The following is an 82,492-nucleotide window of genomic DNA, read 5'->3' as shown; positions in this document are numbered from 1 at the left end:
CGATTTGGTTAAGCGCTTTGCTCAACCGAGGCCGCGCATTCTACGCTTTCCTCTAAGTCTGTCAAGCGTTTATTTTGAAGTTTTTTCCGAGAAACCCGTTCAACTTCAACCGCTTAACTCGCTGCGATCTCTCGTAGCGGGAGGCGAATCATACAGCGTTAAAACTTGCTGTCAACTGCCTTTTTCACCGCTGCCGATCAGAAGATCGAAGCCCTTCCGATACCACCTGAAGCGTTCAACTCGTTGATTCTCAAGGAGTTTTGCGTTTCGACTGCGTCGGAAGTGGGGCGCATTATAAGGGGATTCGAAACCCCGTCAACACTTATTTTTAAGAAAACTGCATAAAGAGTCCTCTCAGCGTGTCACAACATCGCGTTCGATCACCCTGCCCCGCTCACGAACCGGTCGCGGCTGCCACCAATTCTGCCCCTCGTGCGGCGAATCCAGGCTGACCCGCTCCCCCATTTGGGGCGTGCACAATCGCACCTGCGCTTGCGAAGCCAATGCCACAATGCGATCGAATGGCTCCTGCCACCCGTGGATGGACAAATCAAAGGTGCCGTTATGGATCGGCAGCAACCAGCGCCCACGCAGGTCCAAGTGGGCCTGCAAGCTCTGCTCCGGCTGCATGTGCACATTGGGCCAGGCCAGGTTGTAGGCCCCCGTTTCGATCAAGGTCAGGTCGAATGGCCCATAGCGCTCGCCAATCTGGCGCAAGCCATCGAAGTATCCTGTGTCACCACTGAAGAACAGCCGCAACTCTTCGTCCATGACCACCCAAGATGCCCACAGCCTGCGATTGCTGTCGAACAGACCACGTCCTGAAAAGTGCTGCGCGGGGGTTGCCACCAGGCGAACCCCCTCGATCTCGGTTTCCTGCCACCAATCCAGCTGGCGCACCTTGGCTGCAGGTACCCCCCAGCTGATCAACAGCTCGCCCACCCCAAGCGGAGCCAGAAACAACCCGGTACGTGGCGCCAGCTGACGAATCGTCTGCTCGTCGAGGTGATCGAAGTGATCATGGGAAAGTATCACCGCAGTCAACGGCGGCAGCTCTTGCAGGCTCAGTGGTGGAGCATGGAAACGCAATGGTCCTGCCCATTGCACGGGCGAGGCGCGCTCGGCGAACACCGGATCGGTAATAAAGAAGCGTCCACGCAGCTTGAGCAGTACCGTCGAATGCCCCAGGCGCCAGAGGCTGTGGTCCGGCGCATCGAGCACCTGCTGACGGGTCATGGGCTGCAGGCTGATGGGCGCTGCCGGGCGCGTGCCGGGAGGCTTGCGCAGGAACAGGTACTTCAAGCCAATGCGCAGTTTTTTCAGAGCGCCATCCTGGGGCAGGATAGCCTGATTATGGAAACGCCCATCCCGATATGGCGCCGGCTCGCCAGCGGTAGAGTCCAGAGGCAGCATGAGCAGTAACACTCCGATCAAGAGCAAGGCGTTCATGTTACCCCACAGTGATTGACTCAACCGTGAATTGGCTTCCAAGGCCATTTTTCATCGATGAATTATTGTTGAACAATATTCATGCGACTTATGCGATAAACGGTGTTCCACAACAGAACAACTGCCATGAACGATAACAATAGCGGCAAAGGGCTCTCATTCGTCAGGCGTATCTACTTACCGCGAATCATCGGCCTGGGCATTGGCATGTTCAGTGTCATGGCCGCCCTCGCCCCTTTAAAGCCTGCGACCTGGCTTTGGGCATTGCTTCTGTTCAACGGACTGGCTTGGCCACATCTGGCTTATTTATGGGCCCGGCGCAGCGCCACGCCCTACATGGCCGAACAACGCAACCTGCTGCTGGATTCGCTGATGGGTGGTTTCTGGACGGCAGCGTTTCACTTCAACCCGCTGCCCAGCGTGACCATCTTGTCGATGATGACGATGAACAACGTCGCCGCCGGCGGCAAACGGCTGGTCTGGCGTGGGATGCTGGCGCAACTGGCGGGGATGCTACTGGCCGTGCTGGGGCTCGATCCTGGCCTGCAACTGCTTGCCACACCCCTTCAGGTCTACGCCTGCCTGCCGATGCTGACGCTCTACCCCTTGGCGCTGGGTTGGGTGTGCTACCGACTGGCGATCAAGCTGGCCGAACACAAGCGTCGCCTGAGCGATCTGAGCCGCACCGACAGCTTGACCAGCCTGCTCAACCACGGATCCTGGAAGGACCTGCTACAGCTCAGGTTCCAGGCTTGCCGTCAGCATCAGGCCAGCGCCGTGATTGCCCTGATCGATATCGATCACTTCAAGACCATCAACGACACCTTCGGCCATGTGGTCGGTGACTGCGTCCTGCGCCAACTGAGCCAAGAACTCAAGCGAACCCTGCGCGAGCACGACCTGGCGGGGCGCTATGGGGGCGATGAGTTCTGCGTAATCCTGCCAGACACCGACCAGGCCCAGGCCTGCCATGCCATGGAGCGCCTGCGCGAGTGCGTCGGCGCGTACCGCAACCCACAACTGCCAGCACTGCGCATCACCCTGAGCATTGGCCTGGCGCCCTTCACGGCCGACCTCAAGTCCCCCGAACGGTGGCTGGAGGAAGCAGACAAAGCCCTCTACGCCGCCAAGCGTCAAGGTCGTGATCAAGTGAATTTTGCCCAGGACGGGGCTGCCACACTCAAGCTGGCCTATCCTGACTGAACCTGCCCCAGGCCGCCGCGCACCAGGGATGCAGTTCATCAAGGAGCTCTCGCGCATGGACAGGCATGTCGACTCTTCGCCCAGCAGCCCTGCGCCACGTTTGCAGGCTCGTCGACTGATCTTTGGTTTTTCCCTGCTATTCATTCTTGCGGCGCTAGTCACCCTGGGCGCGCTGTTCAACATTGCCCGGATTCTCGATCACCAGGAGCAGGAGCGCAGCACCTTCCAGGCTACCCAGGCCTTGGAGCAACGGCTGCAGGCCTCGCGTCAGTTCCTGTCCAGCTATGCAGGATGGGATGCCGCCTACCAGCACCTGACGGGTAAGGTCGACTGGCAATGGGCCTATGAGGAAAAGAACGTCGGCGACTCGCTTTACACCGCCAGTGGTTATGAAGGCGTCTTTGTGGTCGAAGACCAGCGCACCACCTATGCCTTGTTCAAGGGCAAGCCCACCGAATCACCGGCCAGCACCTTCATCGATGTCCCCTTGGCGCGGCTCATCACCGAGGCCCGCGAGGCTGCCCCAGCTCGAGAGCAGGTCACCCACTTCGTATTGCTCAATGGCTCACCGGCCGTGCTCAGTGCCGCCGCCGTACGCCCGGACAAAGACGTCGTACCAGGCGAGGTGGCCGATGCGCCGGTGATGCTGTTCGTCGACGAACTGACCGCACCGAAGCTGGCCCAGTTCGGCAAAGGCGCAGGCCTGACTGACCTGCGCCTGGAGAAGAGCGCGACCGACGCCCGGGGGCAACCTCGCATCACCCTGGGCGACACCGGCTATAGCCTGGCCTAGAACAGCCCGCAACCAGGCCGACAATTGCTCTGGGCAGTACTTCCGCCTCTATTAGGGGCATTGCTGGTATTGGGCCTGGTGATGCTCTACCTGTTTCGCCAAGTACTGCAGGGGTCGCGCGCGGTCGAACTCAGCCTGCAACGCCTGCAGCAGAGCAACCAGGCGCTGGAGGCCAGCGAGCAGCGTTTTCGCGCCGTCGCCGAGGCGGCGTCCGACTGGATCTGGGAAACCGACTGCCAGCAGCGCCTGACCTACCTTTCTCAACGCTTCGTCCGGGTCACCGGCTACCGCGCCGAAGACTGGCTTGGCCAGCCGCTGAACCAACTGCTGGCCTGCGACACCACCCCCCTGAGCGCGTGGCTCGACAGCCAGACGCAGGTCGACCCACAGCAGTTGGCCAATCTGCGTTGCGCCTATCGGGACCCCAACGGCCAGAACCGCTATTGCCGGGTCTCGGCCCGGCCGATCCTGTTCGATGGCAAGCACTGTGGTTTTCGTGGCACCGCCAGCGACATCACCGACGAAGTAGACGCCCATGCGCGAATCCAACACCTGTCGATGCACGATGCTCTCACCGGCCTTGCCAATCGCAACAAACTCGCCCGCCATCTGGAACAGGCTCTGCTGCGTGGCAGCGACGCACCGCCACTGACCCTGCTGCTGCTGGATCTGGACAACTTCAAGCCAATCAACGACGCCCTTGGCCACGCCGCTGGCGACGCCGTGTTGCAGGAAGTCGCCGCGCGCCTGCGCGACACCACCCGCGAAGGAGACCTGGTGGCACGCCTGGGTGGAGATGAGTTCGTGCTGGTACTCAGCGGACTGGACAACCACAGTGAAGTCGATCGCTTCTGTGCCCGCCTGATCGATCTGCTGCAGCAACCCATTACCTTCGAAGACCAGCCACTGCACATCGGCGCCAGCCTCGGCATTGCCCAGAGTCGCGCCCAGGGCTTCGATGCCGGGGAGCTGATCCGCTGCGCCGACATCGCCCTGTACCAGGCCAAAGCCGAGGGCAAGCACACCTGGCGTTACTTCAGCCCACAGATGAATCAGCAGATCCAGTATCGCCGGCAATTGGAGAGCGACCTGCGCCGCGCCCTGAAGCACGAAGAGTTCGTGCTCCACTACCAACCGCGCTATCGCCTGAAGGACCTTCAGATCGTTTCGGTCGAAGCCCTGCTGCGCTGGCAGCATCCACAGGAGGGACTGCTCGGCCCGGATACCTTCATTCCCCTGGCCGAACAAAGCGACCTCATTGTCGCCCTCGGCCGATGGGTGCTGCACGAGGCCTGCCAAAGCGCACGAAACTGGCCACAGGATCTGCTGATTTCGGTCAACCTTTCTCCGGCCCAGTTTTCACGCAGCAACGTGGTCGCGGATGTGCGCGAGATCCTTTTGCAAACGGGTTTCCCGGCCCAACGCCTGGAGCTGGAAATCACCGAAAACGTCATGCTCAACGACATCGAGGGCGCCCTGGGCACCATGCTCGACCTCAAGGAACTCGGCGTGCGCCTGAACATGGACGATTTCGGCACGGGGTATTCCTCCCTGGGCTACCTGCGGACCTACCCTTTCGACAGCATCAAGATCGACAAACGTTTCATCGCGGGCCTGGGCAATCCAAGCGGCAGCGACCGCGCCGTGGTCCAGGCAATCATCAACCTGGGCAGGGCCATGGGCCTGGATGTGACCGCCGAAGGGGTCGAGACCGAGCAACAGCTCAAGTTGTTGGCCAAGGACCATTGTGACGAAGTTCAGGGCTATTACCTGAGCCGGCCGCTGGATCGTCAGCATTTCGAGGCCTTGCTCAAAGCGCGCGGCGATCAGCGCGGCGCGCTCTGAGTCTTGCATTCAACGCAAGCGGCGCTCGGCGACGATTTCCGGAAGGTCCCTGCGACGCAGGTAGATGCGCAGCGGCTCGCCGATGTTCAGACGATCATCCACATGCTGGGCCAGCAGCAGCGCCAGACGTTCGCGACACAGGGCCATGCGTGTGCCCTGCTGGTGGCGCCAGACGAATTCGCTGCAGGGGGTGATGCTTTCGTCGGCCACATCCATGCCAAAGGCGTCTTCGCTAAAGCGCACGATATGGGTGCCGCGCTTGCCATGGAACCCGACGAAGCCGGTGAGCTGGTCGGCGGCATTGCAGATATCCAGCGATGTGATGGTCATACGTACCTCGCAATTGATCTCGAAAGGACGCACGCCGGGCGGGAGCGGCCGCCTCTTCTCGGGCAACGCGCAGGGCCAGCCTAGCGCATGTGGCAGACCGTTCGCCAAGTTTTTCCATGCCTCACCGATCGGCTCGCTAGACAGACCTTCCCAGTGCCGCAAGCATCAATGCCCGTCCGCGGGTGGATCGACCTGGGACGTCAGTAGCTGGGCCAACCAGTTCATGAACGCCTGGACCCGACGGGGTACGTGGCGCTGCCGGGCGTACAGCAACGACACCGGCATGGCCTGGGCCTGAAAGCCCTCCAGCACCGAGACCAGCGCGCCACGGTGCAGGTGATCGACGACGCCTACCGCTGGCACCTGGATCAATCCCAGACCTGCCAGGCAGGCCGCCGAGTAGGCCTCGACGTTGTTGACGGTCACGACACCGGCCATGGCCTGAAGGTGTACCTGTCCGTTGCGCTCGTATTCGAACCCTGGGCTGCGCGCGCCAAGCGTGCCGACGTAATGGATCAGTCGATGCGCGGCCAGATCCTCCAGGCTGTGCGGCTCACCGTGACGCGCCAGGTACGCGGGGCTCACACAATTGCGCATGCTCAGTTGACCGACCGGCCGCGCCACCACGTCCAGGTCACTCAGCGCGCCAATCCGCAGTACGCAATCGAAGCCTTCGCGCAGCAGATCGACCCGGCGGTCGGTGCAACTGATCTCCACCTCCAGGCGTGGGTAGCGATCCAAAAATCCAGGCAATGCCGGGATGATGACCTGCCGGGCCATCATGGTCGGCAAATCGATGCGCAAGCGTCCCGCCAGATCAGCCTCATCGCTGCGAAACAGGCTCTCGATCTCCTCCATGCCCGACAGCAGATTCTTGCTGCGCTCATACAGCAGCATGCCGTCCTGGGTGGCCTGGACGCGTCGGGTGGTGCGGTTGAAGAGCCGGGTCCCCAGCAGATGCTCAAGTGCCCGGACTTGCTCTGACACCGTTGATCTCGGCAACCCCAGGCTGTCGCCGGCCAGGGTGAAACTGGACAGTTCACTGACCCTGACGAAGGTGCGCAGCAGTTCCAGCTTGTTCATGGAAAGGTCGCTCATTGTCCAGAATGTTCGAACAGTATTTCCATAAACGCCGGATTTATCACCTCTGTACAGACCAATAACCTGCCACCACAGCCATCAACGAGGTAACCGACATGACCCGCAAACTCGCTCTGATCACCGGTGCCAGCCGAGGCCTAGGCAAGAACGCCGCCGAACACTTGGCCGCACGTGGCATCGACATCATCGGCACCTATCACAGCAAAGCCGACGAAGCCCAAGCGGTCGCTCGTCAACTGGAGCAGTCCGGGGTGAAGGCCGCCATGCTGCAACTGGATGTGAGTGACAGCGCCCGTTTCGCGACCTTCGCCGAACGTGTGAGCCACACGCTGCAGCACCACTTTGGCCGGGAGCGTTTTGACTTTCTGGTGAACAATGCCGGGATCGGCCTGAACGTGCCATTCACCGAAACCAGCGAGGCCCAATTCGACCAGTTGCTGAACATCCAGCTCAAAGGGCCGTTCTTCCTGACCCAGCGTCTGCTGCCGCTGCTGGCCGATGGAGGGCGCATCGTCAATATCTCCACCGGGCTGACCCGCTTCGCCTTGCCAGGCTATGCCGCCTACGCGGCCATGAAAGGTGCGATGGAGGTGCTGACCCGTTATCAGGCCAAGGAGCTCGGTGCCCGGGGCATCCGTGTGAACATCCTGGCCCCCGGCGCGATCGAGACTGACTTTGGCGGTGGCGTGGTCCGTGACAACCAACAGGTCAATGATTTCATTGCCGGTAACACCGCCCTGGGCCGGGTCGGCCTGCCCGATGACATCGGCGCGGCGATTGCCCTGCTGCTCGAAGACGGCAATGGCTGGATCACCGGCCAGCGGCTGGAAGTGTCCGGCGGTATGTTCCTCTGAGCCGGGCGCTCAGCGCTGTGCCTGTTCTTCATGAACCTGCACGCTGGCCGTCATGCCCGCGCTCAGGTTCATGCCCTCCGGGATCTGGTCCAGACGAATGCGCACCGGGATCCGCTGGGCCAGCCTCACCCAGTTGAAAGTCGGCTCGACCTCCGGCAGCAGTTGGCTGTCAGGGTTGCTGTTGCTGTCGGTGATGCCGCGGCTGATGCTCTCCACGTGTCCGTCCATCGACTCACCCGCGCCCATCAGCCAAACCTTGACCGGGTCGCCCACACGAATGCGCGGCAGCTTGGTCTCCTCGAAATAGGCCTGGATATAAAAGGTCGAGTCGTCCACCAAGGCCATCACCGATTGCCCGGTATTGACGTAGTTGCCCTGGGCCAGGCGCAGATTGGTGATGTGCCCGCTGCGCGGCGCGCGCACCTCGCTGCGGTCCAGGTTGATCTTGGCCACCTGCAACTGCGCCTGCGCTTCGTGCAGTTCACCACGGGCGATCGCCGCGTTGATCTGGGCGTTCTCGCGCAGCTCGGCGCTGATGGCCTCCGGACCGAGCGCCGTGCGACGTGCCGCCTCGCGCTCGCGCAGGCGCAACTGCTGGGCACGGGTCTCGGCCACGGCACTGGCCTGATCGTAGGCGGCCTGGAAGCGCTCACGATCGATGCTCATGAGCATATCGCCCGCCTTGACCTGCTGATTATCGTGGACCTTCAGCTCACGCACCCAGCCGGAGACGTCCGGGGCGATGACCACCACATCGGCGCGTACCCGCGCATCCCGTGTCCAGGGGGTGAGCATGTAGTACTGCCACAGGTGGTAACCGGCAAACACCGCCAGCGCCACCACACACAAGGTGACCAGGGTACGTACGGCTGTACGCATGGACTTCACTCCTTACAAAGGTCCCAACAGGTGCACCACCAGGGACAGGATACAAACGAACAATGCGGCATCGAACAAGGCCTCGTGCCAGATCCAACGCCCCAGGGGTGTGGCCTGTACCACCAGGCGCAGCAAACCGGTCAGGGCCAGGGCCATCAGCACATAGACCAGGAACGGGCTGAGCAGCACGCCGCCCAGCGCCCACTCACGCAAGCCCATGGATTTCCTCCTGCCGGCGGCACCACTTGCCCCAGCTTCTTTGCAGTTGCAGAACCGCGCCGATGGCCAGGCGCAGCGGGTCGCTGGGCGGCTGGCGGCGCAGGGCCTCGATGAACTGTTCACTGGCCGCGTCCAGGCGCTGGCCACGGCCAGGCGCGGGGCCACTGGCGAGCACCGCCTCCAGCTGTTGCAAGTAATGACGCTCGGCAGCCTCCAGCGGGGCCTGGGCCACGGCCAGGCACATGCGCAAGTGCACCAGCTCATCGCCGATATCCAGGCCGTGCAAGCCATCGTCCCACCGCTTGCGCTCAGCTTCCGGCAGCTCGCTGGCGTGCCGCGCCAGTTGCATCAGGCGGTCGGCCATGCGCCCGCCGAACCAGCTGTCGGCGCCCCGAAGATCACGACGCGTCAGGCGTACCAGATCACCCTGGGTTGCCTTGCGCAGGCGTCGACCGAGCCAGGCCGGATGACGCAGCACCAACAGTCGGAACGCCAGGACTGCCGCGCCCACGCCGAGCAACATGGCCTGGGCACTGTTGAGCATGGCCGCCACGTCGAAATGCATGGTGTTCAGCGGCGCCACCAGCACGATGAAATGCAGGCAATAAGAGGTCGCAGTGGCGCCCGTGCGTGGGTGAGCCATGCCCAGGGCCCCGAAAAACAGCGGCACCCCCATCCCAAGGCAAAGCATCGCGAAGCTGCTCCACTGCGGCAGAAGGATCTGCCCCACCAGAAACGCCACCGGGATCGCCAGAAGAATCCCACGCAAGAAACTCAAGCCGATCTGCGCGCCATTCTCACGGCTGGCGAACAAACTACAGACCACACAGGTAAGCACCAACCCGCCCGGCGCCGCCGGCCATGCGGTGGCCAGCCAGAAACTGCTCATGGCCAGGAAGGCCAAGGCGCTACGCGATCCAAACAGCAGTGCCAACGGCAAGTCCCGGTGAGCTGCCAGGCTTTGGGACACCTCCTTCGGCGCCCTACCCTGCTCCACATCCTGCAAGGCCTGGGTCGCGGCCATGGCGAAATCCAGCAACAGGGTCAGGCGCGCCAGACAATAATGCTCAGCAGAACTGATCTGTTCGTCATGGGCTGCATCCCAGAGGCGTTGGCGCAACAGCAACAGATTCGGCAACTCGGGGGCGGCCAGTTGCGCACGAACCTCCTCCAGCCACGGCGCCAGCCGACCGGCCTCGGTCTCGTCGAGCTGGCGCCACTGGCGCCGCACCGAACGGGCGATACGCAACAACATCATCAGTTTCTGGCTCAACCCACGGATGGCCCGGGCGCGCTGACGGCCGCGGTGTCCTTCGAACCAGGCGTGTTCGCGCTGGGCATCGATGGCGACAATTCGCCCGAGGATTTCCAACAGCCCTTTACGCGCTTCGTCCTCGCCTCCAAGCATGGCGCTGCACGCCTGCAGGCCGTTCTGCCAGGCCTGGCGTGCCTGACCTGCGAGCTGCTGTTCGACCCGCAGCGGCCAGAGCAAGGCGCTGGTGGCGGTGGCGCAGACGATCCCCAGGCAGATCTCGGTGCAGCGCGCCACCGCCTGGTCGAACACTTGCAGCGGATGGCTGATCGCCGGCAGGGCGATGATCGCAACGGTATAGCCGGCGAGCACGAACGCGTAGGCCCAGGCGCTACGCAACTGGGTGGACGCTGCCGTGCACAGCGCCAGCCACAACGCCAGGGTGAGCAGAAACAACCAAGGCGCCTGGGCGAACAGGCCCATGAACACCACCGACATGAACGTGCCCACCAAGGTCCCAGCCAGCCGGGCCAGGCCCTTCTGCACTACCATGCCAGACAGCGGCTGGGCCACGATGAACGCTGTCATCAACGCCCAGGAAGGCTGCTCCAGGCCCCACCGCATCGCCAGCCACAACGCCAGGCCCCCACCCAACAACGTCTTGATGGCGAACTTGACGGCGAGGGAACTGGGCGCGAAAAGGGCCTTGAGGGTAATGGGCACGAATCGGACCTTGCGGGGCGGTAATGGAGGAAAAGATAGACAACAGCGCAAGGATAAAGCGGAACCATTTAATTAGCTAGCTAAGTATCATTCTTTGCGATGCCATCTCCATGCAGGGCACAACCACTTTTGCAAAGGTAGTGGTAACAGAGAAAGCAAAAAACGAAGGCAAAAAAATGGGCGACCGAAGTCGCCCTAAATGCCTTGCGTGCTCGTGAATCGGAAAGGATCAGCGCGACTTGCGCTTGTTCGAGTCCTTCCAGATGAAAATGCCCAGACCGGCGAAGAACACCAACATCAACCCGACCGTTACCACACCGGCGATAACCACATTGTCGAAGAACATGTCGGCCTCCCGTTCGTTTGCCGTTGTCCGATGGGTGCAAGGTAACGAATGCGGGAGGGGAAAAAATTGACGGGCGTCAATGGTGCCCAGGGGCGGGCACGCGAGGCGGGTGCAGATTTGACGTGGGTCAAATTTCAGCGTTTTTTCGGCTTGCCCTTAGGCTTCTTCTTGGGTTTGCCCAACGGCATGGCCTGCTCGAAGGCCTGGCGCACTTCGTTCAGGCGCTTTTCCTTGAGGTCATGGATGCGCTTGCTGCGCTCGGCATCGAAATCGATCAGGTTGTCTTGGCTCATGGCGGGCTCGACTGACAGCAGAGGCTTGCATGATGAAGCCTGACGCCGGTGCTGACCAGCTCAGACTTCGATATCCACCAGCAGCCCCTGGCGCGGGCGCTCGCCCAGCGGCGATACCGGCACGGTGTTGTCGGCGTTGAGCTCATCCCCCGGCACGGCGCTGAACGGCTCGTCCTGGCCTTTTTGCCGACGCTGCTGTTGGCGGCGCTGCTCTTCGCGCAGCAACAGGGCCTGCTCCTGGGGGTCGCGTTGGTGGCGCAGGTCGATGGTGCCCTCACTGGAGCTGGGCTGCGCGGGGACCACCGGCGGAATGTTCGGGGTCGGTTTGACCGGATCCTGTTGCGAGGTCACCGGCGCGGCACTGAGCGGAATGATGGGCGGCAGCATGGAAGTCGTCTCCTGTTACCTCTTTATCGGCCAGCGCTCAGCCGCCTTGAGCGACCGCACGCAACGCCCCCGTTCTTGTCCAGGTGCCCGGTGTATAGCGCACGCCCCTCACTCGACCTCGACGTCGTCCTCGGTCGGCTCGTCGGCTGGGGGGCTGGCTTCGCTCCAAGGCCGCTTGTAGACCTGCTGCCACACCGCATCCATGTGATCGCGCAACACCTGCGGCGCGTTCTTGAGCGAGGCGCTGTCCTCACGCTCGCCGCCGACCGGTTCCTCACCGGCCGGCGTGATCAGCGACTGGCCGGTAATACTGTAGACCGCCTGCCCTTCGCGCATCTCGATGGCGATGTCGTGGGGGTCGATGCCACCACCACAGAAGGCATGGCTGGCCACGGTCAGTTCGGCGACACCGTCCTTGTTCAGGTCGCTGACATCACTGACATCAGTGTAGAAGTCCACGTCCAGATCCAATCCTGGGCAACTGGTCTCCTGCTCGATCTGCCAGCGTGACTTGAACGCATCCCCGTCCGCGCTGCGCCCATAGAGGGTAGCCTTGAGCACCACCTTGTCGACTTCCTGTTCGGTTTCGGCGTCGGTGGCTTGGCCATCGGCGCGGCTGAGCACCAATAGCCCTTCGCCGTCGCGGTCACGGAAATGCACGCTCTTGATGGGGGTCTGCACGCCCAGCACTTCCAGCTGTTCGGCCGGAATCGGCGGCAAGGTCTCGAAGTTTTTCTGGTCACAGGCAGTCAGCAGCAAGCTGCCCAGGGCCAGGGAGGCATTCAACCAGCGGTGCTTGGCAAGCATGGTGGCGTGGAGCCCTCGTTGCGCAACGGTATTCGTCGATGAAGCAGCTAGACTCTTTGGTCTACTCGGCCTATCCGTTAACATAGTCGGCTTTTTCATCGCGGGAGTTCAGGCAGTATGGCGCAGCAGTATCAACCGGGGCAACGCTGGATCAGTGACAGCGAAGCCGAGCTCGGCCTGGGGACCATCCTGGCCCAGGATGGCCGCCTGCTGACCGTGCTCTACCCGGCCACTGGCGACACCCGCCAGTATTCCCTGCGCAATGCGCCGCTGACCCGCGTGCGCTTCTCGCCTGGCGACCAGATCACTCACTTCGAGGGCTGGAAGCTGACCGTGCGCGAGGTCGAGGACGCCGATGGCCTGCTGGTCTACCACGGCCTCGATGGCCAGAACCAGGCGCGTGTGCTGCCGGAGACCCAGCTGTCCAACTTCATCCAGTTCCGTCTGGCCAGCGACCGCCTGTTCGCCGGACAGATCGACCCGCTGTCGTGGTTCTCCCTGCGCTACAACACCCTGCAGCACACCAGCAAGCAGATGCTCTCGACCCTCTGGGGTCTGGGCGGCTGCCGCGCCCAACCGATCGCGCACCAGTTGCACATCGCCCGCGAAGTGGCCGACCGTATTGCACCACGGGTCCTGCTGGCCGACGAAGTGGGCTTGGGCAAGACCATCGAAGCAGGCCTGGTGATCCATCGCCAACTGCTGTGCGGGCGCGCCAGCCGCGTGCTGATCCTGGTACCGGAAAACCTGCAGCACCAATGGCTGGTGGAGATGCGTCGACGCTTCAACCTGCAGGTGGCGCTGTTCGATGCCGAGCGCTTCATCGAAAGCGACGCCAGCAACCCGTTCGAAGATGCCCAGCTCGCCTTGGTAGCACTGGAATGGCTGGTCGAGGACGAAAAGGCCCAGGACGCGCTGTTCGCCGCCGGCTGGGACCTGATGGTCGTCGACGAAGCCCACCACCTGGTCTGGCACGAAGAACAGGCAAGCCCTGAATACGCGCTGGTCGAGCAACTGGCCCAGGTCATCCCGGGCGTGCTGCTGCTCACCGCCACGCCCGAGCAATTGGGCCAGGACAGCCACTTCGCACGCCTGCGCCTGCTCGACCCCAACCGTTTCCATGACCTGGCGGCCTTCCGTGCCGAGAGCGAGCACTATCGCCCGGTAGCCGAAGCCGTTCAGGAACTGCTCGACGAAGGCCGTCTGTCGCCCAAGGCCCACGCCACCATCGAGGGTTTCCTCGGTGCCGAGGGCGAAGCCCTGCTGGCCGCCGTCACCGATGGCGACAGCCAGGCCAGCGCACGCCTGATCCGCGAGCTGCTCGACCGCCACGGCACTGGCCGCGTGCTGTTCCGTAACACCCGCGCGGCGATCCAGGGCTTCCCGGAGCGCCAACTGCACCCCTACCCGCTGGCCAACCCGGAGCAGTACCACGAACTTCCGAGCGGCGAACGCGCCGAGCTCTACCCGGAAGTGGCTTTCCAGGCCCAGGGCGAGACCAGCGACGACGAGCGCTGGTGGCGCTTCGATCCGCGGGTCGACTGGCTGATCGACACCCTGAAGATGCTCAAGCGCACCAAGGTCCTGGTGATCTGCGCCCACGCCGAAACCGCCATGGACCTGGAAGACGCCCTGCGCGTGCGCTCCGGCATCCCGGCCACGGTGTTCCATGAGGGCATGAGCATCCTGGAGCGTGACCGCGCGGCGGCCTATTTCGCTGACGAAGAGTTCGGCGCCCAAGTGCTGATCTGCTCGGAAATCGGCAGCGAAGGCCGCAACTTCCAGTTCGCCCACCATCTGGTGATGTTCGACCTGCCGGCCCATCCCGACCTGCTCGAACAGCGCATCGGCCGTCTGGACCGCATCGGCCAGAAGCACACCATCCAGCTGCACATCCCCTACCTGCAGGAAAGCCCGCAGGAGCGCCTGTTCCAGTGGTACCACCAGGGCCTGAACGCCTTCTTGGCCACCTGCCCGACCGGCAATGCCTTGCAGCACCAGTTCGGCCCACGCCTGCTGGCGCTGCTCGAAGGCGGGGACAGCAAGGCCTGGGCGGCGCTGGTCGATGAAGCCCGCGCAGAGCGTGAACGCCTGGAAGCCGAACTGCACAGCGGCCGCGACCGCCTGCTGGAGCTCAACTCCGGCGGTGCGGGTGAGGGTCAGGCGCTGGTGGAGGCCATCCTCGAGCAGGACGACCAGTTCGCCCTGCCTATCTATATGGAAACCCTGTTCGACGCCTTCGGCATCGACAGCGAAGACCACTCGGAAAACGCCCTGATCCTCAAGCCGAGCGAGAAGATGCTCGACGCCAGCTTCCCGCTGGGCGACGACGAAGGCGTGACCATCACCTACGACCGCAACCAGGCGCTGTCACGCGAGGACATGCAGTTCCTGACCTGGGAACACCCGATGGTTCAGGGCGGCATGGACCTGGTGCTCTCCGGCTCCATGGGCAACACCGCGGTGGCGCTGATCAAGAACAAGGCGCTCAAGCCCGGCACCGTGCTGCTCGAACTGCTCTATGTCAGCGAAGTGGTTGCCCCTCGCAGCCTGCAGCTGGGTCGCTACCTGCCCTCGGCGGCCCTGCGCTGCCTGCTCGATGCCAACGGCAACGACCTGAGCCCCCGCGTGGCCTTCGAAACCCTCAATGACCAGTTGGAAAGCGTGCCCAAGGCCAGCGCCAACAAGTTCGTCCAGGCCCAGCGCGATGTACTGGCCAAGCGCATCGCCGGTGGCGAAGCCAAGGTCATGCCGAACCATGTCGAGCGCGTGGCCGAGGCGCAGCGCCGCCTGGCTGCCGAAGCCGACGAGGAGCTGGCCCGTCTGACCGCGCTCAAGGCAGTCAACCCGAGCGTGCGCGACAGCGAAATCGACGCCCTGCGCAAGCAGCGCGAAGAAGGCTTGGCCATGCTGGAAAAGGCCGCTCTACGCCTGGAAGCGATCCGCGTACTGGTCGCAGGCTGAATCAGCGGCCCCTTGGTCGCCCAGGGCCGCGGCCCATCGCTAGCTTTGCCAGCCTCTACATCGTCTGACGACGTGTCGAGGCTGGCAAAGCCGAGCTTAGATCCCCCCGCTATTAAGCCAATATCCAAATGGTTGAAATCAAAGTGCCATTAATCCGGAAGGCTTAACCACTCATTTCTATACTGCAGCAGAACGGTCTCCTCCGGCTTTTTTGGGGACGAGTGCAAACTCGACGAAGAGGCATGCAATGGAGTGGTTGGGACTGCAATTGTTCGCCAAGCTGCCGACTACCGGCCAGATCTTCCTGGACTGCCGCCACGACCCTCTGCTGGTTCTGCTTGCCTATGGGGTAGCTTGCATCGCCTGTTTCGCGACGCTGGACATGGCCGAACGCCAGAGCCAGAGCGAAGACCCCATGGCCCGACGGCAATGGCGTGTGCTGGGCGCCTGCTGCCTGGCCGCCGGCATCTGGGCGCTGCACTTCATCAGCACGCTGGCCCTGCAGACACCGGTGGCTGTGGGCTATGACGTGACCATGACCGGCTTGTCGTTGCTGATCGCCCTGCTCACCGCCTGGTTCGCGATGAACAGCCTCGATCGCGCTGAAATGCATCTCGGCCATTATGTGCAGAGCGCACTGCTGACCGGGCTGGGTATCGTGCTCATGCATTTCGCGGGCATGGCCGGCCTGCAGATCAACGCAGAGCAGTTCTACCAACCCGGCCTGACGCTCCTGGCCCTCGCCGTCACCCTCGGCGCCAGCCTGTTGATTCTGTCGATGGGACGTTATTTCAGTCAGGGCAGCGGCACCCTGCACCTGGCCAGCAAGTATGCCGCCAGCGTGTTGGTAGCCGGCGGCCTGATCGCCACGCACTTCATCAACATGGCCGCCATGACGCTGGTAGTACCCGCCGACAGTGCCCTGCACCTGCCGTCGGCCGACAACAGCCTGCAGTTGGGCCTGACCGTCGCTTTCATCACCCTCCTGATCAGCGGCAGCAGCATCAGCGCCGCCCTGTCGGACAGAAAACTGCAAAGCAAGGAGCACGACCTGCGTCGGGTCAATGTTCTGCTCAGCCAGCTGGACCAGGCGCGCGCCTCCCTGCAGCAGGCCGCCCACTACGATGCCCTGACCAACCTGGTCAACCGTCGCGGCTTCAATCAAGTCTTCGCCGAGCGCCTCTGCGAACACGCCAACAACGAAAACCGGCTGGCGGTGATGTTCCTGGATATCGATCACTTCAAGCGGATCAACGACAGCCTTGGCCATGCCGCGGGCGATGAGCTGCTCAAGGTCATCGCCGGCCACATCAAGGCCGCCACCCGCAACCAGGACCTGGTGGCACGTTTTGGCGGCGACGAGTTCTGCATCGTCACCAGCCTCAACAGCCGCGACGAAGCGCGTCACCTGGCCCAGCGCATCATGCAGCGGATGAAGGACCCCATCGACCTGGGTGGCCGGCGCATGGTCATGACCACCAGCATCGGCATCAGTATTTTTCCCGATGACGGACGCACCGCCGAAGAACTGCTCAAGAACGCCGACCTGGCGCTGTACCAGTCCAAGGGCTGCGGGCGCAACAGCCTGAACTTCTTCAACAGCAGCCTCAAGACGCGCGCGACCCTGGAGTTGCAACTGGAGGAAGAACTGCGCGTGGCCCTGCTCGAAGAACGGGGGCTGTGCGTTCATTACCAGCCGATTTTCGACCTGCACAATGGTCAGGTCGCAAAGCTAGAAGCCCTGGTGCGCTGGCAGCATCCCCAACATGGCCTGCTCAGCCCGGACCGTTTCATCGGTATCGCCGAAACCAATGGTCTGATCGCCGACCTGGACCTGTGGGTGCTGCGTCGTGCCTGCCATGACCTGGCCCAGCTCAATCGTCATGGCTATCGCAACCTCAAGGTCACAGTCAATTGCTCGGCGGTGACCCTTGGCCGCGAAGAGTTGCCCAATGAAGTGGAAATGGCGCTGTTCCAGGCGGGGCTGTCTCCTGGCCAACTGGAGCTGGAGGTCACCGAGAACGCTTTGATGGGCGATATCCAGCGCGTCGTCAGCCTGCTCAAGCGCATCCGCGCCCAAGGCGTGGCTTTGTCGATCGACGACTTCGGCACCGGATACTCATCGCTGGCCTACCTGCGGCGCCTGCCGCTGGACGTGCTCAAGGTCGACCGTTCGTTCATCCAGGACGTACCGGGGAGCCAGAAGGATCGCGAGATTGTCCAGGCGATCATCATCATGGCCCACACCCTGCACCTGCAGGTGGTCACCGAGGGCGTCGAAACCATCGAGCAACACGCCTTCCTCGCCGCTCACGGCTGTGATTTCCTGCAGGGCTACCTGCTCAGCCGCCCAGTACCGCTGGCCGAACTGCGGCCGATCCTCGAGCGGCTCGACGCCCGGGAGCCGGCGCTCAGTCCTTGCTGCGATACAGCTCTACCAGTGTCGCCGGATCTTTTTGCAGATACCCCTGGCTACCGTGCAAGCGCATCAGTTGCGCAGCCAGGCCACTGATTGGCGTCGCTGAACCCTGCTCGCGTGAGAACTTCACCGCCGTGTCCAGGTCCTTGAGTAACGTGCGCACATGCCACTTGATCGGCTCGAAACGGCTCTCAGCCATCTGAGGCGCCAGGATCTGCAGTGGCTTGGAATCGGCAAAGCCCCCTGCCAGCGCCTCGGCGATCAGCCGCGCGTCGACGCCCGACTGCTCGGCCAACGCCACGACCTCGGCGATGACCAGCGCGTTGCAAGCCACGATCATCTGGTTGCAGGCCTTGGTTACCTGGCCCGCGCCCACACCGCCCATGTGCGTGACCCGCTGTCCTAGATTCAACAACACCGGGCGCACGCGCTCCAGGTCCTGCGCCTCACCTCCGACCATGATCGCCAGCGTGCCGGCCTCGGCCCCGGGGGTACCGCCGGAGACTGGCGCATCGAGCCAGGCCATACCACACAGCGCCGCCAGCTCGGCCGCCATCTCGCGGGTGGCGGTCGGCTCCAGGCTGGAGAAGTCCACCAGCAGCTGGCCGTCGCGCCCGCCCTGGGCGATGCCTTGCTCACCGAACACCACCTCACGCACCACGGCCGTGTCGGCCAGGCACAGCAGCACGATGTCCGTGTCGCGGCACAACTCGGCGGGGCTGGCAGCCTGGCGCGCCCCGGCTGCCACCAGCTCGGCGCACTTTTGCGGGTTGCGGTTCCAGACCGTCAGCGGGTAACCCGCCGCCAACAGACGCCGGCACATCGGCAGCCCCATCAAACCGATTCCGGCGAACCCCAGCGAAGGCAATGCAGTACTCATGAACAACTCCAGGCAGACGATTAAAGAAGCATGACAAACAGACGATACAGTCGCGTAATCCCACCCGTGATGGCTAGATGACATAACTGTCCGACGGCCCACCACCCAAGGCAAATGGCGCACTATGACCCCAACAAACACTTCTGCCAATGCGGTGCCCGAGTCGTCGATCCCCTCCCCTCTGCCCACGGGTGCCGCCCGGGACCTTGCGCCCGTGCGCAATGCGCCGGCGCAGCAGTACCTGTATTACACCGAGCCGGACATCCAACGCATCCTCGATAACCTCGATGGCCTGCGCGACCTGGTGTTCCCGCAGAACCTGCATGCCGAGGATGAAAACCAGCTGCGCCTGGAGCAGCAGTTCCCGTCGGTGTGTCTGATCGGCCTGGGTCGCTGCGGCTCGAACATTGCCCTGGACGTGGCCGAGCTGGTCTACAACGCCCGCACCTTCTTCCTCAATGAGTTCAACAACGAGGATCGGCACAAGGGCGAGACCGGCTACAGCCCGGCACGCTGGATCCGTCAGAACCTGCGCCTGGTGCAGAACAAGGCCATGAAACCGGTGTTTCTGGTGGAGCCGCTGGTGATGCTCGGCGACCTGGACAAGGACATTGCCGGACGCATCCGCTTCTCCCGCCAGGGCGAACGCGGTGGTTTTTTGCGCGACTACAGCAAGATGAAGATCATGGACCTGTCCGAGGTCCATGCCGGCGGGGCCGGTAACGCGCCGATCCTGGGCCAGTACCTGGCCAAGATCATCCTCAACAAGGATACCCAGCGCTTCTCCAGTGCCGACTGGAAACTGATCCACTCGTACCTGATCGACTCCTGCGGCATCAAGGCCAACCAGTCGCGCCTGTACTTCTACATCTTCAGCGCCGGTGGCGGTACCGGCTCGGGCATGGCCTCGGAGTTCGGCCTGGCCCAGCAGTACTCGTACATGAACAAGACCTTCGACACCAAGCCAGCCGACGAGAACGACGGCAAGAGCGGTCACTCGTTCGTCTTCGAGCCGATCTTCACCAGCGGCATCTGCGTGCTGCCGAACATCTCCGACCACCGCAGCGAGATGTCCGAGGCACTGCACATCAATGCCGGGCGTCTGCTGTGCAAATACCTGTCGGAAGAATGGGACTTCTCGTACAACTTCGACAACGAAGACAGCAGCGAAGCCAGCGTCATGGGGCGCATCCGCCCCTGGAACGCTATGATGCTGATCTCCAATGACATCATGCGCTATGCCGAGGAAAGCGACGACGGCACGATCCAGAACATCGACGTCAACGCCATGGAGAAGCACGCCAACCAGTACATCTCCCAGCAGATCTTCAACATCCTCACGGCCCAGGCGGTAACCACCGACTACGACCAGAATTACTTCCGTCGCGCTGGCATCGACATCGGCGAAACCATTCGCCTGGACGCCAACGACCTGTTCATGAGCCTGGCAGGCCCTGTGGCCATCGCCTATGCCGAATCGGTGGTGCCGGAACGCCCTGCGCCGGCATCGGACAAGTTCAAGGTGTTCGAGAAGGAAAGCCCGCGCCTGGACATCGATGATCTGTTTTTCCGCTCCATCGACCTGCCGCACTTCAACAAGCAGACCCAGGCGATCGAAGGCATCAGCCTGCTGCCGATCGAGTCACGTCGCTACCGTGCGGCGCTCGAGCAGTACCAGGCCTCCGGCTATGACGCCGCGGCCCTGCACGATCTGCACTTCTTCAAGAACTGCTCCTCGGTGGTGTCGATCGTGTCGCTGCCCAAGGACTACAAGCTGTCGTACATGGACCTGAACCGGCTCAAGACCCACCTCAACAGCCTGTTCCCCAACACCACCCTCAAGCGCTATGCGCTGGTCATCGGCGCCTCGGCGAACCTGTCGCTGACCACCCTGATCGCCAAGAGCCCGTGCCTGTCGGACGATTTCCTGACCCTGATCGTGGCCTTCATCAAACGTTGCTTCGCACGGACCCCGTACCGCTTCGACGACACCCTGGACAACGCCATCCTCGAATTCATCACCAGCGAGCACTTCGCCGAAGAGCGCATCGACGACTTGCTCAACGAGTTCGAAAACCCGGCCAAGATCCTCGACACCAACTGGTACGCGATCAAACCGATGTACGAGAAGAAGTACCGCGAGTTGATCAACGACAAGAGCCGCTTCGTCTCGATCAACGACATCCGCCTGTCACGCGAGTGCGTGAAGAAAGCGGTGAAATACTTGCGTGAGATCTTCCGTCACCGGATTGGCAAGACCCGGGTCATCTCCCTGAACAGCCACACCGGGCGGGTGGATTACTAACGGAACGCCTTGAGGCCGCGTCGCGGCCTCTCGCAAGCTTCGCCAGCCCTCACGGGTTTTGCAGGCGCTGGCGAAGCCGCAAAGGGGTGCCCATTACGCATACCGTAAACTGTTACCGCCACGCCGAACCGCCGCGCCGTTGTTACTTGTTTCCACCTTACGTGAGCGTCAATGCGCACCATTGCGGCGCGCTGTGCATTTTCGCGCACTAAAAACGCCTGGTCTTATTCCGGTTTCTTCACTTGGATCACGATGAATGGAGAAACCACCACCGCCCAGATCTCTGGATCGCGGCTTTGCAGGTCCAGCGCTTGCTCTGCGGAGACGGGCGCGACAGTGCCATCATTGCGCCACTTGGCGAAGATCTCGCTGCGATTCTCGGCCATCGCCTCGGCAACGGCGATCAGGTCCAGACTCGGGTCGACCCAAATCAGGTCACCCTTGGCCCAGAAACGCTCCAGCGCTTTCCACTCGATGATTGCCGTCTCGCCGAGCAATTTGGCATAGAGGGTGCTTGCTTGATCAGTCATGGGTTCCTACCGGCAAAAATGTGGCCAATTGAAAAGGTCGGCATTTTTGCAGAAAAACCCGGTTTCAAATACGTAATTTGATCGATCAGCCCCGAAGTTGTGGGGTGGGGCCGAGGATACAGGCAAAGTAATGGCGCTTTTCTGTATCTTTGTTTCGATCAGGCGACACCCTGGAAAAGTCGCGCTTTTCGCCCGCTTTTCAAGCGCTCGACGGGCGCTCTACACTGTACCGGTACAGTTCCGGGACATGTTCCGGGGGAAGGTGGGCTAGCGACATGGCGTGGCCATGCCGGAGCCGCCCGATCTGTAGCCCTGGCCGCCAGGACTATAAGAATTACAACAGAATGAGTGGAGCACTATGATCAAGATTTCCAAGCTGTTCGCCGCAATGGTCCTGGCCGGGGTTGCCAGCCATTCGTTTGCCGCCGACACCATCAAGATTGGTATCGCCGGCCCCAAGACCGGTCCGGTCACCCAGTATGGCGACATGCAGTTCATCGGCGCGAAGAAAGCCATCGAGGACATCAACGCCAAGGGCGGTATCGACGGCAAGATGCTCGAGGCCAAGGAATACGACGACGCGTGCGACCCTAAACAGGCCGTGGCAGTCGCCAACAAAGTGGTCAACGACGGCGTCAAGTTCGTGGTCGGCCACCTGTGCTCCAGCTCCACTCAGCCTGCGTCGGACATCTACGAAGACGAAGGCGTGATCATGATCACTCCAGCGGCCACCAGCCCGGAAATCACCGCCCGTGGCTACAAGCTGATCTTCCGCACCATCGGCCTGGACAGCGCCCAAGGCCCTGCCGCCGGCAACTACATCGCCGACCACGTCAAGCCGAAGGTCGTCGCGGTCCTGCACGACAAGCAGCAGTACGGCGAAGGCATCGCCACCGCGGTCAAGCAGACCCTGGAAGGCAAGAACGTCAAGGTTGCTGTCTTCGAAGGCCTGAACGCCGGTGACAAGGACTTCTCCTCGATCATCCAGAAGCTCAAGCAGAACAACGTCGACTTCGTCTACTACGGCGGCTATCACCCAGAGCTGGGCCTGATCCTGCGCCAAGCCCAGGAAAAAGGCCTCAAAGCCAAGTTCATGGGTCCAGAAGGCGTCGGCAACGATTCCATCTCGCAGATCGCCCAGAACGCCTCCGAAGGCCTGTTGGTCACCCTGCCGAAGTCCTTCGACGCCGACCCTGCGAACAAGGCCATCGTCGACGGCATCAAGGCCAAGAACCAGGATCCGAGCGGCCCGTTCGTGTTCCCGGCCTACTCCGCCGTCCAAGTGATCGCTGACGGCATCAAGGCCGCCGGCACCAGCGACGACGCCGAGAAAGTCGCGGCCGAAATCCACAAAGGCACCTTCAAGACCCCAACCGGCGACCTGTCGTTCGACGACAAGGGCGACCTGAAGGACTTCAAGTTCGTGGTCTACGAATGGCACTTCGGCAAGCCGAAGACCGAAGTCTCCCCCCAGTAACAGCGTGACTAGCTAACCGAAAGCCCACTGTGTGAGCAGTGGGCTTTGTTTTACGAGGTTCATGGGCCCGATTCCCGCGATCCGGGAGGGGGTTCACCTGAAAATCTTAAAACCGTCACCCGCGGTTCCCTGGCCGTGCCTGCCATCGTCGCCAAGCCCACGATGCAGGACGGGTTCACCACCCGCCAGCGAATGCAAATCAGGTTTTTAGGAGCGCTGTAATGCCTGAGATCTACCATTTCTTCCAACAACTGGTTAATGGATTGACCATCGGCAGCACCTATGCCTTGATCGCCATCGGCTACACGATGGTGTACGGCATCATTGGCATGATCAACTTCGCCCACGGCGAGGTGTACATGATCGGTTCCTATGTGGCCTTCATCGCCCTCGCGGGCCTGGCCATGATGGGTATCCATTCGCTGCCGATCCTGATGACCGTCGCCTTCGTCGCGACGATCTTCGTCACCAGTGCCTATGGCTACAGCATCGAACGGGTCGCCTACCGGCCGCTGCGCAACAGCAACCGCCTGATCCCGCTGATCTCCGCCATCGGTATGTCGATCTTCCTGCAAAACACTGTCCTGCTTTCGCAGGATTCCAAGGACAAATCCATCCCCAACCTGATTCCGGGCGCCTTCTCGTTCGGGCCGGGCGGCGCGGAGGAAGTCCTGGTGTCCTACATGCAGATCCTGGTGTTCGTGGTCACCCTGGTGGCCATGACCTGCCTGACCCTGTTCATCTCCCGTTCCCGCCTCGGGCGCGCCTGCCGTGCCTGTGCCGAGGACATCAAGATGGCCAACCTGCTGGGCATCAACACCAACAACATCATCGCCCTGACCTTCGTCATCGGCGCCGCGTTGGCGGCGGTGGCGGCCGTGCTGCTGAGCATGCAGTACGGGGTGATCAACCCCAACGCCGGCTTCCTGGTAGGCCTCAAAGCCTTCACCGCGGCGGTACTGGGCGGCATCGGCAGCATCCCGGGCGCCATGCTCGGCGGGCTGGTGCTGGGCGTGGCCGAAGCGTTTGGCGCCGATATCTTCGGTGACCAGTACAAGGACGTCGTGGCGTTCGGCTTGTTGGTTCTTGTCCTGCTGTTCCGGCCGACCGGCATCCTGGGCCGTCCGGAGGTTGAAAAAGTATGAACAGAAATCTCAAACAGGCGTTCTTCAGCGCCTTGCTGGTATGGGCCGTGGCCTTCCCGGTGCTGGGCCTGAAACTGAGCATCGACGGTATCAGCCTGGTCGTGCACACCCAGGGCTCATTCACCATCAGCATCATCGCCGTGTGCTCGGTGCTGATGTTCCTGCGCGTGCTGTTCGACAAGCAGTGGAGTTCGGTGATGGGTCGCCGCTCGGATCGCAAACTGATCCCACCGGCCGTCAGCAACTACCTGACCCTGCCCAAGACCCAGCGCTATGTGATCATGGGCTTGATCGTCGCGGCACTGGTGTGGCCGTTCTTCGGTTCACGCGGCGCAGTCGACATCGCCACCCTGATCCTGATCTACGTGTTGCTGGGCCTTGGCCTGAACATCGTGGTCGGCTTGGCTGGCCTGCTCGACCTGGGTTATGTCGGGTTCTACGCCGTCGGCGCCTACAGCTACGCCATGCTCTCGCACTACCTGGGCTGGAGCTTCTGGGTATGCTTGCCGATCGCCGGCTTGATGGCCGCCACGTTCGGCTTCCTGCTCGGCTTCCCGGTGCTGCGTCTACGCGGTGACTACCTGGCGATCGTGACGCTTGGCTTCGGCGAGATCATCCGCCTGTTCCTGCGTAACCTCACCGACTGGACCGGTGGCCCCAACGGCATCAGCAACATCCCCAAGCCGGAGTTCTTTGGCCTGACCTTCGAACGTCGCGCCGCCGAGGGGATGCAGACCTTCCATGAGTTCTTCGGCCTGCCGTACAACTCGATCAACAAGGTCATCTTCCTCTACCTGGTGGCTCTGCTGCTGGCCTTGCTGGCGCTGTTCGTCATCAACCGCCTGCTGCGCATGCCGATCGGCCGCGCCTGGGAAGCGTTGCGCGAGGACGAGATCGCCTGCCGTGCGCTGGGCCTGAACCCGACCGTGATCAAGCTGTCGGCCTTCACCCTCGGTGCGTGCTTCGCAGGCTTCGCCGGTAGTTTCTTCGCCGCCCGCCAGGGTCTGGTGACACCGGAGTCGTTCACCTTCATCGAGTCGGCGATCATCCTCGCCATCGTCGTGCTGGGTGGCATGGGTTCGCAGTTGGGCGTGATCCTCGCGGCCATCGTGATGATCCTGCTGCCGGAGCTGATGCGTGAGTTCAGCGAGTACCGGATGCTGATGTTCGGTGCCCTGATGGTGTTGATGATGATCTGGCGTCCGCAGGGCCTTCTGCCTATGCAACGTCCCCATATGGAGCTGCGTCGATGAGCCGCGAAATTCTGCAAGTCAGCGGCCTGAGCATGCGCTTCGGCGGCTTGTTGGCGGTCAACGGCGTGGGCCTGACCGTCAAGGAGAAACAAGTGGTGGCGCTGATCGGCCCGAACGGCGCCGGCAAGACCACTGTCTTCAACTGCCTGACCGGCTTCTACAAGCCCAGCGGCGGTACCATCCTGCTCGATGGCCAGCCGATCCAGGGCCTGGCCGGTCACCAGATCGCCCGCAAGGGCGTGGTGCGGACCTTCCAGAACGTGCGCCTGTTCAAGGAAATGACCGCGCTGGAGAACCTGCTGATCGCCCAGCACCGCCACCTGAACACCAACTTCTTCGCCGGCCTGCTCAAGACCCCGAGCTTCCGCCGCAGTGAGAAGGAGGCCATGGAACGCGCGCAGTACTGGCTGGAGAAGGTCAACCTGACCGAGTTCGCCAACCGTACCGCTGGCACCCTGGCCTACGGTCAGCAACGCCGCCTGGAAATCGCCCGCTGCATGATGACCCAGCCACGGATCATCATGCTCGACGAACCCGCCGCCGGCTTGAACCCCAAGGAGACCGAGGACCTCAAGGCCCTGATCGGCTACCTGCGCGAATCCCACAACGTGACTGTGCTGCTGATCGAGCACGACATGAAGCTGGTGATGAGCATTTCCGACCACATCGTGGTGATCAACCAGGGCACGCCCCTGGCCGATGGCACGCCGGAAGAAATTCGCGGCAACCCTGATGTGATCAAGGCCTACCTGGGGGAGGCGTAAATGCTGAAGTTCGAGAATGTTTCCACCTTCTACGGCAAGATCCAGGCACTGCACAGCGTCAACGTGGAGATCAATCAGGGCGAAATCGTCACCCTGATCGGTGCCAACGGCGCCGGCAAATCCACCCTGCTGATGACCCTCTGCGGCTCGCCGCAGGCCCACAGCGGCAGCATCAAGTACCTGGGTGAAGAGCTGGTCGGCCAGCCCTCCTCGCACATCATGCGCAAGAGCATCGCGGTGGTCCCGGAGGGCCGCCGTGTGTTCGCCCGCCTGACCGTCGAAGAGAACCTGGCCATGGGCGGTTTCTTCACCAACAAGGGCGATTACCAGGAGCAACTGGACAAGGTCCTGCAGCTGTTCCCGCGCCTGAAGGAACGCTACGTGCAGCGAGGCGGCACCATGTCCGGCGGCGAGCAGCAGATGCTGGCCATCGGCCGGGCACTGATGAGCAAGCCCAAGCTGCTGCTGCTCGACGAACCATCGCTGGGCCTGGCGCCGATCATCATCCAACAGATCTTCGACATCATCGAACAACTGCGCCGTGATGGCGTGACGGTGTTCCTGGTCGAGCAGAACGCCAACCAGGCGCTGAAGATCGCCGACCGCGCCTATGTGCTGGAGAACGGCAAAGTGGTGATGCAGGGTACCGGTGAAGCGCTGCTGGTCGACCCGAAGGTGCGCGACGCCTATCTGGGCGGTTGATCGACCTGCGATTGAAAAAGGGCCTTCGGCCCTTTTTTTCTGGCTGATGCCCGCACGCCCCAATCGCGGGACAAGCCCGCGAACCGGCCAGTACAGACAACCCGGCGCTTGTGATCGACGTCCAGCCTGAGTAACGTGGCCAGCTCTTTTGCGACGTTTTCGGAGCCCGCCCCATGCGCCTCACCCCTCCCCTGCTGCTCGCCACCCTGCTGCCGCTGTTCGCCGGTTGCCAGCTGATGGCGGACAAGCCGGTCGATCCGAACATCGGCACCACCCGCATGCAGGGTGAGTTGAGTGCCGGGGGCGGCCAGTTGCTGTTCAAGCCCTGCAACGAAGCTCGCCGCTTCGTGATCAGCGATGCCGCCAGCACCGGCATCCTGCAGGAGGCGGCCAACCTGGCTGACGACGCAGGCGACAAGCTGTTCGCGGACGTGCGCGGCAGCCTGACCGGCAGCAAGCAGGCCAACAATGACGGTCGCCTCGAAGTGCAACGCCTGTATCGCCTCGAACCTTCCACGCAGGCCTGCGAAGATCCCAACTTCAAGCAACTGACCCTGCGCGCCGACGGCCACGAGCCGGACTGGGCGATCAAGGCCAGCGGCAAGGGCATGGTACTGGAGCGTGTCGGCAAGGACCCACTGCCTCTGCCTTACCTGGAAGAGCAGATGCCTGGCGGTGGCTTGAGCCTGTCCAGCGAAGCCAACGGCCAGCGCATCGAACTGTGGGTCGCCCCGCAACGCTGCATCGATGGCGCCACCGGAGCAGTTCGCCACCTGCGCGCCGAACTGCGTATCGATGGCCAGACCCTGCAAGGCTGCGGCTATTACGGCGGAGCCCGCGACAACTGATCGCCGGGGCGCTTTTATCCTCCAGTCAGGAAGGCTAACAGCTTATACTTGGCGGTTTGTGTAAAGCCGCCGGCCGCCCATGGCCGGGATACTGGACCCTGCCATGCTACGAATCACCGAACTGAAGCTGCCCCTGGACCATTCCGATGAAGCCCTGCGCGAAGCGATCGTCGAGCGCCTGGGTATCGCCGATGAGCAACTGCTCAGCTTCACCCTGTTCAAGCGCAGCTACGATGCTCGCAAGAAGAACAGCGAAATGCTGTTCATCTACACCATCGACCTGGAGGCGAGCAACGAAGCGCAACTGCTGCGCAAGTTCGCTGACGATCGCAACATCGGCGTCTCCCCCGATGTCAGCTACACGTTCGTCGGTCATGCGCCCGCAGGCCTAGAGGAGCGCCCGATCGTGGTCGGCTTCGGCCCCTGTGGCATTTTCGCGGGCCTGTTGCTGGCGCAAATGGGCTTTCGTCCGATCATCCTGGAGCGCGGAAAGGAAGTGCGCCAGCGCACCAAGGACACCTGGGGCCTGTGGCGCAAGAGCGTGCTCAACCCCGAATCCAACGTCCAGTTCGGTGAAGGTGGCGCCGGCACGTTCTCCGACGGCAAGCTCTACAGCCAGATCAAGGACCCGAACCACCATGGCCGCAAGGTCCTGGAAGAGTTCGTCAAGGCCGGTGCGCCAGATGAGATCCTCTACATCAACAAACCGCACATCGGTACGTTCCGACTGACCGGCATGGTCGAGCAGATGCGCCAGGACATGATCGCCCTGGGCGCGGAAGTCCGCTTCGAGCAAAAGGTCACCGACCTGCTGATCGATGATGGTCAACTGACCGGCGTGGTCCTGGAGAACGGCGAACAGCTGCACTCGCGCCATGTGGTCCTGGCCTTGGGCCACAGTGCGCGCGACACCTTCCGTATGCTCCATGCCAGGGGCATCTACATGGAAGCCAAACCGTTCTCGGTCGGCTTCCGTATCGAGCACCCACAGTCGCTGATCGATAAAGCGCGCCTGGGTAAATATGCCGGACACCCCAAGCTGGGCGCAGCCGACTACAAGCTGGTACACCATGCCAAGAATGGCCGTTCGGTCTACAGCTTCTGCATGTGCCCGGGCGGCACCGTGGTCGCCGCCACCAGCGAGCCGGGCCGTGTGGTCACCAACGGCATGAGCCAGTACTCGCGCAACGAGCGCAACGCCAACTCCGGCATCGTCGTCGGCATCGACCCTGAGCGCGACTACCCGGGCGGCCCGCTGGCCGGTATCGAACTGCAGGAACGCCTGGAATCCCACGCCTATGTGATGGGCGGCAGCAACTACCAGGCGCCTGCACAGTTGGTAGGCGATTTCGTCGCCGGTCGTCCTTCTACTGAACTGGGCAGCGTCGAACCTTCCTACAAGCCAGGTGTGACCCTGGGCGACCTGGCACCGAGCCTGCCGGACTTCGCCATCGAAGCCATCCGCGAAGCACTGCCGGCGTTCGACCGTCAGATCAAGGGCTACAACCTGCACGACGCCGTGCTGACCGGCATCGAAACACGCACGTCCTCGCCTGTGCGCATTACCCGGGGCGCAGACTATCAAAGCCTTAACCTCAAAGGGTTGTTCCCGGCAGGTGAAGGCGCAGGTTATGCCGGCGGCATCCTCTCCGCGGGTGTCGATGGCATTCGTATCGCCGAAGCTGTGGCGCGGGACATGCTTGGGCTCGATACCTGACCCAGACAGCGTTGAGGGCTGGCCTACAGCCCTCAACTGAGCCATCAATATCAGAAAAAACGCTCACCCTTGCCAGAATTTTTCCGTCTCCGCGTCCGGTAAAAGCCCTTTAGGCTTCGCACATCGAGCCGTAAAAACCTATAACAAAAGCGCAGGGCGTTTTTGTTCCAATACCCAACGCCCCCACGCTAGGGTGTACGTCTTTTTCATCCGAGCCCGTTCATGGAGACCCGTCAGGCCGTGCGTACCCTTATTTCCCGTTTTCTCCAGTTGGAGGCCGCCAGCGGCCTACTGCTGATCGCCGCGGCGGTCCTCGCCCTGATCATCAACAACTCCCCCCTTTCCTACCTATATGGCGGCCTGCTCGACGTGCCGGTCGCCGTCCAGGTAGGAGCCTTGCAGATCGCCAAGCCCCTGCTGTTGTGGATCAACGACGGTCTGATGGCGCTGTTCTTTCTGCTGATCGGCCTTGAGGTCAAACGCGAGGTCATCGAGGGTCAGTTGTCCAAGCCCTCCCAGGTGATTCTGCCCGCCACGGCGGCCATCGGCGGTATGGTGGTCCCCGCGCTGATATACTGGTTCGTCAATCGGGACAACCCAGCAGCCATCGCCGGCTGGGCCATCCCCACCGCCACCGATATCGCGTTCGCCCTGGGTGTGCTGGCCCTGCTCGGCAAGCGGGTACCGGTGTCGCTGAAACTGTTCCTGATGACCCTGGCGATCATCGATGACCTCGGTGCCATCGTCATCATCGCCCTGTTCTACTCCGGCACCCTGTCGAACGTTTCGCTGATGCTGGCGGGTGCTTGCCTGCTCACCTTGATGGCCATGAACCGACTGGGCGTGATCAAGCTGACACCCTACCTGCTGGTGGGCTTGGTCCTCTGGGTCTGCGTGCTCAAGAGCGGCGTCCATGCGACCCTGGCCGGTGTGGCCCTGGCCCTGTGCATTCCGCTGCGCACCCGTCATGCGGCCTCGTCACCGCTGCTGCGCCTGGAGCATGCCCTGCATCCCTGGGTCGCCTATGCCATCCTGCCCCTGTTCGCCTTTGCCAATGCCGGTGTCTCGCTCGCAGGCATGACCCTGGACAGCTTCACCCACCCCGTGCCCATGGGAATCGCCGTCGGCCTGTTGCTGGGCAAGACGGTCGGCGTATTCGGCCTGACCTGGCTTGCGGTCAAGCTGCGCCTGGCCGCGCTGCCAGCGGGCGCAAACTGGGGGCAGGTGCTGGGCGTTGCGATCTTGTGCGGCATTGGCTTCACCATGAGCTTGTTCGTCGGCTCCCTGGCCTTCGTCCCCGGGGCCAGCGAGTTCGCAGGCATGGACCGCATGGGCATACTGACCGGTTCTCTGTTCGCGGCGCTGATCGGATATGCGATCACTGCGATGGCCAGCCGCAAGCCCGTCAACTGAATCAGTAGGGCATAAAAAAACCCCGACCGGCCTAGGCCGAGTCGGGGTTTTTCATTGCTGCAGGACGATCAGTGCGTCACACGGCTGGTGCCATCGACGGTCATGATGCGCACACGCTCACCCACACGGAAGATTTCGTTTTGCTGCACTTGCTGCACATAGGCGCGCATGCTGCCGTCGTCTTCGCGAACGGTGATTTCCACACCTTGGGTGCGGGTCAGGCCTTCTTCGGCGGCGGAGCCTGCCAGGCCACCGGCCACGGCACCAATCACGGCGGCGACGATGCTGCCGCGACCGCCACCGATGGCGCTACCGGCCACACCGCCGACCACGGCACCAGCACCACCACCGATCGGGGTCTTGGTGCCTTCGATTTTCACCGGACGCAGGGACTCGATGGTACCCATGCGCACGGTCTGTACACGGCGGGCCTCATCTCGGGAATAGCTGTCGCCGGTCAGACTGGAAGCACAACCGCCGAGCAGCAGCGACATGGTGGTGAAACTCGCCACCAGCAAAACGGATTTACGCATGGGAAACTCTCCATAAGTCAGGTGTCCATTAGACCCCGCGCGTTGATGACTGTCACGACACAGACGTTACAAATTTGCTTTTATTCAGCTTCAGTACAGCCTGCATACCCTTTGTTGCGGGCTCGATTATCGAGACCAAGGATAGCCATGGATTACTTCATCGTCGTTGTGGTGACTGTCACAGGCCTGTACTTCCATTGGTGGCTGTACGTTCGCATGCGCCGCTGGATGGACCGCGACCTGGCCTTGTCGTTGGCGGGCGAAGACCCGGCCAAGCGGGCCTACATGCTCGAATGCCTGGAGCAGGCGCGGGAGCAGAAGATCAAGCGAAAGGCACTGTCGGCCTGGCTTGAACGCCAGGCCGCGGCCTACCAGGATTAAGGTGCCAGGCGCTCACGCAGCCACTGGCCATCTACCCAGCGATAGTTCAGGCGATCGTGCAGCCGGCTGGCGCGGCCCTGCCAGAACTCGATACGCTCAGGTAGCAGGCGATAGCCCCCCCAATGCTCAGGGCAATGGGGTTGGGTATCGGAGAAGCGCACCTCAGTGGCCTTGACCAGGCCTTCGAGCTCCTCACGACCGGCAATCACTCGGCTCTGCGGCGAAGCCCAAGCCCCCAGGCGACTTCCCAGCGGGCGCACCTGGTAATAATCGTCGGACTCCTTGGGCGTCACTTTCTCCACCCGCCCTTCGATACGCACCTGGCGCTCCAGCGCCGGCCAGAAGAACGTCATGGCAGCGAACGGATTGGCCAGCAGTTGTTGGCCCTTGGCGCTGTCGTAGTTGGTGAAGAAGGTGAAACCCCACTCGTCGAGCCCCTTGAGCAACAGGACTCGACAGTGGGGACGCCCTTGCTCATCGACAGTGGCCAGGGTCATGGCATTGGCTTCAACCGGCGCCTGCTCGGTTTTCACGGCTTCGCCGAACCACTGATGGAACAGGGCGAACGGTTCACCCGGTGCCTGGGCTTCGGCCAGGCCATCACGGGTGTAGTCGCGGCGCATATCGGCCAGGGTTTGGGTCATGACTGCGTTTCCTTGACGATCAATTGGTCTTCGCAGAGGCTACTTTCTTTTCAGCCGTGGTCTTCTTGGCAACCGGCTTGGCCGGTGCGGCTTTCTTCTTCGCGGTGGCTTTGGCAGGAGCCTTGGCCTTGGCGACTGGCTTTTTGGCTGCTGGCTTGGCGGCAGTCTTCGCCGCAGGTTTGCTGGCGGCAGCCTTGGTTGCCGGAACTGGAGCATCCTGGGTGGCTACCATGGACGCCGGGGCAGGCGCTGGTGCTGCCTGCTGGTACTTGGCCAGCAGGGCAACCATGGTGTTCTGCGGGGTCAGCAGCATTTCCACCCGACGATTCAGGGCGCGGCCTTCGGCACTGTCGTTGGCGGCACGTGGCATCACCGAGCCCATGCCCTTGAGGGTCAGGCGGTCACGCTGCAAGCCGCTGAGGCGGAAAATCGCCGATACCGAGGCAGCGCGCTCCAGGCTGAGCTTCTGGTTGGCTGCAGCAGCGCCAGTGGTGTCGGCATGGCCAAGAATCAGCACGGCAGTCTTGGGGTCGGTTTCGACGGTCTTGGCCACGCGGGTGATCGGGCCTAGGGTCATCGGCAGCAGCATGTTAGGACGATCCGGGTTGTAGGAACCATCCACCGGGATGGTCACCGCGAGCACGTTGTCGCGGCGCTCCAGCTCGAACTTGCTGTCCTTGATTGCCTCACGCAGCTTAGGCTCGTACTCATCGAGCCAGGCCTGGGTGGCCTTCTGGTCGATCTTCGGTACCACTGGCCCCTTGGCCTGCTTGTCGTCACCGCCAAACGGCCACCACCAGCGGCTGCCGCTCTCGGACTTGGCATCAGCCTTGGCCACTTTCTCGGTCACGGCTTCCTTCACGTCCTGCTCGGCCACTTTGTCCGAGCCGAATGGCCACCAGCTGTGGCCTGCGTCGCTCGAGGCATTTTGCGAATGCTGGGCACAGCCGGTAACGGCAAGGCACAGAGCGAGTGCTAAGGTTTTATGTGAAGACATCAGCGATACACCATGAAATAGAAAGAAATTTTGCCAACACACATCAGGCGTTGGCATTGAGGATAGTCAAAGGGCCTGGGCAATACCCGCACTACCCGATCAAAGGCAAGTGCCAAGAACGCGTACCAGCTTCTGGGCGCGCGGGTCCATCAGCACATAGGGGCCCAGCGTATTGGTCACGAAACCGAAGGCTACGTCGTGCTCCGGATCGGCAAAACCAACCGAACCGCCAGCGCCTGGGTGACCGAAGGCCCGGGCGCCCAGGCCGAACGTGGCGTTGGCCACATCAGGTTGGTCGAGCATGCAGCCCAGGCCAAAGCGGGTCTGGGTCAGCAGGGTCCGATCCTGGCCAAGGCTGTGCTCGCGGGTCAGCTCATCGAGCAACTCCGATTCCAGCAGGCTGCCGTCGAGCAGGCCTGCGTAGAAACCCGCGAGGCTACGGGCATTGCCATGGCCATTGGCCGCTGGCTGCTGCATGCGTCGCCATTCAGGTTTGTTGGTGCTGGTGAGAATGGCCGGCGGATTGGTGAAGGCGCGAGTGGACAAGGCTTCGGGCTCACGCAGGGTCACCTGCAACAGGCGCTGGGCCGCGGCATCGCCAGGGTTGCCCTTGCCACGGGCGATATGCGCCACCCGATGGAACTCTTCGTCGGCCAGGCCGACATGGAAATCCAGGCCCAGGGGACGCGCGGTACGGGCGACGATCGACTCACCCGGGCCACGCCCGTCGACACGTCGGATCAACTCCCCGATCAGCCAGCCATAGGTGATGGCGGCATAACCGTGCTCGGTGCCCGGCGTCCACCAGGGTGCTTCGGCTGCCAGGGCATCGACCATGGCTTGCCAGTCGTAAAGCGCCTCGGCCGGCAGCAGTTCGCGAATAGCCGGCAGACCCGCCCGATGGCTGAGCAACTGACGCAAGGTCACTGACTCTTTACCGGCCTGGCCGAATTCGGGCCAGTAGCGCACCACAGGAGCGTCCAGGGCGAGCTTGCCCTCCCCGACCAGTTGCAGCGCGGTGACGGCAGTGAAGGTCTTGGTGCACGAGAACAGGTTGGCAATGGTGTCGCTGTGCCAGGCCTCGCGACCGTCCTTGTCGGCACTGCCGGCCCACAGATCGACCACGGTCTCGCCGCCAACCTGGATGCACAGCCCCGCACCACGCTCCTGGGGATCGTCGAACAACGCGGCGAAGGCTTCACGCACCGCCTCGAACTTCAGCTCATAGTGACCCTGGATCTGCACCCGACAGCTCTCCGTACGACTCATCTCAACGAAAGTCGTGCATTGTTCCAGTAGTTGGCCGATTTGCAAACTGAATGTGGCCGGATGGTCATAGGTGGCACGAGGCCGCTACGCATTCTTTGAATTGCCAAACGGCCGCCTTTGCCCTCACTGCGCAGGGCGCTCCAAGTCTTTGCGTACGTGCTCGAGTGCCTGCTGGTTGCTCTTGCGCACCGCCTCTACAAACCCCGGATACGGCACATCGGTAATAGCGACCAGGCCAAGGTGGCCGTTTTCCCCGTCGAGCAAGCGCCCGCTGGCCGGCTGATCGAGGTACTGGAACCAATGCGCCCCGACGATCATCGGCTGGGCCAAGGCCGCTTTGAGGAAATTGCCGTAGGCCGGCCCGCGATCCTCCTCCCGAGGGAGCTCCACCGGCCCTGGCCAGAACGGACCGCGATCACGCGAACCGAACTGGAATTCCGAGACCAGCACGGGTTTGTCCAGCTCCGCCAGGCGGGCGAAGTCATAGCCATCCTCGGGCTTGAGGGTATAGAAGTTGAAGCTGAGCACGTCGCAGAACTCGGCGCAGGCCTTGACCGCCTCCGGGGTGCTCACTGCATAGCGACCGCCCAGCAGCAGGTGATTGGGGGCATGCCATTTCAGCGCGTCGGAGATGGTCTTGAAGTAGGTCTCGGCAAAGACCTGCTGGAAGTACTGGTAGTCGCGCTCGATCTCAGGATGCTCGGGACTCGGCAAGGGCGCCTCGAAACCTGGGTCTTCCATCAATTCCCAGGCCTGCAGATCGATTCCCCAGGCCTTGGACAGGCCTTGCTGGTTGCGGTATTTGTCGCGCAACTGCTTGAGGAAAGCTCGCTTGGCCGGTACATCGGTGGTCAGGCGCAAGGTGCCGTAAGCCAGGCCATAGCGAGCCTTGGGGTCATCGCCGGGGGCGGCCCAGGCCAACTCGTTGTCGGCGAAGTAACCGATCAGCCAAGGGTCATCGCGGTGATCCCGGGCGGCAATGGCGACCGCACGCTCGGTCGCCATGGCAAAGCGCGGGTCGAACGGGTCGGGCATACGGCCCCACCAGTCCATGCCGGTGCTGATGCTGGTGTAGTCACCGACGATCGACAATGGCAAGGTGTAGGGCATACGCCGAGCCTGTCCCAGTGCCGGGTCGCTCCAGTTGCCCAGGGTATTGAAGCCCCACGCCTGGAGCCGGTCCAGGGTATGGATCTGCCAACGCGCCGAATCCAGGGTCGCCGGCGGACACGGCGCCGCCGGGCTTGCCGGGCAAGGCTCGCCATAGGTGCGGTGCAGGTTGGCTGCGTAGAAATCGAACCAACGGCCTTGCTTGAAGTTGCGCCCCTGCGATGAGGCATTGCCATCGTCGTTGTTGCCCTGCCCATAGAAAGCTGCCAGCGGTTCACCCTCGCCGGGCAACGCCTTGAACATGCTCTCGCGGCCCGCCACGTAGGTGCGCCCGCCATCGGCGGCCACGGCATTGACACCCAGGGAATAGAACGCGTGCCCGTCCGGGGTCACCAGATACCAACGGCCATCGCGCTTCTCGGTGCGGAAGAACCCCTTGGCTTCGAATGCGGGCCCGGCTACCAGACCGCCATAAGCATCCAGCTGTTGCTTGCCACGGGCGTCGAGCCAGCCCTTGAGCTGCTGTTGTTCACGTCCCTGGGCGGCCTTCAGTTGCTCATCAGTGGTGATTTTTTCCGGCCAACGCCCGCGGGTGGACTGTCCATAGGCGTCGAGCAGCCCTTCGTAGGCGGCGGTGAACGCCTGGTCATCGTCCTGGATGCCGATCTTCTCGATCAGCAGGCTCTGGGCCACCTTGGGATTGGGAATACTCAAGCTGACGCCAACCACCTGTGCAAGGTCCACCTCCCCTGCACTGCTGGCGAGCAGAACACGCTGCCCTTCATATACCCACGGCATGGGCGGCCCGGCACGCATGCCCTGACTCAGTGGCGAACGGGCACGCAAAGGCACCATCACCGTCTGCGCGGGGCCTGCCGGCAGATCGATACGACTGCTCAGGATACGACCGTCGCTGCCCTGCACCGTCACATCCACGGTCAACGCCCAGTCCATGGCACTCTGCAACCGCAGGGTCAGGGCCTGGCCAGTCGACCAATCCCAGGCACCGCTCTGCGGGCTCAGACGCAAGGTCGGCTGCTGCACCGGGTTGAACACCACGCGCCGCAGCACCTCGCCCTCGCTGGTCTGCTCGGCGTTGTATTGCGGCATGTGGGCATCGGTTGTGGTCACATTGACCACCGCTGCCGGACGCACGAAGCTGAACAACGTCTGTTGCCCGGCCAGCAAGGGCGAACTGAACAACAGGGCGAGAACGACAGGCAGGGTGCGGCGGATCATAGGGTTGAAGCTCTCCTTCAGGACCCAGGGCCCGTGACAGGTAATGGACAGCTGGTCGCAGCCGAAGCCGCGACCGTCAGGAAATCTCCCGCCGGAACGGCGGCAGCGCATTGAGGATAGCCTTGCCATAGCGTTGGGTGACTAGGCGTCGGTCAAGCAGGGTGATGACGCCGCGGTCCTGCTCGGTGCGCAGCAGGCGCCCACAGGCCTGGATCAGGCGCAGCGAAGCGTCTGGGACGGCGATTTCCATGAACGGGTTGCCACCGCGGGCCTCGATCCACTCGGCCAGGGCCGCTTCGACCGGATCGTCCGGCACGGCAAAGGGGATCTTGGCGATGACCACGTGCTCACAATAAGCGCCGGGCAAGTCGACGCCTTCAGCAAAGCTCGCCAAGCCGAACAGCACACTGTGCTGGCCGTCATCCACGCGTGCCTTGTGCTTGTTCAGGGTTTCCTGTTTGGACAGGTTGCCCTGGATGAGCACCAGCTTGCGCCAGTCCCGGTCCAGGCCATCGAACACGTCCTGCATCTGCTTGCGTGAAGAGAACAGCACTAACGCGCCACGGGCCTCCTCGAGCATGCCAGGCAGCTCGCGAATGATCGCTGCCGTGTGCCCCGGCACGTCACGGGGATCGGCCCCCAGGTCAGGCACCCGAAGCAATCCCGCATCGCCATGCACGAACGGGCTGGGCACGACACAGGTGACCGCATCGCGTGGCAGGCCCGAGCGCATGCGGAATCGATCGAACTTGCCCAGGGCGGTGAGGGTCGCGGAGGTCACCAGAGCGCCGTGCGCGACATTCCACAAACTACGACGCAGCATTTCGGCGGCGAGGATGGGGCTGGCGTTGACCTCGATATCGAACAGCGCGCCACTTTCGGCGAGCGTGAGCCAGCGGGCCATGGGCGGACTGTCTTCGGGGTCTTCGGCGGTAAAGGCGGTCCACAGATCCCAGTTGCCCTGGGCGCGGGTCACCAGGCTGCCGAACAGCGGATACCATTCCTCGGCCTGGTGACTGGCGATACCGATGTTGACCTCACCATCCATGCCTTCCTTGAGCAAATCGGCCAAGCGGGTGAACAGGTCATTGAGACGGGCGAAGCCTTTCTTCAACTCGATGCCGACTTCGCGGATCTGCTCCGGCACCACGCCGCCTTCGAAACGGTAGCGTGGGCGCTCCCGACCTTCCATGTCTTCGCCAGGACGGAAGTCCGCGACCTGTTCACACAGGGTGAACATGAACTGTTGCTGGGTACGGACTTCCCGCGCCAGCTCCGGGACCTGCTCGATCAACTTGCCCAGATCCCCCGGCAACGGATGTTGGGCCAATAGTTTGGTGAGGTTCTTGGCGGTCTGCTCCAGCCAGTCCGCGGTCGAGCGCAGCCGCGAGTAATGAGCGAAGTGGCCAATGGCCTTGTCCGGCAGGTGATGGCCTTCGTCGAAGACATACATGGTGTCGCGCGGATCGGGCAACACGGCGCCACCGCCCAGGGCCAGGTCGGCCAGGACCATGTCATGGTTGGTGACAATCACATCGACCTTGCCCATGCCCTCGCGGGCTTTGTAGAACACGCACTGCTGGAAGTTCGGGCAATGGCGCCCCGTGCATTGACTGTGGTCGGTGGTCAGACGGGCCCAGTCCTGATCTTCCAGTGCCTCGGGCCAGCTGTCGCGGTCGCCATCCCAGCGATTGCCGGCGAGCCGCTCGATCATGCTGTTGAACAGCTTCTGGCTCTTTTCATCGACCTCGATACGAAAGCCTTCTTCCTCGAACAACTGCGCAGTGGCCGATTGGGCATGGCCCTCCTGCAGCAGGATGTCGAGCTTGGACAGACATAGGTAGCGACCACGGCCCTTGGCCAGGGCGAAACTGAAGTTGAGCCCGCTGCTGCGCATCAGGTCGGGCAGATCCTTGAAGACGATCTGCTCTTGCAGGGCGACGGTTGCAGTGGCGATCACCAGCCGCTTGCCAGCGGCCTTGGCGGCAGGAATGGCGGCCAGGCTGTAGGCAACGGTCTTGCCGGTACCGGTACCGGCCTCGACCGCGACCACGGCGGGCTCGCCCGCACGGCGACCTTCATCGTCACAGGCGATGTCGCCGAGCACCTTGGCCACTTCGGCAATCATCAGGCGCTGGCCGTAGCGGGGCTTGAGGCTCTTGGCTTCGAGAAAACGCGAATAGGCGCCCTGGATGGTGGCTTTGAGTTCGTTGCTGATCATGGTCTGCAGGCGCCCGGAGGGCTGGATAAATTTTCAGTGTTTCGCATGGGCCGGCTATCATACCCCGCTATTGCCCTTTATGCCGCATGGAGATCCGGATGCTTGCCTTTGCCCTGCCCTACACACTGCATGTCCTTGCGGCCCTGGTTTGGGTCGGCGGGATGTTCTTCGCCTGGCTGGTACTGCGGCCGGCGGCGGTTTCAGCCCTCGAAGGGCCTGCTCGACTGAAATTGTGGGTGGAAGTTTTCCGACGCTTTTTCCGATGGGTCTGGCTGGCGATGGTCATTCTGGCGATAAGCGGTATTGGGATGGTGCACATGCGCTTCAATGGGTTCGAGACTGCGCCGCGCTATATCCAGGTGATGATTGGGGGTGGGGTCGCCATGTTTGCGTTGTTCATGCGGATTCAGGCGCTTTTGCTGCCGGAACTGCGGGCGGCGGTGGCGGCTGAGGACTGGGCGGCGGGGGCTGGGGTACTTGGGCGGATTCGTCGGATGGTTGGGGTCAATTTGCTGTTGGGGATTGTGGTTGTGGGGGTGGCCAGTTCGCGGGTTTTGGTTTGAGGTTGGGCTTGGGCTTTCAGATTGTGTGAATATCTATTAATGGTGGTGGCGCTGCCGGCGCTTTTCGCCTTTACGGCGATCTACTTTTGCTATTGGGCACAAGTAGGCAAAAGCCGCGGGCTCCCACATCCGCCCCGCCCGTGGCGGGGTACCCTCTTCATTGCTCCATCTCGCGACTTCGGCTCACGCCGAAGGGCGCTGCGCCCCTGCCCCTACAGACACCTCCACTCGGCCTTCTGAGGTCGCGATTGGTGGTGCCTGGACTACCGCGTACCCAAGGCGAAAGCCGCGCAGCGGCACCAGGTTGAATGGCTGACAGTTGCTCTGCCGTCCCGGGGGCCTGATCAGCACGCCGAATGGAGGTACTTGGGACGAAGGCGAATCAGCTTCGCCCCAAAAACCAACTCATAACCGCTGAAGGACCAACTCCCCAGCCGCTCCCGCCAACCCAGGCTGCCCTTCCACACCTGGCCGTCCATCCGCACCGGCGTCGGTTCGATAAACAAGACATCCCTTGCTGGCGCCGCCCAGGCCAGCCTTGCCCGCCGCGCCCGGTTTGCCCGGTGCACCGCCATCGAGCCGGACCTGGATATGCTCTGCGGGGAATCCATCCGGCACCGCCAGGCGAATGCGTCCACCGGAAGCGCCATCGTGCCCGTTGCCACCGTCATCGCCGTTGGCACCGCGACTCGCCTGGCCCCAGGTGCAACCGCCAGCCTTGCCGTTGGCCCCGTCGAGCCCGACATAGCCTGGTGCACCGGCACCGCCTCGGGCATCGATCGACAAGCGCTGCGCTTGCACCCCGTTCAGCCTGAGTTCCAGGTCTCGCCCTGGTCGGGCCGCGCGTTCATAGGTCCCGGCAGCGCCTGGCGCACTGATTTCGCTGCCTTCACCGAGCACGGCAATGCCGGTTTCGATACGCAAAGGTGCCTCGGCGGGTGTAATCGCAATCCGTGCATCGCGTCCCAGCACCAGACGATCCACCTTCAGCTCGGTCAGCGTCGCAGGCAGCAACAGCGTCGCCGAATCGGCAATCTGCAAGTGTTCCAGGTGAACGCTGCTTGCCTTGTTCGGCAGGCGCAGCACCGAATGGGCCGCGACGTCCAGGCTTTCGGCCTGGGCCAGGGGGCTGCTCAGCGCCAGCAACAACATCAACTTACGCATGGCGTGGCGTCTCCAGAGGTTTGGGGATGGACATGACGTGAAAAATGCCTGTCAGCAAGATCTGCAGTCGATCGAACCAACGGTGGCTACGCCCGCGCAGGCTGCCGTTGAAGAACAGCACTTCCAGACAGTGCAGGCTCAGCACAAAGATGCCCACGGCATTGAGCAACAGATTGAACGGCAGCGGCTGCGGCATGAACAGGTTCACCAGCACCACCCACCAGAACACCACCGTCAGGGCCTTGCCCAGGCCCAGGATGAACTTCATACCCGCCCCCTGAATTTGTTGTTATGACTGCAAGGCCCGTGCAAGCGAGCCGTGCAGCCAACAGTAAACCTATGCCAGGGTAGGCGCCAGAGGTGTCAATTCAGGTGCAGTTCTACCCGTCGGTTACGGGCCCGACCTTCCTCCGTGTCGTTGTCGGCCACTGGCTCGCTTTCCCCGCGGCCTTGGCTGGTCACCTTGTCCGCTGCCAGCCCCTCACCGATCAAAAACTCCGCAACGCTGCTGGCGCGCTGCTCGGACAACCCCTGGTTGTAGGCATCGGCACCGACGCTGTCGGTGAAGCCAATGACCTTGATGCTGGCCACGCGTGGGTCGCTGAGCTGGGGGAGCAAGGAGCGCAGGCGTTGCTGGGCCTCGACGGTCAACTGCGCCGAGTCGAAGGCGAACAGTACTTGTCCCTGGTCATCCAGGGTGATGACCTCAGGCACCGGCGCTTCGCCTGCCGGGGGCGTCGTCGGATACTGCGGCAACGGGCAGCCCATGTGATTGACCGGCATACCGGCCGGCGTGTCAGGGCAGCGGTCGCGACGGTCAAAGACGCCATCGCCATCCTCGTCGCCATCCTGGGCATAACAGATCAAGCCACCAGCGATTGCGCCGAGCACACCACCACCGGCAGCCCAGCTGGAATTCTCAATGGCACCCAGGCCACCGCCGACCAGCCCACCTAACAGGCTGCACAGAGGCCAGGTCCTTTGATTGAGGAGCGCGCTGCCATCGCTGTGGGTGGCACAACCGGCGAGCAGGCTTGTAACCACCACCAGCGGCAACGCCGCCTTCGAGACAACACCCATGATCAATGCTCCTGTGTCACCGGTCTCTACCGGTCACCCGAGTAAAGACGCGCCCATGCCACTGCTCAAGGCATGGGCGCACGCCGTCAGCGCTGGATCTTGATCTCGGTGCGACGGTTCATGGCACGGCCATCGGCAGTCGCGTTATCGGCGACCGGCTGGGACTCCCCGGCCCCTACCACCGCAACGAAGCTGCTACGTGGCACACCGCTTTCGACCAGGTAGTCGGTGACCGAGTGGGCACGACGCTCGGACAGCTTCTGGTTGTAGGTATCGGAACCCACACTGTCGGTATGCCCGGTGACGGTCAGGCGAGCGCTGGGCGCTTCCTGCTTCAGGCGGGTGGCGATGGTATTGAGTCGCTCCTTGTCGGAAGCAGTCAGGCGGGCGGAGTCGAATTCGAAGTGCACGTCGCGGATGACGATGACTTCTTCCTTCTGTACCACCACTTCCTCGACCGGGGCCGGTGCGGGTGGGCAACCGTTGGCATCGACCTGCACACCGCGCGGCGTGCCCGGGCACTTGTCACGGCTGTCCGGCACGCCATCGCCATCTTCGTCGCCATCGCCATGGGCCCAGCAGTAGCCCGCCGCCAGGCCACCGCCAAGCAGCGCGCCCCAACCAGCCCAGGTGGAGCTCTCGATGGCGCCAAGGGCCGCGCCACTTACACCCCCGACGGCAGCACACTTCGGCCAGTCGGTTTTTTGCAAACCTGCACAACCAGTCAACACGCTGGTGAGCAGGACCAGGGGTATCGCTGTGCGTACTATGCTCATCTTGTCGCATCTCCTAGGGGGGAATCGGCATAAGACCGATCCTTCGGAGTAAAGACCGCTCGCTTCCTCTCTGCCAGCAATAAGCCACATATGGCTCCACGCCTCTTTGCCGAGCGCTCCTGGCCCGATAGGCTAGGACGACCTGAACGAGGATTGGCAATGATCGACAGTTTCTCCCAGCGCACCCCGCAGCAGGCCCTGGCAGCCCTGCTCGAGCGCTTCACACCTGCGCGTTTGTTGCTGGTGGGCACCCGTTTCCCGGCCTTGGACGCCTTCGCCCAGGCGCATCCGCAGGTGCATATCGAAGTCGTCCCGCCGGGCCCATTGCCCGCACCGGCCGCCGCCCAGCGCTTTGACCTGGCGGTACTGGTGGATTGCCTGGAGCACCTGCCCAAGCGCACCGGCCTTCAGTTACTAGGCGGCATCCGCAACCTCAATGCCAGCCGCGTCGCGGTGCTGGCCGACCTGCAGGCCTGCGGCTGGCAGGACACGGATTTCTTCGCCCTGGCGCTGTCGGCCAGCGAGAAGTTCCGGCGAGACGAGCAGGTATTGAGCCTGTTCACCTATGATCTACATGACTACAAGCAGGTCCCGGACTGGCTCAATGCCAAGTTCTGGGCAAACCCTGAAAATTTCGGCAAGTACTGGTGGTGATTCAATGAGTGTTTCGGTCTGTCCCTGCGGCAGTGGCAACCTGCTCGATGCCTGTTGCGGGCGTTACCACGCTGGCACCCCAGCGCCCGATGCCCAGACGCTGATGCGCTCGCGCTACTGCGCCTACGTGCTCGGCCTGATCGACTACCTGGTGGACACCACCCTGCCCGCCCAGCAGGCCGGTCTGGACCGCGCCGCTATCGCCACCTGGAGTGCCCAGAGCACCTGGCTTGGCCTGGAGGTCGAGCGGGCCGAGGTACTGGGCGGGCAACCCGAGCATGCCTTCGTCAGCTTCACCGCACGCTGGCATGACCAGCACGGCGACCACCAGCACCACGAGCGTTCCGCATTCGTCCAGCACGGCGGGCGTTGGTACTTCATCGACCCAACGGTAGCGCTCAAGGCCGGGCGCAACGACCCTTGCCCCTGCGCCAGCGGCCAGAAATTCAAGAAATGCTGCGCCAGTTACATCGGTAGCTGACCATGATCACCCTGGCCCGCCTGTCCGCCCTGTCACTGCTGCTGACGCTGCTGGCCGGCTGTGCGAGCTGGGGAGGCGACGACTGGCGCGAACCCCAGGTGCACTTGGTCCGGGTCGAGACGGTCAAGGCCCGGTTGCTGCAACAAGAATTCATCCTCCACGTGCGGGTCGAGAACCCCAACGACAGCCGCTTGTTCATCCGCAGCCTGGACTACTCGGTACGCCTGAACGACCTGCTGCTGGTGCAGGATGAAGCCAGCCTGTGGCGCAGCGTCGGCGGCCATGCCCAGCGCACCTTCAAGATCACGGCCCGCACCAACCTGTGGCAACAGCTCAAGCCCTTGGCCAAGATGCTCAAGCGCGAGCAGCCCTTGCACTATCGCCTGCAGGCCGACCTGCACACCGGGCTGATCATCCATCGGGACCTGCACTTGTCGCGCAGTGGTGAGATAATCCCCGGCGATCTTCAACCGGAGTAACCCTGCAATGACCCAGCAACCCCATGTTCATGGTCCAGACTGCAACCACGGTCACGACCATCACCATGATCACGACCACGGCCACGTACACGGCCCGCACTGCAACCACGGCCACCAAGAGCCGGTGCGCAACGCCCTGAAAGACGTTGGTCGCAACGACCCGTGCCCCTGCGGTAGCCAAAAGAAATTCAAGAAGTGCCACGGGGCCTGACCCTGCGGCAAGCGGCAAGTTTCAAGCGACAAGAAAAGCAGGCTCGCGCTCGAGCTGCTTTAACTTGAAGCTTGAAACTTCAGGCCCGGCCAACCACTGGGCAGCCCCCTGAAAATAAAGCCTCCAGGTACCTTGCACGGCGACCGCGCGCTCACTAACGTAGCGCCTTTCCAAATCCCGCCACGCCCTGCAGGAGCCTTGTCATGGCCGCCCCCGTCCTTCCTCCCTTCCGCCTTCGGTTCGGCCCCGCTGCCGTCGTGCTCGGCATGTTCGGTCTTGCCGGCTGCCAGGTGGGCGGCTACCAGGACAGCGTGCCTCCGACCACCGGCATGCAGCCGCTCAAGGGCCTGGCGCAGAATGTCTCGGTGCGCCGCAACGCCATGGGCGCGCCCCTGATCGAAAGCAGCAGCTTCCATGATGCGCTGTTCAGCCTGGGCTACGTTCAGGCCGGTGATCGTATCGAGCAGATGGTCGCCATGCGCCTGCTGGCCCAGGGGCGCCTGGCCGAGCTGGCCGGCCCGGACGCCTTGGACATCGACCGCCTGATGCGCGCTGCCAACCTCAAGCAAAGCGCCGGGCAGCTGTACGCCGATGCCTCGCCGCGCCTGAAGCGCTTCTTCGAAGTCTATGCCCGCGGGGTCAACGCCTATCTGTTCCGCTACCGCGACAAGCTGCCGGCCGACCTGGCCCGCAGTGGCTATCGCCCGGAGTACTGGAAGCCTGAGGATTCGGCGCTGATCTTCAGCCTCTATGCCTTCAGCCAGTCGGTGAACCTGCAGGAAGAACTCGCCGCCCTGACCCTGGCGCAGAAAGTGGGCAGCGACAAGCTCGCCTGGCTGCTGCCAGGCGCCCCGGACGAGCCCTTGGCCGAGTCCGAACTGGACAAGCTCAAAGGCCTGAATCTGGCGAGCCAGTTGCCTGGCCTCGAGCGCTTGGAGGCTGCCGGGCAGAAGCTCGCCGACCTCGGCCTGCTGGGCAGCCCCGGTTCAGCCAACCTGGCGCTGTCGCCGCAACGCAGCCGCAGCGGCAAGAGCCTGCTGGCCAGCGACAGCCGCGCTACCTGGGCCCTCGCGCCGGTGCAGATCCACACGGGCAAGTATCAGGTCGCCGGCCTCGCCCTGCCGGGCCTGCCCATCGTCCTCGCCGGCTACAACGGCAAGCTGGCCTGGAGCAGCAGCGCGGTGATGGCCGACAACCAGGACCTGTATCTGGAGCAACTGCGTCACCAGGGCAATCAGGTGAGCTACCTGGCCGATGGCAAGTGGCAGCCTGCCCGTGCACGCAGCGAAACCTTCTTCGTCCGCGGCCAACGTCCCCTGCGTGAAGTCATGTACGACACCCGTCACGGCACCTTGCTCAGCCAACCGGCCAATGCCAGCCTCGGCCTGGCCCTGAACCTGCCGCAACTCAAGGGCGATCGCAGCCTTGACGCGCTGTTCGACCTGACCCGCGCATCGTCGGTGGAGCGCGCCTTCGACACGACCCGCGAAGTCGGCGCCGCCGCCCTGAACTTCGTCTTCGCCGAGCCGCAGCACATCGGCTGGCAAGTCAGCGGCCGCTACCCCAACCGCCGTGAAGGCCAGGGTCTCCTGCCCTCCCCCGGCTGGGACAGCCGATATGACTGGGATGGCTATGCCGACCCGATGCTTCACCCGTATGACCAGGATCCGGTCGCCGGCTGGGTCGGCCATGCCAACCAGCGCAGCCTGCCACGTGGTTACGGTATGCAACTATCCAACACCTGGTACTACCCCGAGCGCGCCGAGCGCCTGGCCCAGCTGGCCGGCAACGGTCGCCACGACAGCCGCAGCCTGATGGCCCTGCAGAACGACCAGGTCACCCTGCTGGCGGACAAACTCAAGCAGATGTTCGACGCCCCGGGCATGGCCCAGTCGCTCACTCAGGCGATCGACGCCTTGCCGGCCGCCCAGCGGGACAAGGCCCGTGAAACCCTGACCCGGCTCAAGGCCTTCGATGGCCGTCTGAGCCCGGTGTCGGCCGATGCCGCGTTGTATGCGTTGTTCCTGCAGGAGGTCGCACGTCAGACCTTCCTCGATGAACTGGGTCCAGAGTCCAGCCCAGCCTGGCAGGCGTTCATCGGCAATGCGCAGCTTTCCTACTCGGCCCAGGCCGACCACTTGCTGGGCCGCGAAGACAGCCCGTTCTGGGATGACCGCAACACGCCGCAAAAAGAAGACAAACCCGCCATTCTCGCCCGCAGCCTGGCTGCGGCCGTGGATACCGGCATTGCTCAGCTGGGCAACGACCGTCGCACCTGGCAGTGGGGCAAGCTGCACCAGTACCGCTGGCCCGCACCGGCCTACCATGGCCTGGGGGATGCCATCAGCCGCAGCCCCATGGCTGCGGGCGGCGATTTCAGCACACTGGCACTGACACCGTATGCCTGGGGCAAGAGCTTCGACACCCAGCTGCCGGCGTCGGCCCGCATGATCGTCGATTTCGGCCAGGCCGAACCGCTGCAGGTGCTGACCAGCAACGGCCAGTCCGGCAACCCGGCGAGCCGGCATTACAGCGATGGCCTGGATGCCTGGTTCCAGGGGCGCTTCATGAGCCTGCCGCTGCAACAGCAGAACTTCTCCCGCGCCTACGGCTCGCAGCGACTCACGTTGGTCCCTGGCCGCTGACGGCGCCCCTCCCCCGCGCTCATTGCCTCCCATCCGCCGCGACGTCCCCTTCGGACGCTCGCGGTTGGCTTCACCTGAGCCTGGGATGTCGCCAGTGCGACGCTGAAGATAAACGCCCGCCCAAGCTCGGCAGTAGGCGCAACGGCCGAAGTTATGCTTCTATCTTTCTGCCGACTGTTATCGCAGACCGTATTCGCCACTTCAGCCAGGACCACCATGCACCATTCGACCCACGACCTGTTGTCCCCCGTCCCGGGCATTGCCCGCCAGCTTCATAGCTTCCACTTCGGCCCCCGCGGCGGTGGCAAGGTATATATCCAGGCGTCACTGCATGCCGATGAGCTCCCAGGCATGCTGGTGGCCTGGCACCTGAAGCGACGTCTGCTGGAACTGGAGCAGGATGGGCGGCTGCAACGCGAGATCATCCTGGTGCCGGTGGCCAACCCCGTTGGCCTGGAGCAGGTGCTGCTGGACGCGCCCCTGGGACGCTTCGAGCTGCAAAGTGGCGAGAACTTCAACCGCAACTTCGTTGACTTGTCCGACAGCATCGGTGATCAGATCGAAGGGCATCTGAAGCAGGATCCCTCACACAACCTGGCGCTGATCCGCGAGTACCTGCGCCGAGGCCTGGATGCGCATCCGGCGCGCACTCCGCTGCAGTCGCAACGCCTGACCTTGCAGCGCCTGGCGTGCGACGCCGATATGGTTCTAGACCTACATTGCGATTTCGAGGCAGTGGAGCATCTGTACACCACACCGGAGGCCTGGGATCAGGTCGAGCCGCTGGCCCGTTATCTGGGGGTGCAGGCCAGCCTGCTGGCCACCGATTCCGGCGGCCAATCGTTCGATGAATGCTTCAGCCTGGTGTGGTGGCAATTGCAGCAGCGCTTCGGCAAGCAGTTCCCCATCCCCCTAGGCAGCTTCTCGGTGACCGTCGAGCTGCGCGGACAGGCTGATGTCAGCCACGACCTGGCGACCCAGGATTGCCAAGGAATACTCAATTTCCTGACCCATGCAGGGGTCATTTCAGGCGAGGCTCCCGCCCTGCCGCCACTGGCCTATCCGGCAACGCCGCTGGCCGCTGTGGAGCCTGTAATGGCGCCGCTGGGCGGCCTGCTGGTCTTCCACGCGACACCCGGCCAGTACCTGAAGGCGGGCGAGCTGATCGCTGAAGTCATCGATCCGTTGAGCGACCGGGTGACCGCCGTGCGCAACACACAACCCGGCCTCCTCTACGCACGCAGCGTGAGGCGCATGGCCACTGCTGGCATGGTCATCGCCCATGTTGCGGGCGAGCAGGTCTGTCGCAGCGGTTATCTGCTGGCCAACTAAGCCCGTTGTGCAGCCTGGCGGTCAGGCCACTGGCGAAGGTGGTGGCTCGTCAGGCAGGCTCGGCTCTCCCGGCTCCATGGGCGGTGACTCGCCAGGCTCGGGGGGCTGCGGGGTATCGGGGTCGGGCTGATGGGGCACGCCACCGGCGTGTACGGGCGTTGAAGGATGCGCCAGCAGTGACCATGCCAGTAGCCCGATCTGGTTGGGCTGGAGGACGGCCAGCTTCGCGCTGATTGCGGGGTGAAGTTTCATTGGCGGCTCCCGGCGAGGCCCGATGCGCGTCATGCGCACCGGATCGTTCTAGCCATTGGAGTGCCCGGCGGGCGAGGAATTCCCCGCGCTCGTCGCCTCAGGTGCGCGGCAGGGTGACGCCGCGCTGCCCTTGGTATTTGCCGCCGCGATCCTTATAGGAGACTTCGCATTCTTCATCGGATTCGAGGAAGAGCATCTGCGCCACGCCTTCGTTGGCATAGATTTTCGCGGGCAGGGTGGTGGTGTTGGAGAACTCGAGGGTCACATGCCCCTCCCACTCCGGCTCCAGCGGGGTGACGTTGACGATGATGCCGCAACGCGCGTAAGTGCTCTTGCCCAGGCAGATGGTCAGGACATTGCGCGGGATGCGGAAGTACTCGACGGTACGGGCCAGGGCGAAGGAGTTCGGCGGGATGATGCACACGTCGCTCTTGACGTCGACGAAGCTGCCGGCGTCGAAGTTCTTCGGGTCGACGGTGGCCGAGTTGATGTTGGTGAAGACCTTGAATTCATCGGCGCAGCGCACGTCATAGCCGTAGCTGGACACGCCGAAGGAAATGACCCGGCTGTCTTCGCCGCCGCGCACCTGGCGCTCGACGAACGGTTCGATCATGCCGTGTTCCTGCGCCATGCGGCGAATCCACTTGTCCGATTTGATGCTCATGGCGGGAGTGTCCTGAAAGTGCAAGGTGAAAAACGAGACGCGCATCTTACCGGTCCCGGCGCCTGCGGCAAAGTTCCATCCCGCAATCCCGCGCCGGACGGGAGCTGCAGCCGCCGCCGATCCGATTTTCGACAAAGCCGTCATTGACCATTGGCAGGTCGGGGAAAGTGGGTTAAGGTGGCGCCACTGTGCTGCACGTGACACCGAGAATCTCTGTTTGATGCACGATTCCTATCGGCCCATCGCTGAATTTTCCGCTCTCTTTGCACTCAGTCCCGGCCAGGGTGTTCCTGTGCCGAAATCTACTTTGTCCAAGGAGACATACCATGTCCAACCGCCAATCCGGTACCGTCAAGTGGTTCAACGATGAGAAGGGCTACGGCTTCATCACCCCTCAGTCGGGTGACGACCTGTTCGTACACTTCAAGGCCATCCAGGCTGACGGCTTCAAAACCCTGAAAGAAGGCCAGGCTGTTACTTTCGTCGCTACCCGCGGCCAGAAAGGCATGCAGGCTGAAGAAGTTCGCATCGAAGGTTAATCCTTCTTTCGCGCTTCAAAAAAACCCGCCAATTGGCGGGTTTTTTTATGCCTGATCGATAGGTTTGCGCAGGCTTCTTCGCGGATAAACCCGATCCCACAGGCTGGCTTAACCTGTGAGAGCGGGTTTATCCGCGAAGCAGACGAGCCAGCCCTGCGAATCAGTCCTCGCTGATAGTGATGTTCGGCATCGCCGGCGCCGCAGCCTCCTGCAGCACGATCCGCGCGCCCACCTGGCGGGCCAGCTCCTGGTACACCATGGCGATCTGGCTTTCCGGCTCGGCAATGGCGGTCGGCTTGCCATTGTCGGCCTGTTCGCGGATCAGCATCGAAAGCGGCAGCGAGGCCAGCAGGTCGACGCCATACTGGGCCGCCAGCTTCTCGCCGCCGCCCTCGCCGAACAAGTGCTCGGCATGACCGCAATTCGAGCAGATGTGCACGGCCATGTTCTCCACCACGCCCAGCACTGGGATGTTGACCTTGCGGAACATCTCCACGCCTTTCTTCGCATCCAGCAGCGCCAGATCCTGCGGGGTGGTCACGATCACCGAACCTGCCACCGGCACTTTCTGCGCCAGGGTCAACTGGATGTCGCCAGTGCCCGGTGGCATGTCGATCACCAGATAGTCCAGGTTGTCCCACGCCGTCTGGGTCACCAGTTGCAGCAGGGCTCCGGAGACCATAGGGCCGCGCCAGACCATCGGTGTGTTGTCATCGGTGAGGAATGCCATCGACATGACTTCCACGCCATGGGCCTTGATCGGCACGAACCACTTCTGTTCGCGGATCTGCGGGCGGGTGCCCTCGGCGATACCGAACATGACGCCTTGGCTCGGACCATAGATATCGGCGTCCAGGATGCCGACCCGGGCGCCTTCCCGAGCCAGAGCCAAGGCCAGGTTGGCCGCGGTGGTGGACTTGCCCACCCCGCCCTTACCCGAGGCCACGGCGATGATGTTCTTGACGTTTGCCATGGCCGGCACCTGGGCCTGCGCCTTGTGCGTCGCGACCACGCACTCGATCGACACCTGCGCGGCAGTGACGCCGTCGAGGTTCTCGATGGCCGTGCCCAGCACCTGCGCCCAGCCATTCTTGAACAGCCCGGCCGCATAACCCAGCTGCAATTGCACATTGACCTGGCCACCCTGGATGTCGATGGCGCGCACGCAACCGGCGCTGACCGGATCCTGGTTCAGGTAGGGGTCGGTGTACTGGCGAAGCACGCCTTCGACGGCGGCACGTGTGACGGCACTCATGGAGGCTCCCATTGGCAGGCTGTAGATCGAACAGGTGCCTATGCTAACCCGTCAATCGTCAGCAGATGCGTCCTTGGGGTGAAATATATTCGTGAGCCCTTTATAGTTGCCGATCATCTTTATTTTCCATCCTGTCGCCAGATTAAGTAGCCGAGCCACCATGTCCGAGCCACGCCAGATTCTCGTCACCAGCGCCCTGCCCTATGCCAACGGTTCAATCCACCTTGGCCATATGCTCGAGTACATCCAGACGGACATGTGGGTTCGCTTCCAAAAGCTGCGCGGCAACCAGTGCATCTACGTCTGCGCCGACGACGCCCACGGCTCGGCCATCATGCTGCGCGCCGAGAAGGAAGGCATCACGCCCGAACAGCTGATCGCCAATGTCCAGGCCGAGCACAGCAGCGACTTCGCCGACTTCCTGGTCGACTTCGACAACTTCCACTCGACCCACTGCGAAGAAAACCGCGAACTGTCGAGCCTCATCTACACCCGCCTGCGCGACGCCGGCCACATCGCCACCCGTTCGGTCACCCAGTATTACGACCCCGAGAAAGGCATGTTCCTGGCCGACCGTTTCATCAAGGGCACCTGCCCCAAATGCGCGGCTGAAGACCAGTACGGCGACAACTGCGAAAAATGCGGTGCCACCTATGCGCCCACTGAGCTGAAGAACCCGAAATCGGCCATCTCCGGCGCCACCCCGGAGCTGCGCGACTCCCAGCACTTCTTCTTCAAGCTCCCGGATTTCCAGGCCATGCTGCAGCAGTGGACCCGCAGCGGCACCCTGCAGGAAGCCGTCTCGAACAAACTCGCCGAGTGGCTGGATTCGGGCCTTCAGGAATGGGACATCTCCCGTGATGCACCGTACTTCGGCTTCGAGATTCCAGGCGAGCCAGGCAAGTACTTCTACGTCTGGCTGGACGCCCCGATCGGCTACATGGCCAGCTTCAAGAACCTCTGCGCGCGTCGTCCGGAACTGGACTTCGACGCGTTCTGGAAAGAAGACTCCAAGGCCGAGCTGTACCACTTCATCGGCAAGGACATCGTCAACTTCCATGCCCTGTTCTGGCCGGCCATGCTCGAAGGTTCGGGCTTCCGTAAACCGACCGGCATCAACGTGCACGGCTACCTGACCGTCAACGGCGCCAAGATGTCCAAGTCGCGCGGCACCTTCATCAAGGCGCGCACCTACCTGGACCACCTGGGCCCCGAATACCTGCGTTACTACTATGCCTCCAAGCTCGGCCGTGGCGTCGACGACCTGGACCTGAACCTCGATGATTTCGTGCAAAAGGTCAACTCCGATCTGGTCGGCAAGGTGGTCAACATCGCCAGCCGCTGCGCAGGCTTCGTGCACAAGGGCAACGAGGGCGTTCTGGTCGCCGGCGACGCCGCCCCCGAGTTGAGCGAGGCTTTCCTCGCCGCCGCGCCGTCGATTGCCGAAGCCTACGAGAACCGTGACTTCTCCCGTGCCATGCGTGAAGTCATGGCCCTGGCCGACCGCGCCAACGCCTGGATCGCCGACAAGGCCCCGTGGTCCCTGGCCAAGCAGGAAGGCAAGCAGGACGAAGTCCAGGCGATCTGCGCCCAGGGCATCAACCTGTTCCGCCAGCTGGTGATCTTCCTCAAGCCGGTACTGCCGCTGCTGGCCGCCGACGCCGAGGCCTTCCTCAACGTCGCGCCCCTGACCTGGAACGATCACCTGTCGCGCCTGGAAAACCACACGCTTAACCCGTTCAAGGCGCTGATGAGCCGTATCGAGCCTGCCAAGGTCGAGGCCATGGTCGCCGCCAGCAAGGAAGACCTGGCCGCCGCCCAATCCACCGTCCCGGCTGGCAACGGCGAGCTGACCAAAGATCCGCTGTCGCCAGAGGTCGAATTCGACACCTTCGCTGCGGTCGACCTGCGCGTGGCGCTGATCGTCAAGGCCGAAGCCGTGGAAGGGGCCGACAAGCTCCTGCGCCTGACCTTGGACATCGGCGACGAGCGTCGCAACGTGTTCTCCGGCATCAAGTCGGCCTATCCAGACCCGGCCAAGCTTGAAGGCCGTCTGACCATGATGGTCGCCAACCTCAAGCCACGCAAAATGCGCTTCGGCGTGTCCGAGGGCATGGTTATGGCAGCCGGCCCTGGCGGCGAAGAAATCTACCTGCTCAGCCCCGACAGCGGCGCCAAACCAGGCCAGCGCATCAAATAAGCGTCCTTCTGCCCCGGCCAAGCGCCGGGGCATTTCCATCCCCTGCCGCCTACCGGATAATGACGGCAGCCCCGGCCATCGGCATCCCCATGAACGACTACGTCTTGGTTCTGGTCAGCGCTGCGCTGGTCAACCACCTGATCCTGCACCGGGCGCCGGTTTCCCGCCTGCGGATCCACGTGCTGGGCGCATCCACAGCCTTGCTCACGCTGCTGGGCCTGCCGCTTGGAAAGCTGTTGCACGATCAGGTATGGATGACATTGGGGCTGCAGGACATGCAACTGTTCCTGTTCCTGCCACTACTGGCGTTACTGGCCTGGGCCATGGCGTATGCACTCAAGCGGATACAACCCACCTGGCCGTTGGAGGGCTTGCCGCTATGGCTGCTCTGCAACAGCCTGGTGCTAGGCTTTCTGCTACAGGTCACCCAGGCGAATGATCGATGGCTGGCCGTGTGGGGCTGGGGCGTGATCGGCGGATTGGGCTTCTGGCTGGCCCTAGCACTGTTCGATGACCTGCGCCAGCGCAGCGATCATCCAGACATTCCCAACGCCTTGCGTGGCCTTCCGATCGAACTGGTCGGCGCTGGGGTGATGGCCATGGCGTTTTCCGGCTTCAACGGATTATTTACACAATGAGTCTGATTCAACGCATCGACGCCCTGCTGCCGCAAACCCAATGTGGCAAATGCGGCCACACGGGCTGCCGGCCTTATGCCCAAGGGCTGGCTGCGGGCGAAGCGATCAATAAATGCCCACCGGGTGGTGAAGAAACCATCGCCGCCCTCGCCCAGTTGCTCAAGGTGCCCGTCATTGCCCTGGACACCGAGCGCGGCAGCGCACCACCGCAGGTCGCCTTCATCCGCGAGGCCGAGTGCATCGGGTGTACCAAATGCATCCAGGCGTGTCCGGTAGATGCCATTGTCGGCGCCGCCAAGCTGATGCACACGGTCATCGCCAGCGAATGCACCGGCTGCGACCTGTGTCTGGCGCCTTGCCCGGTCGATTGCATCGACCTGCTACCCCTGCCGAACAAGATCGTACCGATCGTCGGCGGCCTCGCCCACACCGCTGAAGAGCGCGATGCCCGCGCCAAACGTCGCGACCACGCCCGTCATCGCCACGAACAACGCAATGCCCGACTGCAGCGCGATGAAGCGCGCCGCCAGGCTGAGCGTCTCGCGCGCAGTCCAGGGACCGCAAGCACCCAGACAGCCAGCACCGAGGCAGCGTCCGACCCGATCAAAGCCGCTATCGAACGGGTCAAGGCGCAAAAAGCTGCCAGCAACGATGCTGCGCTCAAGCAGGCCAAGATCGCCGCCGCCATGAGCCGCACGCAACTGAACAAAGCCCGCAGTGCCTTCGGCGCCGCACCGAACGAGGCGCAGCTCGCCCAGTTACACCTGCTGGAGAAAGCAGCCACAGACGCCCAACAGCACCTCGATGCCCTCCAAGCCGGGGCGGATCATGCCCGGGCCTGATCCACGCTTGCAAAGCACCATGGGCCAGGTGCTGCTGGCCTGTGTGCCTGGCCTGCTGGGGTTGCTTTGGCTGTACGGCTGGGGGGTGTTGTTCAACTTGCTGTTCTGCGCAAGTACCGCGCTAGCCTGCGAAGCGCTGCTCCTGGCCCTGCGCGGCCATCCTCCACAGCCGACGCTGGCCGATGGCAGCGCCTTGGTGACCGCCGTGCTGCTGTCCGCCGCACTTCCCTCCCATGCCCCCTGGTGGTTGCCGGTCATCGCCACGAGCATCGCCATCGGCATTGGCAAACAAGCTTTTGGCGGCGTCGGCCGCAACCTCTTCAACCCCGCGATGGTCGGCTATGCCTTCGTGCTCCTGAGCTTCCCGTTGCAGATGAATCAATGGCCGGGCCAATCGCCTGGGCTCATGGAAAGCCTGCACGGACTTTGGGCCCACAGCGGACAAATCGACGCCTGGGCTACCCCAACGGTGCTCGATGGCCTACGTCACAATCGCAGCCTGACCATCGACGAACTGTTCACGCAGCACCCAGGGTTCGGCGCGGTCGGGGGGCGAGGCAGCGAATGGGTGAATGCCGGGTTCCTAGTGGGCGGGCTGTTCCTGCTTCAGCGCAAGATCATCAGCTGGCACGCGCCGGCAGGATTGCTCGGCGGGTTATTCCTGTTCAGTCTGCTGTGCTGGAACGGTTCGGGCTCCGACTCCAATGGCTCGCCCCTGCTGCACCTGTTTTCCGGCTCCACCATGCTGGCCGCGTTCTTCATCGCCACTGAGCCTGTGTCCGGCCCCAAGAGTGCTCAAGCCCGGCTGCTGTTCGGTTTCGGCACGGGTTTACTCATCTACTTGATCCGAACCTGGGGGAGCTACCCCGACGGTACTGCGTTCGCCATCTTACTGATGAACCTTGTCGTGCCGGTTCTGGAGCGATATGCCGCACGCCGCACGCAGGCCATGCCATGAACCGTACAGCGCGTGGTGCCCTGTTGGTGACGATGGTCGGCGTACTGTCACTGGGCGTGACGCTGACCTGGAGGCATTGGACGCGCCCGGCGATCCAGCAAGCCGAGCAACAACTGCAAAACCGTCAATGGCTTTCAGTGCTTCCTGACAGCAGCTACGACAACCAGCCCCTGCAAACGCCCCTGGCCCTGCGCGATGCCCGCCTGCCCCATAGCGAACTGCTCGCCGGCTACCGTGCCACACTGGGGGGAAAGCCGAGCGCCATCTTGCTGCGCAGTCAGGTTCAGGGCTATGCCGGCCCGATAGTCCTGGCGATCGCTATCGCTCCCGATGGCCGCCTGCTGGGCATCCAGGTGCTCGAACAACAAGAAAGCCCAGGACTGGGGGCCCGGTTGATCGATCCTGGCGTGCACTGGTTGGCTCAATTTGCGGGTCACACCGCGACCAGCCGATGGGCACTGAAGCGCGATCAAGGGGACTTCGATCAGCTGGCGGGGGCCACTGTCACCTCACGAGCGGTGATCGACGCTTTGCAGGACGCCTTGCGCTATTTCGACACACATCGAACCGTGCTGCTGGAGGCGCGTGCTCATGACTAGGTTCGGGCTACTGGGAGTGAGCGCGATATCGTTGGTCGGCGCCACTTCGACACTGGCGCAAGGGGTGATGATTGGCCTGTGCGCGGCCGGGATGATCATCATCCACCAGACCTTGATGGTCCCACTGCGCAAGACGCCGGCTGACACTCCCCGCTTGCTGGCCAGTCTGCTGCTGCTCGCGGGTCTGGCCAGTTGCCTGCAATTGGGCTTGAACGCTTGGTCGCTGCCTCTGGCACTGGCGCTCGGCCACTACCCGGCCTTGCTATGCATGCAGAGCCTCGCAGTGGACTACCTGCTGCCCACGACGGAGCGCTGGCGTCATCTTGCTGTTTATGTGGTCGCCCTGTTGGTGCTGTGCACACTGCTTGGCGCCTGTCGACAATGGCTGGCAAGCGGGCCAGGCATCCACCTGGCGAGCCTTGCACCAGGCGGTTTGATACTGCTTGGCCTGCTGCTGGCCCTGTACAATCGCCTGCGCCCGGGGCCTGCCCCCTCACGCCGTCAAGGAAGCCTTTGAGCCCATGAATGCTGCCAAACGCCTCGAGATCTTTCGCAGGCTGCACGAAGACAATCCCGACCCGAAAACCGAACTGGCCTACACCACGCCTTTCGAACTGTTGATTGCTGTGATCCTTTCCGCACAGGCGACAGACGTCGGCGTCAACAAAGCTACCGCTCGACTGTATCCAGTTGCCAATACCCCAGAGGCTATCTATGCCCTGGGTGTCGAAGGACTAAGCGAATACATCAAGACCATCGGCCTCTATAACAGCAAAGCCAAGAACGTCATCGAAACGTGTCGTTTGCTGATTGAGCATCATGGCAGCGAAGTGCCACAGACCCGCGAAGCCCTGGAAGCATTGCCTGGCGTAGGTCGCAAAACTGCGAACGTAGTGCTCAACACCGCCTTCCGCCAGCCCGCCATGGCGGTCGATACGCATATTTTCCGTGTCAGCAATCGCACCGGCATCGCCCCTGGCAAGACCGTGCTGGAGGTGGAAAAGAAACTCATGAAGTTCGTGCCCCGAGACTATCTGCTCGACGCGCACCACTGGCTCATCCTCCATGGACGCTATGTCTGCCAAGCGCGTAAGCCTCGCTGTGGAAGCTGTCGGATCGAAGACTTGTGTGAGTACAAGCACAAAACTTCTGACGATTGATGCAATAGAAAGAAATGGTTGTATACGATTGAAAAAATCTTTTTTACCGGAATCAGGTTTCTCGCTATAAGGACGGCCAACGGCCCTTTGGCTTGGAGTGACTCATGAGCACCGATAAAGACGAGCTGTCAATCGACGACGAATTTTCCACCTCGGAAGACGACGCAGAGCCTCAGGTGGAACCTGCAAAGACCAATTTGAGCAAACGCCGCACCATCGACAACCTTCTCGAGGAGCGGCGCCTGCAAAAGCAACTCGCCGATTTTGACTACGACCTGTGAGGGGTCAGGCGTCCTTATAGCCTCCCTTGCGGAGGCTTGGTGTTTCAGGGGCGGGACAAGCCATGGCGCTGGGCGAGTTCGATGAGATCGACCAGCGAATGGGCATTGAGCTTGAGTAATAGACGCGTCTTGTAGGTGCTCACCGTCTTGTTGCTGAGGAACATGCTGTCAGCGATTTCCTTGTTGCTCTTGCCGCTGGCCAGTTCCTTCAACACCATCACCTCCCTGCCGGAGAGACGCTGGACCATCTCCTCCTCGCTACCGCCTTTCACGCATCCCCGAGTCTTGTGCAGCGCTTGATTGGGGAAATAGCTGTATCCGGACAGCACCGCCTTGATCGCACTGAGCAACTCGGTCAGGTCTTGCTGCTTGCACACATAACCGGCGGCGCCGGCCTGCATGCAACGCATCGAAAAATGCCCCGCAGCCTGCGAGGTCAGCACTAGCACTTTGCTGCCTGGGCTAATGCATGCCATGCGGGCAATGACCTCCAGGCCATCGAGCTTCGGAATACCGATATCCAGTATCACGATGTCCGGAAGATGCTCCCGGATCAATTGCAAGGCATCCACACCATTGTCGGTTTCCGCCACCACCTCGTATCCATGCCGCTCCATCAGCATGCGTACGGCAAGACGAATTACCGGATGATCATCCACGATAAGCACTTTATTCATGCGGCATCCATTGATTCACTATTACAACTCCAAAGCATTACGATAACCGAGCTGACCGCCTTATGGCGCAGCGAAATGCCGCCCATCACCAAGCAGAGAGAGCCCCTACATAAAATAAAGAAATTTCCTACGAACTAATTACTTCAAACTTCTGACAGCAAGGCGCCGCCTACAAACTAACAATAAGCAATATAAAACCCCACCACCATAACGCTTTTGACTTGAAGGAATTCTCTATTCCTGCGGGTAACTTTAGAGAATTCGATGAACATAAAGCGCCACGTCACTCCACGGGAAACAGCTCTATCTTTTCATCTGCCTCAAATCAGGCGAGAGATAGGTAAATATTCGTGGGCCATGACCATGCAAACCGACTCCATCAGCCCTTTGGCAATCATCGCCATCTTCGCTGGCGTCATCGAAGCCTCTGCACTGGCAACGCTGCCGTTTCTCAGCGAGAACAGCCAGGAAATCTACACCTGGTTCCTAGTGGGCTTTCCCTTCTTCCTGACCATGTTGTTTTTCCTGACTTTGAACTTCAACAATCAATCCTTGTACCAGCCACCTCCCCCGGAGGCAGGGGAAAAGACCGACATACATACCTCCCTTGCACGAGCGCCTGAAAACGTCTTGCCAGCGCGATCGCCCTCGACAACACCAGTGCCGGTACAAACCATAAGCATCACCCTCTGCGGCCCGGACACGCGCAAGATCATCGAAACCCATATTCTGCATGCTCTCACCCAGTCTCATGCCCTCCCCCGCAGCTGGATTCTCGACAACCTGGATACCCGTGTTCGCATCAATCTTTCGGTCAGCGCTCTGGGCACTGACGAAAAACGTGATCCCTCCTGAAGTCCAGGCCAAAAAAAAACCCCGGCGCAGGGCCGGGGTTTTCAAGGTACTCGCAAGGATCAGAGCAGTGAACGACCCTTGTTGGCAGCGATGCGCATACGCAGGGCGTTGAGCTTGATGAAGCCTGCAGCATCGGCCTGGTTGTAGGCGCCGCCATCTTCTTCGAAAGTCGCGATATTGGCATCGAACAGCGAATCGTCCGACTTGCGACCGACGACGATGACGTTGCCCTTGTACAGCTTCAAGCGGACAACGCCGTTAACGTTGGTCTGGGAGGCGTCGATCATCTGTTGCAGCATCAGACGCTCCGGGCTCCACCAGTAGCCGGTGTAGATCAGGCTGGCGTACTTCGGCATCAGCTCATCTTTCAGGTGAGCGACTTCGCGGTCCAGGGTGATCGATTCGATGGCACGGTGGGCCTTGAGCATGATGGTGCCGCCAGGGGTTTCGTAGCAACCGCGGGACTTCATGCCCACGTAGCGGTTCTCGACGATGTCCAGACGACCGATGCCGTTGGCGCCGCCGATACGGTTCAGCTCGGCCAGCACGGTGGCGGGGGTCATCTCGACGCCGTCGATAGCGACGATATCACCGTTGCGGTAGGTCAGTTCGATGTAGGTAGCCTGATCTGGGGCGTTCTCCGGAGAGACACTCCAGCGCCACATGTCTTCCTCGTGCTCGGTCCAGGTATCTTCCAGGACACCGCCTTCGTAGGAGATGTGCAGCAGGTTGGCGTCCATCGAGTACGGCGACTTCTTCTTGCCGTGGCGCTCGATCGGAATGCCGTGCTTTTCGGCGTAGTCCATCAGCTTCTCGCGGGACAGCAGATCCCACTCACGCCATGGTGCGATGACCTTGACGCCTGGCTTGAGCGCATAGGCGCCCAGCTCGAAGCGCACCTGGTCGTTACCCTTGCCGGTGGCACCGTGGGAAATGGCATCGGCGCCAGTTTCGTTGGCGATTTCGATCAGACGCTTGGCGATCAGCGGGCGGGCGATGGAAGTACCCAGCAGGTACTCGCCTTCGTAGACGGTGTTGGCGCGGAACATCGGGAAAACGAAATCACGCACGAACTCTTCGCGCAGGTCGTCGATGTAGATTTCTTTCACGCCCATCGCCTGGGCCTTGGCGCGGGCCGGCTCGACCTCTTCGCCCTGCCCCAGGTCAGCGGTGAAGGTCACCACTTCGCAGTTGTAGGTATCCTGCAGCCACTTGAGAATCACCGAAGTATCAAGGCCGCCGGAATACGCCAGTACGACCTTTTTTACGTCCGCCATGCCATCACTCCACGGGGTTGTACGGAAAGCGGTTGATTCTACCGGCCCCACTGAAATATTTACAATGGGGCGACAGCTTGTGACGACAAAGCGACAGTAACGGTCAAGACCGCGACCAGCGGTCGCATTCAGGCGGTTTTGCCGGCAACTGGACGCGGCGCAGCGGCCGCCGGTGCTGCTGGAGGCGTGGCGGCAGGGGCTGCCGGCGGCTGTAGCGTGGGTTTTTCAGGCGCTTTTTCCACCGGCTTTTCGACGGGCGTGACACGGTCCAGCTGGATGTTCACCCGGCGATTGCGTGCGCGGTTGGCGGCGCTGTTGTTCTTGGCCAGCGGGTAACGCTCGCCGTGGAAGCGCACGGTGATCTGCTCCTCTGGCACGCCATGGGCCTTGAGGTAATCGGCAACCGCCAGCGCCCGGCGCCGTGAGGTGTCCCGGTTGGTCAAGCGATTGCCGCTGTTGTCGGAGTGGCCATCGAGCTCGATGTGGTTCACCGACGGATCGGCCTTGAGATAGTCCAGGATCACGTCCAGACGTGCCCTGGCCGAGCTGTCCAGCTCGATGCCGCGAGGGAAGCCTACCTGGGTCTGGCGGATCTGATCGAAGTTCATCGGCAACAATTTGCTGGCGCACACTTGGTAGTCGCCATATGCCTTGGCGAAGCTGACAGGCAGCACACGCACTTCCATGGGCCTGCCACCTTCGCCGGTGTAGTTGCGCACCACTGTGCTGCGCCCATCGAGCAAGCCATTGATCAAGCGACTGGCCTGGCCCTGGGTCGAGGTGAACAGCACGCCGGTACGGCCCATGCGCACCGAGCCGAGGTTGATATCGCCGCGTCCGGGCTGCCACGGCGCAGCCGCGGCCAACAGCGTCGCGCCCCCCGCGCCCAGCGCATTGGTGTGCGAGCGCAACTGGAAGATCGGCTGCTCACCGGCCCTGCGCACGAACTCACCGCTGCCAAAACCGTCGATCGGCTGGACAAGGCGACATTCGAACTGGTCCCCCTCGACGTTCCAGGTAACGTTCTCCACGCGAGTCTGGAAGGTCAATGCCCCGGCCGGCAGGCTGGCAAGCAAGGTGAACAGGGCTAGGTAACGCTGGCGCACGGGCGGCTCCACTGATTCTGACGGCTTACCTGCAAGCTATCGGACGCTTGCGCGAAAACTTGATAGCCGTGCTCGCACCAGGGTTTTCCGGTAGCATGGGGGCTTGAGTTCGACCCGCCTGGAATCCCCAATGTCCGATCGCCTGACCCTCCTGCGTCCCGACGACTGGCACATCCATCTGCGCGATGGTGCCGTCCTGCCCCATACCGTTGGCGATGTGGCGCGCACCTTCGCCCGCGCCATCATCATGCCCAACCTCGTCCCGCCGGTCCGCAATGCCGTCGAGGCCGGTGCGTATCGTGAGCGCATCCTGGCCGCGCGTCCGGCCGGCAGCCGCTTCGAGCCGTTGATGGTGCTGTACCTCACCGACCGAACCAGCGCCGAGGACATCCGCGCGGCCAAGGCCAGCGGATTCGTGTATGCCGCCAAGATGTACCCGGCCGGCGCCACCACCAACTCCGACTCGGGCGTGACCAGCCTGGACAACATCACACCAGCGCTCGAAGCCCTGGCCGAGACCGGCATGCCGCTGTTGGTGCACGGTGAGGTGACCCGTGCCGAAGTCGATGTGTTCGACCGCGAGAAGCGCTTCATCGACGAGCACCTGGTTCGCCTGGTCGAGCGTTTCCCGACCCTGAAGGTGGTGTTCGAGCACATCACCACCGCCGACGCCGCGCAGTTCGTCCTGCAGGCCCCGGCCAACGTCGGCGCGACCATCACCGCCCAGCACCTGCTGTACAACCGCAACCACATGTTGGTGGGCGGGATCCGTCCGCACTTCTATTGCCTGCCGATCCTCAAGCGCAACACCCATCAGGTGGCCCTGCTGGACGCGGCCACCAGCGGCAACAGCAAGTTCTTCCTGGGGACCGACTCGGCGCCACACGCCCGTCACGCCAAGGAAGCCGCTTGCGGGTGCGCCGGCTGCTACACCGCCTATGCCGCCATCGAGCTGTATGCCGAGGCGTTCGAGCAGCGTAATGCCCTGGACAAGCTGGAAGGCTTCGCCAGCCTGCACGGCCCGGCCTTCTACGGCCTGCCGGCGAACACCGACACCATTACCCTGGTTCGCGAGGAGTGGACTGCTCCGGACAGCCTGCCACTGGGCGACAACACTGTGATTCCCCTGCGCGCGGGCGAGAAGCTGCGCTGGCGTCTGCTGGAGGGCCAGGCGTGAGCGAAGCGTTCTACGAAGAGGACCAGGAAGGTCAAGGCGGCGGCGCTCGCCATCCGATGGCCGAGCGTTTCCGCGGTTACCTGCCCGTCGTGGTGGACGTTGAAACCGGCGGATTCAACAGTGCGACCGATGCATTGCTGGAAATCGCCGCAGTCACCATCGGCATGGACGAAAAGGGCTTCCTGTTCCCGGAGCACACCTACTTCTACCGGGTCGAGCCGTTCGAAGGGGCCAACATCGAGCCGGCTGCCTTGGAGTTTACCGGTATCAAGCTGGACCACCCGCTGCGCATGGCGGTTAGCGAGGAAACTGCGCTCACCGACATCTTCCGCGGCGTGCGCAAGGCGTTGAAGGCCAATGGCTGCAAACGGGCAATTCTGGTCGGGCACAACAGCAGCTTCGACCTGAACTTCCTCAATGCCGCGGTGGCACGCACCGACCTCAAACGCAATCCGTTCCACCCGTTCTCCAGCTTCGACACGGCCACCCTGGCCGGCCTGGCCTACGGCCAGACCGTGTTGGCACGGGCCTGCCAGAGCGCCGACATCGACTTCGATGGTCGTGAGGCCCACTCTGCCCGCTACGACACGGAGAAAACCGCCGAGTTGTTCTGCGGCATCGTCAACCGCTGGAAGGAAATGGGCGGCTGGCGCGACTTCAATGATTGAGCTCGAACCCAACGCATAAAAAAACCGGCCACGAAGGCCGGTTTTTTTATGCGCGTGACAATTACAGCTTGCCAGCGTTCTCGCTCAGGTAGGCAGCGACGCCTTCCGGCGAAGCGGTCATGCCTTTGTCGCCTTTCTTCCAGTTGGCAGGGCAGACTTCGCCGTGCTCTTCGTGGAATTGCAGAGCGTCGACCAGGCGCAGCAGTTCGTCCATGTTACGGCCCAGTGGCAGGTCGTTGACGATCTGCGAACGGACGACGCCGTTCTTGTCGATCAGGAAGGCGCCACGGAAGGCAACACCGCCTTCGGACTCGACGTCATAGGCCTTGCAGATGTCGTGGGCGATGTCAGCTGCCAGGGTGTACTTGACCTGGCCGATGCCGCCTTTGTCGACCGGGGTGTTACGCCAGGCGTTGTGGGTGAAGTGCGAGTCGATCGACACGCCGATCACTTCCACGCCGCGCGCCTGGAAGTCAGGGATGCGGTGGTCCAGGGCGATCAGCTCGGACGGGCAGACGAAGGTGAAGTCCAGCGGGTAGAAGAATACCAGGCCGTACTTGCCTTTGATGGCCGAAGCCAGGTTGAAGCTGTCGACGATTTCGCCGTTGCCCAGCACGGCTGGGACGGTGAAGTCAGGGGCTTGTTTACCAACGAGTACGCTCATTCGTGATCTCCTGAGGGTGATGAAATACCGATGCCTGGGTGGGCGGAGCCGCCCGGCATCCAGCAAAGGTCGCCCATCATACACGGCTTCTGGTGACAGGCCGAATCCAACCACCGGTCGCTCAAGCCCGGGGCTCGCCGAAAGTTCTTTGACACGCATTCTCATTACCATTAAGCTCCACCCCATCGAGCCTCAACCAGCGATGGTCTCCCCTATGTATGTGTGTCTTTGTGTCGGCGTCACCGACGGACAGATCCGCGATGCGATCTATGAAGGATGCTGCAGCTACAAGGAAGTCCGAGCCGCCACCAATGTGGGCAGCCAATGTGGTAAATGCGCGTGCCTGGCCAAGCAGGTAGTCCGCGACACACTGACCGAACTCCAGGTCAGTCAGCAAGCCGCCCTGCCCTACCCCGTTGAATTCACCGCGGCCTGAAACCAGAGAATTCGAAGAACCGGACCAAGTGTCCGGTTTTTTTATGCCTAGAATTCAAGAAGTTAGCGTTCTAACGCGGTTCACAAACATTCTTATTCCTATTAATTTTCACTTACTATTCAATAACTTAGGTTTGACAGAGGGCATTTGCGGGATCAGACTTCTTGTATTGACACATTTCAACAGGGCAGGAACCCGACATGAAAGGCGACGTAAGCGTCATCCAGCATCTCAACAAGATCCTCGGAAACGAGCTGGTCGCAATCAACCAGTACTTCCTGCACGCACGTATGTATGAAGACTGGGGTCTGAACAAACTCGGCAAGCATGAGTACAAGGAATCCATCGATGAAATGAAGCACGCTGACAAACTGATCAAGCGTATTCTCTTCCTCGAAGGCATCCCCAACGTGCAGGACCTGGGCAAGTTGCTGATCGGCGAACACACCAAGGAAATGCTCGAATGCGACCTGAAGATCGAGCAGAAGGGCCTGGTCGATCTCAAGGCTGCGATCGCTCACTGCGAGACCGTTGGCGACTTTGGCTCTCGCGAACTGCTTGAAGATATCCTCGAGTCCGAGGAAGAACACATCGACTGGCTGGAAACCCAACTAGGCCTGATCGACAAGATCGGCATCGAGAACTACCTGCAGTCGCAGATGGGCGAAGAATAAATTGAGTCAGGCATGAAAAAGCCCCGCCATGTGCGGGGCTTTTTCATGCCTGTCTGTGAAACTTTGTCAGCCCCGCCAGGCCTGTTCGGTCGCGGGGCTGAAGCAGGATCAGGCTTCGGAGGCCTTGGCCTTGGCGGCGGCTTCCTTGATCAGGGTCTGCAGCTCACCCTTCTCGAACATTTCGAGCATGATGTCGCTGCCGCCGACCAGCTCACCACCGACCCACAGTTGCGGGAAGGTTGGCCAGTTGGCGTATTTGGGCAGGTTGGCGCGGATTTCCGGGTTCTGCAGGATGTCGACGTAGGCAAATTTCTCGCCACAACCCATCACGGCCTGCGCAGCACGCGCCGAGAAGCCGCACTGCGGGGCATTCGGCGAGCCTTTCATGTAAAGCAGAATGGTGTTGTTGGCGATCTGCTCTTTGATTGTTTCGATGATATCCATGAAGCACCTCGGCTGAACTTTCCGACGCGATCGTCGGCACGGTGACGCATTGTAACGGAAAGCCGAGCAGCATGCTCGGCCTTGCCAGCACCGCAGCGGCCTTCACATGCGCATCGCCGCCGCGCAGTGACCTGAACATCCCCCGCCTTGTGATGCGCGATTCGCGACAAGGGGTTTGCCAAACCGTCGGCAAGCCGTGTACAACCCCTGTAGAAAATAAAAAACAGCTGCCTCACAAGGGGTTATGACACCCGCTGTAATAGAGCCGCTGTTTCCCCTCTTGGTTTGAGGCGACATTTAATTATAGTATTGCGCCTTTCCCTATTCCGTCCGCCTCGTGCGGCTTACGCCGCAGGTCACTCCCGTTGTCAACAAAACCATACGGTCGACCTGCAAACCGTTGCAGATAAGGTAGTCAATCATGAGCGCTAGGCACTTTCTCTCCCTGCTGGATTTCACCACCGACGAATTGCTCGGTGTGATCCGCCGAGGCATCGAGCTGAAGGACCTGCGCAAGCGAGGCGTGCTGTTCGAGCCCCTGAAGAACCGCGTATTGGGGATGATCTTCGAAAAGTCCTCGACCCGTACCCGCGTGTCCTTCGAGGCCGGCATGATCCAGCTGGGCGGGCAGGCCATCTTCCTGTCGCCACGTGACACCCAGCTGGGCCGTGGCGAGCCGATCAGCGACAGCGCCATCGTCCTGTCGAGCATGCTCGACGTGGTGATGATCCGCACCCATGCCCACAGCACCTTGACCGAATTCGCCGCCCATTCGCGCGTCCCGGTGATCAATGCCCTGTCCGATGAGTCGCACCCGTGCCAGTTGCTGGCCGACATGCAGACCTTCCTCGAACACCGTGGCTCGATCCAGGGCAAGACCGTGGCTTGGATCGGCGATGGCTTCAACATGTGCAACTCCTATATCGAAGCCGCCCACCAGTTCGACTTCCAACTGCGCATCGCCTGCCCGGAAGGCTACGAGCCCGATCCGCGCTTCCTCCAGTTAGGCGGCGAGCGTGTGACCATCGTCCGTGATCCCAAGGAGGCCGTGCGCGGTGCACACCTTGTGACCACCGATGTCTGGACTTCCATGGGGCAGGAGGAGGAAACTGCACGGCGCCTGGCGCATTTCGCGCCCTACCAAGTCACTCGCGAATTGCTCGACTTGGCGGCACCCGACGCCCTGTTCATGCATTGCCTGCCCGCCCACCGTGGCGAGGAAATCAGCCAGGATCTGCTCGACGACCCACGTTCGGTCGCCTGGGACCAGGCTGAAAACCGCCTGCATGCGCAGAAGGCCCTTCTGGAATTCCTTGTAGAACCGGCTTACCACCACGCATGAGTCATCCGCTACTGCTCAACCTGCGCAACCTGGCCTGTGGCTATGGCGACCAGCGCATCGTCCAGAACCTCAATCTGCACCTGAACGCAGGCGACATCGGTTGCCTGCTGGGGTCTTCAGGTTGCGGCAAGACCACAACCCTGCGCGCCATCGCCGGTTTCGAGCCGGTGCATGAGGGCGAGATCCAGCTGGCCGGCGAGGTCATTTCCCGCGCAGGGTTCACCCTGGCGCCGGAGAAACGCCGCATCGGCATGGTATTCCAGGACTATGCACTGTTCCCCCACCTGACCGTTGCACAGAACATCGCCTTCGGCATTGGCAAGCATCCGCGCCAAGGTGAGGTGGTCGATGAAATGCTGGAGCTGGTCAAGCTCGGCGGCCTGGGTGGTCGTTACCCCCACGAGCTGTCCGGCGGCCAGCAACAACGGGTGGCCCTGGCCCGCGCCTTGGCCCCGGAACCGCAGTTGCTGCTGCTCGACGAGCCCTTCTCCAACTTGGACGTCGAGCTGCGCCGCCGTCTGAGCCATGAAGTGCGCGACATCCTCAAGAGCCGCGGCACCAGCGCCATTCTGGTCACCCATGACCAGGAAGAAGCCTTCGCCGTGAGCGATCACGTGGGCGTGTTCAAAGAAGGCCGCCTGGAGCAGTGGGATACCCCCTACAACCTCTATCACGAGCCGCAGACGCCGTTCGTCGCCAGCTTCATCGGCCAGGGCTACTTCATCCGTGGCCAGATGAGCAGCCATGACGCGGTCAATACCGAACTGGGCGAACTGCGCGGCAACCGTGCCTACAGCATGGCGCTGGGCAGCTCGGTAGACGTGTTGCTGCGTCCGGATGACATCCTCCATTCGCCTGACAGCAACTTGCGCGCGAACATCATCGGCAAGAGCTTCCTCGGCGCATCGACGCTGTATCGCCTGCAGTTACCCACCGGCAGTCAGCTGGAGGCGATCTTCCCGAGCCATATCGATCATCAGATCGGTCAGGATGTCGGCATCAGCGTGGCGGCAGACCATCTGGTGCTGTTCCCGGTACCTGGCAGCGTCGCAGCGCAGTTGCCACGTCAGGAGAACGGCGTTCGCCGCTACAGCTCGGCGACCTGAACAATCCGAAAAGGGCCGCCGGGCGGCCCATTCCCGGTTGTCGCTAACGCGCGCAGCGTTCCCCTCTCGAATCGGCTGTCGCTCAGCCGCGCCCGATCCCGGCGAACTTCCCTTGGGTGTGCTCAGCCAGCACCGCCGCCGCCAGCTCTACCTCCAGCCCGCGTCGACCGGCGCTCACATGAATGCTCTCGAACTGCTGCGCCGAGTCGTCGATGAAGGTGCGCAGGCGCTTTTTCTGACCCAGCGGACTGATCCCGCCCACCAAGTAGCCCGTGGCACGCTGCGCAGCCATCGGGTCGGCCATCTCGCACTTCTTCACCCCTGCCGCGTGGGCCAGGGCCTTGAGGTCCAAGGTGCCTCCCACCGGCACCACCGCCACCAGCAACTCGCCTTTTTCACTGCTGGCCAACAGGGTCTTGAACACCCGCTGCGGGTCGAGCCCGAGCTTCTCTGCGGCCTCCAGGCCGTAGGAGGCTGCCTTGGGGTCATGTTCATAGCTGTGCACGCGGTGTTCGGCACGCGCCTTCTTCAACAAGTCGAGGGCGGGGGTCATGTACGGCTCCAATCGATGGCAAGTCGCCGGCTACTTTAGGGCAAATCCCACAGGGCGACCAGCGAACCGCCCCTCACCGTGTCTGGCACGGGCATTCGCCCTTGATTCACGCAGTCATAGAGTGGCTGATGGTTCACTTTCGACCTTTGACATCAGCGTTTCTTGTCTATATTTTTTCGTTTTTGAATAAATGATGCCCCTTAAAGGTGCATTTCCCACATTTGCCCGGCGTTTATGGGGATAGACACCGAGCCTTTGCTGTCGAGCGCCCAGTGCCTCACAACAACAAGAAACGAGGTTTCACATGACGACTGCTCTACGACAACCCACCCTATCAAGCCAATGCCTGGCTGAATTTCTCGGCACTGCCTTGCTCATTTTCTTCGGCACCGGTTGCGTCGCGGCCCTCAAAGTCGCAGGCGCCAGCTTCGGCCTGTGGGAAATCAGTGTCATCTGGGGTATTGGCGTCAGCATGGCGATCTACCTCACCGCCGGCATTTCAGGTGCCCACCTGAACCCCGCCGTCAGCATTGCCTTGTGCCTTTTCGGCGATTTCGAGAAGCGCAAGCTGGCGTTCTATATCCTTGCCCAGGTCTGTGGCGCCTTCTGTGCCGCCGCGCTGGTCTATACGCTGTACAGCAACTTGTTCTTCGATTTCGAACAGGCCCATGCCATGGTGCGTGGCAGCCAGGCCAGCCTGGAGCTGGCCTCGGTGTTTTCCACCTACCCACACCCTTCGCTGTCCATTGCCCAGGCCGTTGTGGTCGAAGTGGTGATCACCGCCATCCTCATGGCCGTGATCATGGCGCTGACCGACGACAACAATGGTTTGCCCCGAGGCGCCATGGCACCGCTGCTGATCGGGCTGCTGATCGCGGTGATCGGCAGCGCCATGGGCCCACTCACCGGCTTTGCGATGAACCCGGCTCGGGATTTCGGGCCCAAGCTGATGACCTTCCTGGCCGGCTGGGGCGAAATCGCCTTCACAGGTGGCCGTGATATCCCCTACTTTTTGGTTCCGGTGTTCGCACCGATCCTTGGTTCCTGCCTGGGCGCCGCCCTGTACCGGGGCCTGATCGCCCGCAATCTGCCGACGGTACACGCCGCGAACCTGCAAACAGACGATAATCCTCAGGGCAAGACCCAGGTTTCCTGAAGCCGCCGCCGGGCCATACGCCCGGCCAGCCCTGACCTCTCCCTATTTTGTGCAAGGCCACCGACATGACAGATACCCAGGACAAGAACTACATCATCGCCCTGGACCAGGGCACCACCAGTTCGCGGGCCATCATCTTCGACCGTGACGCCAATGTGGTCGGCACCTCGCAACGCGAGTTCGCCCAGCACTACCCGCAGGCCGGCTGGGTCGAGCACGACCCAATGGAAATCTTCGCCACCCAGAGCGCGACCATGGTCGAGGCCCTGGCCCAGGCTGGCATCAGCCATGCCCAGGTAGCTGCGCTGGGCATCACCAACCAGCGTGAAACCACCGTGGTCTGGGACAAGGAAACCGGCCGCCCGGTGTACAACGCCATCGTCTGGCAGTGCCGGCGCAGCACTGAGATCTGCGAGCAGCTCAAGCGCGATGGCCATGAGGCCTATATCCGCGAAGCGACAGGCCTGGTCACCGACCCCTATTTTTCCGGCACCAAGCTCAAGTGGATCCTCGACAACGTCGAAGGTGTCCGCGCGCGTGCCGAACGGGGCGAACTGCTGTTCGGCACCATCGATACCTGGCTGATCTGGAAGTTCTCCGGTGGCAAGGTGCATGTCACCGACTACACCAACGCCTCGCGCACCTTGATGTTCAACATCCATACCCTGGAATGGGACGACACGCTGCTGCAGACTCTAGGCATCCCTCGCCAGATGCTGCCTCAGGTAAGGCCATCGTCCGAGGTGTATGGCCATACCAAGAGCGGTATCGCCATTGCCGGTATCGCTGGTGACCAGCAGTCCGCCCTGTTCGGCCAGATGTGCGTTGAGCCCGGCCAGGCCAAGAACACCTATGGCACCGGTTGCTTCCTGCTGATGAACACCGGCAAGCAGGCGGTGAAATCCTCACACGGCCTGCTCACCACCATCGCCTGCGGCCCCCGAGGCGAAGTGGCCTACGCCCTGGAGGGCGCGGTGTTCAATGGCGGCTCCACTGTGCAGTGGCTGCGCGACGAGCTGAAGATCGTCAACGATGCCCATGACACCGAGTACTTCGCCAGCAAGGTCAAGGACAGCAATGGCGTCTATCTGGTACCCGCCTTCACCGGCCTAGGCGCGCCCTATTGGGACCCTTATGCCCGTGGCGCGCTGTTCGGCCTGACCCGCGGGGTCAAGGTCGACCACATCATCCGCGCGGCCCTGGAATCGATCGCCTACCAGACCCGCGACGTACTCGATGCCATGCAGCAGGATTGCGGTCAGCGCCTGAGTGAACTGCGCGTCGATGGCGGCGCGGTGGCCAACAATTTCCTCATGCAGTTCCAGGCCGATATCCTTGGCACCTGCGTCGAGCGGCCGAAGATGCGTGAGACCACCGCCCTTGGAGCCGCCTACCTGGCAGGTCTGGCCTGTGGTTTCTGGAGTGGCCTGGACGAGCTGCGGGACAAGGCGATCATCGAGCGCGAATTCAGCCCGCAACTGGACGAGGCGCAGAAAGAAAAGCTCTACAAAGGTTGGCGAAAGGCCGTGGAGCGTACCCGCGACTGGGAAGATCACGAGGCTTGAGCCCTGTGCGAACCGCTTCGCGGGTCAACCCGCGAAGCGGTCGGTAGGCTGCAGGCTAGTCGTCATCCCCTTCCTACGGCATCATTGCAGAATTTGTCCGGCAGCCCCAAAGGACCGCCCATGAATCTGCCTCCCCGCCAACAACAAATCCTCGAACTGGTGCGCGAGCGCGGTTACGTCAGTATCGAAGAAATGGCGCAGCTGTTCGTCGTCACCCCGCAAACCATCCGCCGTGACATCAACCAGCTCGCCGAGGTCAACCTGCTGCGACGCTATCACGGTGGCGCGGCCTACGACTCGAGCATCGAGAACACGGCCTACGCCATGCGCGCTGACCAGATGCGCGACGAGAAGCAACGCATCGCCGAGGCCGTGGCCCGGCAGATTCCCGACCATGCCTCGCTGTTCATCAACATCGGCACCACCACCGAGTCGATCGCCCGCGCCCTGCTCAATCACAACCACCTCAAGGTCATCACCAACAACCTGCATGTGGCTGCGATCCTGGGTGCCAAGGATGATTTCGAGGTGTTGGTGGCCGGCGGCACCGTGCGCCGCGACGGCGGGGTCGTGGGTCAGGCGAGCGTGGACTTCATCAATCAGTTCAAGGTCGACTTCGCCCTGGTCGGCATCAGTGGCATCGACGAGGACGGCAGCCTGCTGGACTTCGATTATCAGGAAGTGCGGGTTTCCCAGGCGATCATCACCAATGCTCGCCAAGTGATCCTGGCCGCCGACTCGAGCAAGTTCGGCCGCAACGCCATGGTTCGCCTGGGCTCGATCAGCCTGGTCGACTGCCTGGTGACCGACCAGCCCCCTACCCCCGCGCTCACCCAACTGCTCAACCAGCACAAGATTCGCCTCGAAGTGGTCTGATCCAGACCTGGCGGCGCTCATCGGACCCTGGGGCTGCTGTGCAGCCCTTTCGCGGCGCAAGGCCGTCCTACAGGCGTTGAGCCGCTCCTATCGCGTAAAGCTTCGCGGTGCCTGGCACATGTTCGCTATTGTTCATTTCCTTGTCATCTGATCAGTTTTTTCTATAGAGACTGACTGGCGAACCCCTTTTTGTTGCGCTAGTATTTTCGTAAACGAACACAAATGTTCATTTTCGATATGAACTGCGCCTCAGGAGGCCTTGCCGTGTCCCAGTCCGCTCCGTCCCAGCCGCCACTCGCCGATTGCTACGACCTCGCCGTGATCGGGGGGGGTATCAATGGCGTGGGCATCGCCGCCGACGCAGCAGGGCGTGGCCTGAAGGTCTTTCTGTGCGAAAAGGACGACTTGGCCAGCCATACCTCCTCGGCCAGCAGCAAGCTGATCCATGGCGGCCTGCGCTACCTGGAGCACTATGAGTTCCGTCTGGTCCGTGAGGCCCTGGCCGAGCGCGAGGTGTTGCTGGCCAAGGCGCCGCACATCGTCAAGCCCATGCGTTTCGTCCTGCCCCACCGCCCGCACCTGCGCCCGGCCTGGATGATCCGCGCGGGCCTGTTCCTCTACGATCACCTGGGCAAGCGCAAGCGCCTGGGCGCCTCGCGCAGCCTGCGCTTCGGCCCAGGCAACCCGCTCAAGCCCGCCATCACCCGCGGTTTCGAGTACGCCGACTGCGCCGTCGACGACGCTCGTTTGGTGGTACTCAATGCCATGGCCGCCCGCGAAAAGGGTGCGCACATCCACACCCATACTCGCTGCCTGCGTGCCGAGCGCGTCGAAGGCGTGTGGGAGGTGGTACTGCAGCAGGCCGATGGCAGCCAACGCACGATCCGCGCCCGCGCCCTGGTCAACGCCGCCGGCCCCTGGGTGGCCAGTTTCATCAAGGACGATCTCAAGCTCGACGCGCCCTACGGCATCCGTCTAATCCAAGGTAGCCACATCATCGTGCCGCGCCTGTATGAAGGCGAACATGCCTACATCCTGCAGAACGAAGATCAGCGCATCGTCTTCGCCATCCCATATCTGGAGCGCTTCACCCTGATCGGCACCACCGACCGCGAATACAGCGGCGACCCGGCCAAGGTGGCGATCACCGAGATGGAAACCGACTACCTGCTCAAGGTCGTCAACGAGCACTTCAACCACCAGCTCAGCCGCGCCGACATCCTGCATACCTATTCCGGTGTGCGTCCGCTATGCAATGACGAATCCGACAACCCTTCCGCGGTGACCCGCGACTACACCTTGGCGCTGTCCGCCAGCCACGGCCAGGCGCCATTGTTGTCGGTGTTCGGTGGCAAGCTCACCACGTACCGCAAGCTGGCCGAGTCGGCCATGGGCGAACTCAAGCCTTTCTTCACTCAGATGCGTGACAGCTGGACGGCCACTGCCACGCTGCCAGGCGGTGAGAACATGACCACGGTCCAGGCTCTGGTCGATGCGTTGCTGGCTCGCCACGGTTGGTTGCCGGTGGATATCGCCAAGCGCTGGGCACTGACCTATGGCAGCCGCGTGTGGCGACTGCTCGATGGCGTGAACGGTCCGCAGGACCTGGGACAATCCATCGGTGGCGGTCTGTTCAGCCGTGAGGTGGACTACCTGATCACCCAAGAGTGGGCGGTCGACGTCGATGATGTGCTCTGGCGCCGGACCAAGCTTGGCCTGTTCACCAGCGCGACCGAAAAACAGGCGCTGGCCGACTACCTGCACCACGCCCACTCCAGCCGAGCCGCGGTGCAGGCCGCCTGATCCTGAGCCCCCTGGCAAGGCGCACGCGCGCAGCCAGGGGATCCCCTAGGGCTTGGCGCGCATATATACCTCCTGGGCCAGCGTCTTCACCAGCTCACGTTCGGCCTGGTTGAATACCTCGACCATCTCCTTCGCTCGCTGTGCGTATTCCCCTTCCGTGATCTGGTCTGCGGCGAGGTGCTCATCGAGCGTATCCAATTGCGACCACGACGTCTGGTGCACCTCGTCGAAGCGCTGCGCATAGCGCGTTTTGACGTAGTCGACCCAGAACGGTCGTTGGGCGAGCGAGCCGATCAGCGCTTCATCATTTTCAAGGGAAAGCACCCGCGCCTGGGCAATCTCGACGTCGTGTTTCGTAAGCCTGGAAAAACGCCCGAAATGCATCCAGTCCTTTTGCAGTGGCAGCCCGATCCACTCATAAAGCGCAACTTGATAAGCCAGTTCCGTTTCAACGGGATCCACCGCCTCCGTCTCGAGCCCCAACACCATCTGCGCCTCACGTTCGGCCTCCAGGCGCGCGATATGCTCCTTGGCGATCCGCTCGATCTCATCGTAGCGAAACAATGGCCGTGCCAGGCCGAGCAACGTGCTTTCCACTTGGTCTTTCGCAACGCCGAGAATGGCCTGCTCCGCCAGCACGCTCACCTCCAGGTGACGAAGCGTCAGCAACAATCGGTCATCGCAGCCGCGTGGGCCATCCATGATCGTGAACAACCGCTGGCGCAGCGATTCCCGATCGGCGCACGCCTGCAGCAGTGACCAGATACGCGCACGGAAACGCTGTGGATTCCTCTTGAAATCCCGGGAGCTGGCAAAGTCAGCCAGAAACTGGAACAGCGATGCCGAGCCCGGCTCCTCCTGGAGGGTGTCCCAGAGGGCTTGCCTGTTGGGCTCATCCGCCCCGTCCTCCAGCCAGCGAGCACGCAGTGAAGCATCGACCCTGGCATGTTGAAAGCCAGGGTTCTCCTGGGTATCCCCGCCCTCGAGCGCCCTCACCGGCGCCACCGACACGTCGCCGGAACTGGCTGAGCCCTCGCTGCCCCCTCGTGATGACGGGTTATCGTGCAACAGCACCCGCTCGAGCCGATGGCGCAGCAGGTGGTTGTCTCGCTGCAGCATCTCGATACGATTGCTGCGCAGGTCGACCAGCGCGGCAAAAGGCAGACGTTCAGGGAACGTCACCAGCCCCGCAGCACGCAAACGCATCTCTCGCAAATTCGGCAAATGGCTCAGCTCCGGCGCGCGACCAAGTTCGCTGTTATGGCTGAGATTGAGATGTCGAAGCTGGGTCAGGCCACGCAAACAACGTTCGCCGGGCTCATCCAGGACGATTCGATTACGCGACAGATCGAGCAGCCTGAGCTGCCCAAGATGCTCCAGTCCTGGGGGAATACGCTCGAGCCGGTTCCCCGTGAGGTCGAGCTCGCGCAGGTTGGCGAATCGCCCCAGGAAATCAGCCTCGATGTCGGTCAGGTCCATGTTGCGCAGAACCAGCCGTCGGACATGATCGAACCGCACGCCCTGGGGCAATCTCGGCAGACTGCCGACCGGTTCGCTGTCGATCGCCAGAACATAGACACCGTCTTCATCGATGACCTTGCGCCGCCAGCTACGCCTGATCTGGTCGGCGACCCGACGCCGACGCAGTCGTGTGAACAGTCCGCTGGTATCGCTGCGCCAAGCGTCCAAGGTCGTGCGCAATTGCTCCAGATCCCGCGACAACATCGAAAAGTGCTCATACAGCCCAACCCGACGCGTCGTCAGTTCGCGGATATAAGCATCGAGTTCGAATGAGCTCAAAGTGGGAAAGATTCTATGGATACCTCGCACAATGGCCTGGCTGTCGGAGGCCCCCCTGCCACTGAGCAAGTAGCCTGCCTGCCCGTCGCCAAAGCGCAGCGGAGGACGCAACGTCTTCGCGTCGCTCAGGCCCAACACTGTGGCGACCCGCCCGCGCTCCTTGCTGGCATAGGCCGCCAAGTGATCCTCCAGAGCGCTGACTTGCTGCCCTGCGACACCTAACGTGCGCTTTTGCGTATCGCTCAACAGGCTGAACAACGACGACATCAAGTCCTGCTCGCCGCCCTGTCCTTCGAGCGTGTACCGAATACCGGAGCGGATGATCCGCCTCAGCCTGGCGGCCTGCGCCTTGCCTTGTTTGGCCTGCAGCGGCCCCTCAAGGGTGCCTTCGCGGATCTCGATTCGCAGGTCCGCAGCCCAGGGTGCCAGCGCATCGATCAGGCCAAGCGCCAAACGTTCGGTGTCGGCATTGGTCGCCCTGAACAGACGCAACCCGGCGCAAGCACGGTCCAGACGACTCTCTCGCAGGTACCAGCGAGCCCGCTCGGCCAAGGCCAACGGCAGCCGGTCACTGGTTTGCAGACGGGTGATTTCAGCACCTGTGGCCTGGGCGCAGATTTCGCGCGCGCAGCGCAGCGACAACCCCGGAAAGTCCCGCAGCACTTTGCTTTCAGTGGGTCCCGGCCAAGGCTGGCGCTCCTTGAACAGCGCCTCGAGTGCTTCACCTCCCAAATGGGGATGCTGTCGATGCAATTGATGGCGCTCCAGTGCATCGAGCAATCGCGCAGGCGCGCCCAGGTTCTGAAGGTGCAACTGGCGAATCTGCGCTTCGCTGTACCCGGTCGCCTGCAACAGATGCTTTGCCGTCTCGTCAGAAAGATCAGCCAGGCGTCCGCTCAACCGGCGAAGCAACGTCCCGGCACCGCTCCAGGTTTGTGGCCGCTCGAACTCATGGCGCCAGCCCCCTGCTCCGTTGTCCTCGATCACCGGCGTGTAAACGTTGGCTCGCGTGGGATGACGGATGCGCCCGTCGCGCTCGCCCGATAGGCGATAAAGCTGATCGTCTCCATGCAGCAAGCGCAGCTCTTGTGGGGTCTGCACAGCTGTGCTGGCGGGGTCGAGCCGGTAGCCTTCGAGCGTGCCATCGAACAGTTTCACCTGACCTTGGCGAGTACGGACCAGGCTGAGTTCATCAACGAACGCCACGCGCTTGAGCGCTTGCACGGCCACCGCCCCTCCTTTGACCAACAGTGCTCCGGCGACCAAGTTTTCGGCCACGCCGAATACATGATCGATGGCGCCTTGGCGATCACCCACACGCCAATCCTCATAACCTTCGTAGAACTCATCGGCGATCTGCACCAGGGCCACGGGTAGCAGCGCTTCTCCCAATACCGGGACGAACAGGGCAGCAATATTGAGCACATTCAAGCCCAGGGACTCGTAACCGCTTAGCCGTGCATTACGATCGTTTTCATCTTCCTTGCCTGTCGGCACCGCAAGTACAGCGGCATCATTGAAGATCTTGTCGATCTGCGAACTGGCCAGAAAAATGCTCAAGCGCTCACCGATCGTTTTTTCCGGCAACGCCTCGATCGGCTCATGTCCCCCGGTCAAGGTCGCCAGCCGTTCGTGCGACCAGCCTTTGGACTGCTCGGCCAGGCTGCTGAAGAAACTGACGCGGTCGGCTTCGCTGACGAATCGGGCAAAAAACTGCCGATAGCGACGATTGGCCAACCGCCTGGCCAAACCATCGTAGACCTGCTGCCATGAACCAAAACGCTTCACCGGGCAATCCGGATCGTTGGGCACCCAGACGATCACGCTGTGCAACGCCCCGCCCCCTGGCGCGCTGACCTCGGCGCAGGCCACCCCATGAATGGGAACCCCCAGTAGATACAAGCGCCGGAGCACGACGGTGGAGGAGGTGGCGGGCACGACCGACGGGGACATCATCAAGGCCAGCATGTGCTGGAAACTGTCCTCGTCCAGCTCGCCCTTGAGCTGCGCCCTGCGCACCGCCACCTCCAGATGCGCCTGCTGGTTTTCCTGGAACAGCCGCTGCATGGCCTGCGCGCCGCCTTTGGGCCTGAGAATCGCCTTGAGCTTTTCTTGGTACTTTGCGCCGATATCCAATTCCCGACAGCGCCCGGCAAAAGCATGAAAACCCAAGGCCATTCGCTTGCCAGCGCTCGTGCGAAGATACCCCCTGCGCACGTCCGTGGGCCGGGTCTCGGCAAGATGGAAGTTATGCAGCGCAGCCGCCAACAGGCTCTGCGTCGAGGAAGGAACGAACTGGCGCAACGAAAGCGTCAGTGCAAACGAGGGTATAGGCGGACGCCGCCAGATACACACCTGACTGCGCCGCAGGTCGGCGTCGGCCTCACCCAGCCGAGTGAGTTTTTCCCGCAGCAGCGGTTCGGCGAACGCTTCGATCGAGGGGATCTGCGCGAGGACCGGGCGCAAGGCAGCCACTGCGTTTTCCTGCCTGGAGAGGGCCTTGCGAAACGCGCGCAGCCGATCGACACGCTGCGGACCGCCCTCCTCTCGTCTCAACCAGTCCGGCATACGCTGGGCGAACAACGTGTCGATGGAATCTTCGGGGAAGGAGGGATCAGACATAGCGCGCACTCTCGAGCAGTTGAAAAGCTCGATATCACCAGTTGCCTCCCCGCGCGACGCAGTACCGGGCTACCACCCGCATCATCGCCCATTCATTCGGATTTCCGAACACAAAAGAGAGTACTCATTCGGAAACCCGTACACCTGCCATGGCAAAAAACAGTAAACAAAAGCCTCAAAACCAGTAATTTCGCGGCGATATGATCGACAGCAGGGCTTGGCACGACTCATGCTCTACACTTGGTAGCCGAATGCACCACGTTTGATGCTGTATTCGTGGAACGAAGAGTCCGCCAACGGCTCCATAAAAAAAACAAACACGTCGAGGAAAATTTGATGCGCATCGTTCGTCAATTGCTGGGCGCCGCCATCGCGGCCGCTGTCATCGCATCGCCTGTCATGGCCGAAGAGCTGACCGGCACCCTGAAGAAGATCAAGGACTCGGGCACCATCACCCTGGGCCACCGCGACTCCTCCATTCCATTTTCCTACCTGGCCGGCAAGCCAGAACCCGTGGGCTACTCCCACGACATCCAGCTGGCCGTCGTCGACGCGCTGAAAAAACAACTGGGTACGGACATCAAGGTCCGCTACAACCTGGTCACCTCCCAGACCCGCATCCCGCTGGTGCAGAACGGCACCGTGGACCTTGAGTGCGGCTCCACCACCAACAACGTCGAGCGCCAGCAGCAGGTTGGCTTCTCGGTCGGCATCTTCGAAGTCGGTACCCGCCTGCTGACCAAGGTCAAGGACGGTCAGCCAGCCTACAAAGACTTCCCGGACCTGGCCGGCAAGAACGTGGTGACCACCGCCGGCACCACCTCCGAGCGCATCCTCAAGGCGATGAACGCCGACAAGCAGATGAAGATGAACGTGATCTCGGCAAAAGACCACGGCGAAGCCTTCAACATGCTCGAAAGCGGCCGCGCCGTAGCCTTCATGATGGACGACGCCCTGCTCGCTGGCGAGATGGCCAAGGCCCGCAAGCCCGCCGACTGGGTCATCACCGGCACCCCGCAGTCCTACGAGATCTATGGCTGCATGGTCCGCAAGGGTGACGATGCGTTCAAGAAGGCAGTCGACGACGCCATCGTGGCGTACTTCAAATCCGGTGCGGTCAACAAGAGCTACGAGAAGTGGTTCCAGCAGCCAATCCCGCCAAAAGGCCTGAACCTTCAGTTCCCGATGAGCGACGAGCTGAAAAAACTGATCGCCGAGCCGACCGACAAGGCGGCGGACGAGAAGAAGTCCTGACCCCCAGCCAGTGGCCTGATGCTCGACCCGAGCAGTAATCAACCCGACAGGCCACTCATTAGTGTCTAACCTTTCAACCGAGGGCGCTCGCCGCCCTCGGTTGCTCGAAGGTGCCCGTGAAACAACCGTCTGAGGGGAAATCCCGATGAATTACAACTGGGACTGGGGCGTATTCTTCAAGTCCACCGGCGTAGGCAGCGAAACCTATCTGGACTGGTACATCACCGGCCTGGGCTGGACCATCGCCATTGCCGTGACCGCCTGGATCATCGCCTTGCTGCTGGGCTCACTGCTCGGCGTGATGCGCACCGTGCCGAACCGCATGGTATCGGGGATCGCCACCGCCTACGTCGAACTGTTCCGTAACGTGCCGCTGCTGGTGCAGCTGTTCATCTGGTACTTCCTGGTGCCGGACCTTTTGCCCGAGAGCGCACAGGAATGGTTCAAGCAAGACCTCAATCCGACTACCTCGGCGCTGATCAGCGTGGTCGTCTGCCTGGGCCTGTTCACCGCCGCCCGTGTGTGCGAGCAGGTGCGTACCGGCATCCAGGCCTTGCCGCGCGGCCAGGAGTCGGCGGGTCGGGCCTTGGGCTTCAGCCTGCCGCAGATCTACATGAACGTGCTGCTGCCCCAGGCCTACCGGATCATCATCCCGCCGCTCACCTCGGAATTCCTGAACGTGTTCAAGAACTCCTCCGTGGCGTCGCTGATCGGCCTGATGGAGTTGCTGGCACAGACCAAGCAGACCGCCGAGTTCTCCGCCAACCTGTTCGAGGCCTTCACCTTGGCCACCTTGATCTACTTCACCCTGAACATGGGCCTGATGCTGTTCATGCGCCTGATCGAGAAGAAAGTCTCGGTACCCGGCCTGATCTCCGTGGGGGGCAAGTAAATGGACATGGATTTCAGCGAAATCATCCCCGCCCTGCCGGCCCTCTGGGAAGGCATGGTGATGACCCTCCAACTGATGGTCATGGGCGTGGTCGGCGGTATCGTGCTGGGTACGATCCTGGCATTGATGCGCCTGTCGTCGAGCAAGCTGCTGTCGAACCTGGCTGGCGCCTACGTCAACTACTTCCGCTCCATCCCGCTGCTGCTGGTGATCACCTGGTTCTACCTGGCGGTCCCGTTCGTGCTGCGTTGGATCACCGGCGAGGATACGCCGGTCGGCGCCTTCACCTCTTGCGTGGTGGCGTTCATGATGTTCGAGGCCGCCTACTTCTGTGAGATCGTGCGAGCCGGTGTGCAGTCGATCTCCAAGGGCCAGATGGGCGCCGCCCAGGCGCTGGGCATGACCTACGGCCAGACCATGCGCCTGATCATCCTGCCCCAGGCGTTTCGCAAGATGACTCCACTGTTGCTGCAGCAGAGCATCATCCTGTTCCAGGACACCTCGCTGGTCTACACCGTAGGCCTGGTGGACTTCCTCAACTCGGCACGTTCCAACGGCGACATCATCGGACGCTCCCATGAGTTCCTGATCTTCGCCGGGGTCGTGTACTTCCTCATCAGCTTCTCCGCTTCGTGGCTGGTCAAGCGCCTGCAAAAAAGGATCACCGTATGATTTCCATCAAGAACGTCAACAAGTGGTACGGGGACTTCCAGGTGCTGACCGATTGCAGCACCGAGGTCAAGAAAGGTGAAGTGGTGGTGGTCTGCGGACCGTCCGGCTCGGGCAAGTCCACGCTGATCAAGTGCGTCAACGCGCTGGAGCCGTTCCAGAAGGGTGACATCGTGGTCGACGGCACTTCCATCGCCGACCCGAAGACCAACCTGCCCAAGCTGCGTTCGCGGGTCGGCATGGTGTTCCAGCACTTCGAGCTGTTCCCGCACCTGTCGATCACCGAGAACCTGACCATCGCCCAGCGCAAGGTACTGGGCCGCAGCGAAGCCGAAGCCACCAAGAAAGGCCTGGCCCTGCTCGACCGCGTGGGCCTGGGCGCCCATGCCAAGAAGCATCCTGGCCAGCTCTCTGGCGGCCAGCAGCAGCGTGTGGCGATCGCCCGCGCGCTGTCGATGGACCCGATCGTCATGCTGTTCGACGAACCGACCTCGGCGCTGGACCCGGAAATGGTCAACGAAGTGCTGGACGTGATGGTCGAGTTGGCCCACGAAGGCATGACCATGATGTGCGTGACCCACGAGATGGGCTTCGCCCGCAAGGTCGCCAACCGAGTGATCTTCATGGACAAGGGCAGCATCATCGAGGATTGCCAGAAAGAAGACTTCTTCGGCAACCCTGAAGGCCGCCACGAGCGCACCCAGCACTTCCTCAGCAAGATCCTGCAGCACTGAGTCGGCCATGCCGCTGCCCGGTCCCCCGGGCAGCGGACGCTGGTCGTGACAAGGCCACTGTGATGAAATGCGACCCC

77 protein-coding genes and 2 pseudogenes (1 of these 79 cut by a window edge) are annotated in these 82,492 nt (G+C 62.2%); 47 read left to right on the top strand and 32 right to left on the bottom strand.

Annotated features, from left to right (window positions below; translation table 11 throughout):
- Positions 1–354: 354 nt before the first annotated feature.
- Complete coding sequence (locus ACNFCH_RS01920) at positions 355–1,449, bottom strand: MBL fold metallo-hydrolase (RefSeq protein WP_337157719.1); 1,095 nt, start codon at positions 1,447–1,449, stop codon at positions 355–357.
- Between the two features lie 126 nt (positions 1,450–1,575).
- Here ACNFCH_RS01920 and ACNFCH_RS01915 point away from each other — a divergent pair, with 126 nt between their 5' ends.
- Positions 1,576–2,652 (top strand): diguanylate cyclase, encoded by a 1,077-nt coding sequence (locus ACNFCH_RS01915; protein ID WP_416742148.1) that lies wholly within the window; start codon positions 1,576–1,578, stop codon positions 2,650–2,652.
- Between the two features lie 55 nt (positions 2,653–2,707).
- Positions 2,708–5,290 (top strand): annotated as a pseudogene (locus ACNFCH_RS01910) (EAL domain-containing protein).
- Positions 5,291–5,299: 9 nt separating this feature from the next.
- On the opposite strand, the gene ACNFCH_RS01905 reads toward ACNFCH_RS01910, so the two are convergent.
- Together ACNFCH_RS01905 and ACNFCH_RS01900 are read right to left on the bottom strand one after the other, a co-directional pair.
- Positions 5,300–5,620 (bottom strand): DUF2025 family protein, encoded by a 321-nt coding sequence (locus tag ACNFCH_RS01905; protein WP_416742147.1) that lies wholly within the window; start codon positions 5,618–5,620, stop codon positions 5,300–5,302.
- A gap of 165 nt (positions 5,621–5,785) precedes the next feature.
- Positions 5,786–6,703 (bottom strand): LysR substrate-binding domain-containing protein, encoded by a 918-nt coding sequence (locus ACNFCH_RS01900; protein WP_416742146.1) that lies wholly within the window; start codon positions 6,701–6,703, stop codon positions 5,786–5,788.
- Between the two features lie 113 nt (positions 6,704–6,816).
- On the opposite strand from ACNFCH_RS01900, the gene ACNFCH_RS01895 reads away from it, so the two are divergent.
- A complete protein-coding gene (locus tag ACNFCH_RS01895) occupies positions 6,817–7,575 on the top strand; it encodes an SDR family NAD(P)-dependent oxidoreductase (protein ID WP_337157723.1) in 759 nt (252 codons plus the stop codon).
- A gap of 9 nt (positions 7,576–7,584) precedes the next feature.
- Here the strand turns inward: ACNFCH_RS01895 and ACNFCH_RS01890 are convergent, their stop codons facing one another.
- The 7 genes from ACNFCH_RS01890 to ACNFCH_RS01860 form a co-directional block, all read right to left on the bottom strand.
- Positions 7,585–8,454 carry an HlyD family secretion protein gene (locus ACNFCH_RS01890; protein ID WP_337157724.1) on the bottom strand — a complete coding sequence of 290 codons (870 nt, stop codon included), beginning with the start codon at positions 8,452–8,454 and terminating at the stop codon, positions 7,585–7,587.
- 12 nt (positions 8,455–8,466) lie between these two features.
- Complete coding sequence (locus tag ACNFCH_RS01885) at positions 8,467–8,673, bottom strand: DUF1656 domain-containing protein (protein WP_196165587.1); 207 nt, start codon at positions 8,671–8,673, stop codon at positions 8,467–8,469.
- On the bottom strand, positions 8,660–10,648 hold the full coding sequence (locus tag ACNFCH_RS01880; protein ID WP_337157725.1) for an FUSC family protein: 1,989 nt from the start codon (positions 10,646–10,648) through the stop codon (positions 8,660–8,662). Before ACNFCH_RS01880 ends, ACNFCH_RS01885 begins: the two co-directional genes overlap by 14 nt.
- A gap of 229 nt (positions 10,649–10,877) precedes the next feature.
- On the bottom strand, positions 10,878–10,994 hold the full coding sequence (gene ccoM, locus ACNFCH_RS01875; protein WP_328340283.1) for a cytochrome c oxidase subunit CcoM: 117 nt from the start codon (positions 10,992–10,994) through the stop codon (positions 10,878–10,880).
- Positions 10,995–11,128: 134 nt separating this feature from the next.
- The gene (locus ACNFCH_RS01870) at positions 11,129–11,287 is read right to left on the bottom strand and encodes a hypothetical protein (protein ID WP_099593575.1); all 159 of its coding nucleotides are present in this window, start codon (positions 11,285–11,287) and stop codon (positions 11,129–11,131) included.
- A 60-nt stretch (positions 11,288–11,347) separates the two neighbouring features.
- A complete protein-coding gene (locus ACNFCH_RS01865) occupies positions 11,348–11,674 on the bottom strand; it encodes an aspartate-semialdehyde dehydrogenase (RefSeq protein ID WP_337157726.1) in 327 nt (108 codons plus the stop codon).
- Between the two features lie 108 nt (positions 11,675–11,782).
- Positions 11,783–12,481 (bottom strand): M949_RS01915 family surface polysaccharide biosynthesis protein, encoded by a 699-nt coding sequence (locus tag ACNFCH_RS01860; RefSeq protein ID WP_337157727.1) that lies wholly within the window; start codon positions 12,479–12,481, stop codon positions 11,783–11,785.
- Positions 12,482–12,598: 117 nt separating this feature from the next.
- On the opposite strand from ACNFCH_RS01860, the gene rapA reads away from it, so the two are divergent.
- Both rapA and ACNFCH_RS01850 read left to right on the top strand, forming a co-directional pair.
- On the top strand, positions 12,599–15,445 hold the full coding sequence (gene rapA, locus ACNFCH_RS01855) for an RNA polymerase-associated protein RapA (RefSeq protein ID WP_337157728.1): 2,847 nt from the start codon (positions 12,599–12,601) through the stop codon (positions 15,443–15,445).
- A gap of 247 nt (positions 15,446–15,692) precedes the next feature.
- Complete coding sequence (locus tag ACNFCH_RS01850; protein WP_416742144.1) at positions 15,693–17,957, top strand: putative bifunctional diguanylate cyclase/phosphodiesterase; 2,265 nt, start codon at positions 15,693–15,695, stop codon at positions 17,955–17,957.
- Here ACNFCH_RS01850 and ACNFCH_RS01845 read toward each other — a convergent pair.
- The gene (locus tag ACNFCH_RS01845; protein WP_196165593.1) at positions 17,857–18,744 is read right to left on the bottom strand and encodes an NAD(P)-dependent oxidoreductase; all 888 of its coding nucleotides are present in this window, start codon (positions 18,742–18,744) and stop codon (positions 17,857–17,859) included. The two genes, ACNFCH_RS01850 and ACNFCH_RS01845, sit on opposite strands and share 101 nt — an antisense overlap.
- A gap of 124 nt (positions 18,745–18,868) precedes the next feature.
- On the opposite strand from ACNFCH_RS01845, the gene ACNFCH_RS01840 reads away from it, so the two are divergent.
- Positions 18,869–21,049: a hypothetical protein gene (locus ACNFCH_RS01840; RefSeq protein ID WP_337157731.1), complete on the top strand. Its 2,181-nt coding sequence runs from the start codon at positions 18,869–18,871 to the stop codon at positions 21,047–21,049.
- A gap of 224 nt (positions 21,050–21,273) precedes the next feature.
- On the opposite strand, the gene ACNFCH_RS01835 is transcribed toward ACNFCH_RS01840, so the two are convergent.
- Positions 21,274–21,579 carry a DUF2288 domain-containing protein gene (locus tag ACNFCH_RS01835; protein ID WP_070094353.1) on the bottom strand — a complete coding sequence of 102 codons (306 nt, stop codon included), beginning with the start codon at positions 21,577–21,579 and terminating at the stop codon, positions 21,274–21,276.
- A gap of 358 nt (positions 21,580–21,937) precedes the next feature.
- Here ACNFCH_RS01835 and ACNFCH_RS01830 point away from each other — a divergent pair, with 358 nt between their 5' ends.
- The 8 genes from ACNFCH_RS01830 (at position 21,938) to nhaA (ending at position 30,898) form a co-directional block, all read left to right on the top strand.
- Positions 21,938–23,056, top strand: coding sequence for a branched-chain amino acid ABC transporter substrate-binding protein (locus ACNFCH_RS01830; protein ID WP_043215128.1), 1,119 nt, complete (start codon positions 21,938–21,940; stop codon positions 23,054–23,056).
- 221 nt (positions 23,057–23,277) lie between these two features.
- Positions 23,278–24,201 (top strand): high-affinity branched-chain amino acid ABC transporter permease LivH, encoded by a 924-nt coding sequence (livH, locus tag ACNFCH_RS01825; protein WP_043215131.1) that lies wholly within the window; start codon positions 23,278–23,280, stop codon positions 24,199–24,201.
- Positions 24,198–25,454: a high-affinity branched-chain amino acid ABC transporter permease LivM gene (locus ACNFCH_RS01820; protein ID WP_196165595.1), complete on the top strand. Its 1,257-nt coding sequence runs from the start codon at positions 24,198–24,200 to the stop codon at positions 25,452–25,454. The genes livH and ACNFCH_RS01820 overlap by 4 nt, the downstream gene beginning before the upstream one ends.
- Positions 25,451–26,218: a high-affinity branched-chain amino acid ABC transporter ATP-binding protein LivG gene (gene livG / locus ACNFCH_RS01815; RefSeq protein ID WP_337157732.1), complete on the top strand. Its 768-nt coding sequence runs from the start codon at positions 25,451–25,453 to the stop codon at positions 26,216–26,218. The genes ACNFCH_RS01820 and livG overlap by 4 nt, the downstream gene beginning before the upstream one ends.
- The gene (locus tag ACNFCH_RS01810) at positions 26,219–26,920 is read left to right on the top strand and encodes an ABC transporter ATP-binding protein (protein WP_043215137.1); all 702 of its coding nucleotides are present in this window, start codon (positions 26,219–26,221) and stop codon (positions 26,918–26,920) included.
- A gap of 173 nt (positions 26,921–27,093) precedes the next feature.
- Positions 27,094–27,768, top strand: a complete 675-nt coding sequence (locus tag ACNFCH_RS01805; protein ID WP_337157733.1) for a hypothetical protein — start codon at positions 27,094–27,096, stop codon at positions 27,766–27,768.
- Between the two features lie 103 nt (positions 27,769–27,871).
- The gene (locus ACNFCH_RS01800) at positions 27,872–29,485 is read left to right on the top strand and encodes an NAD(P)/FAD-dependent oxidoreductase (protein WP_337157734.1); all 1,614 of its coding nucleotides are present in this window, start codon (positions 27,872–27,874) and stop codon (positions 29,483–29,485) included.
- 222 nt (positions 29,486–29,707) lie between these two features.
- Complete coding sequence (gene nhaA / locus ACNFCH_RS01795) at positions 29,708–30,898, top strand: Na+/H+ antiporter NhaA (protein ID WP_416742143.1); 1,191 nt, start codon at positions 29,708–29,710, stop codon at positions 30,896–30,898.
- A gap of 68 nt (positions 30,899–30,966) precedes the next feature.
- Here nhaA and ACNFCH_RS01790 read toward each other — a convergent pair whose 3' ends face one another.
- Positions 30,967–31,431 carry a glycine zipper 2TM domain-containing protein gene (locus ACNFCH_RS01790; RefSeq protein ID WP_043213112.1) on the bottom strand — a complete coding sequence of 155 codons (465 nt, stop codon included), beginning with the start codon at positions 31,429–31,431 and terminating at the stop codon, positions 30,967–30,969.
- 147 nt (positions 31,432–31,578) lie between these two features.
- Between ACNFCH_RS01790 and ACNFCH_RS01785 the strand changes: the two genes are divergently transcribed.
- On the top strand, positions 31,579–31,812 hold the full coding sequence (locus tag ACNFCH_RS01785) for a hypothetical protein (protein ID WP_337157736.1): 234 nt from the start codon (positions 31,579–31,581) through the stop codon (positions 31,810–31,812).
- On the opposite strand, the gene pdxH is transcribed toward ACNFCH_RS01785, so the two are convergent.
- The 5 genes from pdxH to dinG all read right to left on the bottom strand — a co-directional run bounded on the left by pdxH (position 31,809) and on the right by dinG (position 39,292).
- Entirely contained in the window at positions 31,809–32,456 is a 648-nt protein-coding gene (pdxH, locus tag ACNFCH_RS01780) for a pyridoxamine 5'-phosphate oxidase (protein ID WP_416742142.1), read from the bottom strand. The two genes, ACNFCH_RS01785 and pdxH, sit on opposite strands and share 4 nt — an antisense overlap.
- 19 nt (positions 32,457–32,475) lie before the next feature.
- Positions 32,476–33,453: an OmpA family protein gene (locus ACNFCH_RS01775; protein WP_416742141.1), complete on the bottom strand. Its 978-nt coding sequence runs from the start codon at positions 33,451–33,453 to the stop codon at positions 32,476–32,478.
- A gap of 99 nt (positions 33,454–33,552) precedes the next feature.
- Positions 33,553–34,698, bottom strand: coding sequence for a serine hydrolase domain-containing protein (locus tag ACNFCH_RS01770; RefSeq protein WP_416742155.1), 1,146 nt, complete (start codon positions 34,696–34,698; stop codon positions 33,553–33,555).
- A 147-nt stretch (positions 34,699–34,845) separates the two neighbouring features.
- Positions 34,846–37,071: a beta-galactosidase gene (locus ACNFCH_RS01765; RefSeq protein WP_337157739.1), complete on the bottom strand. Its 2,226-nt coding sequence runs from the start codon at positions 37,069–37,071 to the stop codon at positions 34,846–34,848.
- Between the two features lie 76 nt (positions 37,072–37,147).
- Positions 37,148–39,292, bottom strand: coding sequence for an ATP-dependent DNA helicase DinG (gene dinG / locus ACNFCH_RS01760; RefSeq protein WP_416742140.1), 2,145 nt, complete (start codon positions 39,290–39,292; stop codon positions 37,148–37,150).
- 98 nt (positions 39,293–39,390) lie between these two features.
- Here dinG and ACNFCH_RS01755 point away from each other — a divergent pair, with 98 nt between their 5' ends.
- Positions 39,391–39,855, top strand: a complete 465-nt coding sequence (locus tag ACNFCH_RS01755) for a CopD family protein (RefSeq protein ID WP_416742139.1) — start codon at positions 39,391–39,393, stop codon at positions 39,853–39,855.
- A 405-nt stretch (positions 39,856–40,260) separates the two neighbouring features.
- Here ACNFCH_RS01755 and ACNFCH_RS01750 read toward each other — a convergent pair whose 3' ends face one another.
- From ACNFCH_RS01750 to ACNFCH_RS01735, 4 genes are all read right to left on the bottom strand, one after another.
- Complete coding sequence (locus ACNFCH_RS01750) at positions 40,261–41,019, bottom strand: collagen-like protein (protein ID WP_416742138.1); 759 nt, start codon at positions 41,017–41,019, stop codon at positions 40,261–40,263.
- Complete coding sequence (locus ACNFCH_RS01745; RefSeq protein WP_337157743.1) at positions 41,012–41,287, bottom strand: DUF1145 domain-containing protein; 276 nt, start codon at positions 41,285–41,287, stop codon at positions 41,012–41,014. Before ACNFCH_RS01745 ends, ACNFCH_RS01750 begins: the two co-directional genes overlap by 8 nt.
- Positions 41,288–41,382: 95 nt before the next feature.
- Positions 41,383–42,099: an OmpA family protein gene (locus ACNFCH_RS01740; RefSeq protein ID WP_416742137.1), complete on the bottom strand. Its 717-nt coding sequence runs from the start codon at positions 42,097–42,099 to the stop codon at positions 41,383–41,385.
- 86 nt (positions 42,100–42,185) lie between these two features.
- Positions 42,186–42,875 carry an OmpA family protein gene (locus ACNFCH_RS01735; RefSeq protein WP_196164640.1) on the bottom strand — a complete coding sequence of 230 codons (690 nt, stop codon included), beginning with the start codon at positions 42,873–42,875 and terminating at the stop codon, positions 42,186–42,188.
- 159 nt (positions 42,876–43,034) lie between these two features.
- On the opposite strand from ACNFCH_RS01735, the gene ACNFCH_RS01730 reads away from it, so the two are divergent.
- The 6 genes from ACNFCH_RS01730 to ACNFCH_RS01705 all read left to right on the top strand — a co-directional run bounded on the left by ACNFCH_RS01730 (position 43,035) and on the right by ACNFCH_RS01705 (position 48,677).
- Complete coding sequence (locus ACNFCH_RS01730; RefSeq protein ID WP_337157745.1) at positions 43,035–43,529, top strand: DUF6231 family protein; 495 nt, start codon at positions 43,035–43,037, stop codon at positions 43,527–43,529.
- A 4-nt stretch (positions 43,530–43,533) separates the two neighbouring features.
- On the top strand, positions 43,534–44,010 hold the full coding sequence (locus ACNFCH_RS01725) for a YchJ family protein (protein WP_416742136.1): 477 nt from the start codon (positions 43,534–43,536) through the stop codon (positions 44,008–44,010).
- 2 nt (positions 44,011–44,012) lie between these two features.
- Positions 44,013–44,489, top strand: coding sequence for an LEA type 2 family protein (locus tag ACNFCH_RS01720; protein WP_337157747.1), 477 nt, complete (start codon positions 44,013–44,015; stop codon positions 44,487–44,489).
- 7 nt (positions 44,490–44,496) lie between these two features.
- Positions 44,497–44,700, top strand: a complete 204-nt coding sequence (locus ACNFCH_RS01715; protein WP_011532538.1) for an SEC-C metal-binding domain-containing protein — start codon at positions 44,497–44,499, stop codon at positions 44,698–44,700.
- A 203-nt stretch (positions 44,701–44,903) separates the two neighbouring features.
- Complete coding sequence (locus ACNFCH_RS01710) at positions 44,904–47,345, top strand: penicillin acylase family protein (RefSeq protein WP_416742135.1); 2,442 nt, start codon at positions 44,904–44,906, stop codon at positions 47,343–47,345.
- A gap of 216 nt (positions 47,346–47,561) precedes the next feature.
- Entirely contained in the window at positions 47,562–48,677 is a 1,116-nt protein-coding gene (locus ACNFCH_RS01705) for a succinylglutamate desuccinylase/aspartoacylase family protein (RefSeq protein ID WP_416742134.1), read from the top strand.
- Positions 48,678–48,698: 21 nt separating this feature from the next.
- On the opposite strand, the gene ACNFCH_RS01700 is transcribed toward ACNFCH_RS01705, so the two are convergent.
- The gene (locus ACNFCH_RS01700; protein WP_416742133.1) at positions 48,699–48,929 is read right to left on the bottom strand and encodes a hypothetical protein; all 231 of its coding nucleotides are present in this window, start codon (positions 48,927–48,929) and stop codon (positions 48,699–48,701) included.
- A 97-nt stretch (positions 48,930–49,026) separates the two neighbouring features.
- Positions 49,027–49,593, bottom strand: coding sequence for a dCTP deaminase (dcd, locus tag ACNFCH_RS01695; protein ID WP_043213075.1), 567 nt, complete (start codon positions 49,591–49,593; stop codon positions 49,027–49,029).
- A 326-nt stretch (positions 49,594–49,919) separates the two neighbouring features.
- Here dcd and ACNFCH_RS01690 point away from each other — a divergent pair, with 326 nt between their 5' ends.
- Positions 49,920–50,132: a cold-shock protein gene (locus ACNFCH_RS01690; RefSeq protein WP_043213073.1), complete on the top strand. Its 213-nt coding sequence runs from the start codon at positions 49,920–49,922 to the stop codon at positions 50,130–50,132.
- A 160-nt stretch (positions 50,133–50,292) separates the two neighbouring features.
- On the opposite strand, the gene apbC is transcribed toward ACNFCH_RS01690, so the two are convergent.
- Entirely contained in the window at positions 50,293–51,387 is a 1,095-nt protein-coding gene (gene apbC / locus ACNFCH_RS01685; RefSeq protein ID WP_196164647.1) for an iron-sulfur cluster carrier protein ApbC, read from the bottom strand.
- Between the two features lie 160 nt (positions 51,388–51,547).
- On the opposite strand from apbC, the gene metG reads away from it, so the two are divergent.
- From metG to ACNFCH_RS01645, 8 genes and pseudogenes are all read left to right on the top strand, one after another.
- Positions 51,548–53,587 (top strand): methionine--tRNA ligase, encoded by a 2,040-nt coding sequence (gene metG, locus ACNFCH_RS01680; protein ID WP_337157751.1) that lies wholly within the window; start codon positions 51,548–51,550, stop codon positions 53,585–53,587.
- An 89-nt stretch (positions 53,588–53,676) separates the two neighbouring features.
- Positions 53,677–54,225: an Rnf-Nqr domain containing protein gene (locus ACNFCH_RS01675; protein ID WP_337157752.1), complete on the top strand. Its 549-nt coding sequence runs from the start codon at positions 53,677–53,679 to the stop codon at positions 54,223–54,225.
- Positions 54,222–55,049: pseudogene (rsxB, locus tag ACNFCH_RS01670) on the top strand (electron transport complex subunit RsxB); the annotation flags it as partial. The gene ACNFCH_RS01675 and the pseudogene rsxB, both read left to right, overlap by 4 nt.
- Positions 55,050–55,053: 4 nt before the next feature.
- A complete protein-coding gene (locus ACNFCH_RS01665; protein WP_337157753.1) occupies positions 55,054–56,025 on the top strand; it encodes an RnfABCDGE type electron transport complex subunit D in 972 nt (323 codons plus the stop codon).
- Entirely contained in the window at positions 56,022–56,624 is a 603-nt protein-coding gene (locus tag ACNFCH_RS01660; protein ID WP_416742132.1) for an RnfABCDGE type electron transport complex subunit G, read from the top strand. Before ACNFCH_RS01665 ends, ACNFCH_RS01660 begins: the two co-directional genes overlap by 4 nt.
- Entirely contained in the window at positions 56,617–57,141 is a 525-nt protein-coding gene (locus ACNFCH_RS01655) for an NADH:quinone oxidoreductase (RefSeq protein WP_416742131.1), read from the top strand. Before ACNFCH_RS01660 ends, ACNFCH_RS01655 begins: the two co-directional genes overlap by 8 nt.
- A 4-nt stretch (positions 57,142–57,145) precedes the next feature.
- Complete coding sequence (nth, locus tag ACNFCH_RS01650; RefSeq protein WP_070575027.1) at positions 57,146–57,784, top strand: endonuclease III; 639 nt, start codon at positions 57,146–57,148, stop codon at positions 57,782–57,784.
- Positions 57,785–57,888: 104 nt separating this feature from the next.
- Positions 57,889–58,065: a PA3496 family putative envelope integrity protein gene (locus tag ACNFCH_RS01645; protein ID WP_043213055.1), complete on the top strand. Its 177-nt coding sequence runs from the start codon at positions 57,889–57,891 to the stop codon at positions 58,063–58,065.
- Between the two features lie 44 nt (positions 58,066–58,109).
- Here the strand turns inward: ACNFCH_RS01645 and ACNFCH_RS01640 are convergent, their stop codons facing one another.
- Positions 58,110–58,742: a response regulator transcription factor gene (locus ACNFCH_RS01640; protein WP_070093522.1), complete on the bottom strand. Its 633-nt coding sequence runs from the start codon at positions 58,740–58,742 to the stop codon at positions 58,110–58,112.
- 264 nt (positions 58,743–59,006) lie between these two features.
- On the opposite strand from ACNFCH_RS01640, the gene ACNFCH_RS01635 reads away from it, so the two are divergent.
- On the top strand, positions 59,007–59,597 hold the full coding sequence (locus ACNFCH_RS01635) for a hypothetical protein (protein ID WP_416742130.1): 591 nt from the start codon (positions 59,007–59,009) through the stop codon (positions 59,595–59,597).
- A gap of 59 nt (positions 59,598–59,656) precedes the next feature.
- Here the strand turns inward: ACNFCH_RS01635 and ACNFCH_RS01630 are convergent, their stop codons facing one another.
- Both ACNFCH_RS01630 and ACNFCH_RS01625 read right to left on the bottom strand, forming a co-directional pair.
- The gene (locus ACNFCH_RS01630; RefSeq protein WP_196164655.1) at positions 59,657–60,874 is read right to left on the bottom strand and encodes an argininosuccinate synthase; all 1,218 of its coding nucleotides are present in this window, start codon (positions 60,872–60,874) and stop codon (positions 59,657–59,659) included.
- Positions 60,875–61,002: 128 nt separating this feature from the next.
- The gene (locus ACNFCH_RS01625; RefSeq protein WP_337157757.1) at positions 61,003–61,980 is read right to left on the bottom strand and encodes a flagellar protein MotY; all 978 of its coding nucleotides are present in this window, start codon (positions 61,978–61,980) and stop codon (positions 61,003–61,005) included.
- Between the two features lie 130 nt (positions 61,981–62,110).
- On the opposite strand from ACNFCH_RS01625, the gene pyrC reads away from it, so the two are divergent.
- On the top strand, positions 62,111–63,157 hold the full coding sequence (gene pyrC / locus ACNFCH_RS01620; protein WP_337157758.1) for a dihydroorotase: 1,047 nt from the start codon (positions 62,111–62,113) through the stop codon (positions 63,155–63,157).
- Positions 63,158–63,213: 56 nt separating this feature from the next.
- A complete protein-coding gene (gene rnt / locus ACNFCH_RS01615; protein ID WP_230387848.1) occupies positions 63,214–63,825 on the top strand; it encodes a ribonuclease T in 612 nt (203 codons plus the stop codon).
- A 61-nt stretch (positions 63,826–63,886) separates the two neighbouring features.
- On the opposite strand, the gene ACNFCH_RS01610 is transcribed toward rnt, so the two are convergent.
- Positions 63,887–64,489, bottom strand: a complete 603-nt coding sequence (locus ACNFCH_RS01610; protein WP_043206522.1) for a peroxiredoxin — start codon at positions 64,487–64,489, stop codon at positions 63,887–63,889.
- Between the two features lie 214 nt (positions 64,490–64,703).
- Here ACNFCH_RS01610 and ACNFCH_RS01605 point away from each other — a divergent pair, with 214 nt between their 5' ends.
- Positions 64,704–64,925 (top strand): bacterioferritin-associated ferredoxin, encoded by a 222-nt coding sequence (locus ACNFCH_RS01605; protein ID WP_337157759.1) that lies wholly within the window; start codon positions 64,704–64,706, stop codon positions 64,923–64,925.
- A gap of 200 nt (positions 64,926–65,125) precedes the next feature.
- Complete coding sequence (bfr, locus tag ACNFCH_RS01600; RefSeq protein WP_054891795.1) at positions 65,126–65,599, top strand: bacterioferritin; 474 nt, start codon at positions 65,126–65,128, stop codon at positions 65,597–65,599.
- A 108-nt stretch (positions 65,600–65,707) separates the two neighbouring features.
- Here the strand turns inward: bfr and grxD are convergent, their stop codons facing one another.
- A complete protein-coding gene (gene grxD / locus ACNFCH_RS01595) occupies positions 65,708–66,043 on the bottom strand; it encodes a Grx4 family monothiol glutaredoxin (RefSeq protein ID WP_043206518.1) in 336 nt (111 codons plus the stop codon).
- 421 nt (positions 66,044–66,464) lie between these two features.
- Between grxD and argF the strand changes: the two genes are divergently transcribed.
- Both argF and ACNFCH_RS01585 read left to right on the top strand, forming a co-directional pair.
- Entirely contained in the window at positions 66,465–67,385 is a 921-nt protein-coding gene (gene argF / locus ACNFCH_RS01590) for an ornithine carbamoyltransferase (protein ID WP_337157760.1), read from the top strand.
- Positions 67,382–68,491: an ABC transporter ATP-binding protein gene (locus ACNFCH_RS01585; protein ID WP_337157761.1), complete on the top strand. Its 1,110-nt coding sequence runs from the start codon at positions 67,382–67,384 to the stop codon at positions 68,489–68,491. The genes argF and ACNFCH_RS01585 overlap by 4 nt, the downstream gene beginning before the upstream one ends.
- Before the next feature lie 82 nt (positions 68,492–68,573).
- Here ACNFCH_RS01585 and ybaK read toward each other — a convergent pair whose 3' ends face one another.
- A complete protein-coding gene (gene ybaK / locus ACNFCH_RS01580; RefSeq protein ID WP_337157762.1) occupies positions 68,574–69,044 on the bottom strand; it encodes a Cys-tRNA(Pro) deacylase in 471 nt (156 codons plus the stop codon).
- A gap of 304 nt (positions 69,045–69,348) precedes the next feature.
- Between ybaK and ACNFCH_RS01575 the strand changes: the two genes are divergently transcribed.
- The 4 genes from ACNFCH_RS01575 to glpD all read left to right on the top strand — a co-directional run bounded on the left by ACNFCH_RS01575 (position 69,349) and on the right by glpD (position 74,444).
- Positions 69,349–70,200, top strand: coding sequence for an MIP/aquaporin family protein (locus tag ACNFCH_RS01575; RefSeq protein WP_416742129.1), 852 nt, complete (start codon positions 69,349–69,351; stop codon positions 70,198–70,200).
- 65 nt (positions 70,201–70,265) lie between these two features.
- Positions 70,266–71,765: a glycerol kinase GlpK gene (gene glpK, locus ACNFCH_RS01570; protein ID WP_337157764.1), complete on the top strand. Its 1,500-nt coding sequence runs from the start codon at positions 70,266–70,268 to the stop codon at positions 71,763–71,765.
- A gap of 120 nt (positions 71,766–71,885) precedes the next feature.
- Entirely contained in the window at positions 71,886–72,641 is a 756-nt protein-coding gene (gene glpR / locus ACNFCH_RS01565; RefSeq protein ID WP_070093535.1) for a DNA-binding transcriptional repressor GlpR, read from the top strand.
- Positions 72,642–72,905: 264 nt separating this feature from the next.
- Positions 72,906–74,444, top strand: coding sequence for a glycerol-3-phosphate dehydrogenase (gene glpD / locus ACNFCH_RS01560; protein WP_337157765.1), 1,539 nt, complete (start codon positions 72,906–72,908; stop codon positions 74,442–74,444).
- 45 nt (positions 74,445–74,489) lie between these two features.
- On the opposite strand, the gene ACNFCH_RS01555 is transcribed toward glpD, so the two are convergent.
- Positions 74,490–78,866 (bottom strand): NEL-type E3 ubiquitin ligase domain-containing protein, encoded by a 4,377-nt coding sequence (locus ACNFCH_RS01555; protein WP_337157766.1) that lies wholly within the window; start codon positions 78,864–78,866, stop codon positions 74,490–74,492.
- Between the two features lie 336 nt (positions 78,867–79,202).
- Between ACNFCH_RS01555 and ACNFCH_RS01550 the strand changes: the two genes are divergently transcribed.
- From ACNFCH_RS01550 to ACNFCH_RS01530, 5 genes are all read left to right on the top strand, one after another.
- The gene (locus ACNFCH_RS01550) at positions 79,203–80,120 is read left to right on the top strand and encodes a glutamate/aspartate ABC transporter substrate-binding protein (protein WP_196164665.1); all 918 of its coding nucleotides are present in this window, start codon (positions 79,203–79,205) and stop codon (positions 80,118–80,120) included.
- 145 nt (positions 80,121–80,265) lie between these two features.
- Positions 80,266–81,012 (top strand): amino acid ABC transporter permease, encoded by a 747-nt coding sequence (locus ACNFCH_RS01545; RefSeq protein WP_337157767.1) that lies wholly within the window; start codon positions 80,266–80,268, stop codon positions 81,010–81,012.
- On the top strand, positions 81,013–81,684 hold the full coding sequence (locus tag ACNFCH_RS01540) for an amino acid ABC transporter permease (protein ID WP_043206507.1): 672 nt from the start codon (positions 81,013–81,015) through the stop codon (positions 81,682–81,684).
- The gene (locus ACNFCH_RS01535) at positions 81,681–82,415 is read left to right on the top strand and encodes an amino acid ABC transporter ATP-binding protein (RefSeq protein WP_043206506.1); all 735 of its coding nucleotides are present in this window, start codon (positions 81,681–81,683) and stop codon (positions 82,413–82,415) included. The genes ACNFCH_RS01540 and ACNFCH_RS01535 overlap by 4 nt, the downstream gene beginning before the upstream one ends.
- 62 nt (positions 82,416–82,477) lie before the next feature.
- Positions 82,478–82,492 carry the 5' portion of a sensor histidine kinase gene (locus ACNFCH_RS01530; protein WP_337157768.1) on the top strand. It continues 1,890 nt past the right edge of the window, so the window shows 15 of its 1,905 coding nt (coding positions 1–15); the start codon lies at positions 82,478–82,480; its stop codon lies off the right edge, out of view.

Origin of the sequence: Pseudomonas sp. NY15354, assembly GCF_048068075.1 — a bacterium.
GTDB classification, from domain to species: Bacteria; Pseudomonadota; Gammaproteobacteria; order Pseudomonadales; family Pseudomonadaceae; genus Aquipseudomonas; species Aquipseudomonas guariconensis_C.
Note: the sequence above shows the minus strand (reverse complement) of the source record. Positions and strands in the feature narration are given on the sequence as shown.

Bases quoted from the DNA above. Each gene is read 5' to 3' on its own strand.
- ACNFCH_RS01920 (WP_337157719.1), bottom strand. From the start codon at position 1,449: ATGAACGCCTTGCTCTTGATCGGAGTGTTACTGCTCATGCTGCCTCTG.
- ACNFCH_RS01915 (WP_416742148.1), top strand. From the start codon at position 1,576: ATGAACGATAACAATAGCGGCAAAGGGCTCTCATTCGTCAGGCGTATC.
- ACNFCH_RS01905 (WP_416742147.1), bottom strand. From the start codon at position 5,620: ATGACCATCACATCGCTGGATATCTGCAATGCCGCCGACCAGCTCACC.
- ACNFCH_RS01900 (WP_416742146.1), bottom strand. From the start codon at position 6,703: ATGAACAAGCTGGAACTGCTGCGCACCTTCGTCAGGGTCAGTGAACTG.
- ACNFCH_RS01895 (WP_337157723.1), top strand. From the start codon at position 6,817: ATGACCCGCAAACTCGCTCTGATCACCGGTGCCAGCCGAGGCCTAGGC.
- ACNFCH_RS01890 (WP_337157724.1), bottom strand. From the start codon at position 8,454: ATGCGTACAGCCGTACGTACCCTGGTCACCTTGTGTGTGGTGGCGCTG.
- ACNFCH_RS01885 (WP_196165587.1), bottom strand. From the start codon at position 8,673: ATGGGCTTGCGTGAGTGGGCGCTGGGCGGCGTGCTGCTCAGCCCGTTC.
- ccoM (WP_328340283.1), bottom strand. From the start codon at position 10,994: ATGTTCTTCGACAATGTGGTTATCGCCGGTGTGGTAACGGTCGGGTTG.
- ACNFCH_RS01870 (WP_099593575.1), bottom strand. From the start codon at position 11,287: ATGAGCCAAGACAACCTGATCGATTTCGATGCCGAGCGCAGCAAGCGC.
- ACNFCH_RS01865 (WP_337157726.1), bottom strand. From the start codon at position 11,674: ATGCTGCCGCCCATCATTCCGCTCAGTGCCGCGCCGGTGACCTCGCAA.
- ACNFCH_RS01860 (WP_337157727.1), bottom strand. From the start codon at position 12,481: ATGCTTGCCAAGCACCGCTGGTTGAATGCCTCCCTGGCCCTGGGCAGC.
- rapA (WP_337157728.1), top strand. From the start codon at position 12,599: ATGGCGCAGCAGTATCAACCGGGGCAACGCTGGATCAGTGACAGCGAA.
- ACNFCH_RS01850 (WP_416742144.1), top strand. From the start codon at position 15,693: ATGGAGTGGTTGGGACTGCAATTGTTCGCCAAGCTGCCGACTACCGGC.
- ACNFCH_RS01845 (WP_196165593.1), bottom strand. From the start codon at position 18,744: ATGAGTACTGCATTGCCTTCGCTGGGGTTCGCCGGAATCGGTTTGATG.
- ACNFCH_RS01840 (WP_337157731.1), top strand. From the start codon at position 18,869: ATGACCCCAACAAACACTTCTGCCAATGCGGTGCCCGAGTCGTCGATC.
- ACNFCH_RS01835 (WP_070094353.1), bottom strand. From the start codon at position 21,579: ATGACTGATCAAGCAAGCACCCTCTATGCCAAATTGCTCGGCGAGACG.
- ACNFCH_RS01830 (WP_043215128.1), top strand. From the start codon at position 21,938: ATGATCAAGATTTCCAAGCTGTTCGCCGCAATGGTCCTGGCCGGGGTT.
- livH (WP_043215131.1), top strand. From the start codon at position 23,278: ATGCCTGAGATCTACCATTTCTTCCAACAACTGGTTAATGGATTGACC.
- ACNFCH_RS01820 (WP_196165595.1), top strand. From the start codon at position 24,198: ATGAACAGAAATCTCAAACAGGCGTTCTTCAGCGCCTTGCTGGTATGG.
- livG (WP_337157732.1), top strand. From the start codon at position 25,451: ATGAGCCGCGAAATTCTGCAAGTCAGCGGCCTGAGCATGCGCTTCGGC.
- ACNFCH_RS01810 (WP_043215137.1), top strand. From the start codon at position 26,219: ATGCTGAAGTTCGAGAATGTTTCCACCTTCTACGGCAAGATCCAGGCA.
- ACNFCH_RS01805 (WP_337157733.1), top strand. From the start codon at position 27,094: ATGCGCCTCACCCCTCCCCTGCTGCTCGCCACCCTGCTGCCGCTGTTC.
- ACNFCH_RS01800 (WP_337157734.1), top strand. From the start codon at position 27,872: ATGCTACGAATCACCGAACTGAAGCTGCCCCTGGACCATTCCGATGAA.
- nhaA (WP_416742143.1), top strand. From the start codon at position 29,708: ATGGAGACCCGTCAGGCCGTGCGTACCCTTATTTCCCGTTTTCTCCAG.
- ACNFCH_RS01790 (WP_043213112.1), bottom strand. From the start codon at position 31,431: ATGCGTAAATCCGTTTTGCTGGTGGCGAGTTTCACCACCATGTCGCTG.
- ACNFCH_RS01785 (WP_337157736.1), top strand. From the start codon at position 31,579: ATGGATTACTTCATCGTCGTTGTGGTGACTGTCACAGGCCTGTACTTC.
- pdxH (WP_416742142.1), bottom strand. From the start codon at position 32,456: ATGACCCAAACCCTGGCCGATATGCGCCGCGACTACACCCGTGATGGC.
- ACNFCH_RS01775 (WP_416742141.1), bottom strand. From the start codon at position 33,453: ATGTCTTCACATAAAACCTTAGCACTCGCTCTGTGCCTTGCCGTTACC.
- ACNFCH_RS01765 (WP_337157739.1), bottom strand. From the start codon at position 37,071: ATGATCCGCCGCACCCTGCCTGTCGTTCTCGCCCTGTTGTTCAGTTCG.
- dinG (WP_416742140.1), bottom strand. From the start codon at position 39,292: ATGATCAGCAACGAACTCAAAGCCACCATCCAGGGCGCCTATTCGCGT.
- ACNFCH_RS01755 (WP_416742139.1), top strand. From the start codon at position 39,391: ATGCTTGCCTTTGCCCTGCCCTACACACTGCATGTCCTTGCGGCCCTG.
- ACNFCH_RS01750 (WP_416742138.1), bottom strand. From the start codon at position 41,019: ATGCGTAAGTTGATGTTGTTGCTGGCGCTGAGCAGCCCCCTGGCCCAG.
- ACNFCH_RS01745 (WP_337157743.1), bottom strand. From the start codon at position 41,287: ATGAAGTTCATCCTGGGCCTGGGCAAGGCCCTGACGGTGGTGTTCTGG.
- ACNFCH_RS01740 (WP_416742137.1), bottom strand. From the start codon at position 42,099: ATGGGTGTTGTCTCGAAGGCGGCGTTGCCGCTGGTGGTGGTTACAAGC.
- ACNFCH_RS01735 (WP_196164640.1), bottom strand. From the start codon at position 42,875: ATGAGCATAGTACGCACAGCGATACCCCTGGTCCTGCTCACCAGCGTG.
- ACNFCH_RS01730 (WP_337157745.1), top strand. From the start codon at position 43,035: ATGATCGACAGTTTCTCCCAGCGCACCCCGCAGCAGGCCCTGGCAGCC.
- ACNFCH_RS01725 (WP_416742136.1), top strand. From the start codon at position 43,534: ATGAGTGTTTCGGTCTGTCCCTGCGGCAGTGGCAACCTGCTCGATGCC.
- ACNFCH_RS01720 (WP_337157747.1), top strand. From the start codon at position 44,013: ATGATCACCCTGGCCCGCCTGTCCGCCCTGTCACTGCTGCTGACGCTG.
- ACNFCH_RS01715 (WP_011532538.1), top strand. From the start codon at position 44,497: ATGACCCAGCAACCCCATGTTCATGGTCCAGACTGCAACCACGGTCAC.
- ACNFCH_RS01710 (WP_416742135.1), top strand. From the start codon at position 44,904: ATGGCCGCCCCCGTCCTTCCTCCCTTCCGCCTTCGGTTCGGCCCCGCT.
- ACNFCH_RS01705 (WP_416742134.1), top strand. From the start codon at position 47,562: ATGCACCATTCGACCCACGACCTGTTGTCCCCCGTCCCGGGCATTGCC.
- ACNFCH_RS01700 (WP_416742133.1), bottom strand. From the start codon at position 48,929: ATGAAACTTCACCCCGCAATCAGCGCGAAGCTGGCCGTCCTCCAGCCC.
- dcd (WP_043213075.1), bottom strand. From the start codon at position 49,593: ATGAGCATCAAATCGGACAAGTGGATTCGCCGCATGGCGCAGGAACAC.
- ACNFCH_RS01690 (WP_043213073.1), top strand. From the start codon at position 49,920: ATGTCCAACCGCCAATCCGGTACCGTCAAGTGGTTCAACGATGAGAAG.
- apbC (WP_196164647.1), bottom strand. From the start codon at position 51,387: ATGAGTGCCGTCACACGTGCCGCCGTCGAAGGCGTGCTTCGCCAGTAC.
- metG (WP_337157751.1), top strand. From the start codon at position 51,548: ATGTCCGAGCCACGCCAGATTCTCGTCACCAGCGCCCTGCCCTATGCC.
- ACNFCH_RS01675 (WP_337157752.1), top strand. From the start codon at position 53,677: ATGAACGACTACGTCTTGGTTCTGGTCAGCGCTGCGCTGGTCAACCAC.
- ACNFCH_RS01665 (WP_337157753.1), top strand. From the start codon at position 55,054: ATGCCCGGGCCTGATCCACGCTTGCAAAGCACCATGGGCCAGGTGCTG.
- ACNFCH_RS01660 (WP_416742132.1), top strand. From the start codon at position 56,022: ATGAACCGTACAGCGCGTGGTGCCCTGTTGGTGACGATGGTCGGCGTA.
- ACNFCH_RS01655 (WP_416742131.1), top strand. From the start codon at position 56,617: ATGACTAGGTTCGGGCTACTGGGAGTGAGCGCGATATCGTTGGTCGGC.
- nth (WP_070575027.1), top strand. From the start codon at position 57,146: ATGAATGCTGCCAAACGCCTCGAGATCTTTCGCAGGCTGCACGAAGAC.
- ACNFCH_RS01645 (WP_043213055.1), top strand. From the start codon at position 57,889: ATGAGCACCGATAAAGACGAGCTGTCAATCGACGACGAATTTTCCACC.
- ACNFCH_RS01640 (WP_070093522.1), bottom strand. From the start codon at position 58,742: ATGAATAAAGTGCTTATCGTGGATGATCATCCGGTAATTCGTCTTGCC.
- ACNFCH_RS01635 (WP_416742130.1), top strand. From the start codon at position 59,007: ATGAACATAAAGCGCCACGTCACTCCACGGGAAACAGCTCTATCTTTT.
- ACNFCH_RS01630 (WP_196164655.1), bottom strand. From the start codon at position 60,874: ATGGCGGACGTAAAAAAGGTCGTACTGGCGTATTCCGGCGGCCTTGAT.
- pyrC (WP_337157758.1), top strand. From the start codon at position 62,111: ATGTCCGATCGCCTGACCCTCCTGCGTCCCGACGACTGGCACATCCAT.
- rnt (WP_230387848.1), top strand. From the start codon at position 63,214: ATGGCCGAGCGTTTCCGCGGTTACCTGCCCGTCGTGGTGGACGTTGAA.
- ACNFCH_RS01610 (WP_043206522.1), bottom strand. From the start codon at position 64,489: ATGAGCGTACTCGTTGGTAAACAAGCCCCTGACTTCACCGTCCCAGCC.
- ACNFCH_RS01605 (WP_337157759.1), top strand. From the start codon at position 64,704: ATGTATGTGTGTCTTTGTGTCGGCGTCACCGACGGACAGATCCGCGAT.
- bfr (WP_054891795.1), top strand. From the start codon at position 65,126: ATGAAAGGCGACGTAAGCGTCATCCAGCATCTCAACAAGATCCTCGGA.
- grxD (WP_043206518.1), bottom strand. From the start codon at position 66,043: ATGGATATCATCGAAACAATCAAAGAGCAGATCGCCAACAACACCATT.
- argF (WP_337157760.1), top strand. From the start codon at position 66,465: ATGAGCGCTAGGCACTTTCTCTCCCTGCTGGATTTCACCACCGACGAA.
- ACNFCH_RS01585 (WP_337157761.1), top strand. From the start codon at position 67,382: ATGAGTCATCCGCTACTGCTCAACCTGCGCAACCTGGCCTGTGGCTAT.
- ybaK (WP_337157762.1), bottom strand. From the start codon at position 69,044: ATGACCCCCGCCCTCGACTTGTTGAAGAAGGCGCGTGCCGAACACCGC.
- ACNFCH_RS01575 (WP_416742129.1), top strand. From the start codon at position 69,349: ATGACGACTGCTCTACGACAACCCACCCTATCAAGCCAATGCCTGGCT.
- glpK (WP_337157764.1), top strand. From the start codon at position 70,266: ATGACAGATACCCAGGACAAGAACTACATCATCGCCCTGGACCAGGGC.
- glpR (WP_070093535.1), top strand. From the start codon at position 71,886: ATGAATCTGCCTCCCCGCCAACAACAAATCCTCGAACTGGTGCGCGAG.
- ACNFCH_RS01555 (WP_337157766.1), bottom strand. From the start codon at position 78,866: ATGTCTGATCCCTCCTTCCCCGAAGATTCCATCGACACGTTGTTCGCC.
- ACNFCH_RS01550 (WP_196164665.1), top strand. From the start codon at position 79,203: ATGCGCATCGTTCGTCAATTGCTGGGCGCCGCCATCGCGGCCGCTGTC.
- ACNFCH_RS01545 (WP_337157767.1), top strand. From the start codon at position 80,266: ATGAATTACAACTGGGACTGGGGCGTATTCTTCAAGTCCACCGGCGTA.
- ACNFCH_RS01540 (WP_043206507.1), top strand. From the start codon at position 81,013: ATGGACATGGATTTCAGCGAAATCATCCCCGCCCTGCCGGCCCTCTGG.
- ACNFCH_RS01535 (WP_043206506.1), top strand. From the start codon at position 81,681: ATGATTTCCATCAAGAACGTCAACAAGTGGTACGGGGACTTCCAGGTG.